The organism is Corynebacterium marinum DSM 44953 (assembly GCF_000835165.1).
Classification (GTDB): domain Bacteria; phylum Actinomycetota; class Actinomycetes; order Mycobacteriales; family Mycobacteriaceae; genus Corynebacterium; species Corynebacterium marinum.
On record NZ_CP007790.1, the window covers coordinates 1303099 to 1417853 of the forward strand.

The following is a 114755-nucleotide window of genomic DNA, read 5'->3' on the forward strand; positions in this document are numbered from 1 at the left end:
TACGGGTCACCAGGACGATGACCGTGGCGGCGGCGAGCATGATGGTCATGATCGCCTCGTTGCGGGGCAGGGTCGGCTCGCTGATGAGCCCGACCTGCTCGGAGATGACGGTGGCGTAACCCATAACAGAGACGATGGCGGCGAGGAAGATCCACACCGAGGCCTTGGCACCGGGGCGCGGCTGCCAGACGCCCGGGCCCTTCGGTTCGCGGACCAGGCCCTTGGCCAGGCGGTCCTGGTACACGGGGTCGTCGGCAAGCTCCCTGCCCGTGCGGTTGGTCAGCAGCGCCGTCGGGAAGATGGCGAGGAACGTCGCGGGGATCATGATCCCCAGTAGGGTGAGGTAGCTGACGCCGAGGGGTTCGAGGATGGAGGCCATGAACACCACGGCCGCGGAGATCGGCGAGGCGACGATCGCCATCTGGGAGGCGATGACCGCGACCGACAGTGGGCGGGACGGGCGGACGCCACCCTCCTTGGCCACCTCGATGATGACCGGGAGCGTGGAGAACGCGGTGTGGCCGGTGCCGGCGAAGACTGTCATCAGCCAGGTGACCACCGGGGCCCACAGCGTGATCTGCTTCGGGTTGCGGCGCAGGAAACGCTCGGCGACGTGGACGAGGTAGTCCATGCCGCCCGCACGCTGCATTGCGGAGATGGCGGCGATGACGCACATGATGATGCCGATGACATCGAAGGGGATGTTCTCGGCGGTGACGGGAACGCCCGTCAGGCTGAGCAGGAGGACGCCCAGGCCACCGGCGAAACCGATGGCGATGGAGCCCAACCGGGCTCCCAGCACGATGGCGCCGAGGACGATGAGGATCTGGAGGACAAGGAGCATGATCGCTTTACTTTCTCGCGTCCGACGGTAAGGTACTATCAAAATGATAGGCTTTCTGTTCCGGATCGAGGAATGAAAAAGCCCGTCTGTGTGGAATCCCACACAGACGGGTACCTCTCCCCCAGGCCAGGACTGGCCGGACCACGATATCCCTAGCCTTCGATGTACAGCTGACCCCGGAACACCGGGTGCATGAGGTTCTCCTTGCTCAGCACCTTCTCCAGGGTGTCCGGATCCAGCAGGCCGCGCTCGAGGACGATCTCCTTGACCGAGCGGCCCGTCTCGGCGGCCTCGCGGGCCACCAGGTCACCGTTGTGGTGGCCGATGAACGGGTTGAGGTAGGTGATGATGCCGATGGAGTTCTCCACGTGGGCGCGGCACACCTCGGGGTTGGCGGTGATGCCCACGACGCACTTCTCGCGCAGGGTGGTCGCGGCGTTGCCCAGGATCCGGATGGACTGGAACAACGACTCTGCGATGACCGGCTCCATCACGTTGAGCTGCAGCTGGCCGGCCTCGGCGGCCATCGTCACGGTGAGGTCGTTGCCGAACACCTTGAAACAGACCTGGTTGACCACCTCGGGAATGACGGGGTTGACCTTGCCCGGCATGATCGAGGACCCGGCCTGGCGCGGCGGCAGGTTGATCTCGTTGAGGCCGGCCCGCGGACCGGAGGACAGCAGCCGCAGGTCGTTGCAGATCTTCGACAGTTTCATCGCCGTGCGCTTCACCGCGGAGTGCGCGTGGACGTAGGCGCCGGTGTCGCTCGTCGCCTCGATGAGGTCGAGCGCCGACCTGATCTCCAGGCCGGTGACCTCGGCCAGCGTCGCCGTGACCTGGTGGCGGTAGCCGGGGGGCGTGTTCACGCCGGTGCCCACGGCCGTGGCGCCCAGGTTGATCTCCAGCAGCCGGTCGGCGGCGTTGCGCAGGACAGCCTGCTCCTCCGCGAGGTTGTAGGCGAAGGCGTTGAACTCGTCGCCCAGGGTCATGGGCACGGCGTCCTGCAGCTGGGTGCGGCCCATCTTGAGGATGTCCTGGAACTCGCGACCCTTCTCACGGAACGAGCGCTGCAGCGCCTCCATCTGACGGATCAGCTGGTTGAGGGTGGCGTAGAGGCCGAGGCGGAACCCCGTCGGGTAAGCGTCGTTGGTCGACTGGGACATGTTGACGTCGTCATTCGGGTTGATGACGTCGTAGCTGCCCTTCTCCTCCCCCAGGTACTCCAGGGCGAGGTTCGCGAGGACCTCGTTGACGTTCATGTTCACCGAAGTGCCGGCGCCGCCCTGAAACACGTCGAGCGGGAACTGGTCCATGCACCGTCCTTCGCGGAGGATCTGGTCGCAGGCCCACAGGATGGCCTCGTATTTCTTCGGCGGCAGCGTGTGCAGCTGGCGGTTGGCCATCGCCGCGGCCTTTTTCACGTGCACCAGACCGATGATGAACTCGGGCACATGATTGATCGTGGTGCGCGAGATCTGGAAGTTCTCCAGCGCGCGCATCGTGTGGATGCCGTAGTAGGCGTCCGCCGGAACCTCCAGCCGGCCGAGGAGATCCTCCTCGGTGCGGGTCTTGCGGGCGATCGTCTTCGACTGGGTCTCAGCGGACGGGGCGGCAGAGAAATCGGTGGACTCCTCCGTGGGTTTCGCCATGGTGATGTGGGTTCCTCTCACTCTTAGAGCTCGGGCAATGAATCCTTAAAGACTCATGTGCCCATGGTAACCCAGATCACTCTGACACCGCCCGGGCCGGCCGGGAGAGTCAGATGCGTGCGATGCGCAACTCGGACGCGAGGATGGCCTCGGCGCCCAACTCGGAGAGCTGGTCCATAATGGCGTTGGCGCGCTTGATCGGCACCAGCGCCCGCACCGCGACCATGTCCTCGCGCGCCAGCGGGGACACCGTCGGGCCTGACAGTCCCGGGGTGATCTCGGAGGCCACCGCGAGCTTCTCGCGGGAGACGTTGTAGTCGAGCATGAGGTAGTTCTGCGCGTGCAGGATGCCCTCGATGCGCCGCAGCACCACCTTCTGCTCGGGGGTCGGCTCCACCCCCTTGCGGCCGACGATGACGGCCTCGGAGGAGACCAGCGGCTCGCCGAACGGGGCCAGCCCCTGCTGGCGCAGGGTGTTGCCGGTGGACACCACGTCCGCGATGGCGTCGGCGACGCCCAGCTTGATGGAGATCTCCACTGCACCGTCGAGACGGATGACCTCCGCCTCCAGGCCGCGGGCCGCAAGATCGTCTCGCACGAGGTTCGGGTAGGACGTGGCGATGCGCTTGCCCGCGAGATCCTCCACCGTCCAGATCTCATCCGCCGGGGCGGCGTAGCGGAAGGTGGAGCCGCCGAAGCCGAGGCAGAGCACCTCGGTCACCTCTGCGCGGGAGTCCCGGGCCAGGTCGCGGCCGGTGATGCCCAGGTCGAGCTTGCCGCTGGCCACGTAGATGGCGATGTCCTTCGGGCGGAGGAAGAAGAACTCCACGTCGTTGACCTTGTCGAAGACGTTGAGCGCCTTGGTGTCGCGGCGGCCCTTGTAACCGGCCTCCCGCAGGATCTCCACGGCCGCCTCGGACAGGGACCCCTTGTTGGGGACTGCGATCTTGATCATGGTGGTCTCCTAGAGGTTCTTGTAGATGTCGTCGGGAGTCAGTCCGCGGGCGACCATCATGACCTGGGTCCAGTAGATGAGCTGGCTCATCTCTGCGGCGAGTTCCTCGTCCGACTGGTACTCGGCCGCGATCCAGACCTCCCCGGCCTCCTCGATGATCTTCTTGCCGATGTGATGGGCGCCCTTGTCCAGGGCTTCCACGGTCCCGGAGCCCTCAGGGCGGGAGGCGGCACGATCGGCGAGTTCGGCAAACAGGGAGTCAAAGTTCTTCACGACGGGACATTATTCCATGCCCCCTCCCTCAGCGCTTCAGTTGGTGGAACCAGTCGAAGACCGTGGCGGCGTCCACACCCTCGAAATCGTTGCGGCCGTGCAGCGAATCGAGCGTCACGACCCCCTCGGGAACCACCGTGTCGGCATACCAGGGCAGGCCGATCACCCTGCAGCCGGCCGCCACGGCAGCGGTCATCCCCGTGACCGAGTCCTCGAACACGAGACAGTCCGAGGGGTGCGCGCCCACCTTCTCCGCCGCCCGCAGGTACATGTCCGGTGCGGGCTTGGGCCGTGGCACCTCGTCGCCGGCGACTGAACCCGCGAAGAAGTGACTGCCGACGGCAGCGATGGACAGGTCCGCCAGCACCCGTTCGGTGTTGGTGGTCACCAGCATCGGCAGGTCACGGCCGGACAAGTCGCCCAGCAGCCGGGTCACCCCCGGATTCGGGGCGAGTTCGGCGTCCATGAGTTCCGCCATCCGCTCGTACATGAACGCGCGGTAGATCGGATGGTCGTCCTCGGTGACGGTGACGCCGGCATGGTCGGCGCACACCCGGACGGTGTGGCCGAAACTGCCGCCGATCGTGGTCTCCCGCAGAGCGGGGGTCAGTCGACGCCCCATGCGCTCGCTGAGCTCATAGGTGAACCGCTCCCACAGGGGCTCGGTGTCGACGAGGGTGCCGTCCATGTCCCAGAAGATGGCGGCGGGGGCGGGGGTGAATGAGGTGTTAATCGATCTCCGGCAGTTCGGCGAGTGCCTCGTCTTCCGCGCCGGTGGCGGCGGAGGCGTCATGGATCAGTTCGTTGAGCTCGGCCATCTCTTCCGGCTCGAGCACCGCATCGTGGTTTTTCGTGTTGAACTCGATGAGGTTGTCCACGGTGACCTGGACGACCTTCACCAGCATCTCTGCGGACGGGTCGGCGGGGAGGACATCGAGGGCGTCGAGCAGCTTCTCCAGGATCTTCTTCAGCTCGGGGAGCACCTTCGGATCGAAGGGCTCGTCCCAGAACTCCTTCTCGTCGGGCTTGAGGTAATCACCGGTGGCGAAGGAGTGGAGGGTCGAGATGAATTCGTCGACGGTCGGCTGGAATTCGGCGCGGATGGTCATGGTGGTCATTGTCCCCGAAAATTATCCGGCCTGCACGCCCAACAGGGCATCGAGCGCCCCGCGCACCAGATCGGCGGCGCCGTCCTCGGTCGGACCACGGTCAGCGGCGGCCCAGGCGTCAACGGCGGCCAGCGCCCCCGGGGTGTCCAGGTCGGCGGCCAGATGCTGCCGCAGGTCCTGGACGAGGGCCTGCGCCCCCGCCAGGGAGCCCGCGTCCGCCAGGGCGCTGCGCCAGGTCGCCAGGCGGGCTTCAGCGTCCGCCAGCACCCGTTCGGACCAGTCCCGGTCGGAGCGGTAGTGGGAGGCGAATACACCGAGCCGGATTGCCGCGGGCTCGTGGCCGGCGGCGGTGAGGCGGTGCACGAACACGAGGTTGCCGAGGGACTTGCTCATCTTCACCCCGTCCAGGCCGATCATCCCCGAGTGCACGTAGTGGCCGGCCATGCGGTCGACGCCGAGGCCTGCCTCGGCGTGCGCGGCGGAGAACTCGTGGTGAGGGAAGATGAGGTCGCTGCCGCCGCCCTGGAGGGTGAAGGATCCGCCGAGGCGGTTGGTGGCGATGGCGGAACACTCGATGTGCCAGCCGGGGCGGCCTGCACCGAAGGGGGAATCCCAGGCGGGTTCGCCGTCCCGGTGTGCCCGCCACACCAGGGCGTCGAGGGGGTCGCGCTTGCCGGGGCGCTCCGGATCGCCGCCCCGCTCGGCGAAGAGGGACTCCATGGTGGCGCGGTCGTAGTTGGACTCGTAGCCGAAGTTCTCCGTGGCCTGGATGGAGGCGTACACGTCGGGGTAGTCCGGGTCGTCGACGACGTAGGCGGCACCGGCGTCGAGAAGCTTGCCGACCAGCTCGACGACCTCGTCGACCGACTCGATTGCGCCGATGTAGTCGCGCGGCGGGATCACCCGCAGCTGGGCCATGTCGGAGCGGAACAGCTCGATCTGGCCGTCGCCCAGGTCCCGCCAGTCCACGCCGTCGCGGTCGGCCCGCTCGAACAGCGGGTCGTCGACGTCGGTGATGTTCTGCACGTAGTGGACCGCCAGGCCCTGGTCGAGCAGCAGCCGGTGGACCAGGTCGAAGGTGAGGTACGTGGCTGCGTGGCCCAGGTGGGTGGAGTCGTAAGGGGTGATGCCGCAGACGTACATCCCCGCGGTGTCCTCGGCCTCCACTGGACGGACGACTCCGTCCGCGGTGTCGAAGAGGGAGAGGGGGACGGGAGTGCCGCTGACCCGCGGCACCTCAGGTTGTGGCCATGAACGCATGCCCAACACTCTAACGGACGACCATTGCGGGACCCATCCGGGAGGTTAGACCGGCTGCAGGACCCCGAAGGCCAGCAGCCCCATGACGAGCAGGCCGACCGGGATACGGTAGGCCGCGAACCAGGAGAAGGAGTGGTGGGCGACGAACTTCAGCAGCCAGGCGATGGAGATGTAGCCGAGGATGAAGGTGACGCCGGTGCCGGCCAGCAGCTGCAGCGCGGTGGCCGACTGGCCGGCCTGCGGGGCGAAGGCGTCCGGCAGGGAGAACAGGCCGGAGGCCAGCACCGCCGGGATGGCCAGCAGGAAGCTGAATCGGGTGGCCACCTCGCGGTCCAGGTTGAGGAAGAGGCCGGCGGAAACCGTGCCGCCCGAGCGGGAGACGCCCGGAATCAGCGCCAGGCACTGGGCCAGGCCCATGACGACCGCGTCTTTCATGGTGAGTTCGTCGAAGTTGCGGTCCTTCTTGCCCATCTTCTCGGCGAGGATGAACACGAAGGAGAACAGCACCAGCACGGTCGCGGTGATCCACAGGTTGCGCAGCCCCTCCCGGATGAGGTCGCGGCCGAAGAACCCGAGAACCGCCACCGGAATGGTGCCGACGATGACCATCCAGCCCATTCGGTAGTGGAATCCACGGCGCTCCTTGTCGAACAGGCCGCGGAACCAGCCGGTGAGGATCTGCCAGATGTCCCTGGCGAAGAACACCAGCACCGCCAATTCGGTGCCCAGCTGGACGACCGCGGTGAACGAGGCGCCGGCGTCGACCCCCCAGAAGAGCTCCGAGACGATCCGCAGGTGGCCGGAGGAGCTGACCGGCAGGAATTCGGTCACACCCTGCACGATGGACAGGACGATGACCTGCAGCCAGGACATCTGATCAGGGGAAGCGGCCGCCGCATCTGTGGCCGCGGCGAGGATGGTCACGTCATTCACCCGGACCACCGTACTACTACTGTGGTGGGGGTGAAACAGCGATTGGTCGGCTTCAGCGGACTCCGGGTCTCCGACATCGGCCTGGGCACAGCCACGTGGGGCGAGTCCACCCAGCTGGCCGAAGCCCAGGTCATCCTGCGGGAGTACCTCGACGCCGGCGGCACCCTGATCGACTCCTCCCCCAGCTACGCGCAGGGCCGCGCCCAGCAGGTGCTGTCGGAGGTCCTCGCGGCCGCCGACGTGCCCCGCGAGCGCCTGGTCCTCTCCTCCTCCGCCGGGATCGCCCCGCGCTCGCCGGTGGGACGGCGGGTGGACTGTTCCCGCCGGGCCCTCATGCACCAGCTCGACGCGACGCTGCAGGCCCTGGGCACCGACCACCTCGACCTCTGGTCCGTCGCGTACTGGGACGAGCGGACCCCACCGGCGGAGGTCGCCGACACCATCGACTGGGCCATCCGGACCGGCCGGACCCGGTACGCCGGCGTGCGGGACTACGCGGGCTGGCAGCTGGCGGTGACCGCCGCGGGGCATTCCGCCCCCCGGATCGTCGCCACCCAGCATGAGTATTCCCTGCTCACCCGAGATCGAGGAGGAGCTCATCCCCGCCGCCCGCCACCTGGGGGTGGGTGTCATCGCCGCCGCGCCCCTGGCCCAGGGGGTCCTCACCGGCCGTTACCGCAGCACCCTCCCCCACGGAGTGCGCGCCGAGGTCCACGCCCGCCTCGGCGGCAAGGCGCACACCATCGTCGACGCCCTGACCACCGCCGCGGACGGCCTGGGCCTTCCCCCGGCCGTCGTCGCCCTAGCCTGGGCCAGGGACCGCGCCGGGGTGTCGTCCGCCGTGGTGGGAGCCGGCAGCTCCGCCCAGCTGCGGCAACTGCTGCAGGTCACCGACACCGTCCTGCCCAGGGCCATCGTCAAGGCATTGGACGACGTCTCCCGCTGATAGGCTCATGTTCCGTGAAAGCCGGACGACTGACAGCCCTGGCGGCATTGACCGCCTCGACCCTTCTCCTGGCGGCCTGCAGCGCCGAACCGGGCGACGAGGCGCCCGAGATGGGCGACGCCGTGGCGGAAGCCTCTCCCCCGGCCGCGGACCCCGCCGGCCGTGTCGTTGAACTGGCGGCCGGCTACTCCGCGGCCACCGACCTCGAGGCCGCCGGCGACACACTCGGCCTGCGCTCCGCGGGGACCCTCGCGCTGGGCACCGTCGACCAGTTCGAGTCCGGCGACGTCACAGAGGTGGCTGTCCCCGAGAACTGCGGCGACCTCACCGCGTCTGCGGACACCTTCGTCCTCGCCTGCCGCGAGGAGGTGCTGCTTGTCGACGCCGCTACGGGCGGCGTCGACAAGCGCAGCCTCGCCGGGACAGATGCCGCGCCGGCCCTCGGCGCCACGCTGACCTCCACCGGGGAGCTGGTCGTGGGCAACTCCGAATCCGACCAGGTCCTCGTCTTCGGGCAGGATTCGGAGGAGCCGCTCGAGACGATCACCGTCGCGGGCAACACCAGCCAGCTCATCTCTGTGCCGCGCGGAGACGGGGACGACGCCGTCGTGCGCACCAACCACGCCAACACCACCATCCAGGACATCCACTGGCGCGACGGCGAGCAGGGCGGCACGCTGCGCGTGGGTCTCGGCGTCGGGCGGATCGCCGCCGGCGAGAACGGCCTGGTGATCGTCTCCGACAACCTCGGCGACCAGCTGGCCATCTACACCGCCACCGACGTCATCCGCCTCCACCAGACCAGCCCCGTCGACGACAGCCCGTGGGGGGTCGACTGGGACGCCGGCCGCAACCTCGCCTGGATCGCCTCCACCGGAACAAACACTCTGGCCGGTTTCGACATCTCCTCCGGCACCCCCGAGCGGCGGGTTCTGCTCAATACCGTCGCCGACGCCCAGAACGTCGTCGTCCTCGAGGACGGCACCCTCGTCCTGGCCTCAGCCACCGGCGGGGGCCTGCAGGTCATCGACAACCCCGAACTCACCTCCCAGTAAGGATCACAGCCTTGACTCTGCGACACTCCGCCTACCAGCAGGCGCTCAAGCTCATGTTCACCCTCCCACCGGAGCGCATCCACGGAATCATCAGCGACGGCCTGGGCATCCTCCAGGCCGCAGGCCCCCTCAACCGGGCGATGGGCAAGATTACGCAGGTCCACGACCCCGCGCTCGCCCAGGAGGTCTTCGGACGCACCGTCCCACGCCCGCTGGGCCTGGCCGCCGGCTTCGACAAGAACGCCTCCGCCGCCGACACCTGGACCGCCCTCGGCTTCGGCTACGCGGAGCTCGGCACCGTCACCGCCTCACCGCAGGACGGCAACCCCACCCCCCGCCTGTTCCGCCTGCGTGCCGACAAGGCGATCCTCAACCGGATGGGCTTCAACAACGAGGGCGCCGCCGTCGCCGCCGAGAACCTCCGCCGCCGGAAGTCCGACGACGTCATCGGAATCAACATCGGCAAGACCAAGGTCGTCCCGGCCGAGGAGGCCGTCGATGACTACCGCCGCTCCGCCTCCCTCCTCGGCGACCTCGCGGACTTCCTCGTGGTCAACGTCTCCTCCCCCAACACCCCCGGCCTCCGGGACCTCCAGGCGGTGGAGACACTGCGCCCGATCCTCACGGCCGTCCAGGAGGCCACCTCCACCCCGGTCCTGGTGAAGATCGCCCCGGACCTCTCCGACGAGGACGTCGACGCAGTCGCCGACCTGGCACTCGAGCTGGGGCTGGCGGGCATCGTCGCGACCAACACGACCATCTCCCGCGCGGGCCTGAGCACCCCGGCCGCCGAGGTCGAGGCCATGGGCGCCGGCGGCATCTCCGGCCCGCCCGTCGCAGAGCGCTCCCTCGAGGTGCTCAAGCGCCTGCGCGCCAAGGTCGGCGACCGGCTTGTGCTCATCTCCGTCGGCGGCATCTCCACCCCCCAGCAGGCCTGGGAGCGCATCACCGCCGGAGCCACCCTCCTGCAGGGCTACACCGGCTTCATCTACGGCGGCCCGGACTGGATCCGCGACATCCACCGCGGCATCGCCCATCAGATCCAGCGCCACGGACTCAGCAACATCACCGAGGCAGTCGGTTCCGGCCTGGAGTGGCTGAACAACCCGTCACGGCCTTAGGTCGTGTTGCGAAAGTCCGGTGAGTGACACCGGCGTGTCTTAAACACAAGCGAGGGTTTCCCAGCGCACGGTGTTGGTGTCTAATCATCAACGCTTGCAAGGAAACCCTCGTTGCCTACTTTACCGCCCTCGGCCCGGCATGACCTCACCGACGCCGAATGGACCCTGCTCGCCACACTCCTGCCCGCCCCGTCATGCCGGGGCCGACCCCGCACCTGGGGCTTACGATCCCTGGTCAACGGCATCTTCTTCCGTATCCGTACCGGCTGCCCCTGGCGCGACGTCCCCGAACGCTACGGACCGTGGTGGCGGATCTACCACCTGTTCGTCCGGCTCAGGGCTGACGGGGTGTGGCAGGACGTGCATACCCGGTTGCTTGCCCAGGCCCAGCACACCGGAAAGCTCTCCTGGGAGGTCAGCGTCGATTCCACGACCACCCGCGGGCATGTCCACGCCGCAGGTGCGCGCAAGGACAGTGTCACCCGGCACTCGGGGGAGCCGGCCCATCATGGCTTCGGACGATCCCGGGGCGGGTGGTCAACGAAGATCCACGTCGGTACCGACGCGGACTGCGGGGTGATGTCGGTGGTGATCACCCCTGGTCAGGCAGGAGATGGGCCGCAGATGGTGCCGGTACTGGAGAAGATCCGGGTGCCGTCCACCGGGCGTGGTCGGCCGCGGAAACGACCCGAGCGGGTGCTGGCGGACAAGGCGTATTCTTCACGCGCCAACCGCAAGTATCTGAGATCGAGGGGCATCAAGGCCACGATTTCCCAGCCGAAGGATCAGGTCGCGAACCGTCGGCGCAGGGGATCGGCCGGTGGCCGACCCCCTGCTTTCGACACCGCAGCCTACCGGCGCCGCAACACCGTGGAACGGGGGATCAACCGGATCAAGCAGCACCGTGGGTGTGCCACCCGTTTCGACAAGTTAGCGGTGCACTTCGAGGCCACTGTTCAGGTAGCGGTGATCCGGTACTGGCTCAAGCGACTTTCGTAACACGACCTAGACGTGCCGCAGGGCGGCCCGCAGCATCTTCCTGCTGCGGGCCGCCCTGTTTATCCCCTGCGGCGGGGTCAGGCCTTGGGGATCAGCGCCCGGCGGATCACCAGGCCCGACAGGAACGCCGCCACCGCGTACATGGCCAGCCAGTACTGCGCCATCACGTAGATCCCCTCGTTCGGGAAAAAGCGCGTGAGAATCACCAGCGCCAACGCGATGATCAACGCGATGACCTGCGTACGGCTCGCCGCCTGATCCCGGCGGATAGTGGCAAAGGCGCCCAGAATCATCGCGGCCACGAGGATGGCCAGGAAACGCGGCGTCACCACGTACGGTGCCATCCATCCGTCCGAGAACACCGCGACCACAGCGAACACCAGCAGGGCAACGGCCAGCGCCATGAAGGCGCCGCCCACACGCAGTGCCAGCGGCACACGGAAAGTCGGCTCGGGGCCGGAGTTCTTTTGGCTCATGATCTTCAGAGACTACTTGTTCTCGTACCAGCCCCAGAGGATGGCACGGCCGAGAGCATGAAAATGCAGGTTGAAGCCCAACACTGTCGGCGAGGAATCCGGGTCGATGTCCAGTTTTTCGACATCCACAGCATGCACTGCGAACAGGTAGCGGTGCGGCGCATGGCCGGCGGGCGGGTTCGCACCGTAGTAGGTCCTCACCCCGGCGTCGTTGACCAGCGACACCACCCCCTCAATGCCCAGGTCCTCCCGCGAGCCCGCGCCGGTCGGCAGCTCGTCGACCGAAACGGGAATGTTGAACGCCGCCCAGTGCCAGTAACCCGACCCCGTCGGGGCGTCCGGGTCGAGGCAGGTCACCGCGAGGGACTTCGTGCCCTCGGGAAGGTCCGACCATGCGAGGTGCGGCGACACGTTCGCCGGTGCGCACTGCTCCTCCGCGCACTCGCCGCCGCTGTGCAGGTCTCGGGAGGTCAACGGAAAGGAAGGGAGATCCTTGAGTGGTGCGTAAGGATCCGGGCCGGGGAAGCGGGAATCATCCGCGTAGTTGCTCATGCCTTCCGTTGTACCCGAGGAAACGGGGCGGTGCCCCCGACTTTTCCGGACTTCCCCGCCAGGCGCCCGGAAAATGTCCGCCTTACAGCTCTGTAACTACCTTTGACCTGCCGATTTGTGCGTTTTAAGGGAGTAGGGCTACAGTAATGCAAGTGCCCAGCCGAGAGGGTGGCGCACAACAGAGTGAAAAATCACCCGGCCCGGGTGGCGGAATGGCAGACGCGCTAGCTTGAGGTGCTAGTGTCCTACTAACGGACGTGGGGGTTCAAGTCCCCCTCCGGGCACAGTTAAAATGTAGCGGCCCACACATAATGTGTGGGCCGCTACATTTCTATTCCCCCGGTTACCCGGGGTAGATTATCCGGCGCTACTCGTTCGGATCATTGTCCGCGTCGGCCTTCGTCTCGTGGTGGGTGCCCGGGAGATGGTCGGGGGCGGCGTAGATGGAGTAGAGCTTCACTGTCTCCTCCCCCTCGTTGATGAAGTTGTGCCACTTGCCCGCGGGCACGAAGATGGCGAAATCATCCTCCACCACCTGATCGACGTCGAGGTCGTCCTCGCTGTCTCCGATCATGATGCGGCCCTGCCCCGCCTCCAGGCGGAGGAACTGGTCGTGGTCGTCGTGGATCTCGGCGCCAATCTCGCCGCCGGCGGGGATGGCCATGACGGTCATCTGGAGAAACTTTCCGGTCCACAGGGTGTCACGGAACGCCTCATTCTGCGTGGTCACATTCTCGATGTCCAGCACGTAGGGGTTGGGGCCGTGGTCGGTGCGCAGATCTGCCATGGTGTCTCCTGACTTGTGGGGATTCTCTCCCGCCCCAGTCTATCGACGAGCCGGGCAGCCGGCCACGGGGCTGATCCGGGCCGGAGGCGTAGAATGACCCCTCGTGAAACGTGTCGGGCAGTTCGTGGTGGGTCTCATCCGCGACGGTGCGGGGGCCGTCATGGAGTGGTCCTGGCCGCGGCGTCTGACGGTGGCGGCCGCCCTCGCCGGATTTCTGGCGGTGACTCTGTTCGTGGAGGTGCCCTCGATCGAGACGCTGCGCGCGTGGGCGGCGGCGGCCGGGGATCCCTTCATCGTCCTTTTCTGGCTCGGTTATGTGACGATCACGCAGTTCCCCGTCCCCCGGACCATTCTCACCCTCGCCAGCGGGGTCATCTTCGGGCCGTGGCAGGGCATCCTCATCGCGTTGACCGCCACCACAGTGTCGGCCGCGCTGAGCCTGGTGGTCGTGCGCGGGCTCCTCGGCGAGTGGATGACACCCAGGCTGTCCCATCCGGCGGTCGCGGGCGTCAACACCCGGCTGGAGGAACGCGGCTGGCTGGCGGTCACCAGCCTGCGGATGATCGCGGGGGTGCCGTTCTCGGTCCTCAATTACGCCGCCGCGCTGACGAGCGTTCCGCTCGGCATGTTCACGCTGGCGACGCTCGTGGGGTCAGCCCCCGGCACGGTGGTCACGGTCGTGCTCGGCGATGCGCTGGCGGGCGACGTCGATCCTGTCGTCCTGGGTCTCACCGTATTCCTCGCCGTGGTGGGCCTGGCGGGACTCGCGGTGGACCAACTACTTCCAGTCAAGTCTGTGCCGTAGACTTAACGTAATACATCATCGTGCGAAGGAGTCTGTCAGGTGCTTGCGGTCCATGCCCGCTACCGAGGTAGAGAGGCGCGTCGCGCCCTGTTGGTCAAGCGTTCGGCGGAGGCCCTGTCCACCCTGGACGGGGTGGGCGAATTCCAGGTGCTGGGTGTCGAGGACATCTGCGCGGTGGTCGAATCCCCCGAGGCTCTGTGCGACACGGTCATGGCACTGCTCTCGGACGGCAGCTGGGCCATCGGCATCGGGATCGTGCCCGGCACCTCCGACGAGCAACTCACCCGGGACACGGCGTCCGGTTCGCTGCGGGGCGGCGCCCGCGCGGCCACGGTGAAGGTGGCTGCCCTGCCGAAGGGCACCTCGACACTCGCGGAGGACATCGCCGCCGTGTTCGCGCTGATGGGCCACGTGCTGGCCAAACGTACGACGGAGGGGCGGGAGGCCACGTCCCTGGTACGCTCGGGGCTGAATCAGAATGAGGCCGCCGAGGAACTGGGCATCTCCAAACAGGCGATGTCCCAGCGCCTGCAGGCGGCCGGGTGGCAGGCGGAGACGGCCGGCTGGCGGCTCGCGGTTAACCTGCTCACCCGTGCCGACGCCGGCCCCCGCGACTAGCTGATCTCCGGATCCCGCTGCTCTATCTCGAAGGAGGGGGCAGGGGCCGGGTCCTCGACCCGGGAGCGGACGGCTTTGATCTCGTGCGGCTCCGGGTCGACGGGCTTGTTCGCCACGGCGGTGGCGGCCGCGACGGCGGCGGCGATCTCCGGGTCCGAGGCGGTGGAGAACCAGTCCTCGGTGTCCTCCTCCCGCGCCATTTCCCGCGTCTCGTCGTCGACGTGCGAGGGCTCGTAACGGAAGGTCCCTTCGTCGTCCTTCTTGGCGAAGGTCTTGGCGAACTGCTCGAGGGAGTCGCCGAACTGGGACGGGATCATCCACATCGTGGAGGCCTCACCCCGGGCGAGTTCCGGCAGCTTCTCCAGGTACTGGTAGGCCAGCACCTCGGGTGTGAGCTTGGAGGCCTTGATGGCGGCATTGATCTTCTGGATGGCGCGGGCCTCGCCCTGGGCCTGCAGGTAACGCGCGGCGCGCTCGCCCTCCGCCCGGAGGATCATCCCCTGGCGCTCCGCCTCAGCGGAGAGGATGGCTGCGTGCTTCTCGCCCTCGGCGGAGAGGATGCGGGCCTGCTTCTCGCCCTCGGCGGTCTTGATGTCGGATTCCCGGCGGCCCTCGGCGGTGAGGATCGTGGCGCGCTTCTCGCGGTCCGCTTTCATCTGCATCTCCATGGACTGCTGGATGGACGCCGGCGGGTCGATGGCCTTGAGCTCCACGCGGCTGATGCGCAGACCCCACTTCGAGGTGGCGGCGTCGAGCTCGCCGCGCAGGCGGCGGTTGATGGTGTCGCGGGAAGTGAGCGTCTCCTCCAGGGTCATTCCGCCGACGACGTCGCGGAGCGTGGCCACGGAGATCTGCTCGACGCCCACGATGTAGTTGTCCACGCCGTAGATCGCCTTGGCGGGGTCGTTGATCTGGAAGGTCACCACGATATCGATGGCGACGGTCAGGTTGTCCTGTGTGATGACGGCCTGCGGCGGGAAGGACACGACCCGCTCGCGGGTGTCGATGCGGGCGCGGACCCGGTCGATGAAGGGCACGAGCAGGGTCAGCCCGCCGGAGACGGTGCGGGTGTAGCTGCCGAGGCGTTCGATGACGGCGGCCTCGCCCTGCGGGATCAGGGCGATGGATTTGATGACGACGAACGCCACGAAGGCGAGCGCCACCACCAAGAGGATCAGTCCGATGGTTTCCACGGGCTAGTGCTCCTTCCAGACGACGGCGGTCGCGCCGTCGATGTCGATGACGGTGACGCGCTCGCCCTCGGCGAACGTCGTGGCGGGATCCAGTGAACGGGCCGACCAGATGGAACCGTCGAGCCGCACCTGGCCGGCGTGGCCCTGGACCGGGGAAATCACCTCGGCGGTGGCGCCGACGAGGGCCCGGACGGAGGTGTCCAGGGTCTTCGGGGCCTGCAACCGGCGGCGCAGAATAGGCCGCAGGAAGACGAGCAGGCCGAAGGACGCGACGGCGAAGGCCACCACCGACGCCCACAGCGGGGCACCCGCCAGGGAGACGCCCGCCGCAGCGAGGGCGCCGCCGGCGAGCATGAGCAGCGTCATCTCCCCCACCGCCAGCTCGAGGCCGGCGAGGACGAGCGCTGCGATGAACCAGATGATTGCTCCCACGTGACCCAACGTACCAACGGGCGCTACATCAGGTCGGACTTCTTCAGTCCCGGTGTGGTGACGAAGTCGACGAGCCGCTCCACCGCGCCGATGAGGGTGGAGTCCAGGTCGCGGAAACTGGAGACGGAGGAGTAGACCCTGTTCCAACCCTCGCGGGGATCGGACCAGCCGAGCCGCCGGCACACACCGGTCTTCCAGTCCTCCCCGTAGGGCACCTCCGGCCACGCACGGATCCCCACGGCTGAAGGTTTGACGGCCGCCCAGACATCGATGAAGGGGTGCCCGGTGACCAACACGTGCTCACCGACGGACTGCGTCATGCGGGACTCCTTGGAGCCCTCGACGAGGTGGTCCGCGAGTACGCCCACCCGCCGGCCCGCGCCCGGCCCGAACTCCGCGAGGCGGGACTCGAGGTTGTCCAGCCCCTCGAGGTACTCGACCACGACCCCTTCCACCCGCAGGTCGTGGCCCCACACCTTCTCGACGATCGCGGCGTCGTGGACGCCCTCCACCCAGATGCGGGAGGGCGCGGCGACCTTAGCCTCTACGTTCTCCACGCGCCGCGAACCGGAGTTCGACTTGCGCGGGGCCTGCGGTTTCTTCGGGATGTGCCGGACGAGGGTCACGGGCTGCCCGTCCAGCAGGAACCCTCCGGACACCAGCTGGAACAGGCGTTTCACCCCGCGACGGTCCTCGAGCCGGACGAATTCTCCGTCGTAGGTCCGCTCCCAGCCCACCACCGCCCCCACGTAGTCTTCTCCGCGGACTTCGACCACCAGGCCGGGAGTGGCCTCGACCTTCGGGTACTCGCGGGGGCGGGAACGGGCGTGTCCGGCGAGGATGTCGCCGCGGTAGGGGTCACGGAAGCTCATGGCCGGCAATTCTATCGGCTACACTCCCCCGCCATGAACATCCGCGCCGAAGTCTGGTCCCCGCTGCAGAACACCGCCGTCTGGCTCGGAGCGTGGCTCCACGGCCTGGAGGCCACGGACAATCTCATCGACGCCCTCACCGACCTGGGTGGCGAAGGGCTCACCGGGGTGCTCCGCGACATCCGCCAGGTGGCCGGCGGAGTCCTGGCGGGAGAGGAGCCGGTGCTCCGCCTGGTGCTGTCGGGGCCGGGCGAGGCGCCCGCCCTGCGGGCGGGCAGCGCGGCGGCGGAGGCGGCGTCGAGAAGCGGGGCGGGCGCCCTCGTGCTCCGCGACGCCGACCCGCTCACCTCCCACATCCTCGTCCCCGACTCAGGCGGGAACTGGCAGTGGTTCGTGGAGGAGCAGCCGCTGCCGGCGCCCGCCTGGTTGAGCCCCGGGGAGGCCGACCAGCTGCTCACCCAGGCCACCAACGAGGCCGCCCGACTGGTGCAGGCCTCCGGGTACCGGTCGGATGCGCTGAACTCGCCGCGCCTGACGGTGGGCACCCTGGCGGATTTCTACGACACTCCGGGGTTGCCCTCCGCGGCGCCGGTCCGGGCCGCGAAGTTGTTCGCGCGGGCGGACCGCGTGGCGGCGATCGTCGAAACAGTCACCGGCCGGATGGGCGACCACCGCATCGACCCGGAGCTGCTGGCCCTGTGGCGGCACATCCGCGCCGCCCGGATGGCGGGTGTGGCCTACTCGGTGCGCGAGTTCGGGCGGCTGACCTGACAGCAGCCCGGGCGGCAGGCCGCTCCGTTGACCGTGCAGCCCTGGACGGTGACGTCGCCCAGGCCGGCGCGCGCGGAGTTGTTCACCAGCTCGTCCACGATGTCCACCACCATCCCGGCGAACTCCTGCTCCGGGCCCGCGGTGCGGGTGCGCTCGACGAGGACGTCGAGGTCCCGGGCGGCGTCGACAAGCTCGGTGTCCAGGTCCCAGATGACCTCCATGTGATCGGAGATGAAGCCGACGGGGCAGACGACCACGGCCGTGGTCCCCTGCTCCGCGAGAAGGGTGGTGTGGTCCACCACGTCGGGCTCCAGCCACGGGGTGCGCGGGTTTCCGGAGCGTGACTGCCACACGAGGTCGTAGTCGGACACGCCTGCGGCTTCGGCGATGAGGCGGGAGGCCTCCGCCACCTGACGCGAGTACAGGTGCGGGTCGGTCGGCCCGCCGGCCGCCTCGTCAGCGGCGGTGGGCACTGAATGGGCGGTGAAGAGGAGACGGGTGGCCTCCAGCCGCTCGGCGGGGATCTTCCCGTAGGCCTCGCGCACGAATTCGGCCATGAGACGGACGAAGGTCGGGTGGTCGTAGAACTGGCGCAGCTTGGTGAACTCGATCGGTTCGAGCCCCTTCTCCTCCAGCCGGGCGATCATCCGGCGGATGTCCTCGTGGTACTGGAGGCAGGCGGAGTAGCCTCCCCAGGCGGAGGTGGCGAAGACCAGTGCCCGCCGAACCCCGTCCGCCGCCATCTGCTCCGCGGTGTCCTCGCCGAAGGGGTGCCAGTTACGGTTGCCGAAGTACACCGGCAGATCCTTGCCCCGTGCCGCGAGCTCCTTCTCCAGGTTGCCGATGATCTCCCGGTTGAGCCGGTTGATCGGGCTCACCCCGTCGAAGTGGAAGTAGTGCTCGCCGACCTGCTCCAGGCGCTCACGCGGGATACCCCGGCCGCGGGTGACGTTCTCCAGAAAAGGAACAACCTCCTCGTTGCCTTCGGGGCCGCCGAAGGACAGTACGAGGAGGGCGTCGAAGCCATGTTCATCAGTCATGGGCCAAGAGTATCAACCCTCAGGTTGATGGGCCCGGTGACGGTATGTGGCGTAGGGCACCGCCGCGCGATCAGATCGATCAGATGAGGCGGACCGCGTGCGGGGTCATGCCCGACCAGCGGACCGGCGACTTCTTGACCACGGAACCGGAGTTCGGGGCCTCCAGCATCATGCCGTCACCCAGGTAGATCGCCACGTGGTGGCTACCGCCGGGGCCGTAGAAGATGAGGTCGCCGCGCTCCATCTGGCTGGGGTCGACCTTCGTGCCGTGGTTGTACTGGTAGCCGGTGTAGTGCGGCAGCGCGATGCCCGCGCCCGCGAAGGCGTAGAGGGTGAGGCCGGAGCAGTCGAAACCGATCTTGTTGAAGTCGCCGTGCGAGTCCGCCACTCCGCCGTCGCGGATGCCCCGGGTCGGGCCGCTGGCGTTGCCACCGCCCCAGGCATAAGGCATTCCGATCTGGGACTCCGCCCGGGCGATGACGGCTTCGATCTGGGCGCTGCGGTCGCCGATCGCGGCGACCTCCTCGGCCGCCTGCCCGGTGATCTCCTCGAGCGTGTCGACGACCGGCGCCGTCGTCACATCAGCGGATGCCGACGCGTCCTCGACATCCTCGGCCAGCGCGTCCGGGTTCTGGACGGCGGCGATATCCGCCGGTGCGGACTCTTCGTCCGCGACGGACGGGTACGGGTTGTCCAGCGTGGCGTGGTCCGGCTGCGACTGCGCGACGACAGCCGCGGCGGCCGCCACAGCGGCGGCGGTGGCCGCGTCGCGGAACAACTGTGCCTCAGCCTCCCGGCGTGCCGCCTCGGCGGCCTCCTGCTCGGCCCTCTCCTGCGCCTGCTCCCGGGCACGCACCTCCTCCGCCGCCTGGCGGGCAGCCTCGGCGGCGGCCTGAGCCTCCGCTTCCCGACGTTCGCGGTCCTGACGCTCGAGCTCAGCCTGAGCCTCCGCCTCGGCGGCGGCCTTCTGGCGCTCCTCGAGTTCGCGGGCGGCTTCCGCGGCCTTCGCCGCAGCGTCCTCTGCCGCCTGCCGTTCGGTGGCCTGGCGAGCCGCTTCCGCTTCCTGCGCCGCTGCCTCGGCCGCCTCGGCCGCCTCTTCCGCCGCCCGCCGGGCCGCGGATTCGCGTTCCTGCTGCTGCTCAACCTCGCGGGCGGCACTTTCGGCGGCGACCTCCGCCGCCTCCGCCTCAACGCCGGCGGCCTCGGATGCGGCCGCTTCCTCTTCGGCTACGCGGCGGGCGTCGTCGGCAGCCTCGGTGTCTGCTGCCGCCACGTCTTCGGCGGCCTTGCGGGCGGACTCAGCCGCCCGGTACTCCTGCGCATCCTGCTGGACGGCGTTGCCCGCGGCGATCTCGTCGCGCGCCGCGTCCAGCTGGCCCTGCGCGGCATCCCGCTCGGCGGCGAGGCGGTCGCGCTCCGCCGTGAGGACGCCGATCTGACCGTTGTTCCGTTCGATGGCCGCCCGTGCGTCCGTCTCCCGGGTGATCGCCCTGGCCTCGCGCTGCTCGGCGAGGTCGCGTGCCAGCCGGAGCTGGGATTCGCGGTTGGCCTGTTCAGTGCGCAGCTGGTCTAGCTCGTCGATCGCGGCGCGCTGCTTCTCTGCGTTGGTGCGCAGATAGGTCTGGCGGTCCAGCGAGTCGTTGGAGGCGTCCTCGCCGGCGAGGGTGGCCACCGCCGGCGGGGTCGTCGTCCGCCGGTAGGCCGCACGGGAGATCTCGTCGAGTCGCTGCTGAGCTTCCTCGATCTTGCCCTGCGTCTCGTCCAGCTCCGCCCGTGCCGCGAGGACGGCCTGCCTGGCCTGTTCCGCGGTGCCCTGCGCGTCGTGCAGATCGACCAGCGCCTTGTTGACCTCTTCGTGGAGCCCGCCGATCTCCAGCGCCAGACGGTCCATCTCGGACTGGGCGCGGGTGACGTCCCCCACCAGGCCGGTCGCCTCGGCCGCGGCGGTCCCGGTGGCCGCGGGAGTGGCTGTGCCGACTGCGGGAGTGAAGGTGGTCAGGGCCGCTGCGCAGAGCGCAGTGGCGAGAACCGTGCGTATACCTGCACGGTTGAAAGCGGTGGAAACCACGCGTCCTCCTCGCGAACCCGCCAGGTCAAGTGTGCGTACTTGACCAGGCAGTGTCGGGTCGATTGTCCATCGGTCAAGGCGCACGGGCGGGAGGGCCCCTCCGCACAATCAGGCGTTGCTATCCCCGCTCCGCGCGCGGCGTGCTTCCCCGCATGCCCGGACGATGACGGTTAGTGGAAGCGCCTGAAGTAACCGGGGACCCTCACCGGCCCGTGAGCCGATAGGAGCACCATAGAACACGAGACTGTTCCGTAACCCAACTTCCATCAATTCTTGACCGAGTAAAGGTTAGCTGCATGACTTTTCGGACATTGCTGACCTGCAGCGTCACGAAATCGTAACGTTAGTGTGATTATGGTCACACGTTGCACGCAGGGTCCGGGATTGCCGCCTCTCTGGGATGTAACAATCCCGACACAAAGAGGCCACCCTTGGTCAGGCCTGGACGCTTGACTCCGGAACGCGCCCCACACGCCGCCGCGCCGCGGCCACTGTGAAGGTGGAGGTGATCACGACGGCAAGCACGATGGCAATGGCAGTGAAGGGCCAGCCGACCGTTGCCGCGTTGACGTCGTCGACGAACTGGCGGGTGGCGCCGACCAGGTCGGCATTGCCGAAGTACGGGTACTGCGCCGCCTCCAGGTCCGCACGTGAGTGCACGTCGCTGACGGCGGCGCCGGAGAACGGGGCCCGGACGATGACCGTGTCCAGGTCCGTGCCCATCAGCAGCTCCTGCGCCACGTCGCGCATGTCCGGAGCGTGGGCCGGGGCACGCTCCAGGACCACGACCCCCAACGACCCGAAGTCGGTGGCCTCTGCGTGGGCGACGGCGTCGAGGAGTCCGGGTTCGAGCTCCGTCGACTTCCCGGCGGGCACGAATGCGCCGAATGCGACAGAGTCCTCACCCAGCTGGCGGGCAAGATCGTCCAGGTCGACGTCGGCGGGAATCATCGTGTGCGGACCACTTTCCTCGGGAATTGCTGCAGTACGGCGGCTCTCGAACGCTGCCGTTCATTGCCTGTCACTGTCGGTTATATCGGTCGCGGGTGTGGCGGGGGTGGTGGCGCGCCGCTCCGGCACCGCGGAATACCAAAAACAAAACGCCCGTACTGTTAGAATCGCAACGGTCGTTGGTACGAAACCCTAGTATGGGATAAGAACCACCGCGTTCTGCTGGGGTGCGGCTGCCTTGACCGGGGTAGATCGTCCGCAGTATCGAACATCTCAGTTCATTGAAGAGGAAATGGAGCTCCCTGTGACCGAAAGCAAGAACTCCTTCAACGCCAAGCGCACCCTCGAGGTCGGCGAGAAGTCTTACGACTACTACGCCCTCGACGCCGTGCCGGGCATGGAGAAGCTGCCGTACTCCCTGAAGGTTCTCGGCGAGAACCTGCTTCGCACCGAAGACGGCGCGAACATCACCACCGAGCACATCGAGGCAATCGCCAACTGGGATCCGAAGGCCCAGCCCTCCATCGAGATCCAGTTCACCCCGGCACGCGTCCTGATGCAGGACTTCACCGGTGTCCCCTGTGTCGTCGACCTGGCCACCATGCGCGAGGCCGTCAAGACCCTGGGCGGCAACCCGGACGAGGTCAACCCGCTGAACCCGGCAGAGATGGTCATCGACCACTCCGTCATCGTTGAGGCTTTCGGCACCTCCGACGCCCTCGAGAAGAACGTCGCCATCGAGTACCAGCGCAACGAGGAGCGTTACCAGTTCCTGCGCTGGGGCGCCGAGAACTTCTCCAACTTCCGCGTGGTTCCCCCGGGAACCGGCATCGTCCACCAGGTCAACATCGAGTACCTGTCCCGCGTTGTCTTCGACAACGACGGCGTCGCGTACCCGGACACCTGCATCGGCACCGACTCCCACACCACCATGGAGAACGGCCTGGGCATCCTGGGCTGGGGCGTCGGCGGCATTGAGGCCGAGGCTGCCATGCTGGGCCAGCCGGTCTCCATGCTCATCCCGCGCGTGGTCGGCTTCAAGCTGACCGGTGAGATCCCGGCCGGCGTCACCGCCACCGACGTGGTTCTGACCATCACCGAGATGCTGCGCAACCACGGCGTCGTCCAGAAGTTCGTCGAGTTCTACGGCAACGGCGTCAAGTCCGTCCCGCTGGCGAACCGCGCGACCATCGGCAACATGTCCCCCGAGTTCGGCTCCACCTGCGCGATCTTCCCGATCGACGAGGAGACCATCAAGTACCTCGAGCTCACCGGCCGCAGCGCGGAGGACGTCGCACGCGTCGAGGCCTACGCCAAGGCTCAGGGCATGTGGCTCCTCGAGGACGCTCCGGAGGCCGAGTACTCCGAGTACCTCGAGCTGGACCTGTCCACGGTCGTGCCGTCCATCGCCGGCCCGAAGCGCCCGCAGGACCGTATCCTGCTCACCGAGGCGAAGGAGCAGTTCCGCAAGGACCTGCCGACCTACGCTCCCGACGAGACCGCTGAGCCGGTCCGCGCCTCCAAGATCGAGGGCGACGACTACAACCAGTCCTTCGCCGGCAACGGCGAGTCCGCCGCCGCCAGCGCAGAGGGCCGCGCCTCGAAGCCGGTTATCGTCGAGTCCCCGCAGGGTGGCGAGTACACCCTCGACCACGGCATGGTGGCCATCGCCTCCATCACCTCCTGCACCAACACCTCGAACCCCTCCGTCCTGGTCGCGGCCGGCCTGCTGGCACGCAAGGCCAGCGAGCTGGGCCTGAAGTCCAAGCCGTGGGTCAAGACCATCTGCGCACCGGGCTCCCAGGTCGTCGACGGCTACTTCAAGCGCGCCGACCTCTGGAAGGACCTGGAGGCCATGGGCTTCTACCTCTCCGGCTTCGGCTGCACCTCCTGCATCGGCAACTCCGGTCCGCTCCCGGCGGAGGTCTCCTCCGCCATCAACGAGCACGACCTGGCCGCCACCGCAGTCCTCTCCGGCAACCGCAACTTCGAGGGTCGTATCTCCCCCGACGTCAAGATGAACTACCTGGCCTCCCCGCCGCTGGTCATCGCCTACGCCATCGCCGGCACCATGGACTTCGACTTCGAGAACGACGCTCTGGGCCAGGACCAGAACGGCAACGACGTCTTCCTCAAGGACATCTGGCCCTCCACCGAGGAGATCGAGTCCACCATCGAGGGCGCCATCTCCCGCGAGCTCTACGAGGCCGACTACGCCGACGTCTTCAAGGGCGACGAGCAGTGGCAGGCACTGGACATCCCGACGGGCAAGACCTTCGAGTGGGACGAGAACTCGACCTACATCCGTAAGGCACCGTACTTCGACGGCATGTCCCTCGAGACCTCCGAGGTCACCGACATCAAGGGCGCCCGCGTCCTGGCCAAGCTCGGTGACTCCGTGACCACGGACCACATCTCCCCGGCCTCCTCCATCAAGCCGGGCACCCCGGCGGCCCAGTACCTGGACGCCCACGGTGTCGAGCGCAAGGACTACAACTCCCTGGGCTCCCGCCGTGGCAACCATGAGGTCATGGTCCGCGGCACCTTCGCCAACATCCGTCTGGCCAACCAGCTGGTCGACGTCACCGGCGGCTACACCCGCGACTTCACCCAGGAGGGCGGCCCGCAGGCCTTCATCTACGACGCCGCGGAGAACTACCAGGCCGCCGGCACCCCGCTGGTCGTCCTGGGCGGCAAGGAGTACGGCACCGGTTCCTCCCGCGACTGGGCTGCGAAGGGCACCAACCTGCTCGGCGTGAAGGCTGTCATCACCGAGTCCTTCGAGCGTATCCACCGCTCGAACCTCATCGGTATGGGCGTCATTCCGCTGCAGTTCCCGGCCGGCGAGTCCCACGGTTCCCTGGGCCTGGACGGCACCGAGGTCTTCGACATCGAGGGCATCACCGCCCTGAACAACGGTGAGACCCCGAAGACCGTGCACGTCACCGCCACCAAGGAAGACGGTTCCACCGTGGAGTTCGACGCGCTGGTGCGCATCGACACCCCGGGTGAGGCCGACTACTACCGTAACGGTGGCATCCTGCAGTACGTCCTGCGCCAGATGATCGCTTCGGCCAACGCCTAAGCGCATCACCCAGCGCAGTGTGAACTGCCCTTGAGAGGGGGCTGCATCCCCGGTCAGGCGCCAGCCGCCGGGGAGGGCAGCCCCCTCTCCCCTTTTCAGGTGAACAGGAGATCCCCCATGCCCGTGGTCAGCGAGACCGAGCTCTCGCGCCGGCGCGCCGACATCCTCGAGGGCGCCAGGCGCTGCTTCGCCGAGCACGGCTACGAGGGGGCGACCGTACGGCGTCTCGAGAAGGCCACCGGCAAGTCCCGCGGGGCGATCTTCCACCACTTCAGCGACAAAGAGAACCTCTTCCTCACGCTGGCCCGCGAGGACGCCGCCCGCCAGGCGGAGCTGGTCGCCGAGGAGGGCCTCGTCGAGGTCATGCGGGACATCCTCCACCACCCGGAGCGCCACGACTGGTTGGCGACCCGCCTGGAGATCTCCAAGATGCTGCGTACCGACGCCCAGTTCCGGGCGAGATGGCACGAGCATCAGGAGGTGCTGGACCGGGCTGTGAGCGAGCGCCTCGCCCGCCTGGGCGCCGACGGCCGGATGCGTACCGACGTCACCCCGGACGTGCTGCACATCTACCTGGAGACCTTCCTCGACGGGCTGATCACCCGTCTGGCCTCCGGCGGCTCCACCAAGGGACTCGAGCAGGTGCTCGACCTGGTGGAGGGAACCGTGCGGCGTCGCTCATAGGTCCGCGGGATCAAACGTATAGACTCATCTCCCATGCCTAACTTCCTTCTCGTGTCTCTGCGTTCCGGCGAACTCGCCGACCAGATCTCCGCCGCAGAGCTGCATGACTTCCTCCGGGCGACCAACCTCGACCCTGCGGAGCTGACCCACGTCAACATCGCCGAGGTCAGCGTCGACGCCGGCGATCTCGAGGGCTACGACGGCATCATGGTCGGCGGCAGTTCCCTCAACATCACCACCCGCCGCTGGGACGACTGGCAGCTTCACGTCCATGCGGAGCTGGCGCGCCTCTGCGCATCCGGGGTCCCCGTGTTCCTGGTCTGTTACGGAGCCAGCTGGTTGACCCACCTCACCGGCGGGACGGTCGGGCCCACCTACGCGGAGGGGTCCGGACGGACGATCATCGAGCTCACCGAGGAAGGGCGCCGGGATCCGCTGTGCGTCGGCCTGCCCGACGCATTCACGTCGTTGACCGGCCACACCGAGAGCATCGAGAAACCCGGCCGCGACGTGGTCGTCCTGGCGACGGGACCCACCTGCCCGGTCCAGTTCCTCCGCTTCGGGGAGCAGGTGTGGGCCACCCAGTTCCACACCGACATGGACGCCGAAGCCATGCAGGACCGCATGGACTTCTACTACGACTACGGTTATTTCTCCCCCGACGATTACCACACGATCGTCGCTTCCCTCCCCTCGATCGACACGACGTGGGCCAACCGGCTGCTGGAGAATTTCGTCAATTACTGCGGGCGCCGGTCCGCGTCCGCGGCCTGAGGTTCTGTCGGGCCGTGGCCTCCGGCGGGAAGAAACACCCCGATCTCGGCGCCGTCATCCCGGATCAGTGCCTCCGGCGGCTGGCGCAGGGCGAGCGCAGCCTCGGCGTAATCCCCGCCTGATCCCGCGAAGTTGAGCGCGAGGAGCACGTAGAGGGTGAGACGGGCATCAGCGGGCGCCAGCAGGAAAGCGGCGAGCAGGAGCATTCCCCACGCCAGGCTCGGAGCCAGGGCGACGAAAGCGGTGCTGCCCCGGTTCAGATAAGCGGGGCTACCGGTGGTGAGGAAAGGGAACGCGAAGGCGTAGGAGGGGCGGATCCCCGTCCGCCAGCGCAGCGCCAGGCCGTGGGTGGCCTCATGCGCGGAAAAGTAGAACACTACGGCGAGGACGGTGACCGGGACGCTGACCCAGGGAGGCCACGCGGTTTCGAGCGGAAGATACAGCCCGAGGGCGGCCGCCACGGCCGCCACCGCCACCCCGAGGAAGACGGCGCGGACCCACCTGTTGAAAACGCGGTCCTCCTCCAGGTCGATAGAGAGGTGGTCTTCATAGCCGGTCGGGAGTCGGAGGGAGTTTTCCGGCGGTCTGCTCATGCTCTTCCCGTCTCAGGCGGTGGCCGCGGTCGCTACCCCGACTATACGTCGACAGCTCAGAGCCGGCTGATCGCCTCATCCCCCGCGCCGGCGCCGCCCTCGGCGTCGACGAAGGGGAGGATCTGCACGTCCGGCAGCTCGTCGCGGGCGGCGATTTCCGCCAGGACCTTCGCCACCAGCTCACGCGAAGTGGTCACCGAGCCGTCCTTCGGCGGGGCATTATCGACGACCGCCAGTCCCCCGGCCGGCTCCATCGTCAGGCGCCCCGGTGCCAGGATGAGGTAATCCAGGTCGGAGGAGAGCAGCCGGCGGTCGACGGTCTCCTTGGCGTCCGCGTACGGGTAGAAGGAGTCCTCCGGGTCCACCCCGTGATCCAGCGACCCGAGGTAGGACACCATGAGCAGGCGGGGCGCTGCGCCGCGCTCGGCCCGCAGCTGCTCGAGGGCGTCGATGCAGGCCAGCGCGCCGTCGCGGTCGATGGCGTACGTCGCGGTGGCGCCGCCCTTGCCGGCGTTGCCTGCGGTCCAGATCGCGGTGTCGACGTCCTGCAGCAGCGTCGCCCAGTCGGCGACGCTCAGGCTCGTCAGATCGCGGATGAGCGGAGTCGAACCGAGCGCCTCGATGTCGGGGGCCTGTTCCGGGTTGCGGATCAGCGAGGTGACGTCCAAACCGGCCGACACCAGGCGGGAGGTGACCAGCTGGGCCACCTTGCCGTGGCCGCCGATGATGAGGACTTTCCGGGCATTTTCTTCCTGTGCGTCAATCATGTCCCCACCCTACGGAAAGTTTCAGGGACGCATGCCCGCCACGTAGGCGCGGTTGGCCCGGCGCTGGACGGCGCGGGCCACGGGGCCGCCGAGTTTGGCCAGCCACCAGGAATGCCGGGAGAACGCGACGACCCGGCCGGTGACCGTGCCGTCCGGCGCGAGATCCACGAGGAAGGCCTCCTCCCCCAGCTCGACGTGCGAAGGAAGCGTCCCGTAGACCAGCGCCGTGCGGGTGGCGGTCTGCTCCTCCAGGAGCACGAGGCACGAGGACATCAGAGGGCCGATGTGCAGCCGAACCAACGGGCCGAAACGCTCCGCCCGCACCCTGGCGCGACGGTGCGCCTGCCAGGTGAGCACGCGCCTCCCGGCCTCCCGGAAACACTCCTCACCGTGGCCGAGGACCTCCTGGTGCTCGATGATCGTCCACCGGTTCAGGCCCAGTTCTTCCGGGGTGCGTCCGGCCGCGAGTTTCAGGGTGGCCAGCTGGAGGTGGGCGGGGTAGGTGAGGTGCCCTCTGTCGGTCACTTCCGGCCGAAGCTCCAGTACGCGGCCGGTCCGACGCCGTTGATGAGCTGGGCCACGGCCCAGGCCCACTTCGGTCCGCGCACCTTATCCGCCGGGCGGCGGTAGAGGTCTACCCACGCGGCGATTTTCGCGGACACCTCCGCGGCGACGCCGGCGACGACTCCCACCTTCGCCGGCAGGGGAAGGTCGGTGAATTTCTGCCTGGTCCTCGTGATGCTGGGATTTGCGCTCTTCATGAACGCCATTCTACCGGTCGATCTTTTCACCTGCGGCGGATCGCACCGCTGCACGCGGGGCCGCGGGCCGTCACTATCATGGGGGCATGTTTGCCATCATGACCGTCACCGGTGTGGACCACACCGGCATCATCGCCTCCGTCACCACCGCACTCGCCGAACTGGACATCAACATCCTCGATGTCTCCCAGACCATCATGGACAACTTCTTCACCATGATTCTCCGGGTGGAGTTCGACGAGAAGGTCAACGACATCACCCGTATCCAGCAGGCCATGGAGCCGGTGGAGGAATCCCAGAACCTGGTCATCCGGATCCAGTCCGAAGCCCTGTTCACCGCGGTCAACGAAATCTAGGCGGACCACCACACATGAGCTTTCAGCTGAACTCCCGCAACATCCTCGACACCATTGAGATGATCGAGAAGTACCGCCTCGACATCCGCACCGTCACCATGGGCATCTCCCTGCTCGACTGCTCCCGCACCACGATGGCGGAAACCTGCCGCGCCGTCTACGAACGCGTGGTCGTCCAGGCCACCCGGCTCGTCGAGGTGTGCGAGGGAATCGAGTCGGAGCTGGGCATACCGATCGTCAACAAGCGGATCTCGGTGACGCCCGTGTCGCTGATCACCGCCGGACTCGACGGCAATCCCGCCGACGTCGCCCGTGCCCTGGACAAGGCGGCGAAGGAGGTCGGCGTCAACTTCCTCGGCGGCTACTCCGCGCTCGTGGCCAAGGGCGGAACCACCGCGGAAAAGGCGTTGATCCGCTCCATTCCGGAGGCCTTGAGCGAGACGGACCTGGTCTGCGGGTCGGTCAACATCGCCACGTCCCGCGCCGGCATCAACATGAACGCCGCCGCCGAGATGGGCCGGGTCATCAAGGAAGCGGCGGAGCTGACGAAGGACCGCTCCGCCATCGCCTGCGCGAAGCTGGTCGTGTTCGCCAACTCAGTCGGCGACAACCCGTTCATGGCCGGCGCCTACCACGGTGTCGAGGAGCCCGACTGCGTCGTCTCCGTCGGCGTTTCCGGGCCGGGCGTCATCCACCGGGCGCTGGAGTCCCTGGAGGACACCGCCACCCTGGACCAGGTGGCGGAGGAGATCAAGAAGGCTGCGTTCAAGATCACCCGCGCGGGCCAGCTCGTCGGCGACCTGGCCTCCGAACGCCTGGGCGTCCCCTTCGGCATCGTCGACCTCTCACTGGCACCCACCGCCGAACAGGGCGACTCGGTCGCGCACATCCTCGAACGCATGGGGCTGGACCAGGTGGGCACCCACGGCACCACCGCGGCGCTCGCACTGCTCAACGACGCCGTGAAGAAGGGCGGCATGATGGCCTGTTCCCGCGTGGGCGGACTGTCCGGGTCCTTCATCCCCGTCTCCGAGGATAAGGGCATGATCGACGCGGTCCGCGCCGGATCCATCACCATCGACAAGCTGGAGGCCATGACCTCGATCTGTTCCGTCGGCTTCGACATGATCGCCATCCCCGGGGACACCACTGCGGAGACCATCGCCGGCATGATCGCCGACGAGGCGGCCATCGGTGTGATGAACCATAAAACGACGGCCGTGCGCGTCATCCCGGTTCCGGGGACCAAGCCCGGCGACGAAGTGAACTTCGGCGGCCTGCTCGGTTACGCCCCGGTGATCCCGCTCAACCAGGTCGGTAACTCAGGGTTCATCCGCCGCGGCGGGTTCATCCCGGCCCCTGTACACGGTCTCCGGAACTGATGCGGGCCCAGCTCACGGGCGTATAATTTCCCTGTGTGGAAGCACCAGCACATGCCATCGACACCAGCGAGGTCTTCACTGCACTCGGCAGCCGGCCGGAAGGACTGAACTCGGAGGCCGTAACCACGGCCCTCGAACGCTACGGGGAGAACAGCCTGCCCCGGGCGGAGGAGGAGACCTCATTCCAGCGGCTGTTACGCCAGTTCCGCGACCCGATGATCTACGTGCTCATCGCCGCCGCGGTGGTGACCGGCCTGCTCGGGGAGGTAGTGGATACCGTCGTCATCGCGGCGGTGGTGCTCATCAACGCCCTGGTCGGTTACCTGCAGGAGGGAAAGGCCGCGGACGCGCTCGCCGCGATCCGGGAGATGCTCTCCCCCGCCTCCGAGGTGCGGCGCGACGGCAGCTGGATCACCGTCGACTCCGACCAGCTGGTCCCCGGGGACGTGGTGAGACTGCGGGCCGGCGACAAGGTTCCGGCGGATCTGCGCCTGTTCAAGACGACCAGCCTCCGCGTCGAGGAGTCCGCCCTGACCGGCGAGTCGGTCGCCGCGGACAAGAATACCCGGCCCGTCGCTGCGGATGCCCCGCTGGGCGACCGCTCCTGCATGGCCTTCTCCGGCACGACCGTGGCGGCGGGCTCCGGCCTCGGCGTGGTCACGGGCACCGGACAGGACACCGAGATCGGCCGCATCACCACCATGCTCGGCGAGGTGGAGCGGGTGGAGACCCCGCTGACCCGCTCGATGGCCAGGTTCTCGTCCATTCTGGCCGTCGGCGCGCTACTGCTCGCGGTGCTCATGGTGATCGTGTCCGTGGTCATCTACGACACCGGCTGGGCCGAGGTCCTCATGTCCGCGATCGGTTTCGCGGTGGCGGCGATCCCCGAGGGGTTGCCCGCCGTCATGGCGATCACACTGGCGCTCGGCGTGCAGAAGATGGCGGCGCGCAACGCCATCACACGCCGTCTCGACTCGGTGGAGACCCTCGGATCCGTCACCACCATCTGCACGGACAAGACCGGCACGCTGACGAAGAACGAGATGACCGTGCGTGCGATCCATACCCGGGAGCACAACTACGAGGTCACCGGCACCGGGTACTCCCCCGAGGGGCAGATCCTGGTCGACGGCGCCGCCGTGGACCTCGGCGAGCACCCCGACCTGGAGCGGATGGCGGAGGTGGCGGTGTACGCGAACGACGCGAGCGTCGAGAAGCGCGACGACGAGTGGACGCTCAACGGTGAACCGACCGACGGCGGCATCTGCACCTTCGCCCTCAAAGCGGGGGTGGACAAAAGCGAAAAGCGGATCGCGGGGGTGCCCTTCGACTCCGACTTCAAGTACATGGCCACCCTCGACGACATGCCGGACGGGCGGGTGATCCACCTCAAGGGCGCGCCGGACCGGTTGCTGGAGCGCTGCGACCGCCAACGTGCGCCCGGCGGCGGCACAGAGCCGCTGGACAAGGCCTACTGGGAGGAAGAGATCGAAGCCATGGGCACCCGCGGCATGCGGGTGCTGGCGGCTGCGTGGCGGGACGGGGAGGAAGGACGGGAGCTGGCGACCACCGACGTCGACGCCGGCGGGTTCCTCTTCCTCGGCCTCTACGGCATCATCGACCCGCCGCGGGACGAGGTCCCCGAGGCGGTGCGCACGGTCCAGGAGGCCGGCATCCGGATCCGCATGATCACCGGCGACCATGCCTCGACGGCGTCGGCCATCGCGAAGGAGATCGGCCTGCGCGGCGACCGCGCCATCACCGGCGCGGAGCTCGAGGCCGCCACCGACGAGGAGCTGCAGTCGATCGTGCGCGACCACGACGTCTACGCCCGCACCTCCCCCGAGCACAAGCTCCGCCTCGTCCGGGCGCTGCAGGCGAACGGCGAGGTGGTCGCCATGACCGGCGACGGGGTCAACGACGCGCCCTCCCTGAAGCAGGCGGACGTCGGCGTGGCCATGGGCAACAAGGGCACCGAGGCCACCAAGGACGCCGCCGACGTGGTGCTGGCCGACGACAACTTCGCCACCATCTCGGCGGCGGTGAAGATGGGCCGCACGATCTACGACAACCTGCGCAAGGCCATCGTGTTCATGCTGCCGACCAATGGCGGGCAGGGGCTGGTGATCTTCGTGGCGATGCTCGTGGGCATGACGCTGCCGATCACCCCGCTGCAGGTCCTGTGGGTCAACCTCATCACCGCCGTCACGCTCTCGCTCGCACTGTCCTTCGAACCGGCGGAACCCGGCATCATGAAGCGGCGTCCCCGGGACCCGGAGGACGCGCTCCTGGACTCCGAGGTCATTCTGCGCATCCTCTTCGTCTCCGTGCTCCTCGGCGGGGCTACGATCGCGGTGTTCCAGTACCTGCAGATGAACGGCTCCTCCCTCGAGGTCTCCCGCACCATCGCCGTGAACACGCTTGTGGTGGGCCAGGTCTTCTACCTTTTCACGGCCCGCTTCTCCAGGGTGAGCGCGCTGCGGAAGGAGCTGTTCACCGCCAACCCCGTCTCGTGGCTGTCCGTGGGGATCATGCTCGTCCTGCAGATCGCCTTCTGTTACCTGCCCTTCATGCAGGATGCCTTCGAGACGACCGGCGTCGGCTGGTTCGGCTGGGCCGTCCCCGTGGTGGTCGGCATCATTGTCTTCCTGGCGGTGGAGACGGACAAGCTGATCCGACGCCTCAACTAGGTTGCTGACCTGCCCCGGGACTAGAATTTCCGGTATGTCCGGTTCCGTGATCCACCCGCGCAAGCCCTTCCTCCTGCTGAGCACCCGACCGGAGACTGAGGCGGCGTCGGCCGAGGTCGTCAGCTTCCGCTCGAAGATGGGGCTCGGCCCCGACGGACTGATCCAGGTCCGGCTCGAGTCGCGCCCGCTCGGGGATCTCGATCTGCGGGACTACTCGGGGGTGCTGCTCGGCGGCAGCCCGTTCAACGCCTCCGAACCGATCAAATCCCCGCTGCAGAACCGCGTCGAGGCGGACCTCGCCCGACTCATGGAGGAGGTGCTCGACCGCGATTTCCCCCTGTTCGGCGCCTGCTACGGCGTCGGCACCGTCGGCACCGCCATCGGCGCGGTCATCGACGGCACCTACAGCGAGTCGCCCCGCGTCATCAGCGTCTCCGTCACCGACCTCGGCGCCCGCGATCCGCTGCTGGAGGGCATTCCGGGGAACTTCTCCACGATGGTCGGCCACAAGGAGGCCGTCGCCGTGCTTCCCGACGTCGCCGCGGTGCTGGTCACCGGCGAGAGCTGCCCCGTCCAGATGTTCCGGGTGCAGGAGAATGTCTACGCCACCCAGTTCCACCCCGAACTGGCGCCGGAGGCCTTCGAGCAGCGTCTGCGCATCTACGCCAACGCCGGCTACCACGACCCGTCGGAGCTCGACAGCATCATCGCCATGACCCGGGGCGTGGACCTCACCGTCGACGACGCGATCCTGCGCAACTTCGCGCTGCGTTACGCGCGCTGACTGGCCCGCCGGCCCTACGCCAGTTCGACGATCTCCATGTAGGCGTCGGACCAGAGGTCCTCGTCGCCGTCGGGAAGGACAATGACGCGGTCAGGCTCCAGGGCCTTGACTGCGCCCGGGTCGTGGGTCACCAGGACGACGGCGCCGGTGTAGGTGCGCAGGGCGTCGAGGACCTGTTCGCGGGACTGGGGGTCGAGGTTGTTGGTGGGCTCGTCGAGAAGCAGGACGTTCGCGCGGGAGGACACGAGCGCGGCGAGGGCGAGGCGGGTCTTCTCGCCGCCGGACAGGGTGCCGGCGGGCTGGTCGAGCTGGTCGCCGGAGAACATGAAGGAACCGAGCAGGCCACGCAGGTCCTGCTCGCCGGCCTCCGGGCAGGCCGCGATGGTGTTCTGCCACACGGACTTCTCCGGGTCGATCGTGTCGTGCTCCTGGGCGAAGTAGCCGATCTTCAGGCCGTGGCCGGAGACGACGCCGCCCTCGCCGTCGGTACGTTCCACACCCGCGAGCAGCTTGAGCAGCGTCGTCTTGCCGGCGCCGTTGAAGCCGAGGACGACGACGCGGCTGCCCTTGTCGATGGCCAGGTCCACGCCGGCGAAGACCTCGAGAGAGCCGTACATCTTGGTCAGGCCCTTGGCGAACAGCGGCGTCTTGCCGCACGGCGCGGGCTCGGGGAAGGAGATGGCGGCGACCCGGTCGGCGACGCGGACGTCGTCGAGCTGACCGATCATGCGGTCGGCGCGGGCGAGCATCTGTTTGGCGGCGGCAGCCTTGGTGGCCTTCGCTCCGAGCTTGGCGGCCTGCTTGTGCAGGGCGGAGGCCTTCTTCTCCGCGTTGGCGCGCTCCCGGCGGCGGCGCGCCTCGTCGAGGGCGCGGGCGGCCTTGTACTTGGCGAAGCCCATGTTGTAGACGTCGGCCTCGGCGCGCACGGCGTCGAGGAACCAGACCTTGTTGCAGACGGCGTCGAGAAGCTCCACGTCGTGGGAGATCATGATGAGCCCGCCCTCGTGCTTGGACAGGAAACCCCGCAGCCAGTCGATGGAGTCGGCGTCGAGGTGGTTGGTGGGCTCGTCGAGGAGCAGGGTGGTCTGCGACTTGCCGGACCCGTTGGTGGCGGCGAAGAGGATCTGCGCCAGCTCCACGCGGCGGCGCTGGCCGCCGGACAGGGTGTGCAGCGGCTGCTCCAGGATGCGGGCGGGCAGCCCGAGGTTGTCGCAGATCTGGGCGGCCTCCGAGTCCGCCTCGTAACCGCCGAGGGAGGCGTACTGCTCCTCGAAACGGGAGTACTTGCGGATCGCCGCGTCACGCTTGCTGTCGTCCGTGGTCGTCTCCATGATCTCCTGCTGGCGTTCCATGGAGCTGCGGATCTGGTCGAGGCCGCGGGCGGAGAGCACGCGGTCCAGAGCCGTCTGGTCGATGTTGCCTTCGCGGGAGTCCTGGGGAAGGTAGCCGATCTCGCCGGAGCTGACCACGGTGCCGCCATAAGGCTTGGTCTCCCCCGCCAGAATTCGCATGGACGTGGTCTTCCCGGCACCGTTGCGGCCCACGAGACCGATGCGGTCGCCGGGCTGGACGCGCAGGAGCTGCCCCGGTGCAGTGAGCAGGGTGCGGGCGCCGACGCGGACTTCGAGGTCATTGGTGACAATCACAACGGGACAGTGTATCAACCACGGCCGATATACCCTAAGCACGCAGTTTCCGGCGCCGGGACCGCAGAGGCCATACCCTGGAAACCATGAGCGCACAGCCCGGCAGTTCCGGCGGCCCGAGCCGCGACTACATCGTCGAGTACCGTGCGGGCCAGTTCCAGAACGGTTCGCTGGTCCTGCGTTTCGACACCGAACCCTCCGAGAAGCAGCTCCGCGAGGCCCTCATAGCCCACGGACTGCCCGCCAAAGCCCTGGAGGAGGTCCGTGCGCGCCCCATGCACGCCACCCGGTTGAGGCCGGTTGCCCACTCATCGCCGCAGCCGCAGCAGCCTGTCATGGCCGAGCCGGTGAAACCCCTCCGGCGGAAGGCCCCCGGGTGCAGCGGCGGGCAGCTCATCCTCGTCCTGGTGGTCGCCGCCTTCGGTGCCCTCACGGCTTTCGCGGAGGACGCCCAACAGGCCGGCGACGCCGCCGGGGCCGACCGCACCTCAGAAACCATGGTCATCGGCTGCTGGGAGGACCTGGGCGACGCCCGCGACCTGGCAGACCCGGAGGCGGGCCTCATCGGCGGGCTGTTCGCGCAGGCACCGACCTCGTTCGTGGTCAGCCCGGCGAACACGGCCTTCTACTTCACCTGCCTCGGCTCAGCCTCCGGCGGGTAGTGGCCTGGTGTCAGGAACGTGCTGAATCCCGGCCCGTCCTCCCTGGATTCTGCCGGCACCGGGGCAACTTCAGCTCAGACATGACAGAAGCCCGCGGTGAGTCCTGTCGTCAGAACTCACCGCGGGCTCGGCCAGCCGGACCTAAACGGCGAAGCCGAGGGCGCGCAGCTGCTCGCGGCCGTCCTCGGTGATCATGTGGTGGCCCCACGGCGGGAGCCAGACCCACTCTAGATCGACCTTGTCCACGATGCCGTTGCCCACGAGGGCGGCCTGGACCTGGTCCTCGATGACGTCGGTCAGCGGGCAGGCGGGAGAGGTCAGGGTCATGTTGATCATGGCCACGTCCTCCCCTTCGCGGTCCTCGACCCAGACGTCGTAGACGAGGCCCAGGTCGACGACGTTGATCCCCAGCTCGGGGTCGATGACGTCGCGCAGGTACTCCTGGACGTCGAAAGCGAGTGCCTCCGCCTCCGGGGCCTGGGTCTCGGGGCGCTGGCGCTGGATGTTGTCGGTCGGGTTGTTCTCGGTCATTTCTTCTCCCTTTCGTTGAGGGCTTCGGCGGCGGCGGCCTGGAAAGCCTTCCACCCGAGCAGTGCGCACTTCACGCGCGCCGGGTACTTGGACACGCCGGAGAAGGCGATGCCGTCCCCGATGAGGTCCTCGTCACCCATCTCGGCGCCGCGGGAGGTGATCATCTTCTCGAACTCCGCGAGCTTAGCCATCGCCGAGTCCAGGGGCTGGCCGATGATCTCCTCGGCCATCACCGAGGTGGAAGCCTGCGAGATGGAGCAGCCCTCGGCGTGGTAGGACACGTCCTCGACGGTCGAGCTGTCCGCGGACAGGTGGACCCGCAGCGTGAGTTCGTCGCCGCAGGACGGGTTCACGTGGTGAACCTCGGCTTCATAAGGTTCGCGCAGCCCGGCGTGCTGGGGATGCTTGTAATGGTCCAGGATCACTTCCTGGTACATGGATTCCAGATTCATCAGTTCACCCCGAAGAACTCTCGGGCGTGGTGGATTGCGTCGACGAGGGCGTCGACCTCCGCACGCGTGTTGTACAGGTAGAAGCTGGCCCGGGCCGTCGATTGGGCGTTCATGCCCCGGTGGAGCGGCCACGCGCAGTGGTGGCCGACGCGGATGCACACGCCCTGGCTGTCGAGGACCTGGCCCAGGTCGTGCGGGTGCACGCCCTCGATGTTGAAGGCGATGGCCGCGCCGCGGTTCTCCGGTGTCGCCGGGCCGACGACCGTCAGACCCTCGACGGTCTGCAGACGCTCCAGGGCGTAGGCGGTCAGGTCGTGCTCGTGGGCGTGGATGTTCTCCATGCCGATCTCGCCGAGGAACTCCACCGCCGCACCGAGCCCGACGACCTGGCTGGTCATCTGGGTCCCCGCCTCGAAACGCTGCGGGGCGGGGGCGTAGGTGGACTCCTCCATGCGCACGACCTCGATCATCGATCCTCCGGTGAGGAACGGTGGAAGCTCGTCGAAAAGCGGCGCCTTGGCGTAGACCACGCCGACGCCGGAGGGGCCGCACATCTTGTGGCCGGAGAAGGCCGCGAAGTCGACGTCCAGGGCGTGGAAATCGACGGGCATGTGCGGGACGGACTGGCACGCGTCGAGAACGGTGAGCGCACCGACGGCCTTCGCCCGGCGGACGATCTCCGCCACGTCGCTGACCGCACCCGTCACGTTGGACTGGTGGGTGAAGGCCACAACCTTGACGGAGTCGTCGAGTTCGAGGGAATCGAGGTCGATGCGGCCGTCGTCGGTCACCGAGTACCACTTCAGGGTGGCGCCGGTGCGGCGGCACAGCTCCTGCCACGGCACGAGGTTCGCGTGGTGCTCCAGCTCGGTGACGACGACCGTGTCGCCCTCCCCGACCTGAAGCTCGCCGGCGCGCTCGTCGCCGAGCACGTAGGCGACGAGGTTGAGGCCCTCTGTCGCGTTCTTCACGAACGCGATCTCGTGGCCGTCGGCCCCGACGAACGCGGCGATCTTGTCGCGCGCGTTCTCGTAGGCGTCCGTCGCCTCCTCAGCCAGCTGGTACGCGCCCCGGTGGACGGGGGCGAAGGTGTTCAGCACGAACTCCTCCTCCGCCTTCCACACCCGTAGCGGGCGCTGCGAGGTGGCGCCGGAATCCAGGTAGACCAGCGGCTGGTCCTCGCGCACCGTCCGCGAGAGGATCGGGAACTCCGCCCGGATCTTCCCGACGTCCAGCGCGCCGCCCGCCTCGACGTACCCGTGCATCACAGGAACTGGTCGTAGCCGTCGGCCTCGAGCTTGTCGGCGAGCTCGGCGCCACCGGTGGTGACGATGCGGCCGTCGGCGAACACGTGGACGAAGTCCGGCTGGACGTAGTTGAGGATGCGCTTGTAGTGGGTGATCAGCAGGACGCCGCCGCCGGTCTCCTCCTGGTAGCGGTTGATTCCCTCCGAGACGATGCGCAGCGCGTCGACGTCGAGGCCGGAGTCGGTCTCGTCCAGCACGGCGAACTTCGGCTTGAGCAGGTCCAGCTGCAGAACCTCGTGGCGCTTCTTCTCGCCGCCGGAGAAACCTTCGTTGACGGAGCGCTCGCCGAAGGAGCGGTCGATCTGCAGGTTCTCGCGGGCGGTGTTGAGCTCCTTGACCCACTCGCGCAGCTTCGGCGCCTGGCCGCGGACGGCGGTGACGGCGGAGCGCATGAAGTTCGAGGAGGACACGCCCGGGATCTCGGTCGGGTACTGCATGGCCAGGAACATGCCGGCGCGGGCACGCTCATCGACCTCGAGCTCGAGGACGTTGACGCCGTCGAGCAGGACCTCGCCCTCGGTCACCTCGTACTTGGGGTGGCCGGCGATGGTGTAGGCCAGGGTGGACTTGCCGGAGCCGTTGGGGCCCATGATGGCGTGGGTCTCACCGGACTTGATGGTCAGGTTGACGCCCTTGAGGATCGCCGTGGGCTCGCCGGTGCCGTCCGCCGACTGCACCTGCGCGTGGAGGTTCTTGATTTCCAGGGTGGACATGTACACGTCTCTTTCAGGTCTAGAGGAAGTGGGTTCTTTAACGGGGTTTAAGCGTGGACGGATTCGAGCTCGTCAGTGACGCGCTGTTCCAGTTCCTCACGGATCGACTCGACCGGAATGCGGTTGATGACCTCGGAGAAGAACCCACGGATGATCAGGCGGCGGGCCTCGGACTCGGGGATGCCGCGGGCCATGAGGTAGAACACCTGCTCGTCGTCGAATCGGCCGACGGTGGCGGCGTGACCGGCACCGGCGATCTCGCCGGTCTGGATCTCCAGGTTCGGGATGGAGTCGGCGCGCGCGCCTTCGGTGAGTACCAGGTTGCGGTTGACCTCGTAGGTGTCGGTGCCCTGCGCTTCGGCGCGGATGAGCACGTCACCGACCCAGGTGGTGTGGGCGTCCGGCTGATCCGATGCCGGGTCAGCCTGCAGCGCGCCCTTGTACATGACGTTGGAGCGGCAGTTGGGGAAGGAGTGGTCGACGAGGAGCCGGTTCTCGAAATACTGGCCGTCGTCGGCGAAGTAGACGCCGAGCAGCTCGGCGTCGCCGCCGGGGCCGGTGAACTTGACGCGCGGGACCATGCGGACGACGTCGCCGCCGAAGGTCGCGGCGTTGTAGCGCAGCGTGGCGTCGCGGCCGAGCAGGACGTGCTGGCCGGAGAGGTGGACCGCGCCCTTGTCCCAGGCCGCGTCGACGATGACCGTCAGGCGCGCGTTGTCGCCGACGACGAACTCCAGGTTGTCGGCGTGGGTGCCGGTGCCGAGGTAGCGGACGGAGACGATCGCCTCCGCCCCGTCGGCGACGTTGACGACGGTGGCGCCGAAGGACGTGACGCCCTCGCCGCGGCCGGTGACGGTCACGGCGATCGGCTCGGAGACGACCTCGTTCTTCGCGACGTCGATGTAGGTCGCCGACGTCATCGAGGTCCAGGCCTGCGCGGCGACGCGGTCGGTCGGCGCTCCGGCGCGGCCGAGGCGCTCGTCGCCCTTGTCGAGGGTCTCGACGGTGACGGCGCCTGCGGCGGACGCCGGTACGTCGACACGCACGTCCTGCTCGACGGCCTCGGCGAACTTACCGTTGTGGAGGCCGCGGATGCGGCGCAGGGAGATGAAACGCCACTCTTCGGCACGCCCGGCCGGAACCGGGAAATCCTCCACGTCGAAAGAGGCGTAGACGTCGCCCTTGGTGTTGTGCGGGGTGGCGGCGTCGACGGCGGCCTGCCCTGTTGTAGCTGTGGTCATCGGTCAGCCCACCGACCCTTCCATCTGCAGTTCAATAAGTCGGTTCAGTTCCAGCGCGTACTCCATCGGCAGTTCCTTGGCGATGGGCTCCACGAAGCCGCGGACGATCATCGCCATGGCCTCCTCTTCCTTCAGCCCGCGGGACATGAGGTAGAAGAGCTGTTCCTCCGACACCTTGGAGACGGTCGCCTCGTGGCCGAGGGAGACATGGTCGTTGCGGATGTCGTTGTAAGGGTAGGTGTCCGAGCGGGAGATGTTGTCCACCAGCAGGGCGTCGCACTCCACGTTGGAGGTCGAGTGGTGCGCGTTGGCGTTGATCTGCACCAGACCACGGTAGGCGGCGCGGCCACCGCCGCGGGCGACGGATTTGGAGACGATGTTCGAGGAGGTGTGCGGCGCCATGTGCGTCATCTTCGCGCCGGTGTCCTGGAACTGGCCCTCGCCGGCGAAAGCCACGGAGAGGACCTCGCCCTTGGCGTAAGGGCCCGTCATCCAGACGGCCGGGTACTTCATGGTCACCTTGGAGCCGATGTTGCCATCGACCCACTCCATGGTCGCGCCCTCTTCAGCCTTGGCGCGCTTGGTCACCAGGTTGTAGACGTTGTTCGACCAGTTCTGGATCGTGGTGTAGCGGCAGCGGCCGCCCTTCTTCACGATGATCTCGACCACTGCGGAGTGCAGCGAGTCGGACTTGTAGATCGGCGCGGTGCAGCCCTCGACGTAGTGGACGTAGGCTCCCTCGTCGACGATGATCAGCGTGCGCTCGAACTGGCCCATGTTCTCCGTGTTGATGCGGAAGTATGCCTGTAGCGGGATGTCCACGTGGACGCCCGGCGGGACGTAGATGAATGAGCCGCCCGACCACACGGCGGAGTTCAGCGCGGAGAACTTGTTGTCGCCGGCCGGGATGACCGTGCCGAAGTACTCCTTGAAGAGCTCCGGCTGCTCCTTGAGTGCGGAGTCGGTGTCGAGGAAGATGACGCCCTGCTCCTCCAGATCCTCACGGATCTGGTGGTAGACCACCTCGGACTCGTACTGTGCGGCGACTCCGGCGACCAGGCGCTGCTTCTCGGCCTCGGGGATGCCCAGACGGTCGTAGGTGTTCTTGATGTCCTCGGGGAGATCCTCCCAGGACTGCGCCTGGCCCTCGGTGGAACGGACGAAGTACTTGATCGTGTCGAAATGGATGCCCGACAGGTCGGCGCCCCAGGTCGGCATGGGCTTCTTGTCGAAGATGCTCAGGGCCTTGAGGCGCTCCTGGAGCATCCACTCCGGCTCATCCTTCTTGGCGGAGATGTCGCGGACGACGTCCTCGCTCAGGCCGCGGCGGGCAGATGCGCCGGCCGCGTCGGAATCGTGCCAGCCGTAGTTGTAGGGGCCGATCGAATCGATGATCTGGTCGTCGCTCATCGTGGTCTCCGGCTTGGTGGAACCGGGATTCTGCGTTGCCTGGGTCATGATCCGCTCCTTTCCTCTGGAGAATTCTCAAGGGGTGTCAATGGGATGTTCGTGGTGCATATGCCGTGGCCGCCGGTGATGGTGGCCAACGGCTGGACGTGGAGGCCGACGAGGTTCGAGATGGCCTCGTGCTCGGCCTCGCACAGTTCCGGGTGCTCGGCGGCCGCATGGGCCACCGGGCAGTGGTGCTGGCAGATCTGGATGCCCGCGCCGGCCCGGGTCACCGTGGCGGCGTACCCGTGCCGGTCGAAGGCGTCCGCCAACTCGCCGGCGGTGTGCTGGATGGACTCCTCGTCACCGCCGGCCGGGTTCACCCCGTCGACGATGCGCTCGATACGCCTGCGCGCAAGCTTACGGACCGCCTCCTCACCCCCCAGCTCCCGGAGGGTGTCCAAGGCGTCCGCGGCCAGCTGATCGTAGGAATGCCCGAAGTGGGAACGCCCGCGGTCGGTGAGCCGGAACGCCTTGGCCGGTCGGCCGCGGCCGGGCGCGGCGGAGCGCTGACGGCGGTCCACCGACTCCCCCAGCCCCTCCGACACCAGGATGTCCAGGTGCCGGCGGACGCCGGCGGCGGACATCTCGAGGCGTGCGGCGAGTTCGGAGGCCGTGGCCTGCCCGTGTTTGAGGAGCATGAGCATGATCTGGCGACGGGTGTCACCGTCAACCGAACGGGTCTCCGGAACGGGCTTCTCGGACACTGCCGCCACCTCCTCACGTTTCCTGTCGTTACTACTGAAAGTCGTCGGTTCCGCCCGGCGGTATCCGTGCGGCCTTATCATTCGACAACACTAGTGTTCCCTAATTCATTCCCCCTGTCCAACCTTGCGAAGCCCTGGCGTGTCGGAACCCCTGCGCCCCGCTGGCTAGGATGACGCTGTGCACAAGAGACGACCGGCGATCCCGCCCGCCCTGACCGCCAGCCTGCCCAGGCTGGGGTCCGCGGGCTCCCGGTCCGCCCTCCTCCACGTGGACCAGGGCACGGACGATCAGCCGCGGTCCGGCCGACTGAACATCCGGGAGCTCAACCGCTTCCAGGTGCTGCGGTGGACGGGCACCCTGGGCGCGCTGCTCATCGGACTGGGCGCCCTGGGCGCCGGGGCGCTGCCGGTCGTGGACAACCCCTACTCCTCGTTCCCGGGCGGGACATTCATGTCCCGGATGCTGCAGACCTCGTCGATCATGGTGCTCGTCGGCGTCGGCCTGCTGGTGCTGGCGTGGGTGCTCATGGCGCCGTTCGCCGGGGCGCCCTACCGGAGTTCCGGCGGCGACGGCGGCGGCGGCACCGTGTCCTCCTCGCTGCTCACACGGACCTTCGCGGCCTGGGTCCTGCCGATCATGTTCACCACGCCGCTGTTCACCCAGGACATCTACTCCTACCTGGCTCAGGGGGCGATCGTCGCCCGTGGGATGGATCCCTACGCGGCGGGGCCGGCGGACCTCCTGGGGCCGGAAGACCCGCTGGCGCGTTCCGTGCCGTTCATCTGGTCCCACTCGCCCTCCCCCTACGGCCCGGTGGCACTGAGCCTGGCGTCGATGGTCAGCCGGCTCACCTCGGACTCCATCATCCTCGGGGTGGTCGGCCACCGCCTGCTCGCGCTGCTGGGGTTGATCGCGGCGGGCTGGGCCATCAGCCGGCTGGCCCGCCGCTGCCGGGTCAACCCCGTCACCGCCCTGTGGCTGGGCATGCTCAACCCGCTGACAATCCTCCACCTGATCGGCGGCATCCACAATGAGTCAATCCTCCTCGGCCTGATGCTCGTGGGGATGGAGGTGGGCCTGCGGGGAGTCGACAAACTCGGCGGGCGCAACGGCCAGTCCGTGGACGCCTCCGGCGGGGCGGGGCTGATCATCCTGTCCGCCGCCCTCATCTCGTCCGCGGGCATGGTGAAGGTCACCGGCTTCCTCGCGCTGGGATTCGTCGGTATGAACCTCGCCCGCCACCTCGTCCGGGTCGGCCGCGGTCCGGTCGCCGCCCTCGCCGCGGCCGTGACCGTGCAGGTGGCGCTGCTGGTCGCCGCCGTCGCCGCCGTGACCGCCGCGACAGGAATCGGCCTCGGCTGGGTGACGGGGCAGGGCGGGGCGGCGTCGATACGCAGCTGGCTGTCCATGACCACCGACATCGGCGTCGGCGCCGGCTTCTTCGGGATGCTGCTGGGGCTGGGCGACCACACCGACACCATGCTGACGATCACCCGCGGCGTCGGCGTGCTCATCGCCGTGGGCTTTGTGGTGCGCATGCTCTTCGCCACCTTCCGCGGCACGGTCCACCCCGTCGGCGGGCTCGGCGTGGCCACCTTCGTGCTGGTCATCCTCTTCCCCGTCGTCCACCCCTGGTACATGCTGTGGGCGATCCTCCCGCTGGCCGCGTGGGCCAACCGGGTCCTGTTCCGGGTCGCCGTGGTCGCCTACTCCACCTTCTTCTCCTTCACCGTCCTGCCCCGCGGCCTGGCGCTGCCCCCGTCGACCGTCGCGGCGATCTACCTGGGTTCCGCGCTCACCTTTGTGCTCGTCGTCGGACTCGGCTGGTGGCTTATGCGGCGGCGGGCAGTCCGTGGCCTACACTGATTAACCGTGTCTGCAACTTTCGATGGAGCGTCCCGCCCGGCGGCCGGGCCCGCCCTGGAACTTCACGCGGTGGTCAAGGCCTTCGGCGCCACCACCGCCGTCGACGGACTTTCCCTGACCGCACGCCGCGCGGAGGTGTTCGCCCTCCTCGGCCCCAACGGCGCCGGCAAGACGACCACCATCGAAATGTGCGAGGGCTTCCTCCGCCCCACCTCCGGCGAGATCCGGGTCCTGGGCCTCGACCCCGTCGCCCGGCCGGACGAGGTCCGGCGCCGCATCGGCATCATGCTGCAGGGCGGCGGCTCCTACTCCGGTATCCGCGTCGCCGAGATGCTCCGCCTCGCGGCCGCCTACAACGACAACCCGCACGACCCCGAATGGCTCATCGAGGTCCTCGGCCTCGACGGGGTGCGCAACACCACCTGGCGCCGCCTTTCCGGCGGCCAGCAGCAGCGGCTCTCCCTGGCGCTGGCCGTCATCGGCCGGCCCGAGCTCATCTTCCTGGATGAGCCGACCGCCGGCCTGGACGCGCAGTCCCGCCTCGCCGTGTGGGAGCTTGTCGACGCCCTGCGCGCCGACGGGGTCACCGTCATCCTCACCACGCACCTCATGGACGAGGCGGAGGCGCTGGCCGACCGCATCGCCATCATGGACAAAGGCAGAGTCGTCGCGGAGGGCACCCCGGCAGAGCTCACATCCGGGGAGACCGGCGCCCGGGTGACCTTCGAGACCGACACCCCCCTCGATCTGGAATCGGCGCTCGGGCGCATCGCCGGCAGCTGCCCCGGCACCCCGGGCATCGAGGCGGTCCGTCCCCTCCGCTACTGCATACCCGCCCCCGCCACCCCGGCGCTCGTCGCCGCTCTCGCCGACGCCGCCGCCGACCAGGACGTTCTGGTGCGGCGTCTCGACGTCGACCACCGCAACCTCGAAGAGGTCTTCCTGGACATCACCGGACGGAGCCTGAGGAGCTGACATGACCGACACCGACACAGTGACCCCCACCCGATTCGCGCCCGGGACCTTCACCCCCGCACCGAAACGCGCCTCCGCCGCCCGGATGGTCTCCGCCCAGGGCCGGATGGAGACGATCCTGTTCCTCCGGCACGGCGAGCAGCAGCTGCTCAGCGTGATCATCCCGCTGGTGATGCTCTTCATCACCGCCCGCATGCCTCTGCTCGGCGAGGACACCACCATCCGGCAGATCTTCCCCATGGTGCTCGCGATCGCGACCACCAGTTCCGGTTTCACCGGGCAAGCCATCGCCCTGGCTTTCGACCGGAGGTACGGGGCCCTCAAACGCACCGGCGCCTCCGGGGTGCCCGCTTCGACCATCATCGGCGGCAAAGTGATCGCCGTCGGCGTCATGGCTGGCCTGCAGACGCTGCTTCTGGGAGGGGCCGCGCTGCTGCTCGGCTGGCGGACGGAACCCATGGGCGTGCTCCTGGGCCTGGCGGTGCTCTTCATCGGCGTGGCCGCCTTCACGGCACTGGGCCTGCTCATGGGCGGCACCCTGAGTTCCGAGCTTGTGCTCGCCCTGGCCAACCTCATCTGGGTGGTGCTCGTCGGCGCCGTCGGCTGGGTGCTATGGTCTCACGGCCTCGACGCCGCCGGCTGGTACACCGCGATCCCCTCCGTGGCGCTGGCCTCCGGGCTGACGCTCGCCTTCGACGGGGCCGTCCCCTGGCTGGAGATCCTCGTCCTGCTCACCTGGGCGGCCCTCGCGTCGGCTGCGGCCGTCCGATGGTTCCGCTTCGAGGCGTAGATATTGCCCACATCCCCCACCCACCGCAATTCCCCGGACCTGCCCGAACACACAGATAGGATGGGCACCGTGACTGACACCGTGACCGCCACCGGCAAACAACAGACCTCCCGCGGACCCTCCGTCCGGCTCCAGCGAATCCTCGCCTTCATCCTGCTGCTGGCGCAGGGCGGCATCACCGTCACCGGATCCATCGTGCGCGTGACAGGCTCCGGCCTCGGCTGCGACACCTGGCCGAACTGCCAGGAAGGCTCCCTGGTGCCCGTCGCAGGCGCCGCACCCGCGATCCACCAGGCCATCGAATTCGGCAACCGCCTGCTCACCTTCGTGCTCGCCGCCATCGCCATCGCAGTGTTCGTCGCGGTCCTGCGGGCCGGCCGCCGCCGGGAGATCGTCGTCTACTCCCTGATCTCCGGCCTGGGTATCGTCCTGCAGGCCGTCCTCGGCGGCATCTCCGTGATCCTGGACCTCCAGTGGTGGACCGTGGCCATCCACTTCCTGCCGTCCATGATCCTCGTGTGGATCGCCGCCCTGCTGTACATGCGCCTGGCGGAGCCGGACGACGGGCAGCCGGTGCGTATGTTCCCGCAGTCCATCCGCACGATGACCGTCATCGCCGCCGTCGCACTGTCCGTCGTCCTCATTACCGGCACGATGGTCACCGGCGCCGGCGTCCACTCCGGCGACGCGGGCGTGGGCATGGAAGGACGCCTCGAGGTGGACATCGAGCTCATGGCGTACATCCACGCGGCCACCATGTACCTCTACCTCGCCGCCACGGCGCTGGTCACCTGGCAGCTGCACCGCCGCAACGCCCCCCAGGCAGCGCTGCGGACCGCCTACGTGCTCATCGCCATGATCTTCGTGCAGTGGGCAATCGGCATCATCCAGTTCAACCTGGGCATCCCGCGCTGGACCGTCCCGGCCCACATCGCGATGTCCTCGGTCGTCGTCGCGTTCTCCGCGTTCCTCTACGCCCACGGTAAGCGCCGGGTGAGCCCCGCGCCGGTGACCCCAAAGGCCGACGCGAACGCCCCGGGGTAGCTAGCCTGGATGCCATGAAGGCAATCCAGATCACTGAAACCGGAGGACCCGAGGTCCTCGTCCTGCGCGACATTGAGGCGCCGGTCCCGGCCGAAGACGAAGTGCTCGTCGACGTCCTCGTGGCCGGCGTCAACTACATCGACACCTACTACCGGGAGGGTGTCTACCACGCCGCGCTCCCCTTCGTGCCGGGCCTGGAAGGCACCGGTCGGGTGGTGGAGGACCCGCGCGGCGAGATCGCCCCGGGCACCGTCGTCGCCTGGACCGACGCCTTCGGCTCCTACGCCGAGCAGGTCTGCGTCCCCCGCGACCGCCTGGTCGCCGTCCCCGAAGGGGTCGAACCCGAGGTCGCGGCCTCCATGCTGCTGCAGGGCATCACCGCCCACTACCTCACCCACGGCGTCTACGACCTCAAGGAGGGGGACTCCTGCCTCATCACCGCCGGTGCCGGCGGCGTCGGCCTGCTGGTCACCCAGATGGCGGTGGCCAAGGGGGCCCGGGTGTTCTCCGTCGTCTCCACCGACGAGAAGGCCGAGCTGGCCCGGGAGGCGGGCGCCACCGAGGTCTTCCGTTACTCCGACAACCTCGCTGAGGTCGTGCGGCGCCGCAACGGCGGCGTGGGCGTGGACGTGGTCTACGACGGCGTCGGCAAGGACACCTTCCACGAGTCCCTCGAGGCCGTCCGCCCCCGCGGCACCGTCGCTCTCTTCGGCGCCGCCTCCGGCCCGGTGGAGCCCTTCGACCCGCAGCTGCTGAACACGCACGGCTCCATCTTCCTCACCCGCCCCTCCATCGGCGCGTGGACCTCCGGCGAGGGGGAATTCCGGATGCGGGCGCAGGCCGTGACCCAGGCGGTCGTCGACGGCACCCTCCGGTTCCGGATCTCCGGCTCCTACGACCTCTCCGAAGCCGCACAGGCCCACCGCGACCTCCAGGCGCGCCGGACCACCGGTTCGATCGTCCTGCACGTGCAGGATTAGGCCGCCGGACAGGCCGGAAACGGGCTGACCCCCACCGGGAGATACTCCGGTGGGGGTCAGACGTTGTCCGGGATGGGAGCCTAGAAGAACGTGGTGGTCCAGCCCAGCATGGAGCCGATGGTCTCCCAGCCGAGGACGGCATCCACCGACAGCGCCACGAACACGAGCGCCAGGTAGTTGTTGGACAGGATGAACAACTTCAGCGGCTTGACGTCGGTGCCCTTCTTCACGCTGTTGTGCAGCATGATCGCCATGCCGAGGAAGTAGGCGCCGCCCAGCACGGCGCCGGCCAGGTAGATCCACGACGCGGCGGGCACCAGCAGCAGGGTGGTCAGGACAGTGGCCCAGGTGTACCAGACGATCTGCCGGGTCACCTCGACGGGCTTGCGCACGACCGGGAGCATCGGCACACCGGCGTTCGCGTAGTCGTCGCGGTACTTCATGGCCAGCGCCCAGGTGTGCGGCGGGGTCCAGAAGAAGATGATCATGAAGAGGACGATCGCCTGCCACCACTGGGCGGGCACGCCCTCCGGCAGGTTGTCGGTGATGACGGCCCAGCCGACCACCACCGGCATGCAGCCCGCGGCGCCGCCCCAGATCACGTTCTGCCAGGTCCGCCGCTTGAGCCACTTGGTGTAGACGTAGACGTAGAACCAGTTGGTCAGCACGATGAAGAACGCGGCCAGCCACGAACCGCAGAGCAGCCCGAGCCACAGCACCGACGCGACGAGCAGACTCCAGGCGAAGATGCTGGCGTTGCGGTTGGACACGGTGTGGCGGACCAGCGGCCTGGCGCGGGTGCGGCCCATCTTGTGGTCGATGTCCGAGTCCGCCACCATGTTGAAGGTGTTCGCGGCGGCCGCGCCCATCCAGCCGCCCACCACGGTGAGCAGAATGAGGACGATGTTGTTCTCGCCGCGATCCGCCTGCAGCATCGCAGGGATCGTTGCTACGAGGAGCAGCTCAATGACCCTCGGCTTCGTCAGCGCAATATAGGCCTTGATTGTCTCCAAGGGAAAGATCCTCCAACGGCAGGTGGGTGAAAAGATGCGTGGTGCGCACGTGTTGTCGCGTCTACCAGGACTGGTCGGAAACGGCGGGGAGATAGTTCCCGGCCCAGATCAATCCAGCGTCGCCATACTACCGCCCACCCCTGCCTGCCGGAGAATCCGCCGCCGGGCGGCTGCAACTTCCTGGGTCGGGACCCGTCGTTCCCGGCGAAGTCACTAAGGTGGAGTGAGATCTGGTCCCCGGTGCGCGCGTACCGGGTCTTAAGCCACCAGAACTCCTTGACGATCAACCGAAGTGAGGATTCCCATCGTGACCCTGTCGCCCGAACTCCAGGCCCTGACGGAGCGCCGCTACCCCACCGACTGGACCGAGACCGACACCCGCGCCGTGGACACCGTCCGCGTTCTGGCCGCGGATGCGGTGCAGAACGTCGGCTCCGGACACCCGGGCACCGCGATGTCGCTGGCGCCGCTGGCGTACACCCTGTACCAGCGGGTCCTGGACCATGACCCCACCGACACCGACTGGGTCGGGCGCGACCGCTTCGTCCTGTCCTGCGGCCACTCCTCGCTCACCCAGTACATCCAGCTCTACCTCGGCGGCTTCGGCCTCGAGATGGAGGACCTCAAGGCGCTGCGCTCCTGGGATTCCCTCACCCCGGGCCACCCGGAGGTCCACCACACCCGCGGCGTCGAGATGACCACCGGCCCGCTGGGCCAGGGTCTGTCCTCCGCCGTCGGCATGGCGATGGCGGCACGCCGCGAACGCGGCCTCTTCGACCCGGAGGCCCCTGCCGGCGAGTCCCCCTTCGACCACCACATCTACGTCATCGCCTCCGACGGCGACCTGCAGGAGGGCGTCACCGCCGAGGCGTCGTCCCTGGCCGGCACCCAGCAGCTGGGCAACCTCATCGTCTTCTGGGACGACAACCGCATCTCCATCGAAGACGACACCCAGATCGCCTTCACCGAGGACGTCGTCGCCCGCTACGCCGCCTACGGCTGGCAGACCATCGAGGTCGAGGGCGGCGAGGACGTCGCCGCCATCGAGGCCGCCGTCGTGGCCGCCAAGGCCGAGACCGCGCGCCCCACCTTCATCCGCGTGCGCACCGTCATCGCCCACCCGGCGCCCAACGCCCAGAACACCGGCGCCTCCCACGGCGCGGCACTGGGCGCCGACGAGGTCGCCGCCACCAAGGAGATCCTCGGCTTCGACCCGGCCCTGCACTTCCACATCGACGATGAGGTGCTCGCCCACACCCGCGCCCTGCGCGAGCGCGGCGCCGAGAAGCACGCGGCGTGGCAGAAGAAGTTCGACGCCTGGGCAGAAGCCAACCCGGAGGCCAAGCAGCTCTTCGACCGGGTCACCGCACGCGAGCTGCCGGAAGGCCTCGCCGAGGCGATGCCGACCTGGGACGCCGACGCGAAGGGCGTCGCGACGCGCAAGGCATCCGAGGCCGCGCTGCAGGCACTCGGCGGACTCATGCCCGAGCTGTGGGGCGGCTCCGCCGACCTCGCCGGCTCCAACAACACCGTGATCAAGGGTTCCCCCTCCTTCGGACCGGAGCACATCTCCACCGACACCTGGTCCGCCGAGCCCTACGGCCGCAACCTGCACTTCGGCATCCGCGAGCACGCCATGGGCTCCATCCTCAACGGCATCGCCCTGCACGGCCCGACCCGCCCCTACGGCGGCACCTTCCTCATCTTCTCCGACTACATGCGCCCGGCGGTCCGCCTCGGCGCACTGATGAAGTCCGACGTCTACTACGTGTGGACCCATGACTCCATCGGCCTCGGCGAGGACGGCCCGACCCACCAGCCGGTGGAGACCCTGGCCGCGCTGCGCGCCATCCCGGGCCTGTCCATCATCCGCCCGGCGGACGCCAATGAGACCGCCCAGGCCTGGGCCGCGGCGCTCGAGTACGAGGAGTCCCCCAAGGGCCTGGCCCTGACCCGCCAGAACGTGCCGGTCCTCGAGGGCACGAAGGAGAAGGCGCCCGAGGGTGTGCGCCGCGGCGCCTACGTCCTCGTCGAGGGCTCCAAGGAGACCCCGGACGTGATCCTCATGGGCACCGGTTCCGAGGTCCAGCTGGCCGTCGAGGCCGCGAAGGCCCTCGAGGCCGAGGGGGTGGCCGCCCGCGTCGTGTCCATGCCGTGCGTGGAGTGGTTCCTGGAGCAGGACGCCGCCTACCGTGAGTCGGTCCTGCCCTCCGCCGTCGCAGCCCGCGTCTCCGTCGAGGCCGGAATCGCCATGCCGTGGCACCAGTTCACCGGTACCGCCGGCCGCAACGTGTCCCTGGAGCACTTCGGCGCCTCCGCCGACTACCAGCGGCTCTTCGAGGAGTTCGGCATCACCGCCGCCGCCGTGGCAGACGCCGCCCGCGACTCCCTCGCCGCCGTCAAGTAACCCAGCCGCTCTCCCCATCAGTAAAGGACTCAAGCATGACCCACATTGACGAGCTCGCCTCGCTGGGAACCTCCACCTGGCTCGACGACCTGTCCCGCGACCGCATCACCTCGGGCAACCTCCAGGAGATCATCGACACCAAGTCGGTCGTCGGCGTGACCACCAACCCGTCGATCTTCGCCGCCGCGATGTCCAAGGGCAACGCCTACGACGAGCAGATCGCCGCCCTCAAGGAAACTGGCGCGGCCGTCGACGAGGCCGTCTACGCCATGACCATCGACGACGTCCGCGACGCCTGCGACATCCTCCTGCCGGTCTACGAGGCCACAGGCGGCCAGGACGGCCGAGTCTCCATCGAGGTCGACCCGCGTATCTCCGCCGACCGCGCCGCCACCATCTCCCAGGCACGCCAGCTGTGGAGCCGGGTCGACCGCCCCAACGTGATGATCAAGATCCCCGCCACCGCCGAGTCCATCCCCGCGATCACCGACGCGCTGGCCGAGGGGATCTCCGTCAACGTCACGCTGATCTTCTCCGTCGCCCGCTACCGCGAGGTCATCGCCGCCTACCGCACCGGCGTCCAGAAGGCCGCCGAAGCGGGCCTGGACGTCTCCCGGATCCACTCCGTCGCCTCCTTCTTCGTCTCGCGTCTCGACGTCGAGATCGACCGCCGCCTCGAGGAGATCGGCACCGAGGAAGCCCTCGCACTGCGCGGCAAGGCCGGTGTGGCCAACGCCCGCCGCGCCTACGCCGTCTTCCGGGAGATCGGCGCCAAGGATCTCCCCGAGGGCGCCAACCTGCAGCGTCCGCTGTGGGCCTCCACCGGCGTGAAGAACCCGAACTACCCCGCCACCCTCTACGTCACCGAGCTGGCAGGCCCGGACACCGTCAACACGATGCCCGAGCCGACCATCGACGCCGTCCTCGAGCAGGGCGGCCTCCACGGCGACGCCCTCACCGGCACCGCCGACGAGGCGCAGCAGGTCTTCGAGCAGCTCGTCGCGGCGGGCATCGACCTCGACGACGTGTTCGAGGTGCTGGAGCGGGAGGGCGTCGAGAAGTTCGTCGCCTCCTGGTCCGACCTGCTGGACTCCATGGCCGCTCAACTGCAGTAACACCCGGCAATTCCCCTCCCGACCGAAAAGGACGACCGCGCATGCCCCTGCCCGTGACCGACGCCGACGCCTGGGTCAACCCCCTCCGCAGCACCGAGGACAAACGGCTGCCCCGCATCGCCGGTCCCTCCGGCATGGTGATCTTCGGCGTCACCGGTGACCTGGCCCGCAAGAAACTGCTGCCGGCCGTGTACGACCTGGCCAACCGCGGTCTCCTGCCCGCCGGATTCACGCTCATCGGTTTCGGCCGGCGGGAGTGGAGCAAGCCCGACTTCGAGGACTACGTGCGCGAAGCGGTCGAGGCGGGGGCGCGCACCAAGTTCCGGGAGCACGTGTGGGAGCGGCTCGCGGAGGGCATGCACTTCGTCGAAGGCAACTTCGACAACGAAGGCTTCGACCAACTCGCCGGGACCCTGGCGGAGATGGACTCGACCCGGGGCACCGCCGGCAACTGGGCCTTCTACCTCTCCGTCCCGCCGGACTACTTCTCCGACGTCTGCCACCAGCTCGAGCGTTCGGGGCTGGCGGAGGCGGACGGGAACTCCTGGCGGCGGGTGATCATCGAGAAGCCCTTCGGCCACGACCAGGCCACCGCCCGCGAACTCAACCGCGTGGTCAACGCCGTCTTCCCGGAGGAGTCGGTGTTCCGCATCGACCACTACCTCGGCAAGGAGACGGTGCAGAACATTCTCGCCCTGCGCTTCGCCAACCAGCTCTTCGATCCCCTGTGGAACGCCCACTACGTCGACCACGTGCAGATCACCATGGCCGAGGACATCGGCCTCGGCGGGCGGGCGGGGTACTACGACGGCATCGGCGCGGCCCGCGACGTCATCCAGAACCACCTCATCCAGCTGCTGGCACTGGTCGCCATGGAGGAGCCCGTCGCCTTCGACCCGACCGAACTCCAGGCCGAGAAGGTCAAGGTCCTGCGCGCAACCAACCCGGTGTACCCGCTCAACCGCACGACGGCGCGCGGCCAGTACGCCGCCGGTTGGCAGGGCTCGCACAAGGTCAAGGGCCTGCGGCAGGAGGAGGGTTTCGACCCCCTGTCGACCACCGAAACCTATGCGGCGTGCACCCTGGAGATCAACTCCCGCCGCTGGGCGGGCGTGCCGTTCTACCTGCGCACCGGCAAGCGCCTCGGGCGGCGCGTCACCGAAATCGCCCTCGTCTTCAAGGAGGCTCCGCACCAGCCCTTCCTCGAGGGGCAGACGTCCTCGCTGGGGCAGAACGCGATCGTCATCCGCGTGCAGCCGGACGAGGGCGTGCTCATGCGCTTCGGTTCCAAGGTCCCCGGTTCCGCGATGGAGGTCCGCGACGTGAACATGGACTTCTCCTACTCCGAGGCTTTCACCGAGGAGTCGCCCGAGGCCTACGAGCGTCTCATTCTCGATGCGCTGCTCGACGAGTCCAGCCTCTTCCCCACCAACGAGGAGGTCGAGCTGTCCTGGGCGATCCTGGACCCGATCCTGGCCTACTGGGCGGAGAACGGTCAGCCCGAGGAGTACGAGTCCGGCACGTGGGGCCCGGCCGGCGCCGACCGGATGCTGCAGCGTTCCGGCCGTTCCTGGCGGCGCCCCTAAGCGCCCCTAGGTACCCGACGCAGTCCCCCGGAACCCAGAAGAACCGAGAAAGGCCCCCCATGATCATCACTCTGCCGGACACCGACTCCCGCAACGTCGCCGCCAGTCTCCTCGAGGCGCGGGAGAACAACTCCCAGACCACCGGGCGGGTGCTCACCCTCATCGTCGTGGCCGCCATGGACGACGACGTGGACCACATCATCTCCGTCACCCGCGACGCCTCCCACGAGCATCCCGCACGTGTGCTGGTCCTGCTCACCGGCAGCGCCGAGGGCAGGCCGCATCTCGACGCCGAGGTGCGCGTCGGCGGCCACGCCGGTTCCTCGGAGATGGTCATCATGCGCATCAACGGCGAGATGGTCGACCATCTCGCCGCGGTGGTCACTCCCCTCCTGCTCCCCGACACCCCCGTCGTCGCCTGGTGGCCCACCACAGCGCCCGACAACCCCTCGGATCATCCGCTGGGCCGGCTCGCGCAACGCCGCATCACCAACGCCGACCACTGTGCCACCGAGGACATCCTCAACCGGCTGCGGTCCTCCTACGCTCCGGGCGACTCGGACATGGTCTGGTCGAAGATCACCGGCTGGCGCGGCATCGTCGCCTCCTCGCTGGACCGGCACCCGCAGGAGAACGTCCAGGCGGCCACCCTGACCGGCCCGGCTCATGAGCCCGCCATCGACATCGCCGCCGGTTGGCTGGCCGACCGCCTGGGGGTGCCCGTCACCCGGGTGGACTGCGAGCCCGGGGACGATCCCCGCCTCTTCCCCATCCGTTCGCTGCGCTTTGACCGCGCCTCCGGCCCGCTCACCGTCTCCGTGGTCGACCACCGCACCGTCCGCGTCGAACTCCCGGGCAGCCCCGACTCCCTGGTGGCGATGAACGCGCGTTCCGACGCCGACTGCATCTCCGAGGAGCTGCGCCACCTCGACCCCGATCTCGCCTACGCCAACGCCCTGCGCGGACTGACCCGCGTGCAGCACTGACACCCGTGAAGGAACCCATGGTCACCCTCCGCCGCACAGACACCCTCTCCACCCTCGTCGACCAGGCGGCGACCTCGCTCGTCGACGTCGTCTCCTCCCTCCAGACGACCGGGCTCGGCCGCCACGGCGACGGCGTCGCCCGGATCGTCCTCACCGGCGGCGGCGCGGGCATCGGCCTGCTCGAACGGGTCCGCGAGCTGGAGGACGCGGACCCCCGGGTCGACTGGTCCCGCGTCCACGTCTACTTCGGCGACGAACGCAACGTGCCGGCCACCCACGCCGACTCCAACGAGGGCCAGGCCCGCCGCGCGTTGCTCGACCACGTGGACATCCCCGAAGACAACATCCACGGCTACGGGCTGGGCCAGGCCGCCCTGCAGGATGCGGCCGACGCCTACCAGGACATCATCAGCCGGACCGCCCCCCGGGGTTTCGACATCCACCTGCTGGGCATGGGGCACGAAGGCCACATCAACTCCCTGTTCCCCGACACCGACGCGGTCCGTGAGGCGGAGCGCCTGGTCGTCGCGGTCACCGACTCCCCCAAGCCCCCCGCCGAGCGCGTCACCCTGACGCTTCCCGCGGTGCACCGCGCCGAGCAGGTCTGGCTGCTGGTGTCCGGGGGGAACAAGGCGGAGGCCGCGCGCCACGTCGTCGCGGGTTCCGACCCGGTCGAGTGGCCGGCCGCCGGCGCCACGGGCATCGAGGACACCGTCCTCTACCTCAGCGACGACGCCGCGGGCCTCCTCTAGGCCGCGGTACGCCCCACGAGCAGAGAAAAAGGACGTCGCCCCCTCCTTGATGGGGGCGACGTCCTTGACACGTCCGGCCGCTAGGCTCCGAAGGCCTGGATGAGGTTCAGCGCCACGATGCAGGCGATCCAGATGATCGCCATGATGATCGTGTACCGGTCCAGGTTCTTCTCGACGATCGTCGAACCCGACAGGTTCGACTGCACGCCACCGCCGAAGAGGCTGGACAGGCCGCCGCCCTTGCCCTTGTGCAGGAGCACGAACACCGTCATCAGGACAGAGGTGAGCACGAGGATGATCTGGAGAGCAAGGGTCATGGTGCTTGAGGGTCCTTCGGAAGGTCGACGGGGTGAAACTCCTGCATAGTCTACATCAGCCCTACCCGGAGTTGCGGAGGGCGGTGGCGAGTCCGTTCATCGTCAACTGGATGCCCCGGGACACCACCTCGCGGTCATCGCCGGCGCGGTGCCGACGCAGCATCTCGAGCTGGATGATGTTGAGCGGCAGCAGGTACGGGAACCTGCGGCGCACGGACCGCGCCAGGGCGGGGTTGTCGGCGAGCAGGTCCTCGCTGCCGGTGACGACGCCGAACATCTGCCGGGTGAGATCGAATTCGGCGGAGATGACGCCCAGGATTCGGTCGGCGATCTCGCGGTCGTCGACCAGCCTGGCGTAGAGTTCCGCGAGTTCCATCCCGGCCTTGGACATGACCTGGGCCATGTTGGACATCACCGAGGCGAAGAACGGCCACGACTCGTAGAGTGCGCGCAGCTCCGCGACCCGGTCGGCCCGGTCGGGGCCCTGCCCGATCCATTCCTCCAGGGCGGTGCCCACGCCGAACCAGCCCGGCAGCAGGACGCGGGACTGGGACCAGGCGAGCACCCACGGGATGGCGCGCAGGTCCTCCACCGCGGTCGTCTGCTTGCGCGAGGTCGGGCGGGACCCGATGTTGAGGGAGCCGATCTCGTCGAGCGGGGTGGACTGGGTGAAGTAGCGGATGAAACCGGGGTCGTCGTGGACCAGCTGGGAGTACTTCCGGCGGCTGATCAGCGAGAGTTCCCGCATGATCTCCATCGCCCGGTCCCGGTCCGTGAGCTCGTCGACCGGCAGGAGGCTGGCCTCCAGCGTCGCGGAGACCAACGCCTCCAGGTTCCGCCGCGCGGTGCGCGGGGAGCCGTACTTGGCGGAGATGATCTCCCCCTGCTCGGTGATGCGCACCGACCCGTCGACCGCGCCCTGCGGTTGCGCGAGAATCGCCTCGTAGGAGGGCCCGCCGCCGCGTCCGACGGTGCCGCCCCTGCCGTGGAAGAGCCGCAGGCGGACACCGTGGTCGCGGCCGGCCTGGACGAGCTGGGTCTCGGCGTCGTAAAGCGCCCAGTTGGCGGCGAAGTACCCGCCGTCCTTGTTGGAGTCGGAGTAGCCCAGCATCACCTCCTGGACGTTGCCGCGGTGCTCCAGATAATGCTGGTAGAGGGGCAGCTGCCAGAGCCTGCGCAGGATTCCGGCGCCGGCCTCGAGGTCGTCGATCGTCTCGAAGAGCGGGATGATGTCGACGCTGCCGGTCGGGCCCGCGCCGTTCGCGCGGATGAGGCCGACCTCCTTGAGCAGGACCATCGGCTCGAGGATGTCGCTGACGGACTGCGCCATGGAGATGATCTGGTGCGGGATCATTTCCGCGCCGAAGTGGGCGACGCTGTCGGCGGCCCGGTTGAGGAGGTCCAGCTCCCGCTGGGTCGCCTCGCTGAATCCGCGGTAACCGCGCGGCACGAGGGGGCGTGGGGTGCGGAGCTCCCCGATGAGCAGCTCGATCTTCTCCTCCTCCCCCAGTGCGCTGTAACCGGGGTGGACGTGCGCGGTGGCGAACACCTCGGTGAGCACGTTCTCGAAGCTCTCGGAGTTCTGGCGCAGATCGATCGAGTGGAGGTGGAACCCGAAGCTGGCGACCGCGGCGCGGATCGCGGCCAGACAGTCGTCGGCGATGATGGCGTCGTTGGAGGAGCGCAGCGACTCGTCCACGATCCGCAGGTCGGCGTCGAACTCGGCGGCGGAGGCGTAGGGCTGGTGCTCCCGGTGCCAGACGCCTTCAACGGCGTCCTCGCCGATCAGCGCCGCGGTGGTGGCCAGGATTCGGCCGCGGATGCCGTGGATGGCCTGCCGGTAGGGTTCGTCGACCCGGGAGGGCACGTCGTTGCGGCCCCGGGCCGCCAATCCGACGAGCTCGACGCTCACCGAGGTCATCCGGTCGGAGAGGCTGAGTTCGTGCTCCAGGGCATGCAGCTCGCCCGAGTAGTGCTTGAGCACCGTCTGCGCGGCCCGTCGGGAGGCGTAGTCGAGGGTGTCGGCGGTGACGAAGGGGTTGCCGTCGTGGTCGCCGCCGATCCAGGAGCCCGGGCGCACGATCGCCGACCCGCCGCCGTCCCGGAAACGCACGTCGAACCTGCTGGTGAGAGTGTCGTGGACGGCCCGGTTGAGCGCCGGGATCTCCCGGAGGAGGGAGAGGTGGTAGTAGCGCAGCCCGACCTCGATCTCGTCCTCGATGCGGGGGCGGGCCTGGCGGATGAGGGCCGTCTGCCAGAGGATGGTCATGCGCCGCCGGATGCTGCGCTCGATGTCGTCGAGGCGCTCCTGCGTGCGCGCCGTCGTTTCCGCATCCTGCAGCTGGTGCCGCGTGAGCATGAGCCCGGTGATCTTCTTCTGCGCGTCGAAGACCGTGCGCCGGCGGGTCTCCGTGGGGTGGGCGGTGAACACCGGTGCGACGAGCGCGTCCGACACCACCTTCTCGACGTCCGCGGGGCTCACCCCTGCGGCCTCGAACTTCTCCCAGGTTGCCTCGAGGGTGGATGCGGGGACGCCGCCCTCGTCGAGAATGCGCTCGCGGTTGAAGTCGTCGTGGATGTCCTCGGCGAGGTTCGCCATGAGGGCGAAGTGGCTGAACGCCCGGATCACGGGGGTGGCCCGGGCCGGGTCGATGTTGCGGAACAGCTCGACGAGCACTTCCAGGGAGGCGTTTTCCCTGGCCACCTCGAAGGCCTGCTGGCGGGCGTGTTCGACGAGGTCGAACACGTCCTCGCCCTCCTGCTCCGCGATCACCCGGCCCAGAATTCGGCCCAGGTAGCGGATGTCTTCCTGCAGATGATCGCGGTCGGCCATGAGGTGGTGCCCTTCGTTGTCGGAGCGGTGGGTTCTTAGGCGACGGTGGAGGCTGCGTTGGCCGCCAGCTTGGCGAACTCCTCGCCGTCCAGCGAGGCGCCGCCCACCAGGCCGCCGTCGACGTCGGGCTGCCCGACGATCTCGGCGATGGAGTCGGTCTTGACGGAACCGCCGTAGAGGATGCGCATGCCTTCGGCGACCTCGTCGCCGGCGAGCTCGCGGACCAGACCGCGGATCGCGGCGCACACCTCCTGAGCGTCAGCCGCGGAGGCGACCTTTCCGGTGCCGATGGCCCACACCGGCTCGTAGGCGATGACGGTCTTCGCCAGGTCCTCGGCCGACAGGCCGGCCAGGGAGGCGCGGGTCTGCTCGACCACGTGCTCGACGTGGGTGCCGGCCTCGCGGATCTCCAGCGGCTCGCCGACGCACACGATCGGGCTGATGCCGTGCTTGAGCGCGATGGCGGCTTTGGCGGCGACCAGCTCGTCCGACTCGTTGTGGTACTCGCGGCGCTCGGAGTGGCCGACGACGACCCAGGTGCAGCCGAGCTTGGCCAGCATCTGGGCGGAGACCTCGCCGGTGTAGGCGCCGGACTCGTGCGCGGAGACATCCTGCGCGCCGTAGGTGATCTGCAGGCGGTCGCCTTCGACGAGGGTCTGCACCGAACGGATGTCGGTGAACGGGACGGTGACGGCGACGTCGACCTTCTCGTAGTAGTCCTTCGGCAGGGCGAAGTCGAGCTTCTGGACGGTGCCGATGGCCTGGTGGTGGTCCAGGTTCATCTTCCAGTTGCCGGCGATGAGGGGGGTACGTGCCATGAGGGCACTCCTTTCAGGGAGGGGAACTGGTGGGCTAACGGTCGAGGACGGACACGCCCGGCAGTTCCTTGCCCTCGAGGAACTCGAGGGAGGCGCCGCCGCCGGTGGAGATGTGGGAGAAGCCGTCCTCCTTGAGGCCGAGGACGCGGACGGAGGCGGCGGAGTCGCCGCCGCCGACGACGGAGAAGGAGCCGTTGTCGGCGGTTGCGTCGATGATGGCCTGGGCGACGCCCTTGGTGCCCTGGGAGAAGGGAGCCATCTCGAACACGCCCATCGGGCCGTTCCAGAATACGGTCTTCGAGGTGGCGATGACCTCGGCGAACTTCTCCACCGAGTCCGGGCCGATGTCCGGGGAGAGCCAGCCCTCCGGGATGCCGTCGAGGGCGACGACCTTGTGCTCGGAGTCGGCGGAGAACTCGGCGGCCGCGACCAGGTCGACGGGCAGGACGATCTTGTCGCCGAAGCGCTCAAGGAGATCGCGGCAGGTGTCGATCATCTCCTCCTGCAGCAGGGACTTCTGGGTGTTGTAGCCCTGGGCGGCGAGGAAGGTGTAGCACATGCCGCCGCCGATGATGATCTTGTCGGCCTTGCCTGCCAGCGCCTCGATGACGCCCAGCTTGTCGGAGACCTTGGAGCCGCCGAGGATGACCACGTAGGGGGATTCCGGGTTGACGGCGGTCTTCTCCAGGACGGAGATCTCCTTCTCCACCAGCTTGCCGGCGTAGGCCGGGAGACGCTTCGCCACGTCGTACACGGAGGCCTGCGCGCGGTGGACGACACCGAAGCCGTCGGAGACGAAGGCGCCGTTGTCGGCGGCGAGCTCGACGAGCTGGTCGGCGAACTCGCCGCGCTCGGCCTCGTCCTTGGAGGTCTCGCGGGCGTCGAAACGCACGTTCTCGAGGAGGAGAACGTCGCCCTCGGTGAGTCCGTTGGCTCGCTCGTGCGCGTCCTCGCCGACGACGTCGCCGGCCAGTGCCACGTACTGGCCGAGTGCCTCGGAGAGGGCCTCGGCGACCGGGGCGAGGGAGTACCTGGCGTTGACCTCACCCTTGGGGCGGCCGAGGTGAGCCATGACGATGACCTTGGCGCCGCCCTCGACCAGAGCCTGCAGCGTCGGCAGGGAGGCGGTGATGCGGCCCGGGTCGGTGATCTCGCCGGCGTCGTTGAGCGGGACGTTGAAGTCCGAACGGACGAGGACGTGGCGGCCGTCGACGCCTTCGTCGAGAAGGTCCTGCAGGGTCTTTACGGTCATGGCTGACTCCTTGACTTTAAGGGTGGTGTGGAAGAGAGGCGGCTGAATTGTAGTGCTCGGCCGGACAGCCGAACGGCCCGACGTGTGCCGAGGCACACCCCGGGCCGCAGGGTCACGCTCCCCCGGCCTCAACCGTGGGCCGGGGGTGCTGTGTGGGATGTCAGAGCTTGGCGGCGACGAGCTCGGTCAGGCGCAGCAGCTGGCAGGTGTAGCCCCACTCGTTGTCGTACCAGGAGACGACCTTGACCTGGTTGCCGATGACCTTGGTCAGGCCGGCGTCGAAGATCGAACCGTGGGGATCGGTGATGATGTCGGTGGAGACGATCGGATCCTCGGTGTAGGCCAGGGTCTCGCCGAACTCGCCCTGCGCGGCTTCCTTGATGAAGGCGTTGACCTCCTCCACGGAGGTCTCGCGGGAAGCGGTGAAGGTGAGGTCGGTGGCGGAACCGGTGATGACCGGGACGCGCAGGGCGTAGCCGTCGAGCTTGCCCTTGAGCTGAGGGAGAACCAGGGAGACGGCTGCGGCGGCACCGGTGGAGGTGGGCACGATGTTGACGGCTGCGGCGCGGGCGCGGCGCAGGTCCTTGTGCGGGGCGTCGTGGAGGCGCTGGTCGCCGGTGTAGGCGTGGATGGTGGTCATCAGGCCGCGCTCGATACCGAGCTTCTCGTCCAGGACCTTGGCCATCGGGGCCAGGCAGTTGGTGGTGCAGGAGGCGGCGGAGATGACGTTGTGGTTCTCCGCGTCGTAGTCCTGGTGGTTGACGCCGTAGACGAAGGTGGCGTCCTCGTTCTTCGCCGGGGCGGAGATGATGACCTTCTTGGCGCCGGCCTCGATGTGGGCCTTGGCTGCCTGGCCGTCGGTGAAGAAGCCGGTGGATTCGATGACGATGTCCACGTCGTGGGCGGCCCAGTCGAGGTTCTTCGGGTCGCGCTCGGCGGACACTGCGATGCGCTTGCCGTCGTAGGTGATGGACTCGTCGTCGAACTCGACCGTTCCCTGCAGCTTGCCCAGGATGGAGTCGTACTTCAGCAGCGTGGACAGGGTCTTGTTGTCCGTGAGGTCGTTGACGGCGACGACCTCGATGTTCTCGCTGCGCTCCAGGACGGCACGGTAGAAGTTACGGCCGATACGGCCGAAGCCGTTGATGCCTACGCGGATGGTCACAATGTTCTCCTCGGGTTGAGTGAAATTCTCCGGATGTGACCGCGCTGTCCGTCGCGTTGACTTTGTGTCACGGCCCATCAGGTCACAGTTTAGCGTCGAGTCCCCACTCGTGCAGCGCCCGAACAGGCATTTTCCGGCTTTACCTGAGGTCGGCCGACATGAATCCCACATCGGGGCGCGCCCGGCTTCCCGAAACTCGTTGTCAACGGGGGTCCGCCGCAGTTGCGTCGTCGGCGAACGCCGCCCCCAGAAGAATAAAATTCCGACCGCATCCGCCGTTCCACCCCCGAATGGAACCGGCGGAATGTTTCAGGCGCCCTCGAGCAGATCGTCGGTGACGGCTTCGTTCGTGTCGGGAATGTCCATTTCCTCGGCCCGCTTGTCCGCCATCGACAGCAGCCGCCGGATGCGGCCGGCGACGGCGTCCTTCGTCATCTGCGGGTCCGCCAGACGGCCGAGTTCCTCCAGCGAAGCCTGGCGGTGGGCGACGCGCAGCTGGCCGGCCTCGGCGAGATGCTCGGGGACGTCGTCGCCGAGGATCTGCATGGCACGCTCCACCCGCGCGGCCGCCGCGACCGCCGCCCGCGCGGAGCGCCGCAGGTTGGCGTCGTCGAAGTTGGCCAGCCGGTTGGCCGTGGAACGACCCTCCCGCCGCAGGCGTTTGTCCTCCCATTCCAACCGAATCTGCTGGGCTCCCATCCGGGTGAGCAGGGCACCGATGGCGTCCCCGTCGCGGACCACGACCCGGTCGGTGCCCCGGGTCTCCTTCGTCTTCGCGGACACACCCAGGCGGCGGGCCGCCCCCACCAGCGCCAGCGCCGCCTCCTGACAGGGGCACGCCACCTCGAGAGCGGAGGAACGGCCCGGCTCGGTCAACGAACCCTGCGCCAGGAAGGCGCCGCGCCACGCCGCCTCGTTGTCGGCGACGGTGCCTGCGATCACCTGTGGAGGCAACCCGACCACCGGATGCCCCGACCGGGTCACCAGGCCCAGCCGGCGGGCGAGGTCGTGTGTGCCCTCGGTGACACGGAGGAGGTGCCGGGAGCTTTTCGACACCCCGCCCGGGCTGATCGTGTGCTCGTGCACCTCCACCCCGTACATCTCGCGGAGGGAGGCCGCCAGCCGGCGGGCGACGGCCGCGGAATCGAGCTCCGCCTCTAGCACGAGCCGGCCGGCGACCATCTGCAGCTGCCCGGAGAACCGGAGCAGCGCCGCGGTCTCCGCCGCCCGCGCGGACTGCCGGGAAACCACCACCCGTGCGAGCTCGTCCTTGACTCTTGCCGTCAACGCCACTACTGCGACTGCCTTTCCTTCGCGTGTCCTGGATCCGGGCCAGTCTAGTCGGACGCCTTCCCCTCCCGGGCGCTGCGGTGGAGGGACATGAGCGCCGCCGACAGTTTGGAGGGGTCGTGTTTGTTCAGCGAACGCCCGTCGCTGTCCTGCCGGCGCAGGTCCTCGAACACGACGTCCGCGCCCAGGCCGCCGGCGGCGCGCTGCAGGTAGGAGCGTTCCGCGGACGTCGGGATGGTGTGCGAGTCCACGAGGATGTGGTCGACGCGCAACGAGGGGGCGTGCTGGCTGAGCATGTGGATGTGCCGCTCCGAGGAGAAGCCCTGCGTCTCCCCCAGCTCCGCGGAGAGGTTGAGCACCACGACCTTGAGCGCCTCAGTGCTGTTGAGGGCCTCGACGATACCGGGGATGAGCAGGTGCGGGATGACCGAGGAGAACCAGGAACCGGGGCCGAGAGTGACCAGGTCGGCGTCCCGGATGGCCGCGACCGCCAGGCCGCAGGCCTCGGGACGGTCCGGTATGAGCTTCACCCGCCGGACGGTGCCGGGTGTGGTGGCGACGGCCACCTGGCCGCGGACCGGCCGGATGAGCCGTGGGTCGTCGTCGAGCCCCGCCACCTCCGCCTCGATCTCCAGCGGCTGGTTGCACATCGGCACGACCCGGCCGTGGGACCTGGTCAGCTCCGCGATCTTGTCCAGCGCCGACTGCTCGTCCCCGAGCACCTCCTTGAACGCGGCGATGAGGAGGTTGCCCACCGCATGGCCGGCCAACGCCCCGCTGCCACCGAAGCGGTGCTGCAGGGTCCTGGCCCAGAAGCGGCCCTCATCGTCGTCGCCGGCCAGGGCCGCGAGTGCCATCCGCAGGTCCCCGGGCGGGATGATGTCCATCTCGCGGCGCAACCGGCCGGAGGACCCCCCGTCGTCGGCGACGGTGACCACGGCGGTGATGGAGTCCGGCGCGCTGAGCCGGGCGGCGACGAGCGTCTGGTAGAGGCCGTGCCCGCCTCCCAGTGAGGTGATGTGCAAGATGTCCTCCAGGGGAGTCAGTTACGGGTGATGTCGCGGTGCATGACGTTGACGTCGATGTCGCCGCGTTGTCTCAGACGCCGGCCGAGTTCCTCGGACACCGCGACGGAACGGTGGTGCCCGCCGGTGCAGCCGACGGCCACGGTGATGAAGTTCTTGCCCTCGTGGCGGTAACCGCTGAGCATGGAGTCAAACATATCGACAAACTTGTCGAGGAAATCACCCGCCCCCTCCCTGCTGAGCACGTAGTCGCTCACCGGCTCGTCGGTGCCGCGGAATCCGCGCAGCTCAGGGATCCAATACGGGTTGGGCAGGAAGCGGACGTCCACCATGAGGTCGGCGTCCTGCGGGGCGCCGTGCTTGAAGCCGAAGGACTCGAACGTGACGTGCTGGCGGTTGTGCGCCATCGTGCCGAAGGACGCCTCGATGGCGCGGCGCAGGTCGTGCACCGACAGGCTGGAGGTGTCGATGATGATGTCGGAGAGTTCCTTGATCCCGTTGGTGATCTGGCGCTCGCGCTCCAGGCCCAGCTGGAGGGTGTCCTCGCCCTGCAGCGGGTGGGTGCGCCGCACGCTGTCGAAGCGGCGGATGAGCACGTCGTCGCGGGCGTCCATGAACAGCACGGTGGGGCTCAACCCCTTCTCCGCGAGCTCCCCCAGCGTCGCCCGGAGGTCGCCGCCGAAGAGGCGGGTGCGGACGTCGAGGACGAAGGAGACCTTCTCCACCGGCGGATCCTGCCGGAGGCACAGCTCCAGGAAATCGACGATGAGCTGCGGGGGAAGGTTCTGGACCACGAAGAACCCCTTGTCCTCCAGCACCTTCGCCGCCGAACTGAGCCCTCCGCCGGACATGCCGGTGATGAGGACGGGGGGCGTCGAGAAGCGGGACGGCACAACAGGGGTTGAGGTCATGTCGCCATACTATCGTGGGCGCCAGGATGGAGGTGGCCGAAGACCGCGGCGGCCAACCGGGGGCCGAAACCCTTCACCTCGGCGATCTCCGCCTCGCTGGCCTCCTTGAGCTTTTTCACCGATCCGAAGTGCTTGACCAGCTCCGTCCGGCGGGTCGCCCCCAGGCCGGGCACGCCGTCCAGTTCAGAGACCCGCATCCGCTTCGAGCGCTGCTGGCGATGGTAGGTGATGGCGAACCGGTGTGCCTCATCACGGATCTGCTGCAGGAGGAACAGCCCCTGGGAGGCGCGGGGCAGGATCACCGGGTCGGACTCGCCGGGCACCCAGATCTCCTCGAGGCGCTTAGCCAGCCCGATGAGGGTGACGTCGACGATGCCGAGCTCGTCGAATACTTTCTGCGCCGCGTTGACCTGCGGCAGGCCGCCGTCGACGATGAACAGGTTCGGCGGGTAGGCGAAGCGCCGCTGATCGGTGCTCATCTCCTCGACCTGCTCGTCAGCGAAGGTCTGCGCCTCCGATTCCTCGTCGGGCACCGCGAGCCTGTCCTGGTGGTGGCGCAGGAAACGCCGCCGGGTGATCTCCGCGATGGAGGCGACGTCGTCCGAGTGGCCGCCGCCGGCCGCCTCGCGGATCCGGTAGCGGCGGTAGTCGGACTTGCGCGGCAGCCCGTCCTCGAAGACCACGAGGGAGGCGACCACGTCGGTGCCCTGGATATGGGAGATGTCGGTGCACTCGATGCGCAGCGGCGCCTCCTCCAGGCCGAGCGCCTCCTGGATGTCCTGCAGCGCCGCGGAACGGGCCGTCAGATCGCCGACGCGCTTGATCTTGTGCTGCCGCAGCGACTCCTTCGCGTTGCGTTCCACGGTCTCCATGAGCGCCCGCTTGTCGCCCCGCTGCGGGACGCGCAGATCCACCGCGGCGCCCTTGAGCCCGGCGAGCAGCTCGGCTACCTCCCCCGCCTCCGCCGGCAGATGCTGGACGAGGATCTCGCGCGGCACCGCCGCCCCGGGTTTCGGCGGGTTGTGCGAGAAATTGTCGACGCCGCGCCGCGTCACCCGCTGCTTCTCGTCCGCCTCCTCCGCCTGTGCCCGCTCGACCGCGTCCGAGTAGAACTGGATGAGGAAGTTCCGGATGAGTTCCTCGACCGGCTCCTCCGTGCGCTCCACCACCCAGCCCCGCTGGCCGCGGATCCGGCCGCCGCGCACGTGGAAGATCTGGACGGCGGCTTCCAGCTCGTCGGAATCCACGGCGATGAAGTCCGCGTCGGTGCCGTCCCCGAGCACCACCGCCTGCTGCTCCATCACCTTGTTGATGGCCCCCAGGTCGTCGCGCAGCCGGGCCGCCCGCTCGAACTCGAGTTCCTCGGCGGCCTGCTCCATCTGCCGGGTCAGCTGCCGCACGACCTGGTCGGTGTGCCCGGACATGAAGGAGACGAATCCGTCGACGATCTCCCGGTGCTCCTCGACGCTCACCCGCCCGACGCAGGGCGCCGCGCACTTGTCGATGTATCCCAGCAGGCAGGGCCGGCCCAGGTTCTCGTGGCGGTTGTAGACGCCTTTCGAGCAGGTCCGCATCGGGAACACCCTGGTCAGCAGGTCGAGGGTTTCCCGCACCGCCCACGCGTGGGAGTAGGGGCCGAAGTAGCGGACCCCGCGGCGGCGCGGGCCCCGGTAGAAGAAGGCCCGGGGGACGGCCTCCCCCGTGGAGACCGCCAGCAGCGGGTAGGTCTTGTCGTCGCGGTACTTGACGTTGAAGCGCGGGTCATAGCGTTTGATCCAGGTGTACTCCAGCTGGAGCGCCTCGACCTCGCTGGCGACGACCGTCCACTCGACCGAGGATGCGCTGAACACCATCTGCCGCGTCCGCGGGTGGAGGGTGGTCACGTCCTGGAAGTAGTTGGCCAGCCGCGCCCGGAGGCTGTTGGCTTTGCCCACGTAGATGACGCGCCGGTTGTCGTCCCGGAATCGGTAGACGCCCGGCTCCGCGGGAATGCTCCCCGGGGCCGGGCGGTAGGTACTCGGATCAGCCATAAGACAAACCAGTCTAGCTAGTCCTGCGGCATGTACTTGGCCTCGAGCTCGCGGAACTGCGAGACCGCCCTGACCACGGCCGCGCCGTCAGAGGCCTGCATCGCCCACATGGGCACGTACTCGAACTCGGGCAGCTCCAGGCGGGCCATGCGCGCGCCCTGCGGGAAGTGCAGCCCATACACCACGGCCCAGGGGTAGAAACGGGTGCCGACGATGTTGCGGATCTCCACGCCGTCCTCGTTCGCGCGCACCCGGGGACGGGTGAAGGACAGGTAACCGAGGACGGAGATGACCACGCCGACGAACGGGAAGGCCAGCTTGTCGATGAAGGTGACGGTGGCCCCGGTGAACTCCAGGTCCAGGAAGTAGCCCATGAAGATGTGCACCGCCATCACCACCGCGACGACGATCCACGCCAGCCGCTTCAGCGACGGGGAACGCACCTCGAACTCCCACGGCTTCGTGGTCGTCTGCGCATGCGGGTCGAGCGCGGCGTAGAAGGCGCGCTCCTCGTCCGTCAACGGTCGGCGGCTGGTCTCGTCGGCTTCCACATTCTTCTCACTCACGCTCAACAGTCTATCCCCGGAGCCCGCGGAGGCGGCGCAGGGTCAGCGCGGCGTCGAGCGCCGCCGCCATCGCCTCTGCGCCCTTGTCCTCGACGGAGTCGGGGAAACCCGCCCGGTCGACCGCCTGCTGCTGGTCGTTGGTGGTGAGCACGCCGTTGCCCACCGGCGTGGACTCGTCCAGCGCGATGCGGGTGAGCCCCTCCGTGACGGAGTCGCAGACGTAGTCGAAGTGCGGGGTCCCGCCCCGGATGACGCAGCCCAGCGCCACGACGGCGTCATGGGTGCGGGCGAGTTCCTGGACGACCACCGGCAGCTCGAGGGCGCCCATCACGTGGGCCTCGGTGAGCTTCTCGACGCCCGCCTCCCGCGCCGTCGCCACGGCCCGGCCGCGCATCTGCTCGCAGATCTCGGTGTTCCAGCGGGCGGTGACGACCGCCACGCTCAGTCCGGCGGCGTCGATCCCCTCGACAGAGGGAAGACCTTCCTTGCTCAACTGATTTCTCCTTCGTGTTCTTCGTCCCAGTGTGCGACGGCGGGGAGGTCGTGACCCATCCGGTCGCGCTTCGTGCGCAGGTAGCGGATGTTGTCCTCGTTCGGCACGACCGGCACGGAGGTGCGGCCGGTGATCTCGACGCCGTAGCCCTCCATCGCCTCACGCTTGGTGGGGTTGTTGGTCATCAGGGAAGCGGAGGCCACGCCGAGGTCGCGGAGGATCTGGCCGGCGGCCGAATACTCGCGGGCGTCGGCTGGCAGACCCTGCTCCAGGTTGGCGTCGACGGTGTCCAGGCCGAGGTCCTGCAGGCGGTAGGCCTCGAGCTTCGACATCAGCCCGATGCCGCGGCCCTCGTGCCCGCGCAGGTACACGATCACCCCCCGGCCGGCCTCCTGCACCATCCGCATGGCGGCCTGCAGCTGGGGGCCGCAGTCGCAGCGGCGGGAGGCGAAGACGTCGCCCGTCAGGCACTCGGAATGGACGCGCACCAGCACGTCCTCCCCTCCGTCGACGTCGCCGGCGACCAGCGCCACGAACTCGGTGCCGTCGATCTGGTGGCGGTAACCCACCACCCGGAACTCGCCGAACTCGGTCGGGAGATTCGTTTCCACGAGACGGTCGACCTGGGTTTCGGTGCGGCGCCGGTAGTCGATGAGCTGCTCGATGGAGATGAGCGCCAGTCCGTGCTCGTCGGCGAAGCCGCGCAGCTCCGGGCCGCGGGCCATGTCGGTCGGGTCGATCTCGGAGACGATCTCGCACAGCACGCCGGCGGGCCGCAGGCCGGCCAGCACCGCCAGGTCGACGGAGGCCTCCGTGTGGCCGTCACGGGCGAGCACGCCGCCCTTGACCGCGCGCAGCGGGACGACGTGCCCCGGGCGGGTGAAGTCGCGGCGTGTGGTGGCAGGGCTGGCGAGGCGCTGGATGGTCTCCGCGCGCGAGGCGGCGGAGATGCCGGTGGTGCCGGTGGCCGCGTCGACGGTGACGGTGTAGGCGGTGTGGCGTGCGTCCTCGTTGCGCGCCACCATGGGCGGCAGACCGAGGCGGTCGCAGTCCTCGTTGGTCAGCGCGGCGCAGATGTAGCCGGAGCTGTACCTGACCATGAAGGCCACCAGCTCCGGAGTCGCCAGCTCCGCCGCGAAGATGAGGTCCCCCTCGTTCTCCCGGTCCTCGTCGTCCACGACGACGACCGCCTTTCCGGCAGCGATGTCGGCGATCGCGCGCTCGACGGAGTCCAGGCGCAGGCGGCCGTTCGGGTCCACAGATTCGTCACTCACGAACGTTAACCTTAGCCCTCGGCGCCGTCGGCGCGGCCTTCGGCCCTGGCACCGAGCATCTTCTCCACGTACTTGGCCAGGACGTCGACCTCGAGGTTGACCACATCCCCCTCTGCGAGCCGGCCGTGGGTGGTTTCCGCGAGGGTGGTCGGGATGAGGCTGACCTCGAACCAGTCCTCCCCCACCGCCGAGACAGTCAAGGAGGTGCCGTTGACCGCGATGGATCCCTTCTCCACGACGTAGCGGGCCAGTTCCTGCCCGAGCGAAAAACGCAGCACGTCCCAGTGCTCCGAGGAGGTGCGGCTCAGCAGCCGGGAGGTGCCGTCCACGTGGCCCTGCATGATGTGGCCGCCGAGCCGGGCGCCCGCGGCGAGGGCGCGCTCCAGGTTGACCGGCGATCCCACCACCAGCTGCCCCAGCCCCGTGCGGTCCAGAGACTCCTGCATGACGTCCGCTGTGAAACGGCGCTCGTCGAAGTCGGTGACGGTCAGGCACACGCCGTTGACGGCGATGGAGTCGCCGAACGCGGCGTCGGAAAGCACCTTGGGCGCCTCGATGGTCAGGCGGAGGGCGTCGCCCTGCGGCTCGAGGGCGGCGACGGTGCCGACCTCCTCGACGAGTCCGGTGAACATACGGTCAGTCCTTTCGGGTCAGTTCCAGCAGCACGTCATCGCCCAGGCGGGTGACGTGACGCAGGGTGAATTCGGCGGCTTCGGCGATCGTCAGCCCCACCGCCTCGGTGAGCACGGAACGGCCCTGCCCGAGAAGCTTGGGGGCGATGTACGCCTGGATCGCGTCCACCGTGCCCGACTCCATGAAACCGGAGGCCAGGTGGGCGCCACCCTCGACGAGGACGTCCCGGGCACCTGAATCCCACAACCGCCAGAGTGCATCGGGGATTCCCCGGTACTGCTCGAACCCCAGGTGGTGCAGGTTGCGGGCGTGGCCCGTCAGCGACCTGCCGCCGATGACCACCCGGCGCGGCTGGTTGGGCAGTTCGAGGGCGCCGTCACGCGCCGTGAGCGAGGGGTCGTCCGCGATCGCGGTACCGGTGCCGATGATCACCGCGTCCCGCTTCGTGCGGTCCGCGTGGACGTGGCGGCGAGCTTCGTCGCCGGTGATCCACTTGCTCGAGCCGTCCAGCGCCGCGGTGAATCCGTCGAGGGTCTGGGCGAACTTCAGGGTGACATGCGGCCGGTTCCTGCGCACCGCAGTCAGCCACGGCCGGAGTGTGTCGACGTCCCGGTCGAGCCGTTCGACCCCCACCCCCTGCTGACGGAGGTGGTCCGCCCCGCCCTGCGCCTTCGGGTCGGGGTCGGGGTGGCAGTAGTAGACGAACTCGATGCCGGCCGCGAGCAGGGCCTGCGAGCAGGGCCCCGTCAGGCCGGTGTGGTTGCAGGGTTCCAGCGTGACGACGGCCGTGCCGCCCTCCGCCTTCTCCCCTGCCTCGCGCAGCGCGACGATTTCGGCGTGGGCTCCGCCCGCCGGCTCCGTGGCGCCGGTGCCCACCAGGTTGCCCTGCCGGTCCAGGATCGCCGCACCCACCGGCGGATTGGGGCTCGTCGTCCCGCGGACGGACTCGCCCGCCGCGACGGCCGCCGCGAGGGCGGTTTCCATGCTGTGGTCCATCTGTCCCTAACGGGTGGCCAGCCGGCGCAGCTCGTCGACGGCCGCCGCCGGGTCGTCCTTGCCGTACACCGCCGAGCCCGCGACATAAGCGTCGCAGCCGGCATCCGCGGCCTGCCCGATGGTCTTCTCGGAGATGCCGCCGTCGATCTCGATCAGGGTGGTCAACCGGTTGTTGTCGATCGTCTCGCGCAGGGTGCGGACCTTCTCCAGCTGATCCGGCATGAAGGACTGCCCGCCGAAGCCCGGTTCCACGCTCATCACCAGGACGAGGTCGAAGAAGCGCAGGTCCGCGAGGTAGGGCTCGATCGGGGTGCCCGGCTTGAGGGAGAACCCGGCGCGCACGCCCTTCTCCCGCAGGTGGCGGGCCAACGCGACATGGTCGTCGGCGGCTTCGACGTGGAAAATGACGCAGTCCGCGCCCGCGTCGATGTACTGGTCGACCCACTCCTCCGGGTTCTCGATCATCAGGTGCACATCGAGCACCTGGTCGGTGATCCCGTCCACGGTCTTCGTGATCGCGGGGCCGAAGGAGAGGTTGGGGACGAAGTGTCCGTCCATGATGTCCACATGGATCCAGTCCGCGTTCGCTACGGCGCGGACCTCCTCGCCGAGTCTGGAGAAGTCAGCGGCGAGGATGCTGGGTGCGATGATCGGGGTAGCCATGAGGTTCAGTGTACGCGGGGGACGCCGGGCGTTTGCCGGTGCTCTCCCCGCTCAACCGGACCCCCGCGTGCACCGCGTGCACCGCGATCACCGCCCCGGCCAGCGCCGCAGCCGACGTGCCGTGGCCGGCCAGCCCCAGGCCGCCAGATCGACGAGAAACAACAGTGCGAGCTAGATCATGTGCGTTCCCTTCCTGCCCGATTCTAGGCGGAATTATCCACAGCTTTGCTCCGGGCGCGGAATTATCCACAGAATCCCGAACGCGGCCGCGCAGGGGGCCCGGCGCCGTGCTGTGCTGGAGGCACACACCACAACCAGGGGGAAACCACCGTGCACATCAGTCCTTTCAGCCATGAATTATTCGCGACCATCACGCTCCAGGGGGCCCACACACCGTTCGTCCGGCACATGCCGGTCGACCCGTTCATGACCGGTGAGGAACTGGTCAACCGCATCTGCATCACCGTGGGCAGGTATCCGACCCCGGACGCCGTCCTCCACCACGACGGCAACTACGCCGGGCACGCTCAATCCCACTTCAGGCACCAGGACCTGGACGAGTCGCGGATGCGCAACCCCCTGCTCCCCAGCTTCCGCCGCATGGAGCTCATCCTCAGCAGGCTCAAGGGGTGGGTGTTCGACGTGGAGATCGTCGAGGCCGACACCCACTTCGCCGACCCCTACGGCACCGGCCCGGTCGACCCCGAACCTCTGCTGCCGAACCCCGCGATGAGCCTCGCGGAGTACAACGCCGTAATGCGGGCGCGCTCCGGAGATCCCCTGCCGCCCGACGTCGAGCGGGCGGTCATCGTGGATGAACTGCTCGATCTCATGCACCCCGAGGTGCCCGATCCCCGGCGGACGTTGGAGCTCTACACCGTGCTCGCCGAGCGCGGCCGGCCCTTCGCGCTCCCCGACGTCGCGCCGATCATGCGTGCGCAACCCGACCTGCCTGTCCTGCTGGCCCTGATCAGCATGGCCGATGGTGACAACCCTCCACGGTTGGGCAAGCACGGCTACCTGCCCGTGAAGCAGGTGCGCAAACTCGTCGAGAAGTTCCCCGAGCTGCACCCGGGCCACTACCGGGGCATATGTTCCACGTCGGTCAGCTCCGCCAGCGAGGTCACCATCCTCAGCGACATCATCGAGCTGGGTCGCACGGTAGGTGTGTTCACCGCGCGGCGGGGCGAGGAATTCCAGATCACCGACTTCGGGGAGCAGGTGCAGCAATACTGCCCGGCAGCGCGCACAGCGCTCACCGCCGCCATCGTCGACGCGCGGATGAGCTCCTGGCCGGAACCGATCGGCGGATCCTGGGAGCTGGTCGGCACACCCTACGCGGAGACCTTCGAGGAGCACCTGAGGAAACGTGCGATGCGGCAGGAACAGCAGCTCCGGGAAGATGAGATCGAGCTCATCTCCTGACTCCCCGTTCCGGGCGTGGGGCGGGAGCAGGTAGGGCAGGATGAGAAGGTGCCGAAGCAGTGACCCCAGGAAACTGACCCCAGGAAGAGGACCTCCCCCGTGACCGACCACGCCGCGCAGACCGGACAAGCCGAACAACCGCTGGTGCTCACCGCCGACCATGCCGACGGGCGGATCCGGGTAATCCGGCTCAATAACCACCCCAAGCGAAACAAGCTCGACATCCCCATGTGCGACGCAATCGAGGAAGCGATGCTGGCTGCGGTGGAGGACGGTGCCCGGGTGGTCCTGCTCCACGGCGACGGCACGGTGTTCTCCGCGGGTGCGGACCTGTCCGGCGACGTCTACTCCGGGGGTTTCTACCCGCGCCTACTGGAGATGCTCGGCACCATCCAGACGCTGCCGGTCCCCGTGGTCGCCTGGGTCAACGGCCCGGCGATCGGCGCGGGCACCCAGCTGTCGATGGCGTGTGACCTGCGCGTGGTCGACGGCACCGCGCTGTTCCGGGTGCCCATCGTGGATGTGGCCATCGCCCTCGACGAGGTGACCATCCGCACCCTGGAGCACCTCGTGGGCGGGGCGATCGCGCGGACGATGCTCTTCACCGGGGCCGCCCTGTCCGCCGAAGACGCCGTGCGCTCGGGTTACGCCCTCCGGGCCGGCGGCTTCGAGGACGCGCTGGCAGTCGCCGAGCTGCTGGCCACCAAGGCGCCGCTCACCCTCCGCCACCTCAAGTACGAGTTCTCCCACACCTCGCACCGGCCCTACACGAGGGCCGAGCGGGAGGAGGCCGCCGCGGCGGCGTGGCTCTCCGGGGACGTGGAGGAATCCCGGGCCGCACGGGCGGAGAAGCGCGCCCCTCAGTTCCGGGGGCGTTAGGGGCCGTCAACCGTCAGCCGCCGGCACCTCGGCGCAGCACCGCGAAGAACATCGCGTCCGTGCCGTGGCGGTGGGGCCACATCTGGACGCTCTTGTCGTTGCCCACGTCCGACATCGGCGCGACCAGCTCATGGGCGTCGACCTCGACGGCACCGAGTTCCTTCACGGCCTTGTCCACGATCTGGCGGGTCTCGCGCAGGTCGGGGGAACACGTCGAATACACGACCACGCCGCCGGGGCGGACCAGTTTCAGCGCGGAGGCCAGCAGGTCGAACTGGAGGGGGTTGAGCTCGGCGATGTCGGCTTCCTCCTTGCGCCAGCGCGCCTCGGGGCGGCGGCGGAGGGCGCCGAGGCCGGAGCAGGGGGCGTCGACAAGCACGCGGTCGTAACCGGGTTCGAGACCCGGGTCGCGGCCGTCGGCGACGTGCACGGTCACCGGCAGGCCGCGGGTGGACTGCTCCACCAGTTTCGCGCGGTGCGGGGAGACCTCGACGGCGTCGACGTGGGCGGCGTCGATACGCGCCAGGGCCCCCATCAGGGCGGCCTTGCCGCCGGGGCCGGCGCAGAGGTCGAGCCACCGGCCGCCGTCTTCGCCTTCCAGCGGTGCCTCCACAACCGCGCGGGCGACCAGCTGCGAGCCCTCGTCCTGCACCCCCGCCAGGCCGTCGCGGACCAGCTCAAGGTCGCCGGGGTCGCCGGAGCCGAGGTGCACCGCGTAGGGCGAGTACTGGCCTTCCTCGCCACCGGTGATCAGGGCAAGTTCCTCGGCAGTGAGTTCGCCGGGGCGCGCGACCAGGTGGACGGTGGGGCGCTCGGAGTCCGCGTCGAGGGCGGCGTCGAGTTCCCCCAGGCCCAGGACCCGGGAGAAGGATTCCGCGATCCAGGTCGGATGGGCGTTGCGGAACGCCACCGCGGCGATCTCGCCGGGCGGGGTGAGAAGGGCGATCCACTTGTCCGCCGGGGTGCGCGTGATGGTGCGCATGACGGCGTTGGCGAAGCCCTTGGCGTGCTCGTTGCCGCTGGCCTCCACCAGTCGCACGGTGGTGTCGACCGCCGCGTGGGGCTCCACCCGCGTGTAGAGCAGCTGGTAGGCACCCAACCGCAGCGCGTCGAGCACCTCGGGGGCGATCTTGTCGAGGGGGCGGGTGGAACTCTCGGCGATGACCGCGTCGAGCACGCCCTTGGCGCGCAGGGTGCCGTAGGTGATCTCGGTGGTGAAGGCCGCGTCACGGTCGACGATCCTGCGTTCCCGCAGCAGGCGCGGCAGGATGAGGTTGGCGTAGGCCTCATCCTCCCGCACCCGGGTGAGCACCTCGTGCGCCAGCAGCCGCGGGGCGTCCAGGCCGGGGAAGGTCCGCGTCGCCTGCTTCTTCGCCGGGGGCTTGTTCCCGCCCTGCGGCCGTGACCGCTGGGGGGCCGCTTTACGGGCCTTGGCGGCCTTCGCGGGGGCGTCGGCACGTTTCTGGGGGTCCTGCTTCTGGGGTTCCTGGCCGCCTCTGGACCGGGATCGGAATCCGCCGCTCATGAGAAGGTCACCTGCTCTCCGGATTGAAGGGTCGAGTTGCCGCGGGCCCAGTCGGCGGCGTTCATCATCTTCTTCCCCGGCGGCTGGGCCTCGCCGAGGGTCACCGCGCCGGTGCCGGTGCCGACTGTGACGGTGTTCCTGCCCACGTGAATCTGCCCGGGGGCGAGTTCCGGCGCGGGGCCGTCAGCCTCCGGCCTACGGGTGACGGGGCCGATCTTGATGCGTTCCTCGCCGAGCATCGTCCAGGCGCCGGGACCCGGGGTGTGGGCGCGGATGTGGCGGTCGACGGCGAAGTCGGGTGCACTCCAGTCGATGCGCGCATCCTCGGTGGTGATTTTCGGCGCGTAGGTGGGGTCACCGGTCTGCGGCTGCGGGACCATCGCCCCGGTCGCCAGACCGTCCATGGTGGCGGCCAGCAGCTCGGCGCCCGAGTAGGCCAGCCTGGTGAGCAGGTCGTCGGTGGTGTCGGTGGGGCGGATCACCTCGGTGACGGTACCGAGGACGGGACCGGTGTCCAGCCCTTCCTCGATACGGAAGGTGGCTGCGCCGGTGATGTCGTCGCCGGCCCGGATCGCCGCCTGGACCGGGGCCGCGCCACGCCAGGCGGGAAGCAGGGAGAAGTGCAGGTTGATCCAGCCGCGGGCGGGCAGATCGAGCAGGTCGGCGGGGATGAGGTTGCCGTAGGCGACGACCGGGACGGCGTCCGGCGCCAGTTCCGCGAGCCGGGCACGGATGGCGTCCCCGTCCTCGGTTCCGGCTTTAAGGGTGGCCGGGGTGAGCACCTCGATGCCGTGCTCCTGCGCGAGGGCGGACACCGGGGAGGGGTGGAGGGTCCGGCCCCGCCCGCGGCGGGCGTCCGGGCGGGTGAGGACGGCGACGACCTCATGGTCTGACTGCAGCAGCCGCTGGAGGGCGACGACCGCTGGTTCGGGGGTTCCGGCGAAAATGAGACGCATGCGGTGGGGATGCTCCTTATTAAGAGTTGAACCAGTCGGAGGTGCGGATGGTGGCCATGGCTTCCTTGCGGAGCTCGGGGCTCAGGCGCTTGAGGAAGAGCACCCCGTCCAGGTGGTCGGTCTCGTGCTGGATGCAGCGCGACATCAGCCCGGAGGCGACCATGGCGACGGGGTGGCCGTCGACGTCCCGGCCGGAGACCCTGACCGTCTCGAAACGCTCGGTGTCCATGGAGATGTCCGGGATGGAGAGGCAGCCTTCCTGACCGGTCTGGGTCTGCTCGCCGATTGCCTCCCACACAGGGTTGATGATGTGCCCGCGCAGGCCGTCCTCGATATGACTGCAGTCGTAGACGAAGATTCGGCGGGTGAGGCCGATCTGGTTGGCGGCCAGGCCGACTCCGCCGGCATGGTCCATCGTCTCGAGCATGTCGTCGACGAGCGCTCGCAGGGCGTCGTCGAATTCGGTAATCTCGTCGGACCGGGTGGTCAGGACCGGGTCACCGAACATTCGGATGTCGCGGATAGTCATGGGTGGTGCGGGCTCCTTCTTCGCGGGCGTGTCGTCCCCGTAGTCTACTTCTCCCCTGTTACAGGCAGAATTCCGCGCCTGCCTGTCCGGTCAGGCCGCGTCCCCGGGCGGCGGCCTTCTCCTCCGGATCTTGGCCCCGGCGGAGTGCTGCTGGAATTCGGTCTCGTTCAACTCGACGGGGCCGCCGTCCGGCGGTGTCCACCCGGCCCGTCCCGTGTCGGGGTCTTTGTCCATGTGCCCCAGGCCGCCTGCCCCGTCGCGTTGATCCCGGTTGGCGGGGTGGTGGGTGCGGCAGAGGATGGTCAGGTTCTCTATGTCGGTGTTGCCTTTCGCCAGCCAGCTCACCATGTGGTGGATCTCTGAGTCGCACAGCCCGGTGGTGCATTCGGGGCGTGTGCAGCACAGTTCCTGGGCAAAGAGCGCCAGGCGTTGGGTGAGGCTGGCGGAGCGGCTGGTGCGCCCCAGGTCCAGTGCCGCGCCCTGTTCGTCGTGCAGCACCCCGATGTCGTGGCGGGCGGCGCCCAGCCGGAGGATGTCCGCCGGGGTGAGCAGGTGGCCGGTGTTGGTCGGGAACCGGTCGTCGGCCCGGAGGTCACCGAGTTCGGCGGCGGTCATGGACACCACCACCGATCCCACGCCGGTGCGGGCCAGGGCGGAATCGCCGTCCAGGTAGCGGCGCAGGATGACCATCAGCTGGTCGACCAGGCGGGCCGCCGACGGCCGGTGGTCTTCTTCGGCGGGCACCGAGGCGTTGGCTCCCGGGAGCCGGCCCGGGGCGAGGGCGGCCTTGAGTATCGCCAGGCCGGCCCCGTCGAGGTACATCGACACGTGTGCCCCGCCGTCGGCGTCCTGCGCCCCGATGACGATCTTCCGCTTCCGGAGGGCGGCGAAGGGGTCCTTCTTCCCCTCCGGCGTCCGGCCCTTCCGGTTGGCCTGCCGGATTCTTCCCCGCAGCCAGGTGCGGAGATCCTCCAGGGGGCGCCGGCCGGCCTCGTCGAGGGCGCTGGCGAGAAGTTCCTGGTAGGTGGGATCCGAGTAGGTGTTCAGGTGCTCCAGCTCACGGATGATCATCGCCTGTTTCTCCGCGGACTCGGCCTTGCGGGCGGCGTCCCGGGCCTTGCGCTGGGCTGCTTCCTCCCGGCGGCGGCGTTCGGCCTCCTCGCGGCGGATGCGCTCGGCGGCCTCCTCCCTGGCGCGGCGCTGCTCCTCGGTTTCACCGGGTTCCGGATCCGGCTCGGGCCGCGGTTCATTCCCCGGTGGCGCGAAGAGCGCGTCTCCCCGGCGGAGTCGGGCGCGCGCCTCGGATTTGGACACGCCCAGCGCCCTGGTCAGGTATTCGGAGGTGTGCACCGCCCCGACGTACTTTCCCGCGCCCGCCCGGTCCGCGGCGTAGGCGAAGGCCGCGTCGATGAATCCTTTGGCGCCCCAGATCTTCTCCAGGCGTTCGAATCCCTCCCGGACCTCGTCCACGACCACGGCCGCGGGATCCGCCATCAGTCCGGAGAGTTCGGTGAGAGCCCCCTCGACCCGGTCGACGATGTCCGTCATCTGTTGCTTGTTCATTGCACCCCCTGGCACGACTGGCCTCCCCCGACATCCCCTCAACTCGCTTACGTGTTCGATATTAGCAACCCCCCGGGACCTCCGGCATCAACTTTCGAACCTTCATTCGATTTCACCAATGGCTCACCACCTAGCCGATGTGGATCGGGTCCACCTGGATCCGCAGCGGAAGGTCGTCCCTGCGCCCGGCCTTCGCCACCGTGGCAGCCTTCAACGCTTTGCCCAGCACCGACCGCGGGCCCAGCGGGGTGCGCAGCAGGATGCGCTGGGCGGGGCCGAAACGGCGTTCGTCGTACTCGCCGGGCAGGTGGACACCGGGCGGGAGGTCGACCGGCCCGAGCACCTCGGTGTGCTCTGGCAACTCCAGGATCTCGAGGAAGGTGTCCAGTGCGGTGTTCGCGCCGTCGACGGCGGCCATGTGGACGGCCGGGGGGAAGCGGACGTCGAAACGTTGGGCCAGCTCGCGGGCCGCGGCGCCGACCATGTCCCACCTGATCAACGACTGAACCACGGGCAACCCCGGATCCGCCACGACGACCACCTCCCCGCCGCGCCAGGCGGGGGCGACCAGGGAGGCCACGGCGGTCCACGCGGCGAGAGTGTCCTCGGTGGCGCGCAGGTCCTGGCGCCCGAGCATCGCCCAGGTGTCCAGCAGCAGCGCCGCCCCGTAGCCGCCCTCCCGCACGCGGGGCTCCGCGCCGGGGGTGGCCACGACCAGCGCAGGCTTGTGGTCGACCGCGTCCACCACTTTGTTTCCCCCGGAGGCGATCACGCGGGTGGAGGGGAAGGCCCGGCCCAGCTCCTCGGCGGTCCGGTCGGCGCCCAGCACCACGGCGCGCAGCCGGACGGAGCCGCATTCGGCGCACCGGTGGCGGGCGTCGGGGCGGCCGCACCACCGGCAGGTGGGCACACCGCCCTGCTCCCCCGCGCCTGCCGGGAGCCCCAGGGGGCCGTTGCAGTGCCGGCATCTGGCCGGAGCCCGGCAGGACCCGCAGGCCAAGGTGGGAACGTAGCCCTTGCGGGGGACCTGGATCAGGGCCGGCTCGCCGCGTTCCAGGGATCCGCGCAGGGCGTCGAAGGCCTGCTTCGGCAGTCGTGCGGACGCCGCCAGCGGGTCGCGGACAAGTTCGAACTCGGTGTCGGCGGCGGCGCGGATCAGCGGGGAACGCTGCCGGATCGTCTCACGCGGCGCCACCAGGTCGTGCGCCCACCCTGATTCGACGAGCAACTGCGCCTCGGCGGTCCGGGAGTGCCCGGCGAGGATGAGCGAGCAGCCTTCCAGCGAGCTGCGGGTGGTGAGGACCTCGCGGGCATGCGCGTAGGGCGCGCGGGGATCGACGAGGTTCTCGTCGCCGTCGTGGAGGATCACTGCCAGGCGCAGGTCCGCCACCGGCGCGAACGCGGCGGAACGGGTCCCCACCACGAGCCGGGACTGCCCGTCGAGAATCGAGAGGAAACGCCGGTAGCGGGCCTGCGGCCCCAGGCCCGCGGTGAGCGTGGTCACCTGCTTCGCCGAGACCAGCCCCCGCAGCGCCTCCTCGAGCTGGTCGACATCCCGCTGGTCCGGCACCACCAGAAGCGCTCCCCCGCCGTCCCGGACCACCTTCACGGCCAGGGCGGCGAGCGCGTCCGCCCAGGAGTCGCCCGGGGCGATCTGCCAGGCCGCGCGCGCCGTCCGGCCGGCGAGCACCGCATCGACGAAGGATTCGCCGTGCTGGTAGGCGGACCATGAGGACAGGTCCGGCTCCTGGACCTCCCCCAGCTCCGCCCAGGGGGTGGAGGTGTCCGACTCCTCCGCGCGGGCGTGCCGGGACGGGATGGCGGAACGGATGAGATCGGAACGGATGCCGGCGTAGCGGTCGCAGAGGGCGTCGACAAGCGCGGCGGTGCGCGGCGGGTACACGATTTCCGGGGAGATCACCCGCTCGAGGTAGCGCAGGGATCCTTCGTGCGCGGATTCGGCGGCGCGTTCCAGCAGGATGGCGTCGACCAGGCGTCCGGCGAAGCGGATGCGCACCCGCACCCCCGGCTGGGCGGCCTCATCGTCGTCGGCGGAGACCCGGTAGTCGAAGATCCGGTCCAGGTGCGCCAGGCCGAGGAGCGGGAGAACCCGTGCCACCGGCCTGTGTGCTGCGGGGACGCGGGGTGTGGCCATGGACAACCACCTTAGCGGCCGAGAGCCGCCTGCAGATCGGACACGCGGTCGGTGTGCTCCCAGGGCAGGTCGAGATCGAGCCGGCCGAAGTGGCCGTAGGCCGAGGTCTGGCTGTAGATCGGGGCGAGCAGCCCCAGCTCGCGGATGATGGCCGCCGGGCGGAGGTCGAAGACCTTCTCCACCGCGCCCTGGATGTCCTCGTCGGTGAGGCCCGCGGCGGCGGTGCCGAAGGTCTCCACGTACAGGCCGACGGGGGCGGCGCGGCCGATGGCGTAGGCGACCTGGACCTCGACCCGCTCGGCGAGCCCGGCGGCGACGATGTTCTTGGCCACCCAGCGCATGGCGTAGGCGGCGGAACGGTCGACCTTGCTGGGGTCCTTGCCGGAGAAGGCGCCTCCGCCGTGGCGCGCCATCCCGCCGTAGGTGTCGACGATGATCTTGCGGCCCGTCAGGCCGGCGTCGCCCATGGGGCCGCCGAGGATGAAGGAGCCGGAGGGGTTGACCAGCAGCACCATCTTGTCGTCGACCATGCCCTCCAGGCCGGCGTCGGCGATGACCCAGTCCAGGACGTGCTCGCGCAGCTGCGCGGCGAGCCACTCCTGGGTGGCGTCCGGGTCGTGCTGGGTGGAGATGACCACCGTGTCCAGGCGGACGGGCCGGTCGTTCTCGTCGTACTCGAAGGTGACCTGGGTCTTGCCGTCCGGGCGCAGCCGGGGCACGGTACCCTCCTTGCGCACCTGGGTCAGCCGCCGGGAGAGGCGGTGGGCCAGCGCGATGGGCAGCGGCATGTACTCCGGGGTCTCGTTGGTGGCGTAGCCGAACATGAGCCCCTGGTCGCCGGCGCCCTCACGGTCGTCGTCGTCGATCGTGGCACCCGAGCGGGCCTCCTGCGAGGTGGTCACGCCGGCGCCGATCTCGTGCGACTGCTCGCCGATGGCGACGTTGACGCCGCACGTGCGGCCGTCGAAGCCCACCTCGGAGGAGGTGAATCCGATGTCCACCAGGGTCTTGCGGACCAACCCGGCGATGTCCACGTAGGACTCCGTGGTGACCTCGCCGACAACGTGCACCTGGCCGGTGGTGACCAGGGTCTCCACGGCGACGCGCGAGCGGGGGTCCTGCGCGAGCATGGCGTCGAGCACGGCGTCGGAGATGGCGTCGCAGATCTTGTCCGGGTGCCCCTCGGTCACCGATTCGCTGGTGAACAGACGGATCGGTGCGGGCTTGTCGAAGGCCACGGTGGTGGTGGCGGGGTTCTCTGGCACGTGGGTGGTCCTTTACGAATGGCGGATATACAACTGCAACTGAGCGTCCCGCCCAATATAGACCAAGCTGTCTAAATTCGTCAATTACGCAGCTCGTCCACCGCCTCGAGGATCCGCGCGGCCACGGCGTGCTTGGAGCCGTCGGCGACCTCGGACACCCTCCCGTCAGCGGTGAGCAGCCAACCCCGGTTGCGGGACTGCCCGAACACCCGGCCCTCCCCCACCTCGTTGCACATCAGCAGGTCGCAGCCCTTGCGCTCCAGCTTCGCCTTCGCGAAATCCAGCGCCGAATGCGTCCCGTCCCCGGTCTCCGCGGCGAAACCCACGATGGTCGTCGCCGCCGGCACCGCACCTTCGCGCCGGCACCGCACGGTGGACGCCAGGATGTCCGGGTTCTCGACGAGCCGGACGGTGGTCAGGGAGTCGTCGTCCGAACCCTTCTTCATCTTCGCCCCGGCCTCGGAGACCGGCCGGAAATCCGCCACTGCCGCGGCCATGATGATCACGTCGGCCTCCGCCGCGTGCTTCTCGACGGCCGCCGCCATCTCCCGCGCGCTGCCCACCTTCTCGATGACGGCCCCCGAGGGCGTCGGCAGCTGGTCGGTGTCGCCGGCGACGATCCTCACCTTCGCCCCCCGGTGGGCGGCGATCTCCGCCAGCGCGAATCCCTGCCGGCCGGAGGAGCGGTTGCCCAGGAAACGCACCGGGTCGAGGTTCTCCTGCGTGCCGCCGGCGGTGATGAGCACCTTCCTGCCCTGCCAGTCGGGGGTGAGGTTGGCACCGTCGAGGACCGCGCGCACCAGCTCCGCGATCTGGTCCGGTTCCGGCAACCTGCCCGCACCGGTGTCCTTGCCGGTCAGCCGCCCGTGCGCGGGTTCCAGCACGATGACACCCCGCTCACGCAACGTCGCGACGTTCGCCTGCGTCGCCGCGTTGCGCCACATCTCCGTGTGCATCGCCGGAACGACGATGACCGGGCACGTGGCCACCAGCACGGTCGCGGTGAGCAGGTCGTCCGCCCGCCCCGCCACCAGGCGGGCGATCACGTCCGCGGTGGCCGGGGCGATGACCACCGCGTCGGCCTCCTGCCCGATCCGGACGTGCTGCACCTCGTCGACTGCATCGAACACGGTGGTGGACACCGGATGCCCGCTGAGCGCCTCGAATGTCGCCGCGCCGACGAAGTTGAGGGCCCCCGGGGTGGGAACCACGCGCACGTCGTCACCGGCCTCCTTGAGGTCCCTCACCAGATGGCAGGCCTTGTAGGCGGCGATGCCCCCGGACACTCCCACGACGATACGGCGCGGCTGGTGCTGGTCAGTCATGCAGATGCTCCCCACGATTCCAGTTCACGATTGGTCTCCCCCGACTCTACCGACCGCCACCGACACCGACGCCGCCGGGGAAACCCGGACGGACACCGTGCGGACACGGAAAACGCCCCCCGGCACTTTCGTGTCAGGGGGCGCTCACCGGAAACGGGGGAGGCTAGTGGCCTTCCTCGTGCTCGAGCAGACCTGCGTCGATCTCGCGCAGCGCGATGGACAGCGGCTTTTCGCCGGGCTCGGGGGTCACCAGCGGACCGACGAACTCGAAGACGCCCTCATCGTGCTGCTGGTAGTAGCTGTTGATCTGGCGGGCACGCTTGGCCGCGAAGATCACCAGCGCGTACTTGGAGGACACCTTGGCCAGCAGCGCGTCGATCGGCGGGGCGGTGATGCCCTCCGGCGGATCGTAGACGGCGGTGGAGTTGGACGTCTCGTTGCTCACGTTGGTCACGTACACCTTTTCCTGGGTTGAAATTATTCTTTACCTGCGCTTTCCCGCGAACGGGTCGAAGTCAGGGGAAGTCTGCCCTGCAGGATATCACTGATGTCGGAAACAGCGTCATCCACGTCCTCGTTGACCACCACGTGGTCGAACTCGCCCTGACAGGCGAGCTCTTCCTGGGCGGTCTCCAGACGACGCGCGATGACATCCTCCGGTTCCGTCCCGCGACCGGTCAGGCGCTCGACGAGCACCTCCCAGGACGGCGGGGCCAGGAAGACGGACAGTGCCTCGGGCATCATCGACTTCACGTTGCGGGCCCCCTCGAGATCAACCTCGACCAGCACGGGACGGCCCTGGGACAGGGCCTCCTGCACGGGAGCGGCCGGAGTACCCGACCGCTGGATGCCGCCGTGGATGTCTGCCCATTCGAGCATCAGACCGCGGTCGATGTTCTCCTGGAACTGATCCGGGGTGACGAAGAAGTAGTCGACTCCGTCGACTTCACCGGGCCGGGGGGCCCGGGTGGTCATCGACACGCTGAAATAGAGGCGGTCGACGGTGCTGCGCAGGCGATGAACCACGGTGGATTTCCCCACCGCGGAGGGGCCGGCCAGGACGACAAGCCGACCCGCTGGGTTCTCGCCGGTCATCGCCTAGTCCTCGGAGAAGCCGAAGCGCTCCAGCAGGGCACGGCGCTGACGGTCGCCGAGGCCGCGCAGACGGCGGGTCTGGGCGATCTCCAGCTGCTCCATGATCTCCTTGGCCTTGACCTTGCCCACCTTCGGAAGAGCCTCCAGCAGAGCGGAGACCTTGGTCTTGCCGATGATCTCGTTGTCCTGGGCCTGGTCCAGAACTTCCTTGAGGTTGGTGTCGCCGCGCTTGAGCTGTTCCTTGAGCTCTGCACGTGCCTTGCGGGCCTCAGCGGCCTTGGCGAGAGCCTGCTTGCGCTGCTCATCGGTCAACTGGGGAAGGGCCACGGGATTCCTCCGATTCGAAAGGGGATATGTCTGTTGTCCAGATACATGGGTACCTGTTCTCAGCGGCTGACGCTGACATGCGACGTCTGCAACTCACTGACTCCGGACCAGCTTAGCACCGGCCCGGACGCTCTCCCGACGGCGTGCCCGTTTGGGCACGTCACAGGGTCGCGGTTCCTAAAGTACCAGGTGGATCGCCCAGAGTCTCAATCTTCGTGACCTGGGAATTCACTGGCAGTCGTGACGACCGCCGAGCGGAGGTCCGCGATGCGGGGCCCCGTCCCGAGGACCGCACGGGAGATATTGGGGAACGCCAGATGCTCCACACCCGCGGCGATCCGGGCGACATCGCCCGCCGAGGCGCCCTGGGCGCCGACCCCCGGCATGAGCACCGGGCCGCCCAGGCGCGACAGGTCGGGTGCCTGCGCCAACGTGGCGCCGACGACGACTCCGACGTTCCCGGCCTCCCCGTCCTGTATGTGCGCCTCGTTGCGGCGCGCGCACTCGTCCACCACCTGCTGGGCGATGGTGCGGCCGTCGGCACCCCGGTGATTCTGCAGCACGACCGCCTCCGGGTTGGAGGTGGCCGCCAGCACGAAGACGCCGCGGCCGGTCTGCTCAGCCAGCTCCAGGACAGGGGCGAGGGCCCCGACACCCAGGTAGGGGGAGACGGTGACGGCGTCGCTGCGCAGCGGCGACCTCTCCCCCAGCCAGGCCTCGGCGTAACCGGCCATGGTGGAGCCGATGTCCCCGCGCTTGGCGTCCGCGACGGTGAGGCAGCCTGCTTCGCGCAGGGCGGACAGGGTGTCCTCCAGGACGCGGAAACCGGCGGACCCGTAGCGCTCGTAGAACGCCACCTGGGGCTTGACCAGCGCCGCGGTGTCGGCGAAGGCCTCCACGCAGCGGCGGCTGAACTCAGCCAGGCCCTCGACGTCGTCGTCGAGCCCCCACATCTCCATCAGGGAGGGGTGCGGGTCGATGCCGACGCACAGGCGGCCGCGCGAGGCGGCGGCGTCGAGAAGCCGGGTGCCGAAGGTCACTGCTACTGCCCCGCCGTGTGGTCGAGTTCCTGCAGGGCGCGCACGGTGAGCTCGCCGTCGCGCAGGGCCTCGATGCCCTGGACCGCGGCGGTGATGCCCTGGACGGTGGTCACCAGCGGGACGCTGGAGGTCACCGCGGCAGCGCGGATGTCGTAGCCGTCGTGGCGTGCTCCGGCGGAACCTGCCGGGGTGTTGAGGATGAGGTCGACGTCGCCGTCGAGGATGAGGTCGACGATGGACTGCCCCTCCGCCCCGTCGCGCACGTCGGAGGCCTTGAGCACGGTTTCGCACTCGATGCCGTTGCGGCGCAGCATCGCGGCGGTGCCCGCCGTGGCCAGCAGGGTGAAACCGAGGGAGGACAGGCGCTGGATCGGGAAGATCAGGGTGCGCTTGTCGCGGTTGGCCACGGACACGAAGACCCGGCCCTCGGTCGGCAGCTTGCCGAACGCGGCCTCCTCCGCCTTGGCGTAGGCGGCGCCGAAGTTGTCCGCCAGGCCCATGACCTCGCCGGTGGACTTCATCTCCGGGCTGAGCAGGGTGTCCAGCATGGTGCCGTCGGCGCGGCGGAAACGGTTGAAGGGCAGCACGGCCTCCTTCACGGCGATGGGGTGCTCCAGCGGGAGGGAACCACCGTCGTAGTCGGTCGGGATCATGCCCTCGTCCTTGAGCTCCGCCAGGGTGGCGCCCAGCATGATGCGGGACGCGGCCTTGGCCAGGTGCACGCCGGTGGCCTTGGACACGAACGGCACGGTGCGCGACGCACGCGGGTTCGCCTCGATGACGTAGAGGATGTCGTCCTTGAGGGCGAACTGGACGTTCATCAGTCCCTTGACGCCGATGCCGTGGGCCAGCGCCCTGGTGGACTCGCGGACCTTCTCGATGTCCTCCGCGCCCAGGGTCATGGGCGGCAGGGCGCAGGCGGAGTCGCCGGAGTGGATGCCAGCCTCCTCGATGTGCTCCATGACGCCGGCGAGGTAGACCTCTTCGCCGTCGCACAGCGCGTCGACGTCGATCTCGATGGCCGAGTCGAGGAAGCGGTCGACGAGCACCGGGTGGTCCGGGGACAGCTCGGTGGCGCGCTCGATGTAGTCGGCGAGGGATTCCTCGTCGTAGACGATCTCCATGCCGCGGCCGCCGAGGACGTAGGACGGGCGCACCAGGACCGGGTAGCCGATGTCGTCGGCGACGGCGCGGGCCTCGTCGAAGGTGGTGGCGGTGCCGAAGGCCGGGGCCGGCAGATCGGCGATGCGCAGCACCTCGCCGAACTCGCCGCGGTCCTCGGCCAGGTCGATGGCCTCCGGGCTGGTGCCGACGACGGGGACGCCGGCGTCGGCGAGCTTCTGCGCCAGACCCAGCGGCGTCTGGCCGCCGAGCTGGACGATCACGCCGGCGACGGTGCCGGACTGGGCCTCCGCGTGGTAGACCTCCATGACGTCCTCGAAGGTCAGCGGCTCGAAGTAGAGGCGGTCGGCGGTGTCGTAGTCGGTGGAGACGGTCTCCGGGTTGCAGTTGACCATGACCGTCTCGTAGCCGATCCGGGAGAGCTCCAGGGCGGCGTGGACGCAGGAGTAGTCGAACTCGATGCCCTGGCCGATGCGGTTCGGGCCGGAGCCCAGGATGATGACCTTGTCCTTCTCGGTCTGCGGCGCGACCTCGGACTCTGCGTCCGGATCCAGCTCGTAGGCCGAGTAGTGGTACGGGGTCTGCGCCTCGAACTCGGCGGCGCAGGTGTCGACGGTCTTGAACACCGGGCGGATGCCCAGGGACCAGCGCAGGCGGCGGACGCCGCTCTCGCCGGCGAGTTCGGGGCGCAGGGCCGCGATCTGTGCGTCGGAGAGGCCGTAGTACTTGGCCTCGCGGAGGAGGTCTGCGTCGAGCACGGGGGCGTCGATGAGCACCTGCCGGAAGTCCACCAGGGCCTTGAGCTCGGCAAGGAACCACGGGTCGACGGACGATGCCTCGTGGAGCTGCTCGACCGTGGCGCCGAGGCGCAGGGCGAGCTCCATGTCGTAGAGGCGGCCGTCGGTGGGGCGCTTGAGGTCCTCCAGGACGGCGTCCAGGTCGGTGGCGCGCTCGCCGGCGAAGAACTCGTCGGAGGTGGTCCAGAAACCGGTCTGCTTCTGCTCCAGGGAGCGCATGACCTTGTTGAGGCCGGAGATGTAGTTGCGGCCGATGCCCATGGCCTCGCCGACGGACTTCATGGTGGTGGTGAGGGTGTCCTCGGCGCCGGGGAACTTCTCGAAGGCGAAACGCGGCGCCTTGACGATGACGTAGTCCAGGGTCGGCTCGAAGGCCGCCGGGGTGACGCCGGTGATGTCGTTGGTGACCTCGTCGAGGGTGTAGCCGATGGCCAGTTTCGCGGCCAGCTTGGCGATGGGGAAACCAGTGGCCTTCGACGCCAGCGCCGAGGAGCGCGAGACGCGCGGGTTCATCTCGATGGTGATGATCCGGCCGTTCGACGGGTCGATGGCGAACTGGATGTTGCAGCCGCCGGTGTCCACGCCGACGGCGCGGATGATGGCGATGCCGAGGTCACGCAGCTCCTGGAACTCACGGTCGGTGAGCGTCAGGGCCGGAGCCACGGTGACGGAGTCGCCGGTGTGCACTCCCATGGCGTCGACGTTCTCGATGGAGGCGATGACCACGACGTTGTCGTCGGCGTCACGCATGAGCTCGAGTTCGAACTCCTTCCAGCCGAGGATGGACTCCTCGATGAGGACGTTGGCCTCGGGGGAGGCGGCGAGGCCGCCGCCGGCGATGCGCTTGAGGTCGGCGTCGTTGTACGCCAGGCCGGAGCCCAGGCCGCCCATGGTGAAGGAGGGGCGGACGACGACCGGCAGGCCGAGCTCGGCGACCGTCTCGTAGACCTCGTCCATGTTGTGGCAGACGCGGGAGCGGGCGGATTCGCCGCCGACGGAGGCGACGATGTCCTTGAACTTCTGACGGTCCTCGCCTCGCTCGATGGCGTCGATGTCGGCGCCGATGAGCTCCACGCCGTACTTCTCCAGGATGCCGCGGCGGTCGAGCTGGATGGCGGCGTTGAGTGCGGTCTGGCCGCCCAGGGTAGCCAGGACGGCGTCGACCGGGTGGCCCTGCTCGATCTCCCGCGCGAGGATCATCTCGATGTACTCGGGCTCGATCGGCTCCACGTAGGTGTGGTCGGCGAACTCCGGGTCGGTCATGATCGTGGCCGGGTTGGAGTTGATCAGGGTGACCCGCAGGCCCTCTTCCTTGAGGACGCGGCAGGCCTGGGTGCCGGAGTAGTCGAATTCGCAGGCCTGTCCGATGACGATGGGGCCGGATCCGATGACCAGGACGTGGTTGAGGTCGGTGCGCTTGGGCATATGTGTTCCTTCTTTTCCTTCCTGGTTTCTTACTTCTCGACGCCCGCGGCGGTGCCTGCGGCGGCGGTGTCGTCCATCATCGCGATGAACTGGTCGAACAGCGGGTTCGCGTCACGCGGGCCGGCGGCGGACTCCGGGTGGTACTGCACGGAGAAGGCGCGGCCGTTCTCCAGGGCGACTCCCTCGACGGTCTGGTCGTTGAGGCAGACGTGGGTCACGCGCGCGCGGCCGAAATCGGTGTCGAAGGACTCCCCCGCCGGCGCCTCGATGGCGAAGCCGTGGTTCTGGGAGGTGATGTCGATCTTGCCGGTGACGATGTTCTGGACGGGCACGTTGATGCCGCGGTGGCCGAACTTGAGCTTGTAGGTGTCCAGGCCGAAGGCGCGGCCGAGGATCTGGTTGCCGAAGCAGATGCCGAACAGCGGCAGGCCGGCCTCGAGGACCCTGCGGGTGGTGGCGACCAGGTCGTCCGCGGCCGCCGGGTCGCCGGGGCCGTTGGACAGGAACACGCCGTCGGGGTGGAACTGCGCCAGGTCCTCGAAGGGGGTGTGCGCGGGCACCACGACGGTGCGGATGCCGCGGGCGGCGAAGTGGCCTGGGGTGGCGGTCTTGATGCCGAGGTCGTAGGCGACGACGGTGTACTTCGTCTCGCCCTCGGCGGGGACCTCGTAGACCTCGGAGGTGGTGACCTCGGAGGTGAGGTCGGCGCCCTTCATGGACGGCTGGGCGTTGACCTCGGCGATGAGCTCGTCGACCGGGCGGCCGGCGTCCTCGCCGGTGAAGATGCCGGCGGCCTGGGCACCGTTGTCGCGCAGGTGGCGGACCAGGGCGCGCGTGTCGACGCCGCGGATGCCCACCAGGCCCTGCTTCTCCATCTCCTCGGGGAGGGTGCGCTGCGCGCGCCAGTTGGAGACGCGGTGCGCCAGGTCGCGGATGACCAGGCCGGCGGCCCAGATCGAGCCGTCGCGGGATTCGTTGTCCTCGTCGTTCCAGCCGGTGTTGCCGATCTGCGGGGCGGTGGCCACGATGATCTGGCGGTGGTAGGAAGGGTCGGTCAGGGTCTCCTGGTAGCCGGTCATGGCGGTGGTGAACACTGCCTCGCCGAGGGTCTTTCCGGCTGCGCCGAAGCTGAAGCCCCGGAAGGTGCGGCCGTCGGCAAGCACGAGCACTGCCGGGATGCGGGTGGGGGTGGAGGGCGTCAAGGCGTCACCTTTCGCGGAGATGTCGGTATCATTCTGCATGTTATTCAATCAGACGTATTCTATTCGGTTAACGGTAGGTGTCGGTCGGTTCAGCAGGGGCGCCGTCGACGCAGGTCAGTCGGCCGCGCAGCACGGTGGTGGTCACCTTCGCGGAGAACTCCATCCCCTCATACGGGGTGTTCTCCGCCTTGGAGGCCATGTCCTCGCCGCGGGCGGTCCAGGTGGAGCCCGGGTCGACGACCGTGAGGTTCGCCGGCTCGCCGACCGCGATGGGCCGGCCGTGGCCGGGCAGCCGGACGATCTCGGCCGGACGCTCGCTCATGACCTTGGCCACCCAGCGCCAGTCGGCGCGGCCGGTGGCGACGAAGAGTTCCGCGACCACGGCCAGGGAGGTCTCCAGGCCGAGCATGCCCGGCTTGGCGTGCTCGAACTCGACGCACTTGTCCTCGGAGCCGTGCGGCGCGTGGTCGGTGGCCACGCAGTCGATGACGCCGTCGAGCAGCGCCTGGCGCAGCGCCAGGGTGTCGTGCTCCTCGCGCAGCGGCGGGTTGACGCGGAAGGTGCCGTCGTAGGTGTGCAGCTTCTCGTCGGTGAGCAGCAGGTGGTGCGGGGTCACCTCGGCGGACATGGGGATGTCCTGGGACTTCGCCCACTTGAGCAGCTCGACGGTGCCGGTGGTGGAGGCGTGGCAGACGTGGATGCGGTTGCCGTAGTCCCGCGCCAGCAGGGCGTCGCGCGCGACGATGGATTCCTCGGCGGCGCGCGGCCAGCCCCGCAGCCCCAGCTTCGCGGCGGTCTCCCCCTCGTGGGCGACCGAACCCTGCGTGAGCCGGGGTTCTTCGGCGTGCTGCGCCAGCAGGACGTCCTGGCCCTTGGCGTACTCGAGGGCGCGGCGCATGAGCTGCGGGTCCTCGACGCATTTGCCGTCGTCGGAGAACATCCGCACCTTCGCCTGCGAGGCGGCCATCATGCCGAACTCGGTGAGCTCCCTGCCCGCCAGCCCCTTGGTGATGGAGCCGACCGGGTGGACGTCGCAGATGCCGGCGTGCTGGCCCTTGAGCCACACGGATTCGGCGATGACCGGCTGGTCCATGACGGGGCTGGTGTTGGCCATGGTGAATACGGCGGTGAAGCCGCCCTTGGCGGCCGCCTGGGAACCGGTGATGACGGTCTCGGTGTCCTCGCGGCCCGGCTCGCGCAGGTGGACGTGGATGTCCACCAGTCCCGGCAGCAGCACGTGGCCGCCGCCGTCGACCGTGCGGTCCGTCTCCACGTCCCGGTCGGCGTCGAGGTCGACGATCACGCCGTCCTCGACGAGGACGGTGACGGGTTCCCCCTCGCCGTAGGGGCGGACGTCGACAAGCTTGAGGGTGCCCTGCGCGGCGGGTGCCAGCGGGCCCGTGGCGGGGTAGTCGGTGGTGGTCATGGATACTCCTAGATTCCGGGTGCGCCGTCGGCGGCGAGCAGGGTGAACAGGACGGCCATGCGCAGGTGGACACCGTTGTTGACCTGCTGGAGCACGGCCGCGTTGCCGTAGTCGGCGACGGCGTGGTTGATCTCCATGCCGCGGAGCATCGGGCCGGGGTGCATGATGATCGCCCCGTCCTTCATCTTCGCGGCGCGGGCCTTGGACAGGCCGAAGAACGTGGCGTACTCGCGGTGGGAGGGGAAGAACCCGCCCTGCATGCGCTCGGCCTGGACGCGCAGCATCATGACCACGTCGGCGTCCGGGATCTCGGCGTCGAAATCCTCGGCCACGCGCACGGGCCAGTTCTCCACGCCCGTGGGCAGGAGGGTCTGCGGCGCGACGAGCACGACCTCGGCGCCGAGCGTGGACAGCAGATCCACGTTCGAGCGCACGACGCGCGAGTGCAGGATGTCGCCGACGATGAGGACCTTGCGTCCCGCCACGTCGCCGAGGCGCTGGCGGATGGTGACGGCGTCGAGCAGCGCCTGGGTGGGGTGCTGGTGGAAACCGTCGCCGGCGTTGATCACCGACGGGCCCACGCCGCCCGGGGCGACCCAGTCGGCGACGAGCTGCGCGGCGCCCGAGGAGGGGTGGCGCATGATGATGGCGTCCGCGCCGATCGCGGCCAGGGTCAACGCGGTGTCCTTGAGGGATTCACCCTTCTTCACCGAGGAGGTGGAGGCCGAGAGGTTGATCACGTCGGCGCTCATCCACTTGCCAGCGGTCTCGAAGGATGCGCGGGTGCGGGTGGAATTCTCGTAGAAGAGGGAATAGATGGTGCGGCCGCGCAGGGTGGGCAGCTTCTTGATCTCCCTGCCCTCGAGGGCCTCGCGGAAACGGTCGGCCTCGTCCATGAGGCCCACGATCTCGTCGCGGTCCAGGTCGGCGATGGACAGCAGGTGCTTCATCAGGTGTTCTCCCGGTCATCGGGTCGGGTGAGGATGACGGCGTCGCGGCCGTCGATCGCCTCGAGGAGGACGGAGACGTCCTCGGCGCGTGAGGAGGGCAGGTTCTTGCCCACGTAGTCGGCGCGGATTGGCAGCTGCCGGTGGCCGCGGTCCACCAGGACGGCGAGCTGGATGTTCTCCGGGCGGCCGATGTCGCGCAGCGCGTCCAGGGCGGCGCGGATGGTGCGCCCGGAGAACAGCACGTCGTCCACCAGCACCACCGTCGCGCCGTCGATGCCGCCGGAGGGGATGGTGGTGGGCTTGAGCGCGCGGTGCGGCTTGTTGCGCAGGTCGTCCCGGTAGAGGGTGATGTCGAGAGCACCGACGGGCACCGCCACGCCGGAGAATTCCTCGATCTTCGCTGCCAGCCGTTCGGCCAGGGGCACTCCCCCCGAAGGAATGCCCAGCAGCATGATGGTCGCGGCGTCCGGGGAATCCAGCGCCGTTTTCTCGATGATCTGGTGCGCGATGCGTGCGACGGTACGCGCGACGTCGTCGGAGCCGAGCAGCTCCACGGTCGTTGCGGCGTCTGTGCGTTCACTCATCGTGACCTCCTTCCCCGCCTCTCTGTGCGGTCTTTAAAGGATGTCGGACAAAGACGAACAGTGTCCTGTTGATGTCTATGATTGAAGACTGGTGATGATCCTAGCACCTGCCAACCGCAGAGGGTTGCGCACACCGACGATGAGAGGGATACCCACCCGTGAGCCTGACCACAAGTCACGTCGTACCTGCGCCCCGCGAGTTCGTGTGGGACTGGCACACCCGCCCCGGCGCCCTGACCAGGCTCACTCCCCCCTTCGCGCCGATCACGCCGGTCACCCAGGCAGACAAGCTCTCCGACGGCACGACGATCCTCGCCCTCCCCGCCGGCCTGAAGTGGGTCGCGCGCCACGACCTGTCGAATTACCGCCGCGGCCACCGCTTCACGGACGTGTGCACCTCCGCGCCGATCAAGCTGCTGGCCAACTGGCGCCACGTCCACGAGTTCGCCGACCACCCCGACGGCACCCTGGTCACCGACTCGGTGACCACCCGCGTCCCCGGCGCCGCGCTGAAATCCATGTTCGCCTACCGCCAGCAGCAGCTGATCAACGACATCGCCTTCCTCGACCGGATCGCCCACCTGCAGCCGGAGCAGCCGCTGACCGTGGCGGTCACCGGCTCCCGCGGGCTCGTCGGCCGCGCGTTGAGCGCCCAGCTGACCACCGCCGGCCACGAGGTCATCCAGCTGGTCCGCAAGAACCCCAAGCCCGGCCAGCGGGAATGGGACCCCTTCAGCCCCGATCCAGACCTGCTCGACGGGGTCGACGTGCTCGTCCACCTGGCCGGCGAGCCGATCTACGGGCGCTTCAGCGGCAACCACAAGCAGGCCATCCGCGATTCCCGCGTGGAGCCCACCCGCCGCCTGGCCCGCCTGGTCGCCGAAACCCCCGGTGTGAGCACCATGATCTCCGCCTCCGCGGTCGGCTACTACGGCTCCGACCGCGGCGAGGAGGAACTGACCGAGTCCTCGCAGCGCGGGGAGGGGTTCCTCGCCGACGTCGTCGCCGACTGGGAGTCCGCCACCGCGCCCGCATCCGACGCCGGCAAGCGGGTCATCCAGCTGCGGATCGGCGCGGTGGTCTCCGGGCGCGGCGGCCTCCTGCCCGTGCTCAAGGCCCTGTTCTCCACGGGCCTGGGCGGCAGCTTCGGCGACGGCAACTTCTGGTTCTCCTGGATCAGTCTCGACGACCTCACCGACATCATCGTCCGCGGCGCGCTCGACCCCGACTGGTCCGGCCCCGTCAACGCCGTGTCCCCGAATCCCGTGCTCAACCGCGAGCTGACCGCCGCGCTGAGCACCCAGCTGCACCGCCCCGCCATCATCCCCATCCCCACCCTGGGCCCGGCGATCCTGCTAGGCAAGGAGGGCGCCCAGGAGCTCGCGCTGGCGGACCAGCGCGTCATCCCGCGGGTGCTCATCGACGCCGCCCACGCCTTCCGCTACCCCACCCTCGACCGCGCACTCGCGCACGAGCTCGGCGGGGAGGAACTGTACGACAAGGCCCCCGAACTGGAGGCGCCTGACTCCGGGGACGGACCCGCCCCGCTAGGGTGGTCCAGGTGACGACAGCACCAAGATCCCCCATCCCCGACACCGAAGTGTCCCCCGCTACCCCGCAGCGCGTGGCAGAGCTCCTCGACGCCGAGGGCCTGCAGTACCGCATGGAGTCCGCCCCTGCTGGCCCGGACGAGCAGTCCGCCACCGTCGTGCGCACGGGTTTCATCAACGCCGCCATCGCCCTGAGCTTCGACCGCGGCCACCTCATCTGCGACTCCATGTGGCGCGGCGAGGTGCCCAAGTCCGAGGCCCCCCGGGTCCTCGGCGCGGTCAACGAGTGGAACCAGACCCAGTACATGCCCGCCCTGCGGTTCTTCGAGAACTCCGCGGGCGAGGGCCACCTGACCATCAGCGCCCACCGGCAGCTCAACGTCGAGCACGGCCTGAGCCGCAACCAGATCGGCGCATTCGTCATGTCCAGCCTCGACGGGGTGCTCCGCGCCTACGAGTGGATCGAAGGCCAGTTCCCCGACCTGGTCACCTGGGAGGAGAACACCCATGAGTAACACTGAACTGTCCGCCGTCACCATCGACCGTCTCGTCGACGCCATGAAGGGTTTCGACGTCGAGCTCGAGCGCGTGGGCGACAACGACGTGGCCACCGCCAACCTCAACGACCTGCCGGTCACCTTCGCGGTCCTGGGTTCGGTGTTCATCGTCCGCGCCGACTCGGTTACCGATCAGACGCTCGCCGACAACGATCCCACCCTCTACCTCGCGGCGAACCAGGTCAACTCCGTGAGCTTCGGCGCCCGTGCGACGATCGTCGACCGGGCCGAGAACCTCATCGTCCGCACCGAGCGCGACGTGGCCATCGCCGCGGGCATGAACGACGAGCAGCTGGGCGCCTCCCTGCGCTCCGCCGTCGACGCCGTGCTCTCCACCCAGGACGCCGTGAAGGCGGCCGCCGACGACCTCGCCGAGCTGCGTGCCCAGGTGGAGCAGGAACTCGAAGAACAGGCCTGATCAGGCCTTGCGCGCGCGCTCCAGTTCGGCTTCCACGTCGAAGTCAGCCTCGGGCCACTCCAGGTCCATGGAGCGCAGCGCGTCGAGGACGAGGTATTTCACCGCCATCCGGGCGTACTTCTTCCGGTCGCCCGGGATGCAGTACCAGGGGGCGGAATCGGTCGAGGTGCGCCGCAGAGCAGTCTCGTAGGCCTCCATGTATTCGACCCAGTGCTCGCGCTCGTCGAGGTCGCCGGGGTTGTACTTCCAGTACTTCTCGGGATCCTCGAGTCGCTCGAGGAGATTCTCCTTCTGGAAATCCTTCGAGATGTGCAGCATCACCTTGATGATCCTGATGCCCCGGTTGGCCATGTCGCGCTCGAACTCGACGATGGCCCCGTAGCGGCGTTCGATCTCCTCCGCCGGCGCCATCTGGTGCACCCGCTGGATGAGCACGTCCTCATAGTGGGAGCGGTCGAAGATCGCGATCTGGCCGACCGCCGGCTCATGCGGGCGGATACGCCAGAGGAAGTCGTGGGAGCGCTCCTCGGGGGTGGGTTTGCCGAACGTGGCGATCTCCAGCAACTCCGGGTCGAAGGCCTGGAACACGTTGCGGACCACGCCGCCTTTTCCTGCCGTGTCCATGCCCTGCAGGACCAACAGGAGGCCACCCGTTCCCGGTGTTTCCGCCCTGGCGTTCGCGTACAGCTTCGACTGGAGTTCATCGAGTTCGTCGTCGTGCTCGTGGAACTCCGTCTCCCAGTCCTCCTTGTCCCACTCGAACCCGGGTGTGGAGGTGGGGTCGACGTCGGCGATCCGGAAATCCGGCCCGACGCGGTGGCTGAGTGCCTCTTCCATCGAAAATTCGTCCATGCCCCCGATGGTAGCGGCATCCGGCGTCTACGCGTCGGCGGAATCCGGCTTCCGGACCGGGCCGGGGCCGGGATCCGCGGCGCTGGCGTGGCGCGGCTCCGCGTCGACTCCGGGGTCCTCCGGCGCGAACTGCGGATCGGCGTCGGCGTCCGAGATCTCTTCGACGATCTCGTCCGCGGCCTGATCGCGGAACGGGTTGTCCGCCGCGTTCTCCTGCACGACATCGTCGAGCACGGCGTGGATGTAGGGCGCCGCGACGTCGTTGCCGTACTGGCTGGCCAGCTCCACTCCCTCGACGATGGCGGTGGCGCCGTCGACCTCGGGGTTGTAGAGGATCTCCCACACGCCGACGCGCAGAATGGCGCGGTCGACGGCGGGCAGGCGGTTCAGCTCCCACGTGTCGGAGAGGTAGCGCGCGATGGCGTCATCGATCGTGTCGAGCTGCTCGGCGGCGCCGACGACGATCTGCCGGGTGTAGTCGGCGACGGGTGCCACGGCATTGTCGGGGTCGCGGGAGAGCGAGATGCGGTCCTCCACGACGGCGACGGGGTCGATGTCGCGGGCCTCCGCCTCGAACAGGATGTCTACGGCGCGCCGACGGGCGCGGTAACGGGCTCCGTGACGGCGCCAGTTGCGCTCGTCGGTGGTCGCCTCAGGTGTGTCGGTCACGTGTGATGTGTCCTAGTTGGTGACGCGGGAGAGGTAATCGCCGGTGCGGGTGTCCACCTTGATGACGTTGCCGGTCTCCAGGAACAGCGGAACCTGGATCTCGGTGCCGGTCTCGACGGTGGCCGGCTTGCTGCCGCCGGTGGAACGGTCGCCCTGCAGGCCGGGCTCGGTGTGGGTGATCTCCAGGTCGACGGAGACCGGCAGCTCGCCGAAGAGTGCCTCGCCCTCGTGGAAGGAGACCTGGACGCGCATGTTCTCCTTGAGGAAGCGGGCGGCGTCGCCGAACTTGTCCTCGGGGAGTTCGTACTGCTCGTAGGTCTTCTCGTCCATGACGACGTAGGAGGTGCCGTCGTTGTACAGGTAGGTCATGTCGCGGCGGTCCACGGTGGCGGTCTCGACCTTGACGCCGGCGTTGAATGTCTTGTCCAGCGTCTTGCCGGAGAGGACCTCCTTGAGCTTGGTGCGCACGAACGCGGGCCCCTTACCCGGCTTGACGTGCTGGAACTCGATGATCTGAGCCAGCTTGCCGTCGACCTTGAGCACAAGGCCGTTCTTGAAATCGGCGGTAGAAGCCACGGAGTCTCTCCCTCGTTGTGGTGATCCTGAATAACAGACCTAACCAGACTACACTACGCGCAATTCCTTACTGGTGGGCGTGATGATGCGGGCCGGCCCCTGGGTGATCAGGATGGTGTCCTCGATGCGGACCCCGCCGCGCCCGGGCACGTAGATGCCGGGTTCGATGGTCAGGGTCATGTGCTCGGCGAGGACCCCCTCAGCGGTCTGGGACGCGGAGGGGCCCTCGTGGAGCTCCACCCCGATGCCGTGGCCGGTGGAGTGGACGAAGAACTCGCCGTAACCCGCGTCCTCGATGACGGAGCGGGCGGCGGCGTCGACGTCGACGAGCGGGGTTCCCGGGGTGGCGGCCTCGACGCCGGCCAGCTGGGCGCGCAGGACGATGTCGTAGATCTCCCGGGTGAAGTCGTCGGCCTCGCCCATGGCGACGGTGCGGGTCATGTCCGAGTTGAAGCCGCGGGAGTGTGCCCCGAAATCGAGGATGACCAGGTCGCCGCGGTGGATGATGCGGTCGCCGGCGGTGTGGTGCGGCTTTGCGGAGTTGGGTCCCGAGGCGACGATGGTGTCGAAGCTGGGCCGCATCGCGCCGAGCCGGCGCATCCGGTACTCCAGGTCGGCGGCGACGTCGCGTTCGCTGCGCCCGACCGCCAGTTCGCCGCCGGCGAGGAGATCCTCGAAGGCCTGGCAGGCCAGCTCGGCGACCTCGGTGAGCCGGATGCGCTCGGTGTTGTCCTTGACCAGCCGCAGCTCCTCGATGACGCCGGTGACGGGCACCAGGGTGACGTCCTCGGCGCAGACCTCCTTGAGGCGCTCCAGCTCCGCGACGGAGACGTACTCCGCCTCGAAGCCGACGCGGCGGGGCCCGGTGACGCGCCGCAGGAGCTCGCGCGCGGACTGGCGCTCGATGACGGCGGGGATGTCCGAGACCTCCTCGGCGATCTGGGTGGCGTACCGGCCGTCGGTGGAAATCTCCGCGGTGAGGTCCTTGGACAGGACCAACGCCCCCTGGGATCCGGAGAAGCCCGACAGGTAGCGCACGTGGAGGAGGTTGGTCACCAGCATCTCGTCGATGCGCATCCCGGCCAGCCGCGCGGAGAGTGCGCGTCGTCGGGTGAGGAATCGGGTGTCCGCGTATGCCATGTGGCCCTCCAACTGGGATCGTGTGTGATTCTCCACAACCTTAGCGGCCTGCTCAGCCCCGCGCGGCGAACCAGTCCAACGCCAGCAGATATCCGTGCGCGCCGAGCCCGGCGATCACGCCCGCGGCGATGGCGGAGAGGTACGAATGGCCGCGGAAGTCCTCGCGGGCGTGCACGTTGGAGATGTGCACCTCGATGAAGCCGGGGCCGTCGGACACCTCGGCCAGCGCGTCGCGCAGCGCCACGGAGGTGTGGGTGAAGCCGCCGGGGTTGATGATCACCGGCCAACCTTCGTCGGCGGCCTCGTGCGCCCAGTCGATGAGGTCGCCCTCGTGGTTGGACTGGCGGCACTCCACGTCGACGCCGAGCCCCTCGGCGCGCACGTCGATGAGCTTCTCGACGTCGCGCAGCGTCGTCGTCCCGTAGACCTCCGGCTGGCGCCGGCCCAAGCGGTTGAGGTTGGGCCCGTTGAGGACGAGGACCTTCATCAGTTCCCCCCGGAGACCGCGGCGTAGGCTGCGCGCAGCTCGTCGAGCGAGGGGCCCTCGAGACGGGTGGTCTCCCCCGCCCCGGTGAGCGCCACAAAACGGATGTTTCCGTCGCGGTTCTTCTTGTCCCTGGTCATCGCCGGGTGGAGCTCGTCGAAGAGGCCGGCCGGGTAGGTGGTGGGCAGCCCGACGGAGGTGAGGATCCGCTCGTGGCGGGCGACCAGGTCGGCGTCGATGAGCCCGCGGGCGGCGGCCAGATGCGCGATGAACATCATGCCCACGGCGACGGCGTTGCCGTGGCGCCAGCGGTAGTTCTCGCGCAGCTCCACGGCGTGGCCGAAGGTGTGGCCGTAGTTGAGGATCTCGCGCAGGCCGGACTCCTTGAGGTCCTGGCCGACGACGTTGGCCTTCACGGTGACGGAGCGGGCGATGAGCTCGGGGAGGTGCCCGTCGGCGCGCAGGCAGGCGGCCGGGTCCTCCTCGTAGCGCTCGAGGATGACGGGGTCGGCGATGAAGCCGGTCTTGATGATCTCCGCGGAACCGGCGACGATCTCCTCGCGCGGCAGGGTGGCCAGGCGGTCGAGGTCGATGAACACGGCGGTGGGCTCGTGGAAGGCGCCGACGAGGTTCTTGCCGGCGGCGGTGTTGATGCCGGTCTTGCCGCCGACGGCCGCGTCGACCATGGCCAGCAGCGTGGTGGGCACCTGGATGACCCTGATGCCGCGCATCCAGGCCGCCGCGACGAATCCGGCGAGGTCGGTGACCGCGCCGCCGCCGAGTCCGACGATCACGTCCCGGCGCCCGAAGGTCTCCTCGCCGAGCCGGTCCCACAGGGCGCCCGCGACGTCGAGGGTCTTGCCCGCCTCAGCGTCGGGCACCGGGGCGAGCACCACCTCGAGCCCGCGGGCCGCCAGTGCGGCCCCGAGCTTCTCGGCCGGATCGACCAGGGTCGGCTGGTGGATGACCATGACCTTGGCGGCGCCGGTGCCGGCGGCGCACTCGGCGACCGCCTCATCGAGGTGGTGGTCGATCATGACCTGGTACGGGGCGGGGCCGTTGACCGGAATCGTCGTCACGGGAGGGTTCCTTTACGCGGGTGGCTAGAGGGTGTCCAGGAAGCCGAGGATGTCGGCGACGGACTGCTGGGGGGCGCGGCCGTCGGTACGCACCCGGAACGCCGCCACCTCATGGTAGAGCGGGGCGCGCTCCTCCAGGAGGCGGCGGTAGTGGGCGGCCGGGTCATCGGCGGCGAGGACCGGACGGGAGGATTCGTTCGCCGTCCGGCGCACGCCCTCCTCGGCGGAGACGTCGATCCACACCACGCAGTGCTCGCTGAGCAGCTGCCGGGTGGAGTCCGTGAGCACGGCCCCGCCGCCGAGGCTGACGACGCCGCCGGTGCCCAGCGCCTGCTGCACGTGGCGCGCCTCGAGCTCGCGGAAGGCGGGCTCGCCTAGCTCGCTGAACACCTCTCCGCAGGATTTCCCGGCCTCCTCCTCGATGAGCTGGTCGGAGTCGACCAGCGGGAGGGACAGGGCGCGGGCCAGGCGGCGGCCGATGGTCGACTTCCCGGCTCCGGGAGGGCCGACGAGCACGACCTTGGGCCGATTGTGGCACACGCTGTGGTGCATCTCCGGCTCGGGGCTGCTCATCTACGCCTCCCCGGCATCCTGGAACCGCAGCCGCTGCGCGACGTACTCGTTGTACGAGTCGATGTTGCGGCGCGTCTCCGCGACGGAGTCGCCGCCGAACTTCTCCAGCACGGCACGCGCCAGGACGAGCGCGACCATGGCCTCGGCGACGACGCCCGCGGCGGGGACGGCGCAGACGTCGGAACGCTGGTGGATGCCGGTGGCGGCGGAACCGTCGGACATGTCGACGGTCTTCAGGGCGCGCGGCACGGTCGAGATCGGCTTCATCGCGGCCCGGACGCGGAGCGTCTGGCCGTTGGTCATGCCGCCCTCGACGCCGCCCGCGCGGTTGCTGAGCCGGTCGACGCCGTCCCCGGTGCGCACCATCTCGTCGTGCGCCTCGCTGCCGCGGCGGCGGGCCTCCTCGAAGCCGTCGCCGATCTCCACGCCCTTGATCGCCTGGATGCCCATGAGGGCGGCGGCGAGCTGCGCGTCGAGCCGGTCATCGCCGGACACGTGCGACCCCAGGCCGATGGGCAGCCCCTCGACGACGACCTCGACGACGCCGCCGAGGGTGTCGCCGGCCTTCTTCGCGGCCTCGATCTCGGCGACCATGGCGGCTTCGGCCTCCTTGTCGAAGGCGCGCACCGGCGACTCGTCGATGGCCGGCAGGTCCGGGAAGGTGGGCTCCGGGCCGGTGTAGGGCTCGGAACGGCCGATGGAGATGACGTGGGAGAGCACCTCGACGCCGAGGACCTCGCGCAGGAAGCTGCGGGCGACGGCGGCTGCGGCGACCCGGGCCGCGGTCTCGCGCGCCGAGGAACGCTCGAGGATCGGGCGGGCCTCGTCCTGGTTGTACTTGACCATGCCGGCGAAGTCGGCGTGGCCGGGACGCGGGCGGGTGAGCTTGGCGCCGCGCCCGGAACTCATCGCGGCGGCGACCTCCTCGTCGCCCATGTCGACCGGGTCGGCGGACATGATGGTCGTCCATTTCGGCCACTCGGAGTTGCCGATCATGATGGCGATCGGGCTGCCGAGGGTCTTCCCGTGCCGGATGCCGGTGAGCAGGGTCAGCTCATCGGCCTCAAACTTCATGCGGGCGCCGCGGCCGTAGCCGAGGCGGCGGCGCGCGAGCTGCTCGGAGATCTCTTCCCGGGTCACGGAGACGCCGGCGGGCATGTGTTCGACCAGGGCAATCAGCGCCTGACCGTGGGATTCCCCTGCTGTGGTCCATCGAAGCATGCGGTCATTGTCTCATGGGAGGCCCACGGCCGGCGCTAAGGCTCCCCGCCAGGTGTCGAAGACGACCACCGACAGGGCCCCCACCAGCATCGACGGCCCGTGCGGCACCGCCTTCCCCCGCGCGAGGACGCCCCGCGCGGCCGTCACCGCGCCCGCCGTCGCTGCCGCAGCGAAGACCCCGGCGCCGCCGCCGGCGGCGGCTGCGACCACCCCGAGGCTGAGTGCGAGCTTGACGTCGCCGCCGCCGATTCCGCGGCCGAGAATTCCCCCGGCGAGGTACGCCCCGGCCCAGCCGAGGCCGCCCAGCAGGAGCGCGGGTTCCGTCAGCAGCGCACCCAGGGCGGCGCCGAGGGCCGCGGGCAGGGTGAGGTGGTCCGGGAGGCGGCGCCGTTTTTCGTCGTGCAGCACGAGCAGGCCCGCCCACCAGACGGTGACTGCGGCTGCTCCCCCGAGCAGCAGGATCCCCCACACGCGTGGGACGCTACCCCAGGGACGCCTCCAGCGCGCGGCGCATGGCCTCCCGGGGGGCGGGGCGGCCGGTGAACTGCTCGAACTGGCCGTAGGCCTGGTGGGCGAGCATGACGTGCCCGTCGACGGTGAGGTAGCCGTTGGCGGCCGCCGCGACGGTCAGCGGGGTGGGCCGGGGTTCGTAGATGACGTCGAGGACCGGGGCGTGCGCGAGATCCTGCTCGCGGCCCTCGACGGCCACGGAGGGGACGGTGGAGACGATGACGTCGGCCTGCCGGGCCGCAGCGGCCAGATCCGAGTCGAAACCGGCGAAGCGGAAGGCCACGCCCAGGGGGCTGAGCAGCGGTGCGAGCTCCGCGCTGCGGTCGGAGCGGTTGATCACCGTGATGTCGGTGACCCCCGCCTGGGCCAGCGCCCAGAGAGCGGGCCGGGCGGTGCCGCCGCCGCCGACGACGATAGCGCGGCGCGCCCGGCCGAACCGGCCGCCGAGCAGTTCCTCCAGCGCGCCGGTGATTCCGTCGCAGTCGGTGTTGTCGGCGCGCCAGCCGGACTCCGTGCGCAACAGGGTGTTGGCTGATCCGATCTGCCGGGCGCGGTCGGTGACCTCGTCCGCGAAGTCGAGGGCGGCGAACTTGGCGGGCATGGTCACCGAGAATCCGGCGAACTCCTCCCCCGCCCCGCCGACGACGGCGGGCAGCTCCTCGGCGGTGCATTCGATGCGGGTGTACTCCCAGTCGTCCATGCCCAGGGCCTCGTAACCCGCGTTGTGCAGGATCGGCGAGCGGGAGTGCTCGATCGGCGAACCGAGCACGGCCGCGCGGTGGCGGACGTCGGGCATCTCCAGGGGGTGGCTCATCGGTTGGTGTCCAGGACTCCCGATTCGAGCGCCTTGTTCACGTCCGCGAGGTGCTCCTCGAAGGTGTCGTTGAAGACGGTGGTGCCGTCGCGGTCGACGGTGACGAAGAAGAGCCAGTTGCCCTCCGCCGGGTTCTCCATCGCCTCGATCGCCTCGATGGACGCCGCCGCGATGGGGGTCTCCGGCAGCCCGTCCTTGGCGTAGGTGTTCCACGGGGTGACCTGGGCGCGGTCCTCGTCGGTGGTGGCGACCTCGACGTCGGTGAGGCCGTAGTTGACGGTGGAGTCGAACTCGAGGCGCATCGGCTCCTCGAGGCGGTTGAGGATCACGCGGGCGACCTTGTCGAAGTCGCCGGCCGGCGCCTCGCGCTCCACCAGCGAGGCCGCGGTGAGCAGCTCGTAGGGGGTCAGGCCCAGGACCCGGGCGCGCTCGACGATGCCGGTGTCCTCGTACTGCTTCGCGGATCGGGTGACCAGGTCGGTGATGATCTCCTCGGCGTCGAGCTCCGGGTTGACCACGTACTGGCCGGGGACGATGAGCCCCTCGAGGCGCTTGGGGTCGTCGCCGCGCGCGGCGACGGCCTCGAGGGCCCACTCCGGCACGCCGAGGTCGACGGGGTCGGCGGTGGCGCCGGCCCGCTGCAGATCCTGGAAACTGACGCAGTTGGTGGAACCCTCGGTGCAGGTGACCTGCGAAATCTGGGTGTACACGCCGGGGCGGTTGGTGCCGCCGACGACCCGGACATCCATGAGGGTGGAACCGCCGTGGATGTCCAGGAGTTCCACCCGGTTGGCCGGATCCAGGAGGGCGTCGACCGCGGCGGCGGCGCTCATCTCGCCCTGCAGGCGGTAGAAGCCGGGCTGGATGTTGGCCGCGTCAGTGTTGTTGGCTGCGGCGGTCTGGAAGGCGGAGTCGGTGCGCACCACGCCGCGCTCCTCCAGCTCGGGCCCGAGCTGGGACATGGAGGAACCCTCGGGCACCTCGACGAGCTGGTAGGTGCCGTTGCCGGCGCCCTGGTAGTCGCTCTCCGCCACGGTGGGCCCCTCCCCCGAGATCTGGACGCCGATGTAGATGACCGCACCGATGATGAGGATCAGCGACGCGATGAACACAGCGAGGCCGCGCTGACGACGTTTCACGAACTTCGGCTCCATCTTCCGGCCGCCGGCGCCGCGCTGGGGAGCCGAGGGGTTCTGCGGGGGCATCTCGGACTGTGTGCTCATGGGTGCAGCTCCTGTTTGTGGGCGGCCCGGGCGTCGAGCCAGGACTGGAGGATTTCCACGGCGGCCGCCTGGTCGATGACCTTGCGACCCGCCTTCTCGGAGACCCCGGAGGCGCGCAGCGCGGCGGTGGCCGCCACGGTGGTCAGCCTTTCGTCGGCCATCCGCACCGGGAGGGGCCGGCCGGCGTTGGTCAGCCTGCGGTTGATGCGGAAGGCGATGTCCTTCGCGTGCTTCACGCTCGCCGAGCCGTTTCCTTTGAGGTCGCGGGGCAGGCCGACCACGATCTCGACGGCGTCGTACTCGTCGATGATCGCCAGCAGGCGGTCGATGTCGGCCTTGTCGCGGTCCCGCAGGCCGGTCTCCCGGGCGACGGTCTCCACGGGGGTCGCCAGCGTGGCGTCCCGGTCGGAGACCGCGACACCGATACGGACGGTGCCGACGTCGAGGCCGATGCGGCGCCCGTTACCGGGGTCGTCGGCACCCGGGGTGTCCGGGGTTACCTTCATCTTTCGTCGGTGCCCTTTCGTCGCATCAGAATGGTGCAGGGTGGTCGGCGGTGCGCTTTCAAGGTAGCGGGGATCACACCAGGTCAATGACATGACCCCCGGCGTGTCCCGGGGTTCTCTCCGGGACACGCGGCAGACCCTCCGTCTAGCGGCCGGCCAGTTCCTCGCGGACCGCGTGGAAACCGGCGTCGAGGCCGGCGGGGTTCGCGCCGGAGCCCTGCGCCATATCCGCCTTGCCGCCGCCGCGGCCGTCGACGTAACCGGACAGCAGTGTGACCAGGTCACCGGACTTCACGCCCAGCTCGACGGCCTCCTTGGTGGCGCCGACGATGAAGGGCAGCTTGTCCCCGTCGGCAGCGGCGAGCACCACGACGCCGGGCTTGCCCGCCAGGCGGCCGCGCAGGTCCGTGGCCACGGTGCGCAGGTCACCGCCGGACACGCCGTCCGGCAGGCGGTGGGTGAGAACGGTGAACTTTCCTGCCTCGACGGCCTGGTTGAGCAGCTCGCCGCCCTGGGCCGCCAGCTGCTGGCGGTGCAGGTTGGCGATCTCCTTCTCGGCCGCCTTGAGCTTCTCCGTCAACTGGGAGATGCGCTCCGGCAGCTCCTCGGTCGGGGACTTGAGGGAGGCGGCCAGGCCGGAGGCCAGCGCGGCCTCCTTGGAGAAGTGGCGGAAGGAATCCATGCCCGAGTAGGCCTCGATGCGGCGGGCGCCGGAGCCGACGGAGGACTCGCCCAGGACGGCGACGGGGCCGATCTGGGAGGAGGAGCCCACGTGGGTGCCGCCACACAGCTCGATGGAGAACGGGCCGCCGATCTCGACGACGCGGACCTCGGAGCCGTAGTTCTCACCGAACAGCGCCATGGCGCCCATCTTCTTCGCCTCCTCGAGGGAGGTCTCGATGGTGTTGACCGCCAGGTTCGAGTCCACGGCCTGGTTGGTGATCAGGGCGATCTCCTCCAGCTGGGCCGGGGTGAGCTGCTCGGTGTAGTTGAAGTCGAAGCGCAGGTAACCGGGCCGGTTGAGCGAACCCGCCTGCACGGCGGTCGGGCCGAGCACCTGGCGCAGCGCCGCGTGGACGAGGTGGGTGGCGGTGTGCGCCTGGGTGGCGCCGTGGCGCCAGTCCGGGTCGACCTCGACCTTCACGGCCTGGCCCAGGTCGAGCCCGCCGGAGAGGACCGTCGCCTTGTGCACCCACAGGCGCTTGCCGATCTTCTGCACGTCCGTGACGTCGAGCACGGTGCCGTCGGTGACGATGCGTCCGCGGTCGCCCAGCTGGCCGCCCGCCTCGGCGTACATCGGGGACACGTCGAGGATGACCTCCACGTCGTCTCCCGCGCCCGCCTGGGTGACGGAGACGCCGTCGGCGACCAGACCGATGACCCTGGCGTCCGCGGTGAGCTCGGAGAAACCGACGAACTGGGTCGGGCTGTTGTCCACCCACTCGCGGTAGACGGATTCGTCGGCGTGGCCGTGCTTCTTGGCCTTGTTGTCCGCCTTGGCCCGGGCGCGCTGCTCGCCCATGGCTGCCTCGAAGCCCGCGACGTCGACGTCGAGGCCCGCTTCGGCGGCCATCTCGAGGGTGAGGTCGATGGGGAACCCGTAGGTGTCGTGCAGGGTGAAGGCCTCCTCGCCGGAGAAGGTCTTCGCGCCGGTGTCCCGGGTCTTGGCGGCGGCCTCGTCGAAACGGTGCGTGCCGGACTCCAGGGTCTTGAGGAAGGCGCGCTCCTCGGTGACAGCCACGCGGATGATGCGCTCGCGGCTGTCGGCGATCTCCGGGTAGGACGGGGTCATGGTGTCCATGATCACCGTCATGAAACGCTCGAGCGTCTCTCCGGTGGCGCCCAGTAGGCGGGCGGAGCGCACGATGCGGCGCAGCAGGCGGCGCAGGATATAGCCGCGGCCCTCGTTCGAGGGGGTGACGCCGTCGAGGATGAGCATCATGCCGGTGCGGGAGTGGTCGGCGATGACGCGGAAACGGACGTCGGAGGCGTGCTCGGCGCCGTACTTCGCGCCGGTGACCTGCTCCGCGGTGTCGATGACCGGGCGCAGCAGGTCGGTCTCGTAGACGTTGTCCACGCCCTGGAGGATGGCGGCGACGCGCTCGACGCCCATGCCGGTGTCGATGTTCTTCTTCGGCAGGTCGCCGACGATCTCGAAGGAGTCCTTGCCGGTGCCCTCGCCGCGCTCCTTCTCCATGAAGACCAGGTTCCAGATCTCCAGGTAGCGGGTGTCGTCGACGGCCGGGCCGCCCTCCTCGCCGTGCTCGGGGCCGCGGTCGTAGTAGATCTCCGAGCAGGGGCCGCAGGGGCCGGGCACGCCCATGGACCAGTAGTTGTCGGCCATGCCCAGACGCTGGATGCGTCCGGCGGGCACGCCGATCTTCTTCTCCCAGATCTCGGCGGCCTCGTCGTCGTCGAGGTAGACGGTCACCCACAGGCGCTCCGGGTCCAGCCCGTAGCCGCCGTCGGCGAGGGAGCCGGTCAGCAGGTTCCAGGCGTGGCTGATCGCGCCTTCCTTGAAGTAGGCGCCGAAGGAGAAGTTGCCGGCCATCTGGAAGAAGGTGTTGTGGCGGGTGGTCACGCCGACCTCCTCGATGTCCAGGGTGCGCACGCACTTCTGGATGGAGGTGGCGGTGCCGTTCGGGTACGGCGGGTTCTGCTGGCCGAGGAAGTAGGGCTTGAAAGGCACCATGCCCGCGTTGACGAACAGCAGGTCCGGGTCCTCGAGGATGAGGGACGCACTGGGGACGGCCGTGTGGCCGGCCTTGACGAAGTGGTCGGTGAAACGCTCCCGGATCTCATGGGTCTGCACGGCAGTGGTCCTCGCTTCTGACAGATTGTTGTCTGGGTCGGGGTACCACTCTACTCGCCGCAGTCAAGCGCTAGTTCTTTCCCCGCACGATCCGGCGCAGACGGCCGATGTAGTCGCGGATGCGCTTCTCCGCGCCGTGGTCGGTGGGCTCGTAGTAGACGGCGTCGCTGAGCGGGTCCGGCAGGTACTGCTGCGTGACGACGCCGCGCGGGTCGTCGTGCGGATACGCGTAACCCACCGCGTTGCCCAGCTTCTTCGCCCCCTCGTAGTGGCCGTCGCGCAGGTGCGCGGGCACGTGCCCGATCTTCCCCTCACGGACGTCCTGCTGGGCGGCGTTGATCGCGTTGTACACGGCGTTCGACTTCGGCGCGGTGGCCAGGTGGACGGTGGCCTGCGCGAGCGTGAGGCGGGCCTCGGGCATGCCGATGAGCGCCACCGCCTGGGCGGCGGCGACCGCGGTCTGCAGCGCGGAGGGGTCCGCCATGCCGATGTCCTCGGTGGCGTGGATGACCAGGCGGCGGGCGATGAAGCGGGGGTCCTCCCCCGCCTCGACCATGCGGGCGAGATAGTGCAGGGCTGCGTCGACGTCGGAGCCGCGGATCGACTTGATGAAGGCGCTGACCACGTCGTAGTGCTGGTCGCCGTCGCGGTCGTAGCGGACGACGGCGCGGTTGACGTTCTGGCGGATCACTTCGGAGGTGATGGCCTCCCCGTCGGCGAGCGCCTCGGCGGCGGCCTCCAGGTAGGTCAGGGCCCGGCGGGCATCACCCCCGGCGAGCAGGACCAGCTGGTCGAGCGCCTCATCCTCCGCCGTGATCCGTCCGCCCAGCCCCCGCTCGTCCGCCAGGGCGCGGGTGAGGACGTCGCGCACGGCGGCGTCGTCAAGCGGCTTGAGCTGCAGCAGCAGCGAACGGGACAGCAACGGAGCAACGACGGAGAAGGAGGGGTTCTCCGTGGTGGCGGCGACCAGCAGGACGGTGCGGTTCTCGACGGCCGCGAGCAGCGCGTCCTGCTGCGTCTTGGAGAAACGGTGCACCTCGTCGATGAACAGGACGGTCCGCTGACCCTGGATGAGGTCGCGGCGGGCGCGGTCGATGACCTCCCGGACCTGCTTGACGCCCGAGTTGAGCGCGGACAGCCCGACGAAGTTCTGGTTCGTCGCGGTGGAGACCAGCGACGCGATGGTCGTCTTGCCCGTGCCGGGCGGGCCGTAGAGGATGACCGAGGCCTCCCCCGACCCCTCCACGAGCCGGCGCAGCGGCCGGCCGGGGCCGAGCAGGTGCTCCTGGCCGGCGATCTCGTCCAGGGTCCGCGGCCGCATCCGGGCGGCCAACGGGGCGTGGCCGCCGACGCGGAAGAAATCGGACCCGGTCGGGCGGTCCGGGCCGTCCTGCGGCTCCGGAGCACCGAACAGCGTGTCCTGGCTCAACGCCTGCTCTTAACGGCCCGGCAGCGCGGGTTCGGCGACCCGGTCCGCGATCCCCTGGCTGAACGCCGCGATGACACCGTAGGAGGGGTCCGCGCCGCGGCCGGCGTAGCGGGCCAGCGCCTCGAAAGTCTCGAAGAGGTCCCGGCGCACGACGATCTCCTCCGCGGTGAACGGGCCGTGGGAGGCCGGGCGCAGGAGGTCGCTGACGCCCTCGATGCGATTCGGGTCGAGCTCGTCCTCGCCCTCGTAGAGCATCGCCATCGCCGCGGACACCGAGCCGAAGTGCAGCAGCGCGACGCTGGCCAGGGCCCATCCCAGCAGGGCCGCCATGATGCGGGAGTGCAGGTGCGCCTCGTTGTTCACGTTCGGCCAGAGCGAGTTCACCTCGTGTGTCCAGGACTCGACGAACACGTCGGCCTCGTCGTCCGAGATCGGGTGGCTGAACAGGAACTGCGGGAACCCCGCGATGACGCACGCCAGGTCGAAGCTGACGTCCCGGAAACCGGCCCACTCATAGTCGAGGAAGTGGGTGCGCTCGGCGACGATGATGTTGTCCGGCGAGAGGTCGAAAGGGGTGAACGCCCGGTGGTGGGCGCTGAGCAGACGGTTGCGGCCCTCGGCCGCGAACTCGCTCACCAGGTCCGGGATCTCGATGCCGGCCTTGCGCAGCAGGTCCTCGCCCACGTGGATGGACTGGAGGAGGGCGCTGTCGCGGAGTTCCTGGAGCTCCGCGGAGCCGGGGTGGTGGCGCAGCATGCGGGTGAACAGGGTGTTGAAGTCCTGTTCGCGCTGCGCCGTTCCGGCGTGCATGCGTCCCAGGGCGGTGCCCAGGTTACGCAGGATCGCCATCCGCCGGTCCGGGTCCTCCAGCTGGAGCAGTTCGGCGAAGGTGTCCCCGTCGCCGGAGTCGCTGATCACCATGATCCGCTGGTCCACGTCGTGCGCGAGCAGCACCGGGCCGGGCCGCACTTCCTCGCTGAGCGAGGTGGTGAACTGGTAGGAGACGATCTCGCGGACGAGCGCGGCGTCGTCGATCGGGTCGCCCGTCTTGGGCACGTACTTGAGGATGACGGAACGCTGCTGCAGGAACGGCGACGACACCACTCGGGCGCGGAGTACGACGGAACCGCCGGAGCCGCCGAGCTGCGATACCTCGGTCAGCTTCTGCGCACCTCCGAACCTCCTGGAGAGGAGATCCTCGGCGATGTCGACGATGTTGTCGTTCTTCAGCAGTGCCATAATCAGTTCCTCAGGCCAGGTTTATTTGGCCTGTTCACCCTTCTGGTCGTCCTTCTTCTCCGGCTTCTTCTCCGGCTTGGCGTCGATGCCCGCCTCCTTGCGCTGCTGCGCGGTGATCGGGGCCGGGGCCTCCGTGAGCGGATCGACGCCGCCGCCCGACTTCGGGAACGCGATGACGTCGCGGATGGAGTCGAAACCACCCAGCAGCGACACGATGCGGTCCCAGCCGAAGGCGATGCCGCCGTGCGGCGGGGCGCCGAAGGCGAAGGCGTCGAGCAGGAATCCGAACTTCTCCTGCGCCTCCTCCTCGGAGATGCCCATGACCTTGAACACGCGCTCCTGGACGTCGCGCTGGTGGATACGGATGGATCCGCCGCCGATCTCGTTGCCGTTGCAGACGATGTCGTAGGCGTACGCGGTGGCTTCGCCCGGGTTCTGGTCGAAGGTGTCGAGGAACTCCGGCTTCGGGGAGGTGAAGGCGTGGTGGACGGCCGTCCAGGCGGAGGTGCCCAGGGCCACGTCGCCGGAGGCGGTGGCGTCGGCGGCGGACTCGAACAGCGGTGCGTCGACCACCCAGGTGAAGGCCCAGTCACCCTCCTTGATCAGGCCGAGCTTCTCGGCGATCTCACCGCGCGCCGCACCCAGCAGGGCACGGGAGGAGCGGGTGTCGCCGGCGGCGAAGAAGATGCAGTCGCCCGGCTGCGCGCCCACGTGCTCGGCGATGCCCGCGCGCTCGGCGTCGGTGATGTTCTTGGCCACCGGCCCGCCGAGCTCGCCGTCCTCGCCGACGAGGATGTAGGCCAGGCCCTTGGCGCCGCGCTGCTTCGCCCACTCCTGCCACGCATCCAGCTGACGACGGGGCTGCGACGCCCCGCCCGCCATGACGACGGCGCCGACGTACTCGTTCTTGAACACCCGGAAAGAGGTGTCCTGGAAGAACTCGGTGCACTCGGTGATCTCGATGTCAAAGCGCAGGTCCGGCTTGTCGGACCCGAAGCGGCGCATCGCCTCGGCGTAGGTGATGCGCGGGATCGGGGTGGTGATCTCGTGGCCGATCAGCTTCCACAGCTCGACCAGGATCTCCTCGGCCAGAGCGATGACGTCGTCCTGATCGACGAAGCTCATCTCCACGTCCAGCTGGGTGAACTCCGGCTGGCGGTCCGCGCGGAAATCCTCGTCCCGGTAGCAGCGGGCGATCTGGTAGTAGCGCTCCATGCCGGCGACCATGAGCAGCTGCTTGAACAGCTGCGGGGACTGCGGCAGGGCGTAGAAGGAGCCCGGCTTGAGGCGCGCCGGCACCAGGAAGTCGCGCGCGCCCTCCGGAGTGGAGCGGGTGAGCGTGGGGGTCTCGATCTCAGTGAAGGTGTGTGTGTCCAGCACGCGGCGGGCCGCCTGGTTGGCGCGCGAGCGCAGACGCAGGGCCTCCGCCTGGCGGTCGCGGCGCAGGTCGAGGTAGCGGTACTTCAGGCGGGTCTCTTCGCCCACCTCGCCGCCGGCCTGGGACGAGTCGCCGATCTGGAAGGGCAGCGCGGCCGAGGTGTTGAGGACGGTGAGCTCGGTGACGTTGATCTCGATGTCGCCGGAGGCCAGGTTGGGGTTCTCCGAGCCCGCCGGGCGGGGTTCGACCACGCCGGTGATCTGGACGCAGTATTCCGAACGCAGGTCGTGGGCACGCTCCGCGACGTCAGATTCACGGAACACGACCTGGGCCAGGCCTGAGCGGTCGCGCAGGTCGATGAAGATGACGCCGCCATGGTCGCGACGGCGGGCCACCCAGCCCGTCAATGTCACAGTCTGGCCAGCGGTTTCTTTGCGGAGGTCGCCCGCGAGGTGAGTGCGCAGCACGTTCGTTCTACGTCCTTCCAGGATTGGTCGGGGGTTGATTGGGGCAGTCTGGTTCTCCGGAGGAGTCTACCCCGCCGAAAAACTCCCGGTTCCACTCCCCCGTCAGCAGGTGTGATCTGTGGCATGATCAATCCATGACATTCCGTGGAGATGCCGACATCAGCGGACGCCGGAAGGCCACCACCGGCGGACGGGGCGGCAGGATCGCAGCGGGTGGCGGCCTGGGTTCACTGCTGTTGGTCGGATTGTTTCTCCTGATGGGCGGAAACCCCGGGGACATCGGCCAGGTCCTCGGTGGGGGCGGTGGGGGCCAGGGCCAGCTCCCCGGCGGGCAGACCAGCACGCTGGAGCACTGCCAGACCCCGGAAGACGGCAACATCCACGCCGACTGCCGGGTCGACTACGCCGCTGGCTCCGTCGACCAGATGTGGGAGACCATACTGCCCGAGCAGGCCGGGATCGACTACGTCGCCCCGGGCCGCATCGTTTTCGAGGACGCCACCCAGTCGGGTTGCGGAGCCGCCACCGCCGCGACGGGCCCCTTCTACTGCCCGGCCGACCAGTCGGCGTACTTCGACGTCTCCTTCTTCGACCAGCTCGACCGCCTCGGCGGCTCGGACGCCCCGCTGGCGCAGATGTACATCGTGGCCCACGAGTTCGGCCACCACGTCCAGCAGCTGGAGGGAACCCTGTCCCTGTCGAACTACAACGACCCGGGCGAGGACTCCAACGCCGTGAAGATCGAGCTGCAGGCCGACTGCTACGCCGGCATCTGGGTGTCCCACGCAGACAAGGGCGAGGACGCCTGGCTCGAGCCGGTCACCCGTGAGCAGGTCACCTCCGCCATCGACACCGCCCGCGCGGTCGGCGACGACAACATCCAGCAGCGCTCCGGCGGCGAGGTCCGCCCCGACCTGTGGACCCACGGCTCCTCCGAGCAGCGTCAGAACGCCTTCATCACCGGCTACAACGAGGGCACCATGGCCGCCTGCGACACCCTGGAACGCGGGGTGTACCGCAGCTGACCCCCTCCCGCACAGGGGTCCGTCCGGGTGTCCGGGCGGGCCCCTTCTTCTGTTCCGGTCCCCGTTGTCGGGATCGAGCTGAATCTTCCCGTACACCCTCACCCGGGGGCCGGACCGGGGCGAGAATCAGCTCATCTCCGACACCCGCCCGAGGGCACCCCGCCCCGATGGATTCACCGGATACAGGGGTACGAAGAGTCGTGGACAGTCAGCAGACTGTTCAGAGCGTCTCGACGACCTCGTCGAAGCCGAGACGCGGCAGGCGGTCGTAGTGGGCGTTCTCGCCCGGCTTGCCCATGTTGATGGCCACCATCACGCGGTGCCGGCCGTCGGGGAAGAACTCCGCGGAGACCGCCTCGGCGTCGAAGCCGGTCATGGGGCCGGCGGCGAGGCCGGCGGCGCGGATGCCGATGATCGCGTAGCCGATCTGCAGACCGGTGTTCAGCTCGGCCATGCCGGCGCGGCCTTCCTCGTCGCCGGCGAACATGTCGCGGGCGCCCTCGAAGTGCGGGAAGACCTTCGGCAGCTCTTCGTGGAAATCGACGTCGGCGGCGAGCAGGACGGTGGCC

Annotated in this window: 108 protein-coding genes, 1 tRNA gene and 1 pseudogene (2 of these 110 only partly in view); 32 read left to right on the plus strand and 78 right to left on the minus strand. The window is 68.9% G+C overall.

Annotated elements, in window-relative coordinates; translation table 11 throughout:
* The 8 genes from B840_RS06245 to B840_RS06280 all read right to left on the minus strand — a co-directional run.
* Window positions 1–844, minus strand: the 5' portion of a protein-coding gene (locus tag B840_RS06245) for an anaerobic C4-dicarboxylate transporter (protein ID WP_042621437.1). Its footprint begins 467 nt before the window's first position; only the first 844 of its 1311 coding nucleotides appear in the window; its start codon is at window positions 842–844; the stop codon falls past the left edge of the window.
* A 152-nt stretch (window positions 845–996) separates the two neighbouring features.
* Window positions 997–2493 (minus strand): aspartate ammonia-lyase, encoded by a 1497-nt coding sequence (gene aspA, locus B840_RS06250; RefSeq protein WP_042621438.1) that lies wholly within the window; start codon window positions 2491–2493, stop codon window positions 997–999.
* Window positions 2494–2602: 109 nt separating this feature from the next.
* Complete coding sequence (gene hisG, locus B840_RS06255) at window positions 2603–3448, minus strand: ATP phosphoribosyltransferase (RefSeq protein WP_042621439.1); 846 nt, start codon at window positions 3446–3448, stop codon at window positions 2603–2605.
* 9 nt (window positions 3449–3457) lie between these two features.
* A complete protein-coding gene (locus tag B840_RS06260) occupies window positions 3458–3721 on the minus strand; it encodes a phosphoribosyl-ATP diphosphatase (protein ID WP_042621440.1) in 264 nt (87 codons plus the stop codon).
* A gap of 28 nt (window positions 3722–3749) precedes the next feature.
* Window positions 3750–4514 carry an HAD family hydrolase gene (locus tag B840_RS06265; RefSeq protein ID WP_342341960.1) on the minus strand — a complete coding sequence of 255 codons (765 nt, stop codon included), beginning with the start codon at window positions 4512–4514 and terminating at the stop codon, window positions 3750–3752.
* The gene (locus tag B840_RS06270) at window positions 4450–4830 is read right to left on the minus strand and encodes a hypothetical protein (RefSeq protein ID WP_042622566.1); all 381 of its coding nucleotides are present in this window, start codon (window positions 4828–4830) and stop codon (window positions 4450–4452) included. The genes B840_RS06265 and B840_RS06270 overlap by 65 nt, the downstream gene beginning before the upstream one ends.
* A 21-nt stretch (window positions 4831–4851) precedes the next feature.
* Entirely contained in the window at window positions 4852–6090 is a 1239-nt protein-coding gene (gene mshC / locus B840_RS06275) for a cysteine--1-D-myo-inosityl 2-amino-2-deoxy-alpha-D-glucopyranoside ligase (RefSeq protein WP_042621442.1), read from the minus strand.
* A 45-nt stretch (window positions 6091–6135) separates the two neighbouring features.
* Entirely contained in the window at window positions 6136–6963 is an 828-nt protein-coding gene (locus tag B840_RS06280) for an undecaprenyl-diphosphate phosphatase (RefSeq protein WP_084603080.1), read from the minus strand.
* 90 nt (window positions 6964–7053) lie between these two features.
* On the opposite strand from B840_RS06280, the pseudogene B840_RS06285 reads away from it, so the two are divergent.
* The 4 genes and pseudogenes from B840_RS06285 (at window position 7054) to B840_RS06300 (ending at window position 11144) form a co-directional block, all read left to right on the plus strand.
* A pseudogene (locus B840_RS06285) lies at window positions 7054–7969 on the plus strand (aldo/keto reductase).
* 14 nt (window positions 7970–7983) lie between these two features.
* Window positions 7984–9024 carry an NHL repeat-containing protein gene (locus tag B840_RS06290; RefSeq protein ID WP_229676645.1) on the plus strand — a complete coding sequence of 347 codons (1041 nt, stop codon included), beginning with the start codon at window positions 7984–7986 and terminating at the stop codon, window positions 9022–9024.
* Between the two features lie 2 nt (window positions 9025–9026).
* Entirely contained in the window at window positions 9027–10145 is a 1119-nt protein-coding gene (locus B840_RS06295) for a quinone-dependent dihydroorotate dehydrogenase (RefSeq protein ID WP_169745289.1), read from the plus strand.
* Window positions 10146–10256: 111 nt separating this feature from the next.
* On the plus strand, window positions 10257–11144 hold the full coding sequence (locus B840_RS06300; protein WP_042621444.1) for an IS5 family transposase: 888 nt from the start codon (window positions 10257–10259) through the stop codon (window positions 11142–11144).
* Window positions 11145–11221: 77 nt separating this feature from the next.
* Here the strand turns inward: B840_RS06300 and B840_RS06305 are convergent, their stop codons facing one another.
* Window positions 11222–11620 carry a hypothetical protein gene (locus B840_RS06305; protein WP_042621445.1) on the minus strand — a complete coding sequence of 133 codons (399 nt, stop codon included), beginning with the start codon at window positions 11618–11620 and terminating at the stop codon, window positions 11222–11224.
* A gap of 12 nt (window positions 11621–11632) precedes the next feature.
* Window positions 11633–12172: a YbhB/YbcL family Raf kinase inhibitor-like protein gene (locus B840_RS06310; RefSeq protein WP_042621446.1), complete on the minus strand. Its 540-nt coding sequence runs from the start codon at window positions 12170–12172 to the stop codon at window positions 11633–11635.
* A 198-nt stretch (window positions 12173–12370) separates the two neighbouring features.
* Between B840_RS06310 and B840_RS06315 the strand changes: the two genes are divergently transcribed.
* A tRNA-Leu gene (locus tag B840_RS06315) sits at window positions 12371–12456 on the plus strand.
* 83 nt (window positions 12457–12539) lie between these two features.
* Here B840_RS06315 and B840_RS06320 read toward each other — a convergent pair.
* Window positions 12540–12959 (minus strand): cupin domain-containing protein, encoded by a 420-nt coding sequence (locus B840_RS06320; protein ID WP_042621447.1) that lies wholly within the window; start codon window positions 12957–12959, stop codon window positions 12540–12542.
* Between the two features lie 160 nt (window positions 12960–13119).
* On the opposite strand from B840_RS06320, the gene B840_RS06325 reads away from it, so the two are divergent.
* Both B840_RS06325 and B840_RS06330 read left to right on the plus strand, forming a co-directional pair.
* Window positions 13120–13764, plus strand: coding sequence for a TVP38/TMEM64 family protein (locus B840_RS06325; protein WP_084603081.1), 645 nt, complete (start codon window positions 13120–13122; stop codon window positions 13762–13764).
* A gap of 39 nt (window positions 13765–13803) precedes the next feature.
* Window positions 13804–14382, plus strand: a complete 579-nt coding sequence (locus B840_RS06330) for a hypothetical protein (RefSeq protein WP_042621449.1) — start codon at window positions 13804–13806, stop codon at window positions 14380–14382.
* On the opposite strand, the gene B840_RS06335 is transcribed toward B840_RS06330, so the two are convergent.
* Genes B840_RS06335 through B840_RS06345 form a run of 3 tightly spaced genes read right to left on the minus strand, consistent with a single transcriptional unit; the run spans window position 14379 to window position 16879 of the window.
* Window positions 14379–15566 (minus strand): SPFH domain-containing protein, encoded by a 1188-nt coding sequence (locus B840_RS06335; protein ID WP_042622569.1) that lies wholly within the window; start codon window positions 15564–15566, stop codon window positions 14379–14381. The two genes, B840_RS06330 and B840_RS06335, sit on opposite strands and share 4 nt — an antisense overlap.
* 12 nt (window positions 15567–15578) lie before the next feature.
* Window positions 15579–16007 carry an NfeD family protein gene (locus tag B840_RS06340; protein WP_156971858.1) on the minus strand — a complete coding sequence of 143 codons (429 nt, stop codon included), beginning with the start codon at window positions 16005–16007 and terminating at the stop codon, window positions 15579–15581.
* A gap of 23 nt (window positions 16008–16030) precedes the next feature.
* Window positions 16031–16879: a DUF3097 domain-containing protein gene (locus B840_RS06345; RefSeq protein WP_042621450.1), complete on the minus strand. Its 849-nt coding sequence runs from the start codon at window positions 16877–16879 to the stop codon at window positions 16031–16033.
* A 33-nt stretch (window positions 16880–16912) separates the two neighbouring features.
* On the opposite strand from B840_RS06345, the gene B840_RS06350 reads away from it, so the two are divergent.
* Window positions 16913–17650: a hypothetical protein gene (locus B840_RS06350; RefSeq protein ID WP_042621451.1), complete on the plus strand. Its 738-nt coding sequence runs from the start codon at window positions 16913–16915 to the stop codon at window positions 17648–17650.
* On the opposite strand, the gene B840_RS06355 is transcribed toward B840_RS06350, so the two are convergent.
* The 3 genes from B840_RS06355 to B840_RS12865 form a co-directional block, all read right to left on the minus strand.
* The gene (locus B840_RS06355) at window positions 17617–18690 is read right to left on the minus strand and encodes a ferrochelatase (protein WP_042621452.1); all 1074 of its coding nucleotides are present in this window, start codon (window positions 18688–18690) and stop codon (window positions 17617–17619) included. The two genes, B840_RS06350 and B840_RS06355, sit on opposite strands and share 34 nt — an antisense overlap.
* Before the next feature lie 79 nt (window positions 18691–18769).
* Entirely contained in the window at window positions 18770–20758 is a 1989-nt protein-coding gene (locus B840_RS06360) for a DIP1281 family NlpC/P60 protein (RefSeq protein WP_229676628.1), read from the minus strand.
* Between the two features lie 435 nt (window positions 20759–21193).
* Complete coding sequence (locus tag B840_RS12865) at window positions 21194–21709, minus strand: Rv1476 family membrane protein (RefSeq protein WP_052491113.1); 516 nt, start codon at window positions 21707–21709, stop codon at window positions 21194–21196.
* Between the two features lie 304 nt (window positions 21710–22013).
* Between B840_RS12865 and acnA the strand changes: the two genes are divergently transcribed.
* The 3 genes from acnA to B840_RS06380 all read left to right on the plus strand — a co-directional run bounded on the left by acnA (window position 22014) and on the right by B840_RS06380 (window position 26252).
* Window positions 22014–24794 (plus strand): aconitate hydratase AcnA, encoded by a 2781-nt coding sequence (acnA, locus tag B840_RS06370; protein WP_211255103.1) that lies wholly within the window; start codon window positions 22014–22016, stop codon window positions 24792–24794.
* A 117-nt stretch (window positions 24795–24911) separates the two neighbouring features.
* Window positions 24912–25478: a TetR/AcrR family transcriptional regulator gene (locus B840_RS06375; protein ID WP_042621454.1), complete on the plus strand. Its 567-nt coding sequence runs from the start codon at window positions 24912–24914 to the stop codon at window positions 25476–25478.
* A gap of 33 nt (window positions 25479–25511) precedes the next feature.
* Complete coding sequence (locus B840_RS06380) at window positions 25512–26252, plus strand: glutamine amidotransferase (protein WP_042621455.1); 741 nt, start codon at window positions 25512–25514, stop codon at window positions 26250–26252.
* Here the strand turns inward: B840_RS06380 and B840_RS06385 are convergent.
* The 4 genes from B840_RS06385 to B840_RS06400 are packed head-to-tail and all read right to left on the minus strand — an operon-like array spanning window position 26219 to window position 28373.
* Window positions 26219–26845 (minus strand): DUF3267 domain-containing protein, encoded by a 627-nt coding sequence (locus tag B840_RS06385; RefSeq protein WP_042621456.1) that lies wholly within the window; start codon window positions 26843–26845, stop codon window positions 26219–26221. The two genes, B840_RS06380 and B840_RS06385, sit on opposite strands and share 34 nt — an antisense overlap.
* Window positions 26846–26901: 56 nt before the next feature.
* Window positions 26902–27612, minus strand: a complete 711-nt coding sequence (locus B840_RS06390) for an NAD(P)H-binding protein (protein WP_042621457.1) — start codon at window positions 27610–27612, stop codon at window positions 26902–26904.
* A gap of 21 nt (window positions 27613–27633) precedes the next feature.
* Entirely contained in the window at window positions 27634–28137 is a 504-nt protein-coding gene (locus B840_RS06395; protein ID WP_042621458.1) for a DUF1990 domain-containing protein, read from the minus strand.
* Entirely contained in the window at window positions 28134–28373 is a 240-nt protein-coding gene (locus B840_RS06400; RefSeq protein WP_042622573.1) for a PLD nuclease N-terminal domain-containing protein, read from the minus strand. The genes B840_RS06395 and B840_RS06400 overlap by 4 nt, the downstream gene beginning before the upstream one ends.
* 86 nt (window positions 28374–28459) lie before the next feature.
* Between B840_RS06400 and B840_RS06405 the strand changes: the two genes are divergently transcribed.
* Genes B840_RS06405 through B840_RS06420 form a run of 4 tightly spaced genes read left to right on the plus strand, consistent with a single transcriptional unit; the run spans window position 28460 to window position 33585 of the window.
* Window positions 28460–28729, plus strand: coding sequence for an ACT domain-containing protein (locus B840_RS06405; protein WP_042621459.1), 270 nt, complete (start codon window positions 28460–28462; stop codon window positions 28727–28729).
* Window positions 28730–28743: 14 nt separating this feature from the next.
* Window positions 28744–30111, plus strand: a complete 1368-nt coding sequence (locus B840_RS06410) for a PFL family protein (protein WP_042621460.1) — start codon at window positions 28744–28746, stop codon at window positions 30109–30111.
* Window positions 30112–30146: 35 nt separating this feature from the next.
* Window positions 30147–32801 carry a cation-transporting P-type ATPase gene (locus B840_RS06415; RefSeq protein ID WP_042621461.1) on the plus strand — a complete coding sequence of 885 codons (2655 nt, stop codon included), beginning with the start codon at window positions 30147–30149 and terminating at the stop codon, window positions 32799–32801.
* Window positions 32802–32835: 34 nt separating this feature from the next.
* Entirely contained in the window at window positions 32836–33585 is a 750-nt protein-coding gene (locus tag B840_RS06420) for a glutamine amidotransferase (protein ID WP_042621462.1), read from the plus strand.
* A 14-nt stretch (window positions 33586–33599) separates the two neighbouring features.
* Here B840_RS06420 and B840_RS06425 read toward each other — a convergent pair whose 3' ends face one another.
* Window positions 33600–35231 (minus strand): ABC-F family ATP-binding cassette domain-containing protein, encoded by a 1632-nt coding sequence (locus tag B840_RS06425; protein ID WP_042621463.1) that lies wholly within the window; start codon window positions 35229–35231, stop codon window positions 33600–33602.
* Window positions 35232–35317: 86 nt separating this feature from the next.
* Between B840_RS06425 and B840_RS06430 the strand changes: the two genes are divergently transcribed.
* A complete protein-coding gene (locus B840_RS06430) occupies window positions 35318–35893 on the plus strand; it encodes a hypothetical protein (RefSeq protein ID WP_042621464.1) in 576 nt (191 codons plus the stop codon).
* Between the two features lie 141 nt (window positions 35894–36034).
* Here B840_RS06430 and B840_RS06435 read toward each other — a convergent pair whose 3' ends face one another.
* The 7 genes from B840_RS06435 to B840_RS06465 are packed head-to-tail and all read right to left on the minus strand — an operon-like array spanning window position 36035 to window position 42374.
* Window positions 36035–36424 carry a metal-sulfur cluster assembly factor gene (locus tag B840_RS06435; protein ID WP_042621465.1) on the minus strand — a complete coding sequence of 130 codons (390 nt, stop codon included), beginning with the start codon at window positions 36422–36424 and terminating at the stop codon, window positions 36035–36037.
* Entirely contained in the window at window positions 36421–36876 is a 456-nt protein-coding gene (gene sufU / locus B840_RS06440) for a Fe-S cluster assembly sulfur transfer protein SufU (protein WP_042621466.1), read from the minus strand. The genes B840_RS06435 and sufU overlap by 4 nt, the downstream gene beginning before the upstream one ends.
* Window positions 36876–38141, minus strand: coding sequence for a cysteine desulfurase (locus tag B840_RS06445; RefSeq protein ID WP_042621467.1), 1266 nt, complete (start codon window positions 38139–38141; stop codon window positions 36876–36878). Before B840_RS06445 ends, sufU begins: the two co-directional genes overlap by 1 nt.
* Window positions 38141–38896, minus strand: coding sequence for a Fe-S cluster assembly ATPase SufC (gene sufC / locus B840_RS06450; protein ID WP_042622574.1), 756 nt, complete (start codon window positions 38894–38896; stop codon window positions 38141–38143). Before sufC ends, B840_RS06445 begins: the two co-directional genes overlap by 1 nt.
* 47 nt (window positions 38897–38943) lie before the next feature.
* Entirely contained in the window at window positions 38944–40137 is a 1194-nt protein-coding gene (gene sufD, locus B840_RS06455; RefSeq protein WP_042621468.1) for a Fe-S cluster assembly protein SufD, read from the minus strand.
* A 3-nt stretch (window positions 40138–40140) separates the two neighbouring features.
* The gene (gene sufB / locus B840_RS06460; protein ID WP_042621469.1) at window positions 40141–41595 is read right to left on the minus strand and encodes a Fe-S cluster assembly protein SufB; all 1455 of its coding nucleotides are present in this window, start codon (window positions 41593–41595) and stop codon (window positions 40141–40143) included.
* Complete coding sequence (locus tag B840_RS06465; protein ID WP_084602829.1) at window positions 41592–42374, minus strand: helix-turn-helix transcriptional regulator; 783 nt, start codon at window positions 42372–42374, stop codon at window positions 41592–41594. The genes sufB and B840_RS06465 overlap by 4 nt, the downstream gene beginning before the upstream one ends.
* Window positions 42375–42471: 97 nt before the next feature.
* Here B840_RS06465 and mptB point away from each other — a divergent pair, with 97 nt between their 5' ends.
* The 5 genes from mptB to B840_RS06490 are packed head-to-tail and all read left to right on the plus strand — an operon-like array spanning window position 42472 to window position 47949.
* Window positions 42472–44160, plus strand: a complete 1689-nt coding sequence (mptB, locus tag B840_RS06470) for a polyprenol phosphomannose-dependent alpha 1,6 mannosyltransferase MptB (protein ID WP_042621470.1) — start codon at window positions 42472–42474, stop codon at window positions 44158–44160.
* A gap of 6 nt (window positions 44161–44166) precedes the next feature.
* The gene (locus B840_RS06475) at window positions 44167–45135 is read left to right on the plus strand and encodes an ABC transporter ATP-binding protein (RefSeq protein WP_042621471.1); all 969 of its coding nucleotides are present in this window, start codon (window positions 44167–44169) and stop codon (window positions 45133–45135) included.
* Between the two features lies 1 nt (window position 45136).
* A complete protein-coding gene (locus B840_RS06480) occupies window positions 45137–45925 on the plus strand; it encodes an ABC transporter permease (protein ID WP_042621472.1) in 789 nt (262 codons plus the stop codon).
* Window positions 45926–45985: 60 nt separating this feature from the next.
* Entirely contained in the window at window positions 45986–46969 is a 984-nt protein-coding gene (locus tag B840_RS06485) for a COX15/CtaA family protein (RefSeq protein WP_042621473.1), read from the plus strand.
* 14 nt (window positions 46970–46983) lie between these two features.
* Window positions 46984–47949: a quinone oxidoreductase family protein gene (locus B840_RS06490; protein WP_042621474.1), complete on the plus strand. Its 966-nt coding sequence runs from the start codon at window positions 46984–46986 to the stop codon at window positions 47947–47949.
* 80 nt (window positions 47950–48029) lie between these two features.
* Here the strand turns inward: B840_RS06490 and B840_RS06495 are convergent, their stop codons facing one another.
* Entirely contained in the window at window positions 48030–48962 is a 933-nt protein-coding gene (locus B840_RS06495; protein ID WP_042621475.1) for a heme o synthase, read from the minus strand.
* 307 nt (window positions 48963–49269) lie between these two features.
* Between B840_RS06495 and tkt the strand changes: the two genes are divergently transcribed.
* The 5 genes from tkt to pgl are packed head-to-tail and all read left to right on the plus strand — an operon-like array spanning window position 49270 to window position 55808.
* Complete coding sequence (gene tkt / locus B840_RS06500) at window positions 49270–51369, plus strand: transketolase (RefSeq protein ID WP_042621476.1); 2100 nt, start codon at window positions 49270–49272, stop codon at window positions 51367–51369.
* 35 nt (window positions 51370–51404) lie between these two features.
* Entirely contained in the window at window positions 51405–52484 is a 1080-nt protein-coding gene (tal, locus tag B840_RS06505) for a transaldolase (RefSeq protein ID WP_042621477.1), read from the plus strand.
* 41 nt (window positions 52485–52525) lie between these two features.
* Entirely contained in the window at window positions 52526–54070 is a 1545-nt protein-coding gene (zwf, locus tag B840_RS06510; RefSeq protein ID WP_084602831.1) for a glucose-6-phosphate dehydrogenase, read from the plus strand.
* A 59-nt stretch (window positions 54071–54129) separates the two neighbouring features.
* A complete protein-coding gene (locus B840_RS06515; RefSeq protein ID WP_042621478.1) occupies window positions 54130–55056 on the plus strand; it encodes a glucose-6-phosphate dehydrogenase assembly protein OpcA in 927 nt (308 codons plus the stop codon).
* A gap of 17 nt (window positions 55057–55073) precedes the next feature.
* Complete coding sequence (gene pgl / locus B840_RS06520) at window positions 55074–55808, plus strand: 6-phosphogluconolactonase (RefSeq protein WP_042621479.1); 735 nt, start codon at window positions 55074–55076, stop codon at window positions 55806–55808.
* Window positions 55809–55888: 80 nt separating this feature from the next.
* Here the strand turns inward: pgl and secG are convergent, their stop codons facing one another.
* From secG to rpe, 15 genes are all read right to left on the minus strand, one after another.
* On the minus strand, window positions 55889–56125 hold the full coding sequence (gene secG, locus B840_RS06525) for a preprotein translocase subunit SecG (protein ID WP_042621480.1): 237 nt from the start codon (window positions 56123–56125) through the stop codon (window positions 55889–55891).
* Between the two features lie 61 nt (window positions 56126–56186).
* Window positions 56187–58958, minus strand: coding sequence for a phosphoenolpyruvate carboxylase (ppc, locus tag B840_RS06530; protein WP_042621481.1), 2772 nt, complete (start codon window positions 58956–58958; stop codon window positions 56187–56189).
* A 35-nt stretch (window positions 58959–58993) separates the two neighbouring features.
* Window positions 58994–59776, minus strand: a complete 783-nt coding sequence (tpiA, locus tag B840_RS06535) for a triose-phosphate isomerase (protein ID WP_042621482.1) — start codon at window positions 59774–59776, stop codon at window positions 58994–58996.
* Between the two features lie 34 nt (window positions 59777–59810).
* Window positions 59811–61028, minus strand: a complete 1218-nt coding sequence (gene pgk, locus B840_RS06540) for a phosphoglycerate kinase (RefSeq protein ID WP_042621483.1) — start codon at window positions 61026–61028, stop codon at window positions 59811–59813.
* A 160-nt stretch (window positions 61029–61188) separates the two neighbouring features.
* On the minus strand, window positions 61189–62193 hold the full coding sequence (gap, locus tag B840_RS06545; RefSeq protein ID WP_042621484.1) for a type I glyceraldehyde-3-phosphate dehydrogenase: 1005 nt from the start codon (window positions 62191–62193) through the stop codon (window positions 61189–61191).
* Between the two features lie 309 nt (window positions 62194–62502).
* Window positions 62503–63486, minus strand: coding sequence for a DNA-binding protein WhiA (gene whiA, locus B840_RS06550; RefSeq protein WP_084602833.1), 984 nt, complete (start codon window positions 63484–63486; stop codon window positions 62503–62505).
* Window positions 63487–63530: 44 nt separating this feature from the next.
* The gene (locus B840_RS06555; protein ID WP_156971953.1) at window positions 63531–64502 is read right to left on the minus strand and encodes a gluconeogenesis factor YvcK family protein; all 972 of its coding nucleotides are present in this window, start codon (window positions 64500–64502) and stop codon (window positions 63531–63533) included.
* A 23-nt stretch (window positions 64503–64525) separates the two neighbouring features.
* Window positions 64526–65419, minus strand: coding sequence for an RNase adapter RapZ (rapZ, locus tag B840_RS06560; protein WP_042621486.1), 894 nt, complete (start codon window positions 65417–65419; stop codon window positions 64526–64528).
* Complete coding sequence (gene uvrC, locus B840_RS06565; RefSeq protein ID WP_042621487.1) at window positions 65416–67449, minus strand: excinuclease ABC subunit UvrC; 2034 nt, start codon at window positions 67447–67449, stop codon at window positions 65416–65418. Before uvrC ends, rapZ begins: the two co-directional genes overlap by 4 nt.
* Before the next feature lie 17 nt (window positions 67450–67466).
* Window positions 67467–68021, minus strand: coding sequence for a PH domain-containing protein (locus tag B840_RS06570; RefSeq protein WP_042621488.1), 555 nt, complete (start codon window positions 68019–68021; stop codon window positions 67467–67469).
* A 4-nt stretch (window positions 68022–68025) separates the two neighbouring features.
* Complete coding sequence (gene ribH, locus B840_RS06575; protein ID WP_042621489.1) at window positions 68026–68508, minus strand: 6,7-dimethyl-8-ribityllumazine synthase; 483 nt, start codon at window positions 68506–68508, stop codon at window positions 68026–68028.
* Complete coding sequence (locus B840_RS06580) at window positions 68505–69782, minus strand: bifunctional 3,4-dihydroxy-2-butanone-4-phosphate synthase/GTP cyclohydrolase II (protein ID WP_229676629.1); 1278 nt, start codon at window positions 69780–69782, stop codon at window positions 68505–68507. Before B840_RS06580 ends, ribH begins: the two co-directional genes overlap by 4 nt.
* Before the next feature lie 11 nt (window positions 69783–69793).
* Window positions 69794–70414, minus strand: a complete 621-nt coding sequence (locus B840_RS06585) for a riboflavin synthase (protein ID WP_042621491.1) — start codon at window positions 70412–70414, stop codon at window positions 69794–69796.
* Between the two features lie 4 nt (window positions 70415–70418).
* Window positions 70419–71399: a bifunctional diaminohydroxyphosphoribosylaminopyrimidine deaminase/5-amino-6-(5-phosphoribosylamino)uracil reductase RibD gene (gene ribD / locus B840_RS06590; RefSeq protein WP_229676630.1), complete on the minus strand. Its 981-nt coding sequence runs from the start codon at window positions 71397–71399 to the stop codon at window positions 70419–70421.
* Between the two features lie 18 nt (window positions 71400–71417).
* On the minus strand, window positions 71418–72074 hold the full coding sequence (gene rpe, locus B840_RS06595) for a ribulose-phosphate 3-epimerase (RefSeq protein WP_042621493.1): 657 nt from the start codon (window positions 72072–72074) through the stop codon (window positions 71418–71420).
* A 408-nt stretch (window positions 72075–72482) separates the two neighbouring features.
* Between rpe and B840_RS06600 the strand changes: the two genes are divergently transcribed.
* Together B840_RS06600 and B840_RS06605 are read left to right on the plus strand one after the other, a co-directional pair.
* The gene (locus tag B840_RS06600) at window positions 72483–73499 is read left to right on the plus strand and encodes a hypothetical protein (RefSeq protein ID WP_042621494.1); all 1017 of its coding nucleotides are present in this window, start codon (window positions 72483–72485) and stop codon (window positions 73497–73499) included.
* Between the two features lie 99 nt (window positions 73500–73598).
* Complete coding sequence (locus B840_RS06605; RefSeq protein WP_188656937.1) at window positions 73599–74378, plus strand: enoyl-CoA hydratase; 780 nt, start codon at window positions 73599–73601, stop codon at window positions 74376–74378.
* 13 nt (window positions 74379–74391) lie between these two features.
* On the opposite strand, the gene B840_RS06610 is transcribed toward B840_RS06605, so the two are convergent.
* The 16 genes from B840_RS06610 to pyrR form a co-directional block, all read right to left on the minus strand.
* A complete protein-coding gene (locus B840_RS06610; protein WP_042621495.1) occupies window positions 74392–75903 on the minus strand; it encodes an RsmB/NOP family class I SAM-dependent RNA methyltransferase in 1512 nt (503 codons plus the stop codon).
* Complete coding sequence (fmt, locus tag B840_RS06615; RefSeq protein ID WP_042621496.1) at window positions 75900–76859, minus strand: methionyl-tRNA formyltransferase; 960 nt, start codon at window positions 76857–76859, stop codon at window positions 75900–75902. Before fmt ends, B840_RS06610 begins: the two co-directional genes overlap by 4 nt.
* 19 nt (window positions 76860–76878) lie before the next feature.
* Window positions 76879–77388 (minus strand): peptide deformylase, encoded by a 510-nt coding sequence (gene def, locus B840_RS06620; protein WP_042621497.1) that lies wholly within the window; start codon window positions 77386–77388, stop codon window positions 76879–76881.
* Window positions 77389–77478: 90 nt separating this feature from the next.
* On the minus strand, window positions 77479–78951 hold the full coding sequence (locus tag B840_RS06625) for an HNH endonuclease signature motif containing protein (RefSeq protein ID WP_084602835.1): 1473 nt from the start codon (window positions 78949–78951) through the stop codon (window positions 77479–77481).
* A 130-nt stretch (window positions 78952–79081) separates the two neighbouring features.
* Window positions 79082–81106: a primosomal protein N' gene (locus tag B840_RS06630; protein WP_042621499.1), complete on the minus strand. Its 2025-nt coding sequence runs from the start codon at window positions 81104–81106 to the stop codon at window positions 79082–79084.
* 11 nt (window positions 81107–81117) lie between these two features.
* Complete coding sequence (gene metK, locus B840_RS06635; RefSeq protein WP_042622579.1) at window positions 81118–82344, minus strand: methionine adenosyltransferase; 1227 nt, start codon at window positions 82342–82344, stop codon at window positions 81118–81120.
* A 107-nt stretch (window positions 82345–82451) separates the two neighbouring features.
* Window positions 82452–83696 (minus strand): bifunctional phosphopantothenoylcysteine decarboxylase/phosphopantothenate--cysteine ligase CoaBC, encoded by a 1245-nt coding sequence (gene coaBC / locus B840_RS06640; RefSeq protein WP_042621500.1) that lies wholly within the window; start codon window positions 83694–83696, stop codon window positions 82452–82454.
* Window positions 83697–83859: 163 nt separating this feature from the next.
* Entirely contained in the window at window positions 83860–84150 is a 291-nt protein-coding gene (gene rpoZ / locus B840_RS06645) for a DNA-directed RNA polymerase subunit omega (protein WP_042622580.1), read from the minus strand.
* Between the two features lie 23 nt (window positions 84151–84173).
* Window positions 84174–84791: a guanylate kinase gene (gene gmk, locus B840_RS06650; protein WP_042621501.1), complete on the minus strand. Its 618-nt coding sequence runs from the start codon at window positions 84789–84791 to the stop codon at window positions 84174–84176.
* A gap of 3 nt (window positions 84792–84794) precedes the next feature.
* Window positions 84795–85118 carry an integration host factor, actinobacterial type gene (mihF, locus tag B840_RS06655; RefSeq protein WP_042621502.1) on the minus strand — a complete coding sequence of 108 codons (324 nt, stop codon included), beginning with the start codon at window positions 85116–85118 and terminating at the stop codon, window positions 84795–84797.
* 206 nt (window positions 85119–85324) lie between these two features.
* Window positions 85325–86158, minus strand: coding sequence for an orotidine-5'-phosphate decarboxylase (pyrF, locus tag B840_RS06660; RefSeq protein WP_042621503.1), 834 nt, complete (start codon window positions 86156–86158; stop codon window positions 85325–85327).
* A gap of 2 nt (window positions 86159–86160) precedes the next feature.
* Window positions 86161–89502, minus strand: coding sequence for a carbamoyl-phosphate synthase large subunit (gene carB / locus B840_RS06665; protein ID WP_042621504.1), 3342 nt, complete (start codon window positions 89500–89502; stop codon window positions 86161–86163).
* A gap of 29 nt (window positions 89503–89531) precedes the next feature.
* The gene (carA, locus tag B840_RS06670; RefSeq protein WP_042621505.1) at window positions 89532–90743 is read right to left on the minus strand and encodes a glutamine-hydrolyzing carbamoyl-phosphate synthase small subunit; all 1212 of its coding nucleotides are present in this window, start codon (window positions 90741–90743) and stop codon (window positions 89532–89534) included.
* A 28-nt stretch (window positions 90744–90771) separates the two neighbouring features.
* Window positions 90772–92130, minus strand: coding sequence for a dihydroorotase (locus tag B840_RS06675; protein WP_042621506.1), 1359 nt, complete (start codon window positions 92128–92130; stop codon window positions 90772–90774).
* Between the two features lie 8 nt (window positions 92131–92138).
* Window positions 92139–93080 carry an aspartate carbamoyltransferase catalytic subunit gene (locus B840_RS06680; RefSeq protein ID WP_042621507.1) on the minus strand — a complete coding sequence of 314 codons (942 nt, stop codon included), beginning with the start codon at window positions 93078–93080 and terminating at the stop codon, window positions 92139–92141.
* A complete protein-coding gene (pyrR, locus tag B840_RS06685) occupies window positions 93080–93664 on the minus strand; it encodes a bifunctional pyr operon transcriptional regulator/uracil phosphoribosyltransferase PyrR (RefSeq protein ID WP_042621508.1) in 585 nt (194 codons plus the stop codon). The genes B840_RS06680 and pyrR overlap by 1 nt, the downstream gene beginning before the upstream one ends.
* Window positions 93665–93822: 158 nt before the next feature.
* On the opposite strand from pyrR, the gene B840_RS06690 reads away from it, so the two are divergent.
* From B840_RS06690 to B840_RS06700, 3 genes are read left to right on the plus strand one after another with little or no spacing between them, the layout of a single operon-like run.
* Complete coding sequence (locus B840_RS06690; RefSeq protein WP_042621509.1) at window positions 93823–95229, plus strand: TIGR01777 family oxidoreductase; 1407 nt, start codon at window positions 93823–93825, stop codon at window positions 95227–95229.
* A gap of 59 nt (window positions 95230–95288) precedes the next feature.
* Window positions 95289–95729 carry a YbjN domain-containing protein gene (locus B840_RS06695; protein WP_244878193.1) on the plus strand — a complete coding sequence of 147 codons (441 nt, stop codon included), beginning with the start codon at window positions 95289–95291 and terminating at the stop codon, window positions 95727–95729.
* Entirely contained in the window at window positions 95722–96189 is a 468-nt protein-coding gene (locus B840_RS06700) for a YbjN domain-containing protein (RefSeq protein WP_042621510.1), read from the plus strand. The genes B840_RS06695 and B840_RS06700 overlap by 8 nt, the downstream gene beginning before the upstream one ends.
* Here the strand turns inward: B840_RS06700 and B840_RS06705 are convergent, their stop codons facing one another.
* From B840_RS06705 to aspS, 16 genes are all read right to left on the minus strand, one after another.
* Window positions 96190–97041, minus strand: coding sequence for a PPK2 family polyphosphate kinase (locus B840_RS06705; RefSeq protein ID WP_042621511.1), 852 nt, complete (start codon window positions 97039–97041; stop codon window positions 96190–96192).
* A 27-nt stretch (window positions 97042–97068) separates the two neighbouring features.
* Window positions 97069–97710: a transcription antitermination factor NusB gene (gene nusB / locus B840_RS06710; RefSeq protein ID WP_084602837.1), complete on the minus strand. Its 642-nt coding sequence runs from the start codon at window positions 97708–97710 to the stop codon at window positions 97069–97071.
* A gap of 12 nt (window positions 97711–97722) precedes the next feature.
* On the minus strand, window positions 97723–98286 hold the full coding sequence (efp, locus tag B840_RS06715; RefSeq protein WP_042621512.1) for an elongation factor P: 564 nt from the start codon (window positions 98284–98286) through the stop codon (window positions 97723–97725).
* Window positions 98287–98334: 48 nt separating this feature from the next.
* Window positions 98335–99426: an aminopeptidase P family protein gene (locus tag B840_RS06720; RefSeq protein WP_042621513.1), complete on the minus strand. Its 1092-nt coding sequence runs from the start codon at window positions 99424–99426 to the stop codon at window positions 98335–98337.
* 52 nt (window positions 99427–99478) lie between these two features.
* Window positions 99479–99913, minus strand: coding sequence for a type II 3-dehydroquinate dehydratase (gene aroQ, locus B840_RS06725; protein WP_042621514.1), 435 nt, complete (start codon window positions 99911–99913; stop codon window positions 99479–99481).
* Window positions 99913–100947: a 3-dehydroquinate synthase gene (gene aroB, locus B840_RS06730; protein ID WP_042622583.1), complete on the minus strand. Its 1035-nt coding sequence runs from the start codon at window positions 100945–100947 to the stop codon at window positions 99913–99915. Before aroB ends, aroQ begins: the two co-directional genes overlap by 1 nt.
* Before the next feature lie 66 nt (window positions 100948–101013).
* Window positions 101014–101562, minus strand: a complete 549-nt coding sequence (locus B840_RS06735) for a shikimate kinase (RefSeq protein ID WP_229676631.1) — start codon at window positions 101560–101562, stop codon at window positions 101014–101016.
* Window positions 101563–102783, minus strand: coding sequence for a chorismate synthase (gene aroC / locus B840_RS06740; RefSeq protein ID WP_042621515.1), 1221 nt, complete (start codon window positions 102781–102783; stop codon window positions 101563–101565).
* A 12-nt stretch (window positions 102784–102795) separates the two neighbouring features.
* The gene (locus B840_RS06745; RefSeq protein ID WP_052491115.1) at window positions 102796–103254 is read right to left on the minus strand and encodes a prepilin peptidase; all 459 of its coding nucleotides are present in this window, start codon (window positions 103252–103254) and stop codon (window positions 102796–102798) included.
* Window positions 103255–103264: 10 nt separating this feature from the next.
* Window positions 103265–104107, minus strand: coding sequence for a shikimate dehydrogenase (locus tag B840_RS06750; protein ID WP_229676632.1), 843 nt, complete (start codon window positions 104105–104107; stop codon window positions 103265–103267).
* Window positions 104104–105261 carry an endolytic transglycosylase MltG gene (gene mltG, locus B840_RS06755; protein ID WP_084603082.1) on the minus strand — a complete coding sequence of 386 codons (1158 nt, stop codon included), beginning with the start codon at window positions 105259–105261 and terminating at the stop codon, window positions 104104–104106. The genes B840_RS06750 and mltG overlap by 4 nt, the downstream gene beginning before the upstream one ends.
* 65 nt (window positions 105262–105326) lie before the next feature.
* Complete coding sequence (gene ruvX / locus B840_RS06760; protein ID WP_042621516.1) at window positions 105327–105836, minus strand: Holliday junction resolvase RuvX; 510 nt, start codon at window positions 105834–105836, stop codon at window positions 105327–105329.
* Window positions 105837–105981: 145 nt separating this feature from the next.
* Entirely contained in the window at window positions 105982–108648 is a 2667-nt protein-coding gene (gene alaS, locus B840_RS06765; protein WP_042621517.1) for an alanine--tRNA ligase, read from the minus strand.
* 70 nt (window positions 108649–108718) lie between these two features.
* The gene (locus B840_RS06770) at window positions 108719–110077 is read right to left on the minus strand and encodes a replication-associated recombination protein A (protein WP_042621518.1); all 1359 of its coding nucleotides are present in this window, start codon (window positions 110075–110077) and stop codon (window positions 108719–108721) included.
* 9 nt (window positions 110078–110086) lie between these two features.
* Window positions 110087–111316, minus strand: coding sequence for a phosphotransferase family protein (locus B840_RS06775; protein ID WP_156971860.1), 1230 nt, complete (start codon window positions 111314–111316; stop codon window positions 110087–110089).
* A gap of 21 nt (window positions 111317–111337) precedes the next feature.
* Window positions 111338–113161, minus strand: coding sequence for an aspartate--tRNA ligase (aspS, locus tag B840_RS06780; RefSeq protein ID WP_042621519.1), 1824 nt, complete (start codon window positions 113159–113161; stop codon window positions 111338–111340).
* A 134-nt stretch (window positions 113162–113295) separates the two neighbouring features.
* Here aspS and ypfJ point away from each other — a divergent pair, with 134 nt between their 5' ends.
* On the plus strand, window positions 113296–114186 hold the full coding sequence (gene ypfJ, locus B840_RS06785; protein ID WP_042621520.1) for a KPN_02809 family neutral zinc metallopeptidase: 891 nt from the start codon (window positions 113296–113298) through the stop codon (window positions 114184–114186).
* A gap of 220 nt (window positions 114187–114406) precedes the next feature.
* On the opposite strand, the gene B840_RS06790 is transcribed toward ypfJ, so the two are convergent.
* On the minus strand, window positions 114407–114755 hold the 3' portion of the coding sequence (locus B840_RS06790) for a malonic semialdehyde reductase (protein ID WP_042621521.1). Its footprint extends 266 nt past the window's final position; 349 of the gene's 615 nt are visible here — the last part of the coding sequence; the start codon falls outside the window, past its right edge; its stop codon occupies window positions 114407–114409.

Excerpts from the sequence above, each read along its gene's own strand:
- aspA (WP_042621438.1), bottom strand. The coding sequence starts at position 2,493 with ATGGCGAAACCCACGGAGGAGTCCACCGATTTCTCTGCCGCCCCGTCC.
- hisG (WP_042621439.1), bottom strand. The coding sequence starts at position 3,448 with ATGATCAAGATCGCAGTCCCCAACAAGGGGTCCCTGTCCGAGGCGGCC.
- B840_RS06265 (WP_342341960.1), bottom strand. The coding sequence starts at position 4,514 with ATGACGCCTCCGCCGCCACCGGCGCGGAAGACGAGGCACTCGCCGAAC.
- B840_RS06270 (WP_042622566.1), bottom strand. The coding sequence starts at position 4,830 with ATGACCATCCGCGCCGAATTCCAGCCGACCGTCGACGAATTCATCTCG.
- mshC (WP_042621442.1), bottom strand. The coding sequence starts at position 6,090 with ATGCGTTCATGGCCACAACCTGAGGTGCCGCGGGTCAGCGGCACTCCC.
- B840_RS06280 (WP_084603080.1), bottom strand. The coding sequence starts at position 6,963 with ATGTCCTGGCTGCAGGTCATCGTCCTGTCCATCGTGCAGGGTGTGACC.
- B840_RS06305 (WP_042621445.1), bottom strand. The coding sequence starts at position 11,620 with ATGAGCCAAAAGAACTCCGGCCCCGAGCCGACTTTCCGTGTGCCGCTG.
- B840_RS06310 (WP_042621446.1), bottom strand. The coding sequence starts at position 12,172 with ATGAGCAACTACGCGGATGATTCCCGCTTCCCCGGCCCGGATCCTTAC.
- B840_RS06320 (WP_042621447.1), bottom strand. The coding sequence starts at position 12,959 with ATGGCAGATCTGCGCACCGACCACGGCCCCAACCCCTACGTGCTGGAC.
- B840_RS06325 (WP_084603081.1), top strand. The coding sequence starts at position 13,120 with ATGGAGTGGTCCTGGCCGCGGCGTCTGACGGTGGCGGCCGCCCTCGCC.
- B840_RS06345 (WP_042621450.1), bottom strand. The coding sequence starts at position 16,879 with ATGAGCTTCCGTGACCCCTACCGCGGCGACATCCTCGCCGGACACGCC.
- B840_RS06350 (WP_042621451.1), top strand. The coding sequence starts at position 16,913 with ATGAACATCCGCGCCGAAGTCTGGTCCCCGCTGCAGAACACCGCCGTC.
- B840_RS06355 (WP_042621452.1), bottom strand. The coding sequence starts at position 18,690 with ATGACTGATGAACATGGCTTCGACGCCCTCCTCGTACTGTCCTTCGGC.
- B840_RS12865 (WP_052491113.1), bottom strand. The coding sequence starts at position 21,709 with ATGATTCCCGCCGACGTCGACCTGGACGATCTTGCCCGCCAGCTGGGT.
- B840_RS06375 (WP_042621454.1), top strand. The coding sequence starts at position 24,912 with ATGCCCGTGGTCAGCGAGACCGAGCTCTCGCGCCGGCGCGCCGACATC.
- B840_RS06380 (WP_042621455.1), top strand. The coding sequence starts at position 25,512 with ATGCCTAACTTCCTTCTCGTGTCTCTGCGTTCCGGCGAACTCGCCGAC.
- B840_RS06385 (WP_042621456.1), bottom strand. The coding sequence starts at position 26,845 with ATGAGCAGACCGCCGGAAAACTCCCTCCGACTCCCGACCGGCTATGAA.
- B840_RS06390 (WP_042621457.1), bottom strand. The coding sequence starts at position 27,612 with ATGATTGACGCACAGGAAGAAAATGCCCGGAAAGTCCTCATCATCGGC.
- B840_RS06400 (WP_042622573.1), bottom strand. The coding sequence starts at position 28,373 with ATGAAGAGCGCAAATCCCAGCATCACGAGGACCAGGCAGAAATTCACC.
- B840_RS06405 (WP_042621459.1), top strand. The coding sequence starts at position 28,460 with ATGTTTGCCATCATGACCGTCACCGGTGTGGACCACACCGGCATCATC.
- B840_RS06410 (WP_042621460.1), top strand. The coding sequence starts at position 28,744 with ATGAGCTTTCAGCTGAACTCCCGCAACATCCTCGACACCATTGAGATG.
- B840_RS06420 (WP_042621462.1), top strand. The coding sequence starts at position 32,836 with ATGTCCGGTTCCGTGATCCACCCGCGCAAGCCCTTCCTCCTGCTGAGC.
- B840_RS06430 (WP_042621464.1), top strand. The coding sequence starts at position 35,318 with ATGAGCGCACAGCCCGGCAGTTCCGGCGGCCCGAGCCGCGACTACATC.
- B840_RS06435 (WP_042621465.1), bottom strand. The coding sequence starts at position 36,424 with ATGACCGAGAACAACCCGACCGACAACATCCAGCGCCAGCGCCCCGAG.
- sufU (WP_042621466.1), bottom strand. The coding sequence starts at position 36,876 with ATGAATCTGGAATCCATGTACCAGGAAGTGATCCTGGACCATTACAAG.
- B840_RS06445 (WP_042621467.1), bottom strand. The coding sequence starts at position 38,141 with ATGCACGGGTACGTCGAGGCGGGCGGCGCGCTGGACGTCGGGAAGATC.
- sufC (WP_042622574.1), bottom strand. The coding sequence starts at position 38,896 with ATGTCCACCCTGGAAATCAAGAACCTCCACGCGCAGGTGCAGTCGGCG.
- sufD (WP_042621468.1), bottom strand. The coding sequence starts at position 40,137 with ATGACCACAGCTACAACAGGGCAGGCCGCCGTCGACGCCGCCACCCCG.
- sufB (WP_042621469.1), bottom strand. The coding sequence starts at position 41,595 with ATGACCCAGGCAACGCAGAATCCCGGTTCCACCAAGCCGGAGACCACG.
- B840_RS06465 (WP_084602829.1), bottom strand. The coding sequence starts at position 42,374 with ATGATAAGGCCGCACGGATACCGCCGGGCGGAACCGACGACTTTCAGT.
- B840_RS06480 (WP_042621472.1), top strand. The coding sequence starts at position 45,137 with ATGACCGACACCGACACAGTGACCCCCACCCGATTCGCGCCCGGGACC.
- B840_RS06485 (WP_042621473.1), top strand. The coding sequence starts at position 45,986 with ATGGGCACCGTGACTGACACCGTGACCGCCACCGGCAAACAACAGACC.
- B840_RS06490 (WP_042621474.1), top strand. The coding sequence starts at position 46,984 with ATGAAGGCAATCCAGATCACTGAAACCGGAGGACCCGAGGTCCTCGTC.
- tal (WP_042621477.1), top strand. The coding sequence starts at position 51,405 with ATGACCCACATTGACGAGCTCGCCTCGCTGGGAACCTCCACCTGGCTC.
- zwf (WP_084602831.1), top strand. The coding sequence starts at position 52,526 with ATGCCCCTGCCCGTGACCGACGCCGACGCCTGGGTCAACCCCCTCCGC.
- B840_RS06515 (WP_042621478.1), top strand. The coding sequence starts at position 54,130 with ATGATCATCACTCTGCCGGACACCGACTCCCGCAACGTCGCCGCCAGT.
- pgl (WP_042621479.1), top strand. The coding sequence starts at position 55,074 with ATGGTCACCCTCCGCCGCACAGACACCCTCTCCACCCTCGTCGACCAG.
- secG (WP_042621480.1), bottom strand. The coding sequence starts at position 56,125 with ATGACCCTTGCTCTCCAGATCATCCTCGTGCTCACCTCTGTCCTGATG.
- ppc (WP_042621481.1), bottom strand. The coding sequence starts at position 58,958 with ATGGCCGACCGCGATCATCTGCAGGAAGACATCCGCTACCTGGGCCGA.
- tpiA (WP_042621482.1), bottom strand. The coding sequence starts at position 59,776 with ATGGCACGTACCCCCCTCATCGCCGGCAACTGGAAGATGAACCTGGAC.
- pgk (WP_042621483.1), bottom strand. The coding sequence starts at position 61,028 with ATGACCGTAAAGACCCTGCAGGACCTTCTCGACGAAGGCGTCGACGGC.
- rapZ (WP_042621486.1), bottom strand. The coding sequence starts at position 65,419 with ATGACCTCAACCCCTGTTGTGCCGTCCCGCTTCTCGACGCCCCCCGTC.
- uvrC (WP_042621487.1), bottom strand. The coding sequence starts at position 67,449 with ATGGCTGATCCGAGTACCTACCGCCCGGCCCCGGGGAGCATTCCCGCG.
- B840_RS06585 (WP_042621491.1), bottom strand. The coding sequence starts at position 70,414 with ATGTTCACCGGACTCGTCGAGGAGGTCGGCACCGTCGCCGCCCTCGAG.
- ribD (WP_229676630.1), bottom strand. The coding sequence starts at position 71,399 with ATGGAAACCGCCCTCGCGGCGGCCGTCGCGGCGGGCGAGTCCGTCCGC.
- rpe (WP_042621493.1), bottom strand. The coding sequence starts at position 72,074 with ATGGCTACCCCGATCATCGCACCCAGCATCCTCGCCGCTGACTTCTCC.
- B840_RS06600 (WP_042621494.1), top strand. The coding sequence starts at position 72,483 with ATGCCGGTCGACCCGTTCATGACCGGTGAGGAACTGGTCAACCGCATC.
- B840_RS06610 (WP_042621495.1), bottom strand. The coding sequence starts at position 75,903 with ATGAGCGGCGGATTCCGATCCCGGTCCAGAGGCGGCCAGGAACCCCAG.
- fmt (WP_042621496.1), bottom strand. The coding sequence starts at position 76,859 with ATGCGTCTCATTTTCGCCGGAACCCCCGAACCAGCGGTCGTCGCCCTC.
- def (WP_042621497.1), bottom strand. The coding sequence starts at position 77,388 with ATGACTATCCGCGACATCCGAATGTTCGGTGACCCGGTCCTGACCACC.
- B840_RS06625 (WP_084602835.1), bottom strand. The coding sequence starts at position 78,951 with ATGAACAAGCAACAGATGACGGACATCGTCGACCGGGTCGAGGGGGCT.
- B840_RS06630 (WP_042621499.1), bottom strand. The coding sequence starts at position 81,106 with ATGGCCACACCCCGCGTCCCCGCAGCACACAGGCCGGTGGCACGGGTT.
- coaBC (WP_042621500.1), bottom strand. The coding sequence starts at position 83,696 with ATGACTGACCAGCACCAGCCGCGCCGTATCGTCGTGGGAGTGTCCGGG.
- gmk (WP_042621501.1), bottom strand. The coding sequence starts at position 84,791 with ATGACCGGCGAGAACCCAGCGGGTCGGCTTGTCGTCCTGGCCGGCCCC.
- carB (WP_042621504.1), bottom strand. The coding sequence starts at position 89,502 with ATGCCCAAGCGCACCGACCTCAACCACGTCCTGGTCATCGGATCCGGC.
- carA (WP_042621505.1), bottom strand. The coding sequence starts at position 90,743 with ATGCAGAATGATACCGACATCTCCGCGAAAGGTGACGCCTTGACGCCC.
- B840_RS06675 (WP_042621506.1), bottom strand. The coding sequence starts at position 92,130 with ATGACCACCACCGACTACCCCGCCACGGGCCCGCTGGCACCCGCCGCG.
- B840_RS06680 (WP_042621507.1), bottom strand. The coding sequence starts at position 93,080 with ATGAAGCACCTGCTGTCCATCGCCGACCTGGACCGCGACGAGATCGTG.
- pyrR (WP_042621508.1), bottom strand. The coding sequence starts at position 93,664 with ATGAGTGAACGCACAGACGCCGCAACGACCGTGGAGCTGCTCGGCTCC.
- B840_RS06700 (WP_042621510.1), top strand. The coding sequence starts at position 95,722 with ATGAGTAACACTGAACTGTCCGCCGTCACCATCGACCGTCTCGTCGAC.
- B840_RS06705 (WP_042621511.1), bottom strand. The coding sequence starts at position 97,041 with ATGGACGAATTTTCGATGGAAGAGGCACTCAGCCACCGCGTCGGGCCG.
- B840_RS06720 (WP_042621513.1), bottom strand. The coding sequence starts at position 99,426 with ATGGCATACGCGGACACCCGATTCCTCACCCGACGACGCGCACTCTCC.
- aroQ (WP_042621514.1), bottom strand. The coding sequence starts at position 99,913 with ATGAAGGTCCTCGTCCTCAACGGGCCCAACCTCAACCGCTTGGGCCGG.
- aroB (WP_042622583.1), bottom strand. The coding sequence starts at position 100,947 with ATGATCGACCACCACCTCGATGAGGCGGTCGCCGAGTGCGCCGCCGGC.
- B840_RS06735 (WP_229676631.1), bottom strand. The coding sequence starts at position 101,562 with ATGAGCAGCCCCGAGCCGGAGATGCACCACAGCGTGTGCCACAATCGG.
- aroC (WP_042621515.1), bottom strand. The coding sequence starts at position 102,783 with ATGCTTCGATGGACCACAGCAGGGGAATCCCACGGTCAGGCGCTGATT.
- B840_RS06750 (WP_229676632.1), bottom strand. The coding sequence starts at position 104,107 with ATGAGCCACCCCCTGGAGATGCCCGACGTCCGCCACCGCGCGGCCGTG.
- mltG (WP_084603082.1), bottom strand. The coding sequence starts at position 105,261 with ATGGAGCCGAAGTTCGTGAAACGTCGTCAGCGCGGCCTCGCTGTGTTC.
- ruvX (WP_042621516.1), bottom strand. The coding sequence starts at position 105,836 with ATGAAGGTAACCCCGGACACCCCGGGTGCCGACGACCCCGGTAACGGG.
- B840_RS06775 (WP_156971860.1), bottom strand. The coding sequence starts at position 111,316 with ATGGCACTGCTGAAGAACGACAACATCGTCGACATCGCCGAGGATCTC.
- ypfJ (WP_042621520.1), top strand. The coding sequence starts at position 113,296 with ATGACATTCCGTGGAGATGCCGACATCAGCGGACGCCGGAAGGCCACC.